Annotated in this window: 119 protein-coding genes (2 of these 119 running past the window's edge); 53 read left to right on the forward strand and 66 right to left on the reverse strand. The window is 49.6% G+C overall.

The features are described from left to right. From J7392_RS03370 to ruvB, 9 genes are all read right to left on the reverse strand, one after another. Positions 1-796, reverse strand: partial view of a type II secretion system F family protein gene (locus J7392_RS03370; RefSeq protein ID WP_209216182.1) — the 5' portion only. The gene continues 410 nt to the left of window position 1, outside the view; 796 of the gene's 1,206 nt are visible here — the first part of the coding sequence; it begins with the start codon at positions 794-796; its stop codon lies beyond the left edge, outside the window. A 4-nt stretch (positions 797-800) separates the two neighbouring features. After that, a complete protein-coding gene (locus tag J7392_RS03375; protein ID WP_209216183.1) occupies positions 801-2,597 on the reverse strand; it encodes an ATPase, T2SS/T4P/T4SS family in 1,797 nt (598 codons plus the stop codon). A gap of 75 nt (positions 2,598-2,672) precedes the next feature. Then, positions 2,673-3,551, reverse strand: a complete 879-nt coding sequence (locus tag J7392_RS03380) for a hypothetical protein (RefSeq protein WP_209216184.1) — start codon at positions 3,549-3,551, stop codon at positions 2,673-2,675. A gap of 12 nt (positions 3,552-3,563) precedes the next feature. Then, positions 3,564-5,096: a type 4b pilus protein PilO2 gene (gene pilO2, locus J7392_RS03385; protein WP_209216185.1), complete on the reverse strand. Its 1,533-nt coding sequence runs from the start codon at positions 5,094-5,096 to the stop codon at positions 3,564-3,566. Next, positions 5,097-6,659 (reverse strand): secretin N-terminal domain-containing protein, encoded by a 1,563-nt coding sequence (locus J7392_RS03390; RefSeq protein WP_209216186.1) that lies wholly within the window; start codon positions 6,657-6,659, stop codon positions 5,097-5,099. A 13-nt stretch (positions 6,660-6,672) separates the two neighbouring features. Beyond that, positions 6,673-7,512, reverse strand: coding sequence for a toxin co-regulated pilus biosynthesis Q family protein (locus tag J7392_RS03395; RefSeq protein WP_209216187.1), 840 nt, complete (start codon positions 7,510-7,512; stop codon positions 6,673-6,675). A gap of 48 nt (positions 7,513-7,560) precedes the next feature. Continuing rightward, on the reverse strand, positions 7,561-7,938 hold the full coding sequence (locus J7392_RS03400) for a hypothetical protein (RefSeq protein ID WP_209216188.1): 378 nt from the start codon (positions 7,936-7,938) through the stop codon (positions 7,561-7,563). Between the two features lie 394 nt (positions 7,939-8,332). Then, complete coding sequence (locus J7392_RS03405; RefSeq protein ID WP_209216189.1) at positions 8,333-9,172, reverse strand: hypothetical protein; 840 nt, start codon at positions 9,170-9,172, stop codon at positions 8,333-8,335. 132 nt (positions 9,173-9,304) lie between these two features. Further along, the gene (gene ruvB / locus J7392_RS03410) at positions 9,305-10,264 is read right to left on the reverse strand and encodes a Holliday junction branch migration DNA helicase RuvB (RefSeq protein WP_209216190.1); all 960 of its coding nucleotides are present in this window, start codon (positions 10,262-10,264) and stop codon (positions 9,305-9,307) included. A gap of 126 nt (positions 10,265-10,390) precedes the next feature. Between ruvB and J7392_RS03415 the strand changes: the two genes are divergently transcribed. Continuing rightward, a complete protein-coding gene (locus J7392_RS03415; RefSeq protein WP_209216191.1) occupies positions 10,391-10,666 on the forward strand; it encodes an HU family DNA-binding protein in 276 nt (91 codons plus the stop codon). 85 nt (positions 10,667-10,751) lie between these two features. Here J7392_RS03415 and J7392_RS03420 read toward each other — a convergent pair whose 3' ends face one another. From J7392_RS03420 to J7392_RS03440, 5 genes are all read right to left on the reverse strand, one after another. Next, on the reverse strand, positions 10,752-11,510 hold the full coding sequence (locus J7392_RS03420) for a PhoH family protein (RefSeq protein ID WP_209216192.1): 759 nt from the start codon (positions 11,508-11,510) through the stop codon (positions 10,752-10,754). A gap of 318 nt (positions 11,511-11,828) precedes the next feature. Beyond that, on the reverse strand, positions 11,829-15,434 hold the full coding sequence (locus tag J7392_RS03425) for a vitamin B12-dependent ribonucleotide reductase (protein ID WP_209216500.1): 3,606 nt from the start codon (positions 15,432-15,434) through the stop codon (positions 11,829-11,831). A gap of 280 nt (positions 15,435-15,714) precedes the next feature. Beyond that, on the reverse strand, positions 15,715-16,500 hold the full coding sequence (locus tag J7392_RS03430) for a hypothetical protein (protein WP_209216193.1): 786 nt from the start codon (positions 16,498-16,500) through the stop codon (positions 15,715-15,717). A 67-nt stretch (positions 16,501-16,567) separates the two neighbouring features. After that, complete coding sequence (locus tag J7392_RS03435) at positions 16,568-17,722, reverse strand: hypothetical protein (protein ID WP_209216194.1); 1,155 nt, start codon at positions 17,720-17,722, stop codon at positions 16,568-16,570. Further along, a complete protein-coding gene (locus J7392_RS03440; protein WP_209216195.1) occupies positions 17,722-18,786 on the reverse strand; it encodes a replication initiation protein in 1,065 nt (354 codons plus the stop codon). Before J7392_RS03440 ends, J7392_RS03435 begins: the two co-directional genes overlap by 1 nt. 361 nt (positions 18,787-19,147) lie before the next feature. On the opposite strand from J7392_RS03440, the gene J7392_RS03445 reads away from it, so the two are divergent. After that, positions 19,148-20,173 carry a hypothetical protein gene (locus tag J7392_RS03445; RefSeq protein ID WP_209216196.1) on the forward strand — a complete coding sequence of 342 codons (1,026 nt, stop codon included), beginning with the start codon at positions 19,148-19,150 and terminating at the stop codon, positions 20,171-20,173. Here the strand turns inward: J7392_RS03445 and J7392_RS03450 are convergent. After that, the gene (locus J7392_RS03450) at positions 20,170-20,517 is read right to left on the reverse strand and encodes a hypothetical protein (protein WP_209216197.1); all 348 of its coding nucleotides are present in this window, start codon (positions 20,515-20,517) and stop codon (positions 20,170-20,172) included. The two genes, J7392_RS03445 and J7392_RS03450, sit on opposite strands and share 4 nt — an antisense overlap. A 40-nt stretch (positions 20,518-20,557) precedes the next feature. Next, the gene (locus tag J7392_RS03455) at positions 20,558-20,956 is read right to left on the reverse strand and encodes a regulatory protein RecX (protein WP_209216198.1); all 399 of its coding nucleotides are present in this window, start codon (positions 20,954-20,956) and stop codon (positions 20,558-20,560) included. Positions 20,957-21,173: 217 nt separating this feature from the next. On the opposite strand from J7392_RS03455, the gene J7392_RS03460 reads away from it, so the two are divergent. Both J7392_RS03460 and J7392_RS03465 read left to right on the forward strand, forming a co-directional pair. Next, entirely contained in the window at positions 21,174-21,857 is a 684-nt protein-coding gene (locus J7392_RS03460; protein ID WP_209216199.1) for a site-specific integrase, read from the forward strand. Between the two features lie 62 nt (positions 21,858-21,919). Further along, positions 21,920-22,414, forward strand: coding sequence for a GNAT family N-acetyltransferase (locus J7392_RS03465; protein WP_209216200.1), 495 nt, complete (start codon positions 21,920-21,922; stop codon positions 22,412-22,414). A 152-nt stretch (positions 22,415-22,566) separates the two neighbouring features. Here the strand turns inward: J7392_RS03465 and J7392_RS03470 are convergent, their stop codons facing one another. Continuing rightward, the gene (locus tag J7392_RS03470; protein WP_209216201.1) at positions 22,567-24,000 is read right to left on the reverse strand and encodes a Glu/Leu/Phe/Val dehydrogenase; all 1,434 of its coding nucleotides are present in this window, start codon (positions 23,998-24,000) and stop codon (positions 22,567-22,569) included. A 202-nt stretch (positions 24,001-24,202) separates the two neighbouring features. Here J7392_RS03470 and J7392_RS03475 point away from each other — a divergent pair, with 202 nt between their 5' ends. The 5 genes from J7392_RS03475 to J7392_RS03495 all read left to right on the forward strand — a co-directional run bounded on the left by J7392_RS03475 (position 24,203) and on the right by J7392_RS03495 (position 28,091). After that, the gene (locus tag J7392_RS03475; protein WP_209216202.1) at positions 24,203-25,333 is read left to right on the forward strand and encodes a hypothetical protein; all 1,131 of its coding nucleotides are present in this window, start codon (positions 24,203-24,205) and stop codon (positions 25,331-25,333) included. An 11-nt stretch (positions 25,334-25,344) separates the two neighbouring features. Then, the gene (locus J7392_RS03480) at positions 25,345-25,938 is read left to right on the forward strand and encodes a hypothetical protein (RefSeq protein WP_209216203.1); all 594 of its coding nucleotides are present in this window, start codon (positions 25,345-25,347) and stop codon (positions 25,936-25,938) included. A gap of 26 nt (positions 25,939-25,964) precedes the next feature. Continuing rightward, positions 25,965-26,936 (forward strand): hypothetical protein, encoded by a 972-nt coding sequence (locus J7392_RS03485; protein WP_209216204.1) that lies wholly within the window; start codon positions 25,965-25,967, stop codon positions 26,934-26,936. 49 nt (positions 26,937-26,985) lie between these two features. Then, entirely contained in the window at positions 26,986-27,636 is a 651-nt protein-coding gene (locus J7392_RS03490; protein WP_209216205.1) for a hypothetical protein, read from the forward strand. Positions 27,637-27,836: 200 nt separating this feature from the next. Further along, positions 27,837-28,091, forward strand: coding sequence for an excalibur calcium-binding domain-containing protein (locus J7392_RS03495; protein WP_209216501.1), 255 nt, complete (start codon positions 27,837-27,839; stop codon positions 28,089-28,091). Between the two features lie 99 nt (positions 28,092-28,190). Here the strand turns inward: J7392_RS03495 and J7392_RS03500 are convergent, their stop codons facing one another. Both J7392_RS03500 and J7392_RS03505 read right to left on the reverse strand, forming a co-directional pair. Further along, entirely contained in the window at positions 28,191-29,069 is an 879-nt protein-coding gene (locus J7392_RS03500) for a hypothetical protein (RefSeq protein WP_209216206.1), read from the reverse strand. Positions 29,070-29,321: 252 nt separating this feature from the next. Continuing rightward, entirely contained in the window at positions 29,322-29,981 is a 660-nt protein-coding gene (locus J7392_RS03505) for a hypothetical protein (protein WP_209216207.1), read from the reverse strand. A gap of 409 nt (positions 29,982-30,390) precedes the next feature. Between J7392_RS03505 and J7392_RS03510 the strand changes: the two genes are divergently transcribed. The 5 genes from J7392_RS03510 (at position 30,391) to J7392_RS03530 (ending at position 35,451) form a co-directional block, all read left to right on the forward strand. Further along, complete coding sequence (locus J7392_RS03510) at positions 30,391-33,768, forward strand: HAD-IA family hydrolase (protein WP_209216208.1); 3,378 nt, start codon at positions 30,391-30,393, stop codon at positions 33,766-33,768. Continuing rightward, positions 33,769-34,497, forward strand: a complete 729-nt coding sequence (locus tag J7392_RS03515) for a CatB-related O-acetyltransferase (RefSeq protein WP_209216209.1) — start codon at positions 33,769-33,771, stop codon at positions 34,495-34,497. A gap of 38 nt (positions 34,498-34,535) precedes the next feature. Next, positions 34,536-34,733 carry a hypothetical protein gene (locus J7392_RS03520; RefSeq protein WP_209216210.1) on the forward strand — a complete coding sequence of 66 codons (198 nt, stop codon included), beginning with the start codon at positions 34,536-34,538 and terminating at the stop codon, positions 34,731-34,733. A 77-nt stretch (positions 34,734-34,810) separates the two neighbouring features. Next, entirely contained in the window at positions 34,811-34,984 is a 174-nt protein-coding gene (locus J7392_RS03525; RefSeq protein ID WP_209216211.1) for a hypothetical protein, read from the forward strand. Between the two features lie 8 nt (positions 34,985-34,992). Continuing rightward, positions 34,993-35,451 (forward strand): type II toxin-antitoxin system death-on-curing family toxin, encoded by a 459-nt coding sequence (locus J7392_RS03530; RefSeq protein ID WP_209216212.1) that lies wholly within the window; start codon positions 34,993-34,995, stop codon positions 35,449-35,451. Position 35,452: 1 nt separating this feature from the next. Here the strand turns inward: J7392_RS03530 and J7392_RS03535 are convergent, their stop codons facing one another. Next, entirely contained in the window at positions 35,453-35,995 is a 543-nt protein-coding gene (locus J7392_RS03535; protein ID WP_209216213.1) for a hypothetical protein, read from the reverse strand. Positions 35,996-36,128: 133 nt separating this feature from the next. On the opposite strand from J7392_RS03535, the gene J7392_RS03540 reads away from it, so the two are divergent. Then, positions 36,129-36,266 (forward strand): hypothetical protein, encoded by a 138-nt coding sequence (locus tag J7392_RS03540; protein ID WP_209216214.1) that lies wholly within the window; start codon positions 36,129-36,131, stop codon positions 36,264-36,266. Between the two features lie 601 nt (positions 36,267-36,867). On the opposite strand, the gene J7392_RS03545 is transcribed toward J7392_RS03540, so the two are convergent. The 6 genes from J7392_RS03545 to J7392_RS03575 form a co-directional block, all read right to left on the reverse strand. Next, a complete protein-coding gene (locus J7392_RS03545) occupies positions 36,868-37,119 on the reverse strand; it encodes a hypothetical protein (protein WP_209216215.1) in 252 nt (83 codons plus the stop codon). A 70-nt stretch (positions 37,120-37,189) separates the two neighbouring features. Then, positions 37,190-37,528, reverse strand: a complete 339-nt coding sequence (locus J7392_RS03550) for a hypothetical protein (protein WP_209216216.1) — start codon at positions 37,526-37,528, stop codon at positions 37,190-37,192. 675 nt (positions 37,529-38,203) lie between these two features. Next, positions 38,204-38,593, reverse strand: coding sequence for a hypothetical protein (locus J7392_RS03560; protein ID WP_209216218.1), 390 nt, complete (start codon positions 38,591-38,593; stop codon positions 38,204-38,206). 302 nt (positions 38,594-38,895) lie between these two features. Next, entirely contained in the window at positions 38,896-39,264 is a 369-nt protein-coding gene (locus tag J7392_RS03565) for a hypothetical protein (RefSeq protein ID WP_209216219.1), read from the reverse strand. 180 nt (positions 39,265-39,444) lie between these two features. Beyond that, positions 39,445-40,218: a hypothetical protein gene (locus J7392_RS03570; RefSeq protein WP_209216220.1), complete on the reverse strand. Its 774-nt coding sequence runs from the start codon at positions 40,216-40,218 to the stop codon at positions 39,445-39,447. Positions 40,219-40,371: 153 nt separating this feature from the next. Next, positions 40,372-40,788, reverse strand: coding sequence for a hypothetical protein (locus tag J7392_RS03575; RefSeq protein ID WP_209216221.1), 417 nt, complete (start codon positions 40,786-40,788; stop codon positions 40,372-40,374). A gap of 194 nt (positions 40,789-40,982) precedes the next feature. Here J7392_RS03575 and J7392_RS03580 point away from each other — a divergent pair, with 194 nt between their 5' ends. Together J7392_RS03580 and J7392_RS03585 are read left to right on the forward strand one after the other, a co-directional pair. Beyond that, positions 40,983-42,137, forward strand: a complete 1,155-nt coding sequence (locus J7392_RS03580; RefSeq protein ID WP_209216222.1) for an NUDIX domain-containing protein — start codon at positions 40,983-40,985, stop codon at positions 42,135-42,137. A gap of 93 nt (positions 42,138-42,230) precedes the next feature. Further along, a complete protein-coding gene (locus J7392_RS03585) occupies positions 42,231-43,655 on the forward strand; it encodes a nicotinate phosphoribosyltransferase (RefSeq protein ID WP_209216223.1) in 1,425 nt (474 codons plus the stop codon). A 59-nt stretch (positions 43,656-43,714) separates the two neighbouring features. On the opposite strand, the gene J7392_RS03590 is transcribed toward J7392_RS03585, so the two are convergent. The 3 genes from J7392_RS03590 to J7392_RS03600 all read right to left on the reverse strand — a co-directional run bounded on the left by J7392_RS03590 (position 43,715) and on the right by J7392_RS03600 (position 45,150). Further along, positions 43,715-43,975, reverse strand: coding sequence for a hypothetical protein (locus J7392_RS03590; RefSeq protein WP_209216224.1), 261 nt, complete (start codon positions 43,973-43,975; stop codon positions 43,715-43,717). Between the two features lie 76 nt (positions 43,976-44,051). Then, entirely contained in the window at positions 44,052-44,369 is a 318-nt protein-coding gene (locus J7392_RS03595; RefSeq protein WP_209216225.1) for a hypothetical protein, read from the reverse strand. Positions 44,370-44,502: 133 nt separating this feature from the next. Beyond that, positions 44,503-45,150, reverse strand: a complete 648-nt coding sequence (locus tag J7392_RS03600) for a hypothetical protein (RefSeq protein ID WP_209216226.1) — start codon at positions 45,148-45,150, stop codon at positions 44,503-44,505. 209 nt (positions 45,151-45,359) lie between these two features. On the opposite strand from J7392_RS03600, the gene J7392_RS03605 reads away from it, so the two are divergent. Genes J7392_RS03605 through J7392_RS03620 form a run of 4 tightly spaced genes read left to right on the forward strand, consistent with a single transcriptional unit; the run spans position 45,360 to position 49,925 of the window. Then, a complete protein-coding gene (locus J7392_RS03605; protein ID WP_209216227.1) occupies positions 45,360-45,866 on the forward strand; it encodes a YbjN domain-containing protein in 507 nt (168 codons plus the stop codon). Positions 45,867-45,917: 51 nt separating this feature from the next. Further along, entirely contained in the window at positions 45,918-46,811 is an 894-nt protein-coding gene (locus J7392_RS03610; RefSeq protein ID WP_209216228.1) for a hypothetical protein, read from the forward strand. Positions 46,812-46,849: 38 nt separating this feature from the next. Continuing rightward, positions 46,850-49,468 (forward strand): hybrid sensor histidine kinase/response regulator, encoded by a 2,619-nt coding sequence (locus J7392_RS03615; protein WP_209216229.1) that lies wholly within the window; start codon positions 46,850-46,852, stop codon positions 49,466-49,468. Then, complete coding sequence (locus J7392_RS03620; protein ID WP_209216230.1) at positions 49,455-49,925, forward strand: chemotaxis protein CheW; 471 nt, start codon at positions 49,455-49,457, stop codon at positions 49,923-49,925. The genes J7392_RS03615 and J7392_RS03620 overlap by 14 nt, the downstream gene beginning before the upstream one ends. Before the next feature lie 18 nt (positions 49,926-49,943). Here J7392_RS03620 and J7392_RS03625 read toward each other — a convergent pair whose 3' ends face one another. From J7392_RS03625 to J7392_RS03685, 13 genes are all read right to left on the reverse strand, one after another. Continuing rightward, entirely contained in the window at positions 49,944-50,522 is a 579-nt protein-coding gene (locus tag J7392_RS03625) for an OmpA family protein (protein WP_209216231.1), read from the reverse strand. Positions 50,523-50,597: 75 nt separating this feature from the next. Next, positions 50,598-51,086 carry a hypothetical protein gene (locus tag J7392_RS03630; RefSeq protein WP_209216232.1) on the reverse strand — a complete coding sequence of 163 codons (489 nt, stop codon included), beginning with the start codon at positions 51,084-51,086 and terminating at the stop codon, positions 50,598-50,600. Positions 51,087-51,146: 60 nt separating this feature from the next. Continuing rightward, positions 51,147-52,472, reverse strand: a complete 1,326-nt coding sequence (locus tag J7392_RS03635; RefSeq protein ID WP_209216233.1) for a hypothetical protein — start codon at positions 52,470-52,472, stop codon at positions 51,147-51,149. Further along, positions 52,459-53,571, reverse strand: a complete 1,113-nt coding sequence (locus tag J7392_RS03640; protein ID WP_209216234.1) for a hypothetical protein — start codon at positions 53,569-53,571, stop codon at positions 52,459-52,461. Before J7392_RS03640 ends, J7392_RS03635 begins: the two co-directional genes overlap by 14 nt. A gap of 5 nt (positions 53,572-53,576) precedes the next feature. Next, positions 53,577-54,350: a CatB-related O-acetyltransferase gene (locus J7392_RS03645; RefSeq protein ID WP_247744448.1), complete on the reverse strand. Its 774-nt coding sequence runs from the start codon at positions 54,348-54,350 to the stop codon at positions 53,577-53,579. After that, the gene (locus J7392_RS03650; protein ID WP_209216235.1) at positions 54,343-57,639 is read right to left on the reverse strand and encodes an HAD family hydrolase; all 3,297 of its coding nucleotides are present in this window, start codon (positions 57,637-57,639) and stop codon (positions 54,343-54,345) included. Before J7392_RS03650 ends, J7392_RS03645 begins: the two co-directional genes overlap by 8 nt. Positions 57,640-57,659: 20 nt before the next feature. Further along, on the reverse strand, positions 57,660-58,487 hold the full coding sequence (kdsA, locus tag J7392_RS03655; RefSeq protein ID WP_209216236.1) for a 3-deoxy-8-phosphooctulonate synthase: 828 nt from the start codon (positions 58,485-58,487) through the stop codon (positions 57,660-57,662). An 82-nt stretch (positions 58,488-58,569) separates the two neighbouring features. Beyond that, the gene (locus tag J7392_RS03660; RefSeq protein WP_209216237.1) at positions 58,570-59,661 is read right to left on the reverse strand and encodes a hypothetical protein; all 1,092 of its coding nucleotides are present in this window, start codon (positions 59,659-59,661) and stop codon (positions 58,570-58,572) included. A gap of 4 nt (positions 59,662-59,665) precedes the next feature. Then, positions 59,666-60,322 (reverse strand): ABC transporter ATP-binding protein, encoded by a 657-nt coding sequence (locus J7392_RS03665; protein ID WP_209216238.1) that lies wholly within the window; start codon positions 60,320-60,322, stop codon positions 59,666-59,668. Further along, positions 60,322-61,113, reverse strand: a complete 792-nt coding sequence (locus tag J7392_RS03670; protein ID WP_209216239.1) for an ABC transporter permease — start codon at positions 61,111-61,113, stop codon at positions 60,322-60,324. The genes J7392_RS03665 and J7392_RS03670 overlap by 1 nt, the downstream gene beginning before the upstream one ends. A gap of 9 nt (positions 61,114-61,122) precedes the next feature. Further along, positions 61,123-62,700 carry a polysaccharide biosynthesis/export family protein gene (locus tag J7392_RS03675; protein ID WP_209216240.1) on the reverse strand — a complete coding sequence of 526 codons (1,578 nt, stop codon included), beginning with the start codon at positions 62,698-62,700 and terminating at the stop codon, positions 61,123-61,125. Positions 62,701-62,713: 13 nt separating this feature from the next. Further along, positions 62,714-62,998: a hypothetical protein gene (locus tag J7392_RS03680; RefSeq protein ID WP_209216241.1), complete on the reverse strand. Its 285-nt coding sequence runs from the start codon at positions 62,996-62,998 to the stop codon at positions 62,714-62,716. A gap of 3 nt (positions 62,999-63,001) precedes the next feature. Next, positions 63,002-63,946, reverse strand: a complete 945-nt coding sequence (locus J7392_RS03685; RefSeq protein ID WP_209216242.1) for an SIS domain-containing protein — start codon at positions 63,944-63,946, stop codon at positions 63,002-63,004. 66 nt (positions 63,947-64,012) lie between these two features. On the opposite strand from J7392_RS03685, the gene J7392_RS03690 reads away from it, so the two are divergent. Beyond that, complete coding sequence (locus tag J7392_RS03690; RefSeq protein ID WP_209216243.1) at positions 64,013-64,420, forward strand: hypothetical protein; 408 nt, start codon at positions 64,013-64,015, stop codon at positions 64,418-64,420. Here the strand turns inward: J7392_RS03690 and J7392_RS03695 are convergent. Next, the gene (locus J7392_RS03695) at positions 64,417-64,824 is read right to left on the reverse strand and encodes a GNAT family N-acetyltransferase (RefSeq protein WP_209216244.1); all 408 of its coding nucleotides are present in this window, start codon (positions 64,822-64,824) and stop codon (positions 64,417-64,419) included. The genes J7392_RS03690 and J7392_RS03695 overlap by 4 nt on opposite strands. Positions 64,825-64,898: 74 nt before the next feature. Beyond that, positions 64,899-65,051: a DUF1127 domain-containing protein gene (locus tag J7392_RS03700; protein ID WP_209216245.1), complete on the reverse strand. Its 153-nt coding sequence runs from the start codon at positions 65,049-65,051 to the stop codon at positions 64,899-64,901. Positions 65,052-65,229: 178 nt separating this feature from the next. Here J7392_RS03700 and J7392_RS03705 point away from each other — a divergent pair, with 178 nt between their 5' ends. Both J7392_RS03705 and ruvA read left to right on the forward strand, forming a co-directional pair. Next, positions 65,230-66,999: a hypothetical protein gene (locus J7392_RS03705; protein WP_209216246.1), complete on the forward strand. Its 1,770-nt coding sequence runs from the start codon at positions 65,230-65,232 to the stop codon at positions 66,997-66,999. A 66-nt stretch (positions 67,000-67,065) separates the two neighbouring features. Then, positions 67,066-67,653, forward strand: a complete 588-nt coding sequence (gene ruvA / locus J7392_RS03710; protein ID WP_209216247.1) for a Holliday junction branch migration protein RuvA — start codon at positions 67,066-67,068, stop codon at positions 67,651-67,653. A gap of 3 nt (positions 67,654-67,656) precedes the next feature. On the opposite strand, the gene fliI is transcribed toward ruvA, so the two are convergent. Next, the gene (gene fliI / locus J7392_RS03715; protein ID WP_209216248.1) at positions 67,657-69,027 is read right to left on the reverse strand and encodes a flagellar protein export ATPase FliI; all 1,371 of its coding nucleotides are present in this window, start codon (positions 69,025-69,027) and stop codon (positions 67,657-67,659) included. Between the two features lie 69 nt (positions 69,028-69,096). Between fliI and flgB the strand changes: the two genes are divergently transcribed. From flgB to flhB, 8 genes are all read left to right on the forward strand, one after another. Then, a complete protein-coding gene (gene flgB / locus J7392_RS03720; protein WP_209216249.1) occupies positions 69,097-69,495 on the forward strand; it encodes a flagellar basal body rod protein FlgB in 399 nt (132 codons plus the stop codon). Positions 69,496-69,506: 11 nt separating this feature from the next. After that, a complete protein-coding gene (flgC, locus tag J7392_RS03725) occupies positions 69,507-69,917 on the forward strand; it encodes a flagellar basal body rod protein FlgC (RefSeq protein WP_209216250.1) in 411 nt (136 codons plus the stop codon). A 10-nt stretch (positions 69,918-69,927) separates the two neighbouring features. Next, entirely contained in the window at positions 69,928-70,254 is a 327-nt protein-coding gene (locus tag J7392_RS03730) for a flagellar hook-basal body complex protein FliE (RefSeq protein ID WP_209216251.1), read from the forward strand. Positions 70,255-70,362: 108 nt separating this feature from the next. Then, on the forward strand, positions 70,363-70,632 hold the full coding sequence (gene fliQ / locus J7392_RS03735) for a flagellar biosynthesis protein FliQ (protein ID WP_209216252.1): 270 nt from the start codon (positions 70,363-70,365) through the stop codon (positions 70,630-70,632). 1 nt (position 70,633) lies between these two features. Continuing rightward, positions 70,634-71,488 (forward strand): transglycosylase SLT domain-containing protein, encoded by an 855-nt coding sequence (locus J7392_RS03740; RefSeq protein WP_209216253.1) that lies wholly within the window; start codon positions 70,634-70,636, stop codon positions 71,486-71,488. A gap of 22 nt (positions 71,489-71,510) precedes the next feature. Then, a complete protein-coding gene (gene flhA / locus J7392_RS03745) occupies positions 71,511-73,601 on the forward strand; it encodes a flagellar biosynthesis protein FlhA (RefSeq protein ID WP_209216254.1) in 2,091 nt (696 codons plus the stop codon). Further along, positions 73,601-74,356, forward strand: a complete 756-nt coding sequence (locus tag J7392_RS03750; RefSeq protein ID WP_209216255.1) for a flagellar biosynthetic protein FliR — start codon at positions 73,601-73,603, stop codon at positions 74,354-74,356. The genes flhA and J7392_RS03750 overlap by 1 nt, the downstream gene beginning before the upstream one ends. An 8-nt stretch (positions 74,357-74,364) precedes the next feature. Next, complete coding sequence (flhB, locus tag J7392_RS03755) at positions 74,365-75,486, forward strand: flagellar biosynthesis protein FlhB (protein ID WP_209216256.1); 1,122 nt, start codon at positions 74,365-74,367, stop codon at positions 75,484-75,486. On the opposite strand, the gene J7392_RS03760 is transcribed toward flhB, so the two are convergent. The 6 genes from J7392_RS03760 to J7392_RS03785 form a co-directional block, all read right to left on the reverse strand. Beyond that, on the reverse strand, positions 75,483-75,980 hold the full coding sequence (locus J7392_RS03760; RefSeq protein ID WP_209216257.1) for a hypothetical protein: 498 nt from the start codon (positions 75,978-75,980) through the stop codon (positions 75,483-75,485). The genes flhB and J7392_RS03760 overlap by 4 nt on opposite strands. Positions 75,981-76,037: 57 nt before the next feature. After that, entirely contained in the window at positions 76,038-76,700 is a 663-nt protein-coding gene (locus J7392_RS03765; protein WP_209216258.1) for a hypothetical protein, read from the reverse strand. 111 nt (positions 76,701-76,811) lie between these two features. Then, positions 76,812-77,444 carry a hypothetical protein gene (locus tag J7392_RS03770; RefSeq protein ID WP_209216259.1) on the reverse strand — a complete coding sequence of 211 codons (633 nt, stop codon included), beginning with the start codon at positions 77,442-77,444 and terminating at the stop codon, positions 76,812-76,814. Beyond that, complete coding sequence (locus J7392_RS03775) at positions 77,444-77,791, reverse strand: hypothetical protein (protein WP_209216260.1); 348 nt, start codon at positions 77,789-77,791, stop codon at positions 77,444-77,446. The genes J7392_RS03770 and J7392_RS03775 overlap by 1 nt, the downstream gene beginning before the upstream one ends. Beyond that, entirely contained in the window at positions 77,772-78,893 is a 1,122-nt protein-coding gene (locus J7392_RS03780) for a FliM/FliN family flagellar motor switch protein (protein ID WP_209216261.1), read from the reverse strand. Before J7392_RS03780 ends, J7392_RS03775 begins: the two co-directional genes overlap by 20 nt. An 18-nt stretch (positions 78,894-78,911) precedes the next feature. After that, positions 78,912-79,481, reverse strand: a complete 570-nt coding sequence (locus tag J7392_RS03785; protein ID WP_209216262.1) for a flagellar basal body-associated FliL family protein — start codon at positions 79,479-79,481, stop codon at positions 78,912-78,914. Positions 79,482-79,631: 150 nt separating this feature from the next. Between J7392_RS03785 and fliF the strand changes: the two genes are divergently transcribed. The 8 genes from fliF to J7392_RS03825 all read left to right on the forward strand — a co-directional run bounded on the left by fliF (position 79,632) and on the right by J7392_RS03825 (position 85,716). Further along, positions 79,632-81,308: a flagellar basal-body MS-ring/collar protein FliF gene (fliF, locus tag J7392_RS03790; RefSeq protein ID WP_209216263.1), complete on the forward strand. Its 1,677-nt coding sequence runs from the start codon at positions 79,632-79,634 to the stop codon at positions 81,306-81,308. Positions 81,309-81,321: 13 nt separating this feature from the next. Beyond that, positions 81,322-81,957, forward strand: coding sequence for a hypothetical protein (locus J7392_RS03795; protein ID WP_209216264.1), 636 nt, complete (start codon positions 81,322-81,324; stop codon positions 81,955-81,957). 21 nt (positions 81,958-81,978) lie between these two features. Next, positions 81,979-82,308, forward strand: a complete 330-nt coding sequence (locus tag J7392_RS03800; RefSeq protein WP_209216265.1) for a FliM/FliN family flagellar motor switch protein — start codon at positions 81,979-81,981, stop codon at positions 82,306-82,308. A 32-nt stretch (positions 82,309-82,340) separates the two neighbouring features. Further along, positions 82,341-82,553, forward strand: a complete 213-nt coding sequence (locus J7392_RS03805) for a helix-turn-helix domain-containing protein (RefSeq protein ID WP_209216266.1) — start codon at positions 82,341-82,343, stop codon at positions 82,551-82,553. A gap of 1 nt (position 82,554) precedes the next feature. Continuing rightward, a complete protein-coding gene (gene fliP, locus J7392_RS03810; RefSeq protein ID WP_209216267.1) occupies positions 82,555-83,352 on the forward strand; it encodes a flagellar type III secretion system pore protein FliP in 798 nt (265 codons plus the stop codon). Position 83,353: 1 nt separating this feature from the next. Beyond that, positions 83,354-83,656, forward strand: a complete 303-nt coding sequence (locus J7392_RS03815) for a hypothetical protein (protein ID WP_209216268.1) — start codon at positions 83,354-83,356, stop codon at positions 83,654-83,656. A 33-nt stretch (positions 83,657-83,689) separates the two neighbouring features. Next, positions 83,690-84,712 (forward strand): flagellar motor switch protein FliG, encoded by a 1,023-nt coding sequence (locus J7392_RS03820; protein WP_209216269.1) that lies wholly within the window; start codon positions 83,690-83,692, stop codon positions 84,710-84,712. Positions 84,713-84,813: 101 nt separating this feature from the next. Further along, positions 84,814-85,716, forward strand: a complete 903-nt coding sequence (locus tag J7392_RS03825) for a hypothetical protein (protein WP_209216270.1) — start codon at positions 84,814-84,816, stop codon at positions 85,714-85,716. A gap of 31 nt (positions 85,717-85,747) precedes the next feature. On the opposite strand, the gene J7392_RS03830 is transcribed toward J7392_RS03825, so the two are convergent. From J7392_RS03830 to J7392_RS03860, 7 genes are all read right to left on the reverse strand, one after another. Then, positions 85,748-86,563, reverse strand: a complete 816-nt coding sequence (locus J7392_RS03830; protein WP_209216271.1) for a DUF1217 domain-containing protein — start codon at positions 86,561-86,563, stop codon at positions 85,748-85,750. Positions 86,564-86,653: 90 nt separating this feature from the next. Continuing rightward, the gene (locus J7392_RS03835; RefSeq protein ID WP_209216272.1) at positions 86,654-87,016 is read right to left on the reverse strand and encodes a flagellar biosynthesis repressor FlbT; all 363 of its coding nucleotides are present in this window, start codon (positions 87,014-87,016) and stop codon (positions 86,654-86,656) included. 33 nt (positions 87,017-87,049) lie between these two features. Further along, the gene (flaF, locus tag J7392_RS03840; protein WP_209216273.1) at positions 87,050-87,430 is read right to left on the reverse strand and encodes a flagellar biosynthesis regulator FlaF; all 381 of its coding nucleotides are present in this window, start codon (positions 87,428-87,430) and stop codon (positions 87,050-87,052) included. 198 nt (positions 87,431-87,628) lie between these two features. Beyond that, positions 87,629-88,453, reverse strand: a complete 825-nt coding sequence (locus tag J7392_RS03845; protein WP_209216274.1) for a flagellin — start codon at positions 88,451-88,453, stop codon at positions 87,629-87,631. 110 nt (positions 88,454-88,563) lie between these two features. Further along, entirely contained in the window at positions 88,564-89,064 is a 501-nt protein-coding gene (locus tag J7392_RS03850; RefSeq protein WP_209216275.1) for a hypothetical protein, read from the reverse strand. A gap of 15 nt (positions 89,065-89,079) precedes the next feature. Then, positions 89,080-89,379, reverse strand: a complete 300-nt coding sequence (locus J7392_RS03855; protein ID WP_209216276.1) for a rod-binding protein — start codon at positions 89,377-89,379, stop codon at positions 89,080-89,082. Between the two features lie 17 nt (positions 89,380-89,396). Further along, entirely contained in the window at positions 89,397-90,467 is a 1,071-nt protein-coding gene (locus tag J7392_RS03860) for a flagellar basal body P-ring protein FlgI (RefSeq protein ID WP_247744468.1), read from the reverse strand. A gap of 290 nt (positions 90,468-90,757) precedes the next feature. Here J7392_RS03860 and J7392_RS03865 point away from each other — a divergent pair, with 290 nt between their 5' ends. Both J7392_RS03865 and J7392_RS03870 read left to right on the forward strand, forming a co-directional pair. Continuing rightward, positions 90,758-91,519 (forward strand): response regulator transcription factor, encoded by a 762-nt coding sequence (locus J7392_RS03865; RefSeq protein ID WP_209216278.1) that lies wholly within the window; start codon positions 90,758-90,760, stop codon positions 91,517-91,519. Positions 91,520-91,600: 81 nt separating this feature from the next. After that, complete coding sequence (locus J7392_RS03870) at positions 91,601-91,975, forward strand: hypothetical protein (protein ID WP_209216279.1); 375 nt, start codon at positions 91,601-91,603, stop codon at positions 91,973-91,975. A gap of 88 nt (positions 91,976-92,063) precedes the next feature. Here J7392_RS03870 and J7392_RS03875 read toward each other — a convergent pair whose 3' ends face one another. From J7392_RS03875 to J7392_RS03900, 6 genes are all read right to left on the reverse strand, one after another. Further along, positions 92,064-93,146, reverse strand: coding sequence for a flagellin (locus J7392_RS03875; protein WP_209216280.1), 1,083 nt, complete (start codon positions 93,144-93,146; stop codon positions 92,064-92,066). Positions 93,147-93,158: 12 nt separating this feature from the next. Next, the gene (gene flgK, locus J7392_RS03880) at positions 93,159-94,577 is read right to left on the reverse strand and encodes a flagellar hook-associated protein FlgK (protein ID WP_209216281.1); all 1,419 of its coding nucleotides are present in this window, start codon (positions 94,575-94,577) and stop codon (positions 93,159-93,161) included. Between the two features lie 61 nt (positions 94,578-94,638). Further along, complete coding sequence (locus J7392_RS03885; RefSeq protein WP_209216282.1) at positions 94,639-95,946, reverse strand: flagellar hook protein FlgE; 1,308 nt, start codon at positions 95,944-95,946, stop codon at positions 94,639-94,641. A gap of 143 nt (positions 95,947-96,089) precedes the next feature. After that, positions 96,090-97,025, reverse strand: coding sequence for a flagellar motor protein MotB (locus J7392_RS03890; protein ID WP_209216283.1), 936 nt, complete (start codon positions 97,023-97,025; stop codon positions 96,090-96,092). A gap of 7 nt (positions 97,026-97,032) precedes the next feature. Then, positions 97,033-97,905, reverse strand: a complete 873-nt coding sequence (motA, locus tag J7392_RS03895) for a flagellar motor stator protein MotA (RefSeq protein WP_209216284.1) — start codon at positions 97,903-97,905, stop codon at positions 97,033-97,035. 80 nt (positions 97,906-97,985) lie between these two features. Then, positions 97,986-100,049 (reverse strand): tetratricopeptide repeat protein, encoded by a 2,064-nt coding sequence (locus tag J7392_RS03900; RefSeq protein ID WP_209216285.1) that lies wholly within the window; start codon positions 100,047-100,049, stop codon positions 97,986-97,988. Positions 100,050-100,209: 160 nt separating this feature from the next. Between J7392_RS03900 and flgF the strand changes: the two genes are divergently transcribed. The 5 genes from flgF to J7392_RS03925 all read left to right on the forward strand — a co-directional run bounded on the left by flgF (position 100,210) and on the right by J7392_RS03925 (position 103,821). After that, a complete protein-coding gene (gene flgF / locus J7392_RS03905; protein ID WP_209216286.1) occupies positions 100,210-100,953 on the forward strand; it encodes a flagellar basal-body rod protein FlgF in 744 nt (247 codons plus the stop codon). 18 nt (positions 100,954-100,971) lie between these two features. After that, entirely contained in the window at positions 100,972-101,757 is a 786-nt protein-coding gene (flgG, locus tag J7392_RS03910; RefSeq protein WP_209216287.1) for a flagellar basal-body rod protein FlgG, read from the forward strand. Position 101,758: 1 nt separating this feature from the next. Next, positions 101,759-102,418 carry a flagellar basal body P-ring formation chaperone FlgA gene (flgA, locus tag J7392_RS03915; protein WP_209216288.1) on the forward strand — a complete coding sequence of 220 codons (660 nt, stop codon included), beginning with the start codon at positions 101,759-101,761 and terminating at the stop codon, positions 102,416-102,418. Positions 102,419-102,453: 35 nt separating this feature from the next. Next, entirely contained in the window at positions 102,454-103,179 is a 726-nt protein-coding gene (gene flgH, locus J7392_RS03920; RefSeq protein WP_280634599.1) for a flagellar basal body L-ring protein FlgH, read from the forward strand. Between the two features lie 150 nt (positions 103,180-103,329). Beyond that, the gene (locus J7392_RS03925) at positions 103,330-103,821 is read left to right on the forward strand and encodes a hypothetical protein (RefSeq protein WP_209216289.1); all 492 of its coding nucleotides are present in this window, start codon (positions 103,330-103,332) and stop codon (positions 103,819-103,821) included. A 54-nt stretch (positions 103,822-103,875) separates the two neighbouring features. Here J7392_RS03925 and J7392_RS03930 read toward each other — a convergent pair whose 3' ends face one another. Then, complete coding sequence (locus tag J7392_RS03930) at positions 103,876-104,544, reverse strand: flagellar hook assembly protein FlgD (RefSeq protein ID WP_209216290.1); 669 nt, start codon at positions 104,542-104,544, stop codon at positions 103,876-103,878. Positions 104,545-104,554: 10 nt separating this feature from the next. Then, positions 104,555-106,183, reverse strand: coding sequence for a flagellar hook-length control protein FliK (locus J7392_RS03935; protein ID WP_209216291.1), 1,629 nt, complete (start codon positions 106,181-106,183; stop codon positions 104,555-104,557). A 121-nt stretch (positions 106,184-106,304) separates the two neighbouring features. Between J7392_RS03935 and J7392_RS03940 the strand changes: the two genes are divergently transcribed. The 6 genes from J7392_RS03940 to J7392_RS03965 form a co-directional block, all read left to right on the forward strand. Continuing rightward, positions 106,305-108,986: a cyclic nucleotide-binding domain-containing protein gene (locus J7392_RS03940; RefSeq protein ID WP_209216292.1), complete on the forward strand. Its 2,682-nt coding sequence runs from the start codon at positions 106,305-106,307 to the stop codon at positions 108,984-108,986. 104 nt (positions 108,987-109,090) lie between these two features. Further along, positions 109,091-110,479, forward strand: coding sequence for an AAA family ATPase (locus J7392_RS03945; RefSeq protein WP_209216293.1), 1,389 nt, complete (start codon positions 109,091-109,093; stop codon positions 110,477-110,479). Between the two features lie 141 nt (positions 110,480-110,620). Then, positions 110,621-111,025: a hypothetical protein gene (locus J7392_RS03950; RefSeq protein WP_209216294.1), complete on the forward strand. Its 405-nt coding sequence runs from the start codon at positions 110,621-110,623 to the stop codon at positions 111,023-111,025. Positions 111,026-111,097: 72 nt separating this feature from the next. Then, positions 111,098-111,814 carry an LOG family protein gene (locus tag J7392_RS03955; RefSeq protein WP_209216295.1) on the forward strand — a complete coding sequence of 239 codons (717 nt, stop codon included), beginning with the start codon at positions 111,098-111,100 and terminating at the stop codon, positions 111,812-111,814. A 10-nt stretch (positions 111,815-111,824) separates the two neighbouring features. Continuing rightward, positions 111,825-112,151, forward strand: a complete 327-nt coding sequence (locus tag J7392_RS03960; protein ID WP_209216296.1) for a hypothetical protein — start codon at positions 111,825-111,827, stop codon at positions 112,149-112,151. Positions 112,152-112,289: 138 nt separating this feature from the next. Next, positions 112,290-112,442, forward strand: the beginning of a protein-coding gene (locus J7392_RS03965; protein WP_209216297.1) for a hypothetical protein. It continues 240 nt past the right edge of the window; only the first 153 of its 393 coding nucleotides appear in the window; its start codon is at positions 112,290-112,292; its stop codon lies off the right edge, out of view.

Below are 112,442 nucleotides of genomic sequence, written 5' to 3' on the forward strand. Positions count from 1 at the left end.
CATTCAGCCTGAATATTGAGAAAGGTGGGTACTTATCAAATTTAGCTCTAAGCTTACCTGTCCATCGAGGTAGCGAAAAAATAATCAATACTATCAGTGCAGCTAATGCGGATAAAACGTAAACCATATAGTTATCCACAAAATCCGCGAGCGATGCCATTTGCGCTCCCGAACCTGTCCACTGCTCTTTAGGCTTAATATCCGAAAACGCAGGAACCATCACCCGAGCAACAACGAACATAAAGCCAATCGTCATGGATATCAGGAGGGCTGGGTAGGACAAACCCTTCCGAATTGCGGTGGTAATTTTCTTGCTGCTCTGCTGGATAAATGCAGCATTTTCAAGTGCGGTATCTAATCTACCAGCCGACTCACCAGAAGCGATAATAATCTGGTCCTTGGCTGGCACCCATCCATCAATCGCCTCACCAAAGGTTTTCCCTTCACGGACAGTCTGTCTCCACTGATCGTAGATAATAGCCAGAGGTCTTTTAGGCTTAGTTCCTTCGTCGGAAGCCAGGTTGTAAAGGTTATCCAACGCAGAGGTGATCGACACCTTGTTTCTAAGGAGTTTTTTTATCTTCCGGTAAGCCGCTAGCCTTTGCTTCTGGCCCAACTGAGACTTAATGTATACCTTATTTAAGCCCTTGGGAGCGTTACTCTTGCGTCGAGGGGCCGCTGGCTTCCTTTGTTTCGGCTTAGCGCCGCTCTTTTGAGGACGTGGCTTAGTCCCCGAAGCGGGTGCTGCTCCTTTGGGTGCCGGTCTTTTCTTAGGGCTTGGTTTAATTTCGCTCATTTATTCAATCATCCTCTGGATTATCGTCAGCAATTTTTAATAGGAAATCGAGTCGCTTTGGGTCTATTTGATTGATCGGATCTGTTTTATCTTCGACGCTCCTAGGATCGACCGTTCCGGACAGCATTTTGCTAACCGCGTGCTCTAGACAGGTGAAACCTTCAAGCTCGTTGATCCAGTAATTGAAGGCACCTATTTTGTCGTCTTTGGCAATAAACTCCATAAATTTGAGATCAGGGTTTATTGTTTCGGCAGCTACGGTTCGTCCCTTGAAGCCCATACGACACTTTTCGCAGCCATTTTCATCAGGCATGTAAATTCGGTCGAAGTGTTCTTCGCCAATATTATTATGTAGGCTATGCAATAGGTCTTCATCGATAAGACGTTTGTCTTCCATCGCGATAACGTCACGAATTGGAATTTTGCAATGCTTACATAGCTTCTTAAGTAGCCTTTGACCGATTAGGCCGACCAAAAGTCTGTGATCTGTAAGCTTATATTTCTCAACGCCGTGATCTCGAAGTCTATCCGGTATCGAATACGATTCATTTGCGTGCAAGCTCGTCCATACTTGGTGGCCAGTCATAGCCGCTTCAAATGCAAGCTTAGCGGCGGCCGAGTCCCTCACCTCACCAATCATGATCGTGTCTGGATCGCTCCTCAATGCTGCGGAAATAGCCCCATTGAATGCAGCGCGACGATCTTCATCAGTAGCAGCGTTCGAAATGTTAATTTGGGCGGCGCCATCGAGAATGTATTCAACAGGGTCTTCAATGGTTTGAACGCTAATCTTATGTCTCTTCTCTTCCATCAAAGCCATTAGGGCTTTCATCAGCGTCGTTGATTTACCAGAACCTGTTGGACCGCTTGTGACAATCAGTCCTTGGGGCCGCCGACGCATCGCCTTAATTGACCGAATGTGCTGTTTTGAGTATCCAAGGGCGTCGATATCCTTCCCATCACCAGCGCTTTGAGCGTAAAGCAATCGGGCCACCATCTGACGACCCTCGTTTGGCAACGGGTTAAACTGAAGTCGCAATGCCTGAATACCGCTTGGCAAAGTTGCATCTGCTTCGGAAATTCGCGCGGCTTGGGATTCATAAGGCTTCCATGACGAGTCACTTACGCCTGACATATTGAAGGCCGCGACCATCATTTCCATGGCGTAATCCGGCTTGAGCTGACGGAAACTTTCTTTATCACCATCCACACGCAGGCTAACGACACCTTCGTAGCGGTTTACGACCATGTGAATATCGGATGCTCCGATCCTTGCGCTTTCCGCGATGAGCGCGAGAAAATCGCTTCTCATTTTGCTTTCGTCACCGACTTGAGAGACGCGCTCGACAGAAGAAATCTTCTCTGCTCTCACATAAAATTTACGGAGAAAGTCTTGGCTGACTGCAAGTTCACGGCGAATGATGATATCTCTAGACTTCGCCATATTCCGGACTTCTAATATCCGGGGGTCTAGATAATCTGTTTCTTCAACAAGACATGTGCCATCATCTAGAACTGCGATTACGTCTCGATGTGCCTCACTTACCTTCAAATCTCCATCCAAGGTGAGAACGCGACCATCATATTCGAGAAGCTTTTTCTTCTGCTCTTCGGTTGCCTTCGTTGCGCCCCGACGGTTTTCTTTTTTTGACTTAGGGCGCGTCTTCTGGTTCGACGCAGGACGGGACACCGACTTTCGGTTAGAACCAGAAGACGGTGATTTCTTATTTCCTGTCTCTTTTGAATTCGCTTTATCCTCCTGAGGAGGTTGAGCGGTTCGTTTAAAGAGTTTACCGAACATAATTTTTCCAAACAAAAAGGGCGTCTATCGGTTCAAATAGACGCCCTTTTCTAAGGAAATGATAAAGCGAGGCTTTTAGTTGTTGGCGAAACTCGCAGCGTTATCTATAACGGAAACGTTAGACGGCGGGGGAGGTGCATATTGATTACTATTATTTCCTCCGTAAGTTTGATAGCTTCCCTTTTCTAGCCAGACCTTAGATCCGTTGCGCGAGGCGAAGACTTCATTAGCTTCGATTTTGCCGATAAGAAGTCTGGGACTTACTGTGTCCCCTTCCGACACTTCTACTCTGCGCCCATCGGGCATAGAAAGGATGGCCGTAAAGCGCGGGCCAGTTTTTACAACCGAAGAAATTTTTGGCAGTAGCGGTGCGTTCCCCGAAGGAGTGAGCGTGTTCTGCTCCGCAATCTGAGACTGGAGACTTTGAATTCTCATTTCTGCTTCCTGATAGCGCTGCTGAATATCTTCGCGCTCCATAGCTGCGGTTTGTAGCCGCTGTTCGTACTCTTCAGACACGACCCGGGTCTCTTCGCGTGCTCGCATGAGGTTTGATTCGAGTTCAGCAATTTGCTTCTGATATTCTTCGGTAGGGTTTGAGTGGACTTCGGCCCACACTTGTTTTGCAAGACGTGCCTTGGCCAGCATCGCTTCCAGTACCTTAGTATCTCTTTGTACCTTACTCATGATCTCGAGATCAGACTTGTACTCATCTGTGCTTGGGCGATCTAGACCATTGTTTGGGGCATGATCACCGCCGCTGGGAGATAGTTGACCCAGGCGTTCTGTGATCTGTCCTTCGAGGTCTTTCATATAGCTATCGAAGTTGTTCAAGTTCACTTCTTTTCCTGGCGGAGGAAGGGCCGCTTCAGCATTTCTCTGTTGAGCATAGGCAGTACTAGACATCAGCATCGCTGCGGTAGCGAGAGAAGCGATCAGAGTATATGACTTTTTCATAATATTATCCTGTTATTCAGTTGGCGGGGCAGGTCGGGGAAGCGGGTGTTCTCGTCTATCGTAGAAAGAGCCACGTACCGACCAACTAGAGTCCTGTAAATTGAGAGATATATCCTCTATTACCAGCCCTTTGATTTTGGAGAAAAGGGTCGAAAACTCATCCGGATTGACCGTGGTTTGGAAGCTGAAATTCGCTTCACGGAAAAATCTGCTGGTTCTACTGTTTGGGTTGTCCGGCTGCCTGATAGCTTCGATAGGAATATCCATCTCTGTGAAGTGCTCACGCAGGTAGATAACTACGTCATCCACTGATTGAGGCTCGATGTTTTCCACATATTCAGATACATAGGACACGGGGTAGCTGACAGATAAAGACTGCGATCCAGAATTGCGACGGAAATCCACATCTGGAAATCCATTTTCTTTCAGGTGTTTTTCTGCCCACAAAGGTGTTCCACCGGTTCTCCGAAGAGATACCCGAACTTCCCGCTCGCCACAGGAGACCTGCGATGTCTCCCAGCCGGGTACGTCCATTGGCGCCTTCATCACATCTTCCACGCAGGCAATAAGCATACCAGTACCGTTGCGTCGCCCCTTCCATGGGGCCGGAGGAGGAATGTCAGGCTGCATCTCTTGTTGCTGCCTTGGCTCGATACCTAAAATTGGTGAAACGGTATCCTCAACGGCGCTCAGGGCCTTCTCCAGCTCCTCTTGGGCCCGTTGACTGATACTCTTCTTCCCTTCATTCGCGATCCGCTCCTGCGCAGCCGCTCGGGCGGCCTCTATGGCTTCGATCCGTTTTTCTTCTTCATATTTTTCATACATCGTGAAGCCGCCAAAGCCTATGCCACCAAGAACAGCCAAAAGCGCCGCAAACTTCAAGATCCCTGTAAGTGGGTTTGTTGGCTTCAACTTACCAGCTGAGATCCCCGAAACGACCTCTTCGATGCGTTCCTCACGAGACTCCTCGGCTCCCAGCCCCCAAGTTTCTGGGCAGATTACCTCATCCCAATCTGCACCATAGTACAGATCCATAAAGACAGCTTTAGCATCATCTTCGACAACGAAGATCTGATCTCTTTCAGAGAGTACCAAGCCCTTACGGGCGGCCGAAACATAGTATGACCCGCCAACGTAGAAGGCGACCAGCCAATCCCCTGTGAGAGCTTCATCTATGGATGCAGCTAGAGACGGCATCCCGGGCTTATGGCCGCGATCTTTCTGACCAAGGCCAAACTGGGCTGCCTCACCTACACGAGTACAATAGAGGTCCGCTTCCAGGCCATCAAATTTACTGTAAGCTACAGCTTCTTTGGCAACCTTTTTCGGATCATCTGAAGACTTCCAAAACAGACCCACAGCATAGGTCTTACCCGCGATCTGAACTGTCGCCTTATGAGCTGAGGTTGTATCGGCCCCATCGTCATCGTCTATCTCATCGAAGAAGCTATCAGCATCGTCATCATCAACCGACGATGACGGAGCCTCTTCGGCGCCCTCAGCGCCAAAGAGATCTTCGAAGTCCTGATCGTCAGTGTCTGCCATTTATCCGTCAACCTTCTCGATCATCTCGCCGGAGTCTAGAATTACTGGGGTAATCATGATCACCATGACTTCACGCTTGGTGGACGCTGAATTGCGACCCCCGGTAAGCCAGTTGGAAGCATGCCCTGTACCTTCTTGGTCCACCCGAGATGTGGTTTCCTCAAATCCGGAAAGAACCAGTGTTGATCCGCTGGGGATCATAACTTGCTGGGTGAAAGCACGTGTGCTCAGGTCAGGTAGCTGGATCTGGTTGCCATCGATGGTGAACTGATTGAACCCATCGTTGGAGCCAACAAGCTCTGAGGTGCTGATGTTATACTGCAAAGCCACCACGCTGTTAGACAAAATACGAGGCAGGATTTGCATATTGAAGCCGGTCGCAACCGAGTCAGTCTCTACCGTACTGCTTGAGGCACCATTGGTATCAATGACTTCGGAGATAGAGCTGACATAGGTTCTGTTATTGCCAACCTGAATTGGTGTCGGAATATTATTCAGGGTTGTCGCATTTGCAGTCGTAACGACGCTCACATCACCTTTGGAGTCGAGGGCCCTAACGATGCCGTTGAGATCAGGTACACCCGACATAGGGCTTAGCAAAGTCCAACCCAATTGGGCGGCGCTCGCTAGGCTACCTGCGGAGTTTGCCGCATAGTCGAAGCTACCAAGATCAACGCTGCTGAAATCAACAGCAAAATCTGTCGCCAGCTCGGACTGATCAGAAATGTTTACGTTAAACACCTGAACATTAACGGCAACTTGCTTCGAAAGTCTTTGGTTTTGCTGATCGATATAGCGATCTACGCGTTTCATTGTGGCGTTGGGCGCGGTAATTGACAGCGTACCGGTTGATTTAGAGGAACTCACCGTACCGTTCGTACCAACAATGGATTCGATAGCAGCAATAATTTCTCCCCACAGGTCGATCTCATAATCGGAACTTGTGCGCTGCGAAGACGTACCGCTGCCTTCGGTAGAGCTGCCAGAACCATTGGATAGCTCCATACTAGCGGTCGAGGTGGAGGGGAGGACCTTGACGAAATACGTCGCCGTAGCGTTCCTGTAGAAGTGGATTTCATTATCTTCATAACGCCAGTTGATACCCATTTTATTTGCGACATCATCGAGCAGCGTTGAAAGCTTCCCCTCATGACTAATCTGCAAGGTTTCAGGGTAGTGGCGCTGCGAGGTATTCATGGGATCCATGATATCCTCATCAATTGTCGTCAAAATACCCGTGGTATCAGAGATCAGCTCCGCGATAGCAACAATATCGGATTCCTCGAAAGAGTAAATTTCGACACCGTCATGCTCCACGCTTTGAGGTAGAGGTTTACCGCGACGAAGAACCTTAGATTTGGAGCCAATCCAGATATCGTCCGAAATCCGCACTGAACCTGGATCTGCGGGCATAGGAAGCTTGGAGGCTGCCACCAACTTCTCAGTATCCGCTACCGCTTCTGAAACACGTTGTTCAGTGCTCTCAATAACCGGTGTTGTGCAGGCAGTCAGAGCCAAAATGCTCGCCATACCCAAACCAAAACTAATCTTCTTAATGCTCATTATGTATGTCCTTTTATCCGTTACCAGGGGAAACGGACGTTACAACCAACACCTTATTCCCTTTGAAAAACTCACCCTCTGGCGGGTGTTTGACGCGCGACATCGCTTTGATTAGACGGGCCGATACATCTACGAAGGAGCCTTGGAATTCTGCGGAAGCCTCGAGCGGATATCCATGCTCACTGTTCCAAACAAGCGTCCATCCAGCACGACTTGCCCAGGTCATCAGAGTATCTTCGAGAGTGCTCCCTTCCATAATCAACCAAGTTTCCCCGGCTGGGAGGAAATCTTCAGGGTCGATCCCTACAAGAATGGAGTTCTCACCCATGTCTTCTGGGCGGCTTTGTGGACGGTGGCTATATTCGAGGACTTCGAAACCCTCTGGTCCAGAAACCACCTCTTCAGGTTCCTCAGCAGCAACTATATCGTCTGGGAATACAAGTCCGGGACGGTCTCCACGGAGATCATCCGCATAGCTCCCTTTGCGTGGCCCAGGTTTGGCTGCTTCGTACTCAGCTACCTGCAACCCGGAGGAGCGTACCGGCCTAGCGGAGACATCATTGGTGATCCGCAACTTATCTGTAGCGGAAAAGTCTGCAAAAAGGCCTTTTTCGGAGAGCATGTCATTAAGAACAACGCGCCATTCGTCGCCACCCTTCCACGAAACCAGACTGTCTACTTTGACACCTGTTCCATAAGAGATGTTGAACCGTTCCGGCACAATCTGCTCCACTGCATAATTAAGCGGGATACCATTACCAAATCCCGTAAGCTTTGCTTCCTCAGCAGAGGATGCGCTCGCAACAGTCATGATAGAGGCGGCTGTACATAGTAGTATTTTTCTAAGCTTCATGATTTCTTCCGGTTCCCAATTGAATACAAGTTGGCTAATCTTCGTTAATCACTCGTTTAGATCGACGGAATTAGCTTCCTTTTCGATCTCGTAACCTCGCGTTGCGAGACCAAGCCAGGCAGGGAACTTCCCCCTGCGGAACCATTGGTGGACAGCCTGACGCTTCAAATGGAAAATACTGCCAGTATCCTCATAGGTTTTTAGGCCATTCCTGTGCTGCCATGTCTTGATGCTCTGCACAGTTATTGTCATGGGTTCAGCACCCGTTTTAATGGCTATGCAGGCAAAGCGGACCCAGTGTGGGACCCTCTCTTGCTGCTTCCAATTTCTCACAGTCTGCGCAGAGACACCCAAAGCGCTTGCTATTGAGACGTTTCCTGAGAGACTTTCGTCTTCGCACCATTTATTGAATTCATCGAATGTCATTCTTATATCTCCGAGCTTTGATGGAGATATAAGCTCCCATTACTTTAGCATGGGTAAACAAATTGGCTGTGTATCAATTGTGTCTTAAACGGTTTTTAACCCGGTCGCTTAGGCTACCGGGTGACATAAACCTTTATAGAAGCGCAAATTATGCGTCTCTATCGTTTCCTAGAGTGTTGTTGGCGCCCATGAATGGAGCAACTACCTGGCGAGCGTTTGCAGCCAAGTTCTTTCGGTAGTTTTCCCATGCCTTACCACCGCTTACACCGCTGTCTTTGGTGTATGCGCGTACGCCGCATGCTGTTTCCGTATTGGCCATCTTATTTACTGCCTTTAAATTTTACCCTTGATGTAAACCTTATTGTCGACTTGCATAAATAAAGTAAAAATCATATTATTTTCTGCGACCCCAGGATTCAGCAGTGTAATCACCAGCTATCTCGTTCCACAACATACGCGCGTTCTCGGCATGTTCATCCTTACCGCTGAAGTCTGCACGGCTTTTGATGCCACAGAATATTTTTACAATATGTTCGCAATACGACTGTTTGTCGTTAGATTTTAAATCCTCGAGGGTGGGAATTACGGAATCTGGAACGAACCTGCGCTCATTTCGCGTAAGCCAGTAGAAGAAGCGCTCATCACGACAAAGAATATGAGATTGCGCAGTTGGGCTCAACTCTTCGAACGTGCGTTTCTTGCGGCCAGCATTGGCAACCTCAGGCTGATCCTCGTCATCCATTGCCCACGCAACCAAAGAAAGGATCTCGCCGTTCTTTACACCAGTTTCCATATCTTCGAAGGGGTGACGGAAATTTGCACCATCAGGCCCCTCATCGAGACGAAGGTTGACCTGCATACCGGCAGCGCAGTCTTCTGCCCACCATACAAGAATGACCTCACCCTTATATACGGTTTCCCCGGCATTTTCATCGGATTCAGAGACGTGGTTGATAACCACCTGCATTCTCTGACCCTCAGTCTTACTACCCCGCGCCGCACGCAATCCCTTAAACGGATGCTTCTCGTCAGCATCCACATCGAGAAGCTTTGCTTTGAAGTACATGCCAGAGTTGGAGGTATTCCCCCATGTGAGAAGACGTAGATGACCGACATATACAGGCGGCACATCCCTGTAAGGGGAGCGCGGTTGTTCAGCACTGTCAGCACTATCGATAACCTCAGGGCTATCAACTTTCGTTCCTTCTGGCGTTGCCACAGGGGGCTTCACCATACGGCGGCTTCTTGGAGCAAGGCGAGGTCGAGGACGATCTTCGCCGAAATTCGAAAATGCTGCGTTTGACATATACTTTAACCACGAACTGTTTAGACAAGCATTACACAAATGTTGTCATGGTTTCAATGGTCAAAGTAAGGTTTGATCTGGAATTATTCTTCCTTTTCTCGTTTTTGCCAGTTTACCAGTCCTAATAAGGAAGGGTTCTACTGAAGATTCCAGAGTATCTCGGCTCTCAGATAAGGCAGTAGCCATAGTATCAATCCCAACAGGACCGCCATGATACTGGTCTGTGAGCACTTCCAGATAGCGTAGGTCAAGCTCATCGAGACCTTCGGGAGTAATCCCCATCTCATCAAGACAATCTGCGATGAAATCGACGGAATACTCGACTTCGGCATCTTCCCTGAAATCTCTGAGACGCTTTAGGAGGCGCAATGCTATCCGAGGTGTCCCTCGGGCCCGTCTGGCAACCTCCAATGCTTCCTCTTCACCCATGCGCTCACCGAGCTTCAATGCTGCTCTCTGCACGATGGTGCCAAGTTCGGCTGATTGATAGTATTCGAGACGAAACTGGATACCAAATCGGTCCTGCAAGGGCTGAGAAAGCATGCCTTTGCGTGTAGTGGCCGCAACCAAGGTGAACGGGGATATACCCACCTCGATGGGCTCACTGTTCATGCCATCGCCTACCAGTATGGTGATTTTGAAGTCTTCCATGGCACTATACAGAAGTTCCTCCACGATCAGAGGCAACCTATGGATTTCGTCAATGAAGAGGACGTCGTTAGGCGCCAAGTTCACCAATACGGCCGCCAGATCACCAGGCTTGGCAATGGAGGGAGCTGAAACTGACCGAAAGCCAACTCCAAGTTCCTCAGAGATAATGCGTGAAAGCGTTGTTTTACCCAAGCCAGGAGGGCCATAGAAGAGAATATGATCTAGTGGCTCACCGCGCCTGCGTGCCCCGCGTATGTAAACCGGGAGTTTTTTTAGCGCAGATGACTGACCAGTAAAGTCGGAGAGACGCGCCGGTCTCAACTCTCCACTTTCGTCGTCATCTTCAAGGTTTTTGACAATCTGGTTCATAACTAACTAATAATCCAATATTCTTCGCAATAAAATCGAAATTTGATGTTGGTCGTAATCTTACATATATCTTTGGTTGTTACAATAATAATTGTTCGCAGTTCATATAAATGGAGAAGAATAAACATGAACAAAGTTGAAATTGAGGCAAAGATTGCACAAGAGTGCGAGATGACACATGCTGAGGCAAAGCGTGTTCTGGCATGTGTGCTGAACTCCATTGAGGGGAGCCTAAAAGAAGGCGCCCAAGTTAAGCTCGTCGGCTTCGGCAGCTTTACGGCAGTGGAGACTAAAGAGCGCAAGGTAAAAAGCCCCGCTGATGGTCGTGAGATCATTGTTCCGGCGGCGAAGCGCGTCAAGTTCAAGCCTGGTAAGGGTCTCAAAGACTCTCTGAACAGCTAAGAACTACCCTTCCGGGGCAACCAATCAAAATAATAACATGCCCTGACAGAACTAAGGCCGCTGATTTCTCAGCGGCCTTTTTCTTTTAGAGAAGGTGGGCGGTTTCTGCCAGTAGTGGGTGACGAACGATGTCTTTGCCGGTCATCTGAACTAAACCATGACCATTGGGTGCATCACCATCAAGCAACTTGAGCCTGCGAAGCATCTCAACATATCCGGAATCCGGAATGTCCGATTGGCTTTCATCACCAGTGAACACCATCTTTGAACCCATCCCGATGCGGGTATAAATCATCTTGAGCTGCGTATAGGTACAGTTTTGTGCTTCATCCACGACGATGTAAGCGCCTGCAAGGGTGCGGCCGCGCAAAAAGCCGACAGGGCAAATTTCAATACGTTTTTCGCGCATATGCCCATCAAGCTCCTTGCCACTCATGCGCTCAAGGCATGCGTCATAGAGAGGCTGCATGTATGGGTCGACTTTTTCTTTCATGTCGCCAGGCAGAAAACCAATCTTCTCGCCAGCTTCCACTGCGGGACGAGTGAAGACCATCTTTTTGACTATCCCTGCCTTGAACAGTTCGATGCCGATAGCAACCGCAAGGAATGTTTTGCCCGTACCCCAGGTTCCAGAAATATACGAAAAGGTTTTACTGCGAAGCATGTTCATCGCGAGTTCTTGATTTTCAGTTCGAGCTTCCAAGTTCTTTTTGAACTGACGTCCTGAAGGCGTAGATTTACCGTAATTTCCCGCTGAAACTTGTTGTTCGAAATAATTATCTGCGTCGCGGTTCCCCACAACTTTAAGATTAACCTTTTGTTTTTTTCTGCTGGCTTTACCCATTAAATAGCTCCCTTAAAAAGAAAAAGCGGAAGGCAATCTGCCCCCCGCGCGGTTAAGATGGACCACATTCTATGGTCACGTTTTCAATGTTTAGGCTCGTGTAGTTCATTTTCATAAAGTTCGTTCCCTACACTTCCCAAGTGCGTCCAAACCAGAAAGCAACAAGTGATTTGAAACATCATTGCTCGAATAGGCCGGGCGCCTCCCTCTAATGTGACAGAAGGTTATGAAATCCAGTTTAAGGTTATCCAAAGCAAAGGGGCGAGCCTAAGCCCGCCCCTGTTTTCATATTTTTATGCAGCTATCCAAAATCAGTGCTTAGCTACACCCATTCGTGGATCCGCACGTGTTGCACTTCATGCACGTACCATTACGCACCAGAGTGTAGTTTCCGCATTCCCCACAAGGATCTCCCTCATAGCCCTGCATTTTAGCCTGGGCTCTGCGATCAACCTTCATGGTTTCCTTGGGTGCAGGCGCCTCCACAGGCGACGGTGCAATGGCAGCGCCAGGGGTTTGGGTAGGGTCCTGCGCCAACATAGCACGCTTTGGGAGCTGATCTTTCGTCAGACGGCGACGCAGGAAGCCTGTAGAGGTAACCTCTCTGATGAGATTGAAGGTCTCATCAGCAGCTTCTGCATTGTTCCCCAGATCGTCAAAGCTATCACCTTCTGGCTTCACGTGCGCAAGATCAGTACGATCAAGGTACGAGATGGCCAATTCCCGGAAGATGTAGTCGAGTACCGAGGTAGCATTCTTCACGCTATCATTGCCCTGCACCATGCCAGCAGGCTCAAACTTGGTGAATGTGAATGCGTCAACGAACTCCTCGAGCGGCACGCCGTACTGAAGTGCAACCGACACCGCGATGGCAAAGTTGTTCATCAACGCACGGAAGCCAGCACCTTCTTTGTGCATATCAATGAAGATCTCACCAAGACGCCCGTCCTGATACTCGCCAGTACGCAGATAGACCTTCTGACCGCCAAGAACGGCTTTTTGGGTGTATCCCTTACGACGCTGTGGCAGACGAGAGCGCTCAGTGCGAGCAACCTCTTTGATGATCACTTTTTCGATCAGCTTCTCAGCAATATGTGTCGCCTTTTCCGGAATCGATGCTTCCATCATTTCTTCAGCTTCATCCTCATCTTCTACGAGTGCGGAAGACAGGGGCTGGCTTAGCTTTGAACCATCACGATAGAGTGCGTTAGCCTTGGTACCAAGACGGTAGCTCAACTCATAAGCATCCAAGCAATCTCTGATGCTTGCATCAGCAGGCATATTGATTGTCTTAGAGATTGCGCCAGAGATGAAGCTTTGTGCGGCCGCCATCATGTGGATGTGGGCCACATAAGAAAGGTACCGCTTGCCGATCTTGCCGCATGGGTTAGCACAATCGAACACCGGCAGGTGCTTATCTTTCAAATATGGAGCCCCTTCCAACGTCATGGTGCCGCAAACGTGGTTATTGGCTGCTTCAACCTGAGCATTGGTGAAACCAAGATGCTTCAGGATGCTGAACTCTGGGTTGTTTAGGACATCATCCGATAGACCAAGGACATCTTTGCAGAATTCTTCACCCAGGCCCCACTTATTGAAAACGAAGCGGATATCAAATGCCGATCCCAGCTGACCCTCAATGTGAGAGATGACTTCCTCGGTGAACCCTTTTGCCTTCAATGAAGAGTGGTTGATGTGCGGTGCATTGCCCAAGCTTCCGTGACCAACCGCATAGCTGATGATCTCGCCGATTTCTGCTTCCGAGTAACCCAGACTTTGCAGGGCTGCCGGAACAGACTGGTTGATGATCTTGAAGTAGCCTCCACCGGCCAGCTTCTTGAACTTTACCAGAGCAAAGTCGGGCTCAATGCCCGTGGTATCACAGTCCATAACCAGACCGATGGTACCAGTAGGCGCCAGAACCGAAACCTGAGCATTGCGGTAGCCATATTCTTCACCCAACTTGAGGGCCTCATCCCACATTGCTGAGCTGCGTTCAATCAACTCCTGATCCGGGCAGTTAGCATGATCCAGAGGAACTGGCTTCACGTTCAGCTGCTCATAACCCTCTGTCGCGCCCTGAGCTGCCCGGCGGTGGTTACGGATGACTCGAAGCATGTGCTCAGAGTTCTTTTCATAGCGCGGGAAGGAGCCCATGCGCTTAGCGATGAGAGCAGATGTCGAATAGGCCGTCGCTGTCATCAGCGATGTTAGGCCACCACACATAGCGCGACCTTCATCGGAATCATAAGCGATGCCCATATTCATCAGAAGACCACCGATGTTGGCGTAACCAAGACCCAGGGTACGGAAGTCATAAGAGCGCTGGGCGATTTCCTTGGAGGGGAACTGCGCCATCATCACCGAGATTTCGAGTGTCAGCGTCCAGAAGCGCGAGGCATGCACATAGGCTTCATGATTGAACTCGCCATTCTGATAGAACTTCAGCAGGTTCATGGAGGCCAGGTTACAGGCAGTATCATCGAGGAACATGTACTCGGAGCAAGGGTTGGAGCCTCTGATCTGACCATCTTCAGGGCATGTGTGCCATGCATTGATGGTATCATGGAACTGGATGCCAGGATCCGCGCACGCCCAAGCGGCTTCGCCGATTTGCTCCCAGAGATCACGAGCACTGATGCTCTTAGCAACACCACCATCCTTGCGGCGCAGAAGCTCCCACTCGCCGTCAGACCATACTGCTTTCAAGAAAGCATCGGTAACACGCACGGTATTGTTCGAGTTCTGACCTGAGACCGTATTGTAAGCATCACTATCCCAGTCGGTGTCATAAACAGGGAATTCGATAGAGGTGTAGCCCTGTGCCGCATATTGCAGGACACGGTTGATATATGTTTCGGGAACGTGGGCCTTCTTGGCAGATTTGATAGCAGCCTTAAGAGCTTCATTCACTTTGGGATCAACTGCATCATCACCCTCAAAGCCACCGATGGCTGAGAAAATGGAGTTCAGTTTTACCTGGTGGGTTTTCGATCCAGCTACGAGGGCTGCCACCTTCTGCTCTTCCATAACCTTCCATTTGATGAATTCCTCAACGTCTGGGTGATCGACGTCACAGATGACCATCTTGGCAGCACGACGCGTGGTGCCTCCGGATTTGATTGCTCCGGCAGCGCGGTCACCGATTTTCAGGAATGACATCAGACCAGAGGATTTGCCGCCACCAGATAGGGACTCGCCAGCGCCACGAATGGAGCTGAAATTAGTACCGGTGCCAGAACCGTACTTGAACAGACGGGCTTCCCGGGTCCACAGATCCATGATGCCGCCTTCGTTAACCAGATCATCGCTGACTGACTGAATGAAGCATGCATGCGGCTGCGGATGCTCATAAGAAGACTTTGAACGAACAAGCTCGCCAGACTTGAAATCGACGTAGTAGTGACCTTGGCTGGGACCATCGATGCCATACGCCCAATGAAGACCAGTATTGAACCACTGAGGAGAGTTTGGTGCTGAAATCTGCATGGCCAGCATCACACGCATTTCATCGAAATATACGCGGGCTTCTTTCTCATCAGCGAAATAGCCACCTTTCCAGCCCCAGTATGCCCAGGCGCCTGCTAGACGATCAAATACCTGTTTGCTCGATGTTTCAGCTGTATAGCGCTCATCTTGAGGCAGATCGTCGAGGGCTTCTTCATCAGGAATGGAGCGCCACAGGAATTCTGGAACACCTTCCTCAGCAACCTTCTTCAGACGAGCCGGGACACCGGCTTTGCGGAAATATTTCTGCGCGATAATATCAGCAGCAACCTGGCTAAAGTTCTTGGGAACCTCAAAATCCTTCATCTGGAACACAATAGTACCATCTGGGTTCTTGATCTCTGAGGTCCGGCGAACAAACTCCACCTGCGAATAAGCATCCGCGTCCTCAACGGTAAAGTACCGGTTGAAATTCATTTTAATTGCATTATCCATCGAAAATTCCTTTTTTGCGTCATCGAATTTGGTTTGTAACTAAGGTGCCTTATCTTGGTTTCTCTAGGGTTTCCGAGTAGGCGAAAACATTGATAGCCACGGATAAATTCAAGTATGGAAAAGACAGCCTTAAACAAGAGCACCCAAATAGAGGACGAAACTCTATTGGGGTGCCTTTGGTACACAAATTTCAGAGGTGAAACCTGCGCTATGAAGCGGTTTGTTTACTTATTTGAAAATAAACCATTGGTTAATATTTAGGTCACTTACCGGAAATTCGGCGGGCCTTTTCGGCGGCCATGGCGAAGGCACTTCTGGTCTCTTCACTCAAATTTGAAGTAGCCTTAGCCAGGGATGGCTGAACAATAACTGGATCGCTCTGAACTGTCTCGGTTTCTTCTTCCACAATGACCTCTTCTTGAGCGACCTTTGGATTGATAAAGCTCTCCGCCTCTTGACTGAACTTCACCAAAGTGTCTCTGACATCAATTTTTACCGTTTTGATGGGTACAAAAGGTGCTGGAGTGAGCGGCTCTATGTTGGTTAGATCAAACTCCACCTTACCGTTTTCATCTTCGGTGTAGGTCTTCTCTTCTACCGGTTCCACTTGGGCTTCCACTGTGTCGGCAGACCGAATGTCTTCCGCGTAGGCCTCAGGCTCCTCCATCACGGTTACCTCTTCGATCTCGCCTTGAGCTTCGATTTCCTTGGCTCGCTTGCGCTCCCAGTAGGTCGACTGATCATCAATAGATGTCGCACGACGCGCAAATCGACGGACAGGGGCATGCCGCATTTCGTCTGTGGTAACAATATTGTGGGTGCTTGGATCATCAAACCGGAAGGAAAACTCGAAATCAGAGTAATATTTATCGGACTTCGACGCGATCCGGTCCTGGAAATTCTCATCAAAAGATTTCGGAAGCATGGCTTCACGGCAGCTGTCGAAAAACTCAGAAGATGACATCTCCGATGATGGGGTGGGTTCCGCTTTGTCCTTGACCGGCTTGTCGTCGTTCAATGCGTCGAAAAAGCTAAATGAAGTTGTCATATTTTTCCTAGAAATCTAGTCCTGTGATATTGAAGCGTTCTTATAGCAATAAAAGAACAAAGTCGAATTAAATCTTGCGTTCAACAAGGAAAGCAAAGTAATCCAATGTAAAGTTCCTTGGGGTCTCTCGTTGCCCGGATAGGATGTCTGATCTCCAATTTGAGAAAACACGTGATACTGATCCGTCATGCTCCTTCAAAGTCTCAGGAAGGTTGTCGAGCCAGTATGATGGCAAATCATTGATCTCGGAGCGGATGCGTGCCGCTTCAGAAGGAGCAATTGGTTTAGCGAGCTGCCGGTCACCTAGCTTACGAGCAAACATCTGGAAGTCGCTATCACAACCGGCCTGAGAGGTTTCGATCTCACCGCGTTCAACCGCCTGCAAAAATGCAGAATGACGGGCATCCAACTCGTTGGTCGACATCTTCTCTTGCAGGAGTGCGAAGGTGATCGTCGAGAACCGGTTTAGCAGGGAGTAGCGGTCCAGATAGGCCAGCATAGCTGCCGATTCCACGGTTCTCATATCATTGCGGTAATTGGCGCGTGCCTTCTCTGCAAGGCTACGAACGCTACCTTTCTTCATACCGGCGAGAGCTTTCTTGAAGAAAACTCGTCCGAAGGCGATTGCTCGAGGTTCCCACTCTTCGCGGGGCCCGGGCAAGTCGTAGATGGCCCTCGGATCGAGCCTATAGGCTGGGTCAGATGCGAGCAGGGAGGTCGTCGCGTCTTTGCCATTAAGGTATTCCAAGAAACCCTCAAACAGAGGGCAAACAGGTTTCGTGTCGACATATACCCGAAAAAGATGGGTGATTGCTGCCACTTCATCGTCCGTGGAATTCCGATACAGCCAGATATAAGCTTGCTCACAAGGCCAAATCGTCTGGTGCATCATAGCAACGAAATCTACGCCATAGCGTGTAAGTGCGCGATCCTGGATTCGGGGGCAGGGCTCATTAGGGTTTTCCATGCGCGTTGTCGCGTAACGCATGAAGCTCGCATCAGGGTTTTGTTGCGCAAACTCAAAGTCTTTTTTGTCATTCCGATAAGCGAGGACGTGGTTGATCCACTCTTTATGAAGAGATTCAGCTGTGAATTTTTTGAGCGTACCCTGCTTCTTCTTGGTATCGCAGCTTCGTTCAATAATCGACAACGCCCCGGATGAGACGGTCAACTCCTGCACAAGCTCGCGCAGGCGCTGGGCGGTAAACGAGTGATCGGACATTATAGGCCTTCCAGCAAGTTAGCGATTACATCATCATCGATTTCATCCAATGCACTGTCCTTGAGACCCTCAAGCTTCACACGCATCCAGCGCAGGAAGTTCAGATTAGGGTCAGTCATTTGGATATCTCGAGCATGGCGGCGCCATTCGTCAAGGAAACCCTCAACACTTTCGTCCGCAAGATCAGCCTCGGCCAGCATAGAAGCGGCCTCATCCATCGTCTGGGACGTGATAATCAGCTGCGTTCCGCGTTCACTGTCAGTTTGTCCATCCAGCATATCAACCGTGTTCGGGTCTCGAAGGTTACGGTTATTGCCAGTGAGAAGGCGGTCATTGGGTACCTGAGCGAGTTCCGGACGGTTGGTTACCGTGAAGCGTACCTCCACAACCTTGCCGCCACGGCCGCCACGGATGTATTCGACGTCAACTCCGAACCCAGACAACGCGTTCACCTCAGCGATGGCCTTATCAAGAACGCTTCTCTTAAGGTTATCAAATCGGGCGTATTGGTCATCCGGCACGCCGAGAGCTGTCCGCAGTTCAGCAATGGAGGCGCTCCATGTTCTATTATGACGGTGGACGTACAAAGTGAGGATCTCATACAGCTTGGCGCCATACGGGCTCTTGAACTGATTGAAAAACCGGAGGTTAATTCGACCGTACACTGCGGGCTCCCACAAGAAGCGCAGCAGAATGGGATCGAAAGCATATTTTAGGATGCCGTCTTCAGCCTTGCAGATGTCATAGCTTAGGAAGTGGCAGCTAACCGAGTGCTCTTCACCATCCTGGTGGTAGTCGATCTCGATCTTGACGTTACCTAGCTTCTTCAGGGAGGCTTCCAGTCTGGCTACGCTGGTGTGCTTAAGTAAGCTCAAGACATCGCTTACCGGGATTTCATGGATATCACGCTCAGCCAGTTTAGTGTAGGATCTCTGGAGGAAGTAGTTGAAGAGCTTGATGTCGGGAAGCTCCAGATCGTGCTGGCCACGAGCCATGATTACTTCCCGACCTTTCTTGACGGTATCCTTGTTTGAGAAGCGTGTACGGTCAGGTGAAGTGGTCAAGGCTCTAAGTTCCCTATGATTTGTATCTGATTTACTCATACATAGAAGCAAGTTACCTCAAGATCAAGCAAGAACTGTAGTGAACTTCATACAAATTGTAGTGGATAAGCAAGGATAGAGATAATGTTGACATACAAATTGTAGTGATCTTCATACAAATCGTAGGTCAAAAGAAGGTTAAAGCCCCTTTTAATCCAATATTTTCAATAGCTTGGCTATAGGCAAAAACCCCTGAATATAGAATAGAAGGGGGAAGGCGAATCCCATGACAAGGCATGGATAGATTCCTTCAAATAGATTATAATGTGATTAATCCTTCCTTCGTACCTGTTCCTTGAATCTAAAAACGCGGGTCTGAATCATGAATCCCTTTAAAGTACGCTTACGAACAACCACGGCACGAATCGCCGTGGGCCTAGCCATAGGTTCCTTCACGGCAGGATGTTTTTTTGAGGAAGAGCCTCAGCCGGTTCAAACAACGGTTGTTGAGGAGACTCAACCTATTGCTCCGCCCGAGCCGATAGGTCCTAAGATTTTCTACAGTAACGATGTAGAAAGCTTCAAATCAGAGTTCCGTAAGGAACTGTCCAAGCTTCAGTCTGAAAATCCGGGAAAAGCAAAGGACGTTCTGTCTGGAATGGCAAAGATAATCGCTTATAAAGGTATATCCGATAGGGAGATAAACTATACTTCCGGTACAGAAATACCTGACCCATTCGATCCAATCGTTGTAGGAAACGACGAGTTCTACTTTGAATTTCATGACAAGGTTCGAGATAAGTTGAATAACGGTGTAACGTTTGATTCTATCATCAAGCTAGGTGATGGTCATGCACGAAACGCCGTCACGGCCCATGAGAACGCGATCAAACTGGTTATTAGTCAGATAGACGATAAAATCGATATCGTCGATAAGAAGCAATCCGCTTTAACCTCAGTCTTCGGGCAAATTGGTATAGTACAGCCAAAGGTCGAGTCATCGGATGGGTATAACTACATCAGTATGTCTATCATCAACGGATCCGAATATCCTTTAAGCGAGATAGATCTAGAAATTTCATCTAACGTAGATGGTACTGATGATATCGATGTGAAAACAACTTCCTTGAAATTCTCCAAGGCAATCCTTCCGGGAGAACGAAGAGTAGTGTCTCTGGAAAGGATCGATATTGGAGATGTTGATCTTGGGGAATCCGGGAAACCGGTAATAGCTACTGTATATTCCGTCACAACTGACGAAGGTCTTGATATATCAGGTGAAGAGTATAAACCGGCAAGGAAAATACTCGAAAATATGAGGAAAAATTACGAAAGCGCTCTCCGCAACGTATCTTCTGATCTTCAAGATTGGGAAGCTAAATTCCGGACGGGTATGGATAACCTTTAAGGAGACATTCCGTTTGATGTTTCTGCGGACTTTTGTGTGAAACGTCTTTTCCGGCCGGGGCCCTTGGTAACTGAAGGCTCCGGCGAAGCACCAGATCTTGCTTCCGGCTTTGCTTCTTCCGTCTGATCAGCTTGTGCCTTTTGGTTTATTGCCCAAGGGTCAGCGTATCCCAACCAGATATCGATTATAAGAGATTCATCCCGTTCGATTGGCCATAGGCCACCGGTAACCCACTCAAATATTTCTCCATATTCACGGCTCTCTGGTGGATCAGACTGGGGAACGGAAGATGGTAAATAGCCATATGAGATAAACATATCGTGCCACGGCTTCTTCTCTGCCATAGGTCTAGGCCTGGGCTGAGTTCCGCCCTGAGAAGACGATTTAAAACGTCGGGTTCGGGTCATCGTCTATGTCTCCATCAATCAATTTAGAACAAATTTCGTATGAGAACCCTCGACGCGCGAGCGAGGCAAGGTCCTTCTGTATAAAGTCATTTCTGTTTTCCCTGCGAAACTTACCAATTCTCTTCTTTCGTGCGTAAGCTTCCGCAGCAGCGTGCTCATCATAATCTGAGTCTTCAATGGCTTGTTCAACGAGATCTCGATCTACGCCTTTTTGGAACATTTTTCCTTCGATCTGACGTTTCGACAGACCTTTGTGGGTAGAGTTTTCGACAAACCGTTCTGTGTACCGCTCATCATCGACGTAGGATCGGTCGGTGCAATACTTGACTGCTTCCTCGATCATGCTTCCATAATCCTCGGGATTATCACCACTCATACGGCAGTTCTTGAGAACCCTCCGTTGCAAAACTCCCCTTAAGCCTTCGACCGTGGTCTCAAACTTTTGGAGATGAAACAGTGCTGACCGCTTCAGGTATTCTGGAGTAATCTCCCTGGGTTTTCTCTGTTTGTTCATAAATGTTATTGAAATGTTCCCTTATGGATGTAACTATAAACGCCTCCGGTATAGATCAAGTTACGGAAAGGTCGACGTGATGAATATTAGCGACAAGGATCGATCAAATTCGATATCGAAGAACCACCAACGGCTTCGCATTCTGTCCCCATCGGAAATCGAGAATCTTCTTGAGGTAGCAGAGGACACCCGTTACCCGATCCGCAACAGAGGCATCGTTCTTCTCGCTACAGATGCTGGGCTAACACCTTATGAGATGAGCTATCTATGCAGGTATCACCTGTATGGAGATGACGGTTTACTTGGGGATAGCATCGATCTCCGAGGCAAAACGAGCAAATATCTCCGCCCCCGTCGCATTCCGATGCCTCGAAAGGGCCGCCTGTGGAGCGCTATGCATGATCTGTTAGAGAACGTCCCGGCAGTTCCTGGAGATCCGTTGATAATATCTGAGAGGGCAGTGAGGGGCGGAAAGGCAACCAAAACACCAGGACGTACGGATCTTACATCTATGCGACCTACGTCGATTTCCTACGTATTTTGGAAGATGATGGATAAAGCTGGTATTTCCCATGCTTCAGCCTTGTCTGCTCGGAACACTTTTATCCATTCAGCGGGAGTGAAAGCGATTGAAGAGCGTGTAAGTCTTCGGAACGTTCAGGCGTTGTCAGGACACGGGGACCTTAAGTCCATTGTCCGTGTTCTTGAGGTGAGCGAAGAAAGCCAAGAGAAGATTATGAAGGATCTTTTTGAACCTAGGTAACAATCGGTATTGATGCTTGCTCCCTCATCAGTATTTAGGCCTCGATAAACGAGGTGATTAACATGCAACTTCTCGATCCTTGGTTCAGTGACTTCATGAACATGTCCTTTGTGGGCAGCAACTTTGAAATTGATGGGGGTGACGAGGAATATGAGCCATTCTTTGAGGTAGATGCGGAAGATGGTGATGAAATCGAGATGATCGAAGCCCCGGATGGGTATACGTTTCAATCATTGGACACCTGGGAGTCGCCAGGGGTCGTGTTGAGAGATGCGACCGGTGACGTTATCGGTTTCTACTATGAATTTTCGTCTTGGGTGGAGCCGGAGCACAGAGGGCAGGGGCTCGGAGCCCTGATGATCCTGGCATATGCTGAGCACTACAAAGATCATGCTTGGGAGATCGAGCGCGAAAAATATGATTGCGGTACAGCTTTCTCTCCAGGTGGATTTGCTATCCATTCTCAAGCAATGAGGATGGCCGAACGAAAATATGGGATCATCGATCCAGCTTTGGCCGAAATAGGTAATGAAAGTTCTGCGCCAGCTCCGATGTAGTTAGGTATTCTGAGGACTTTTCAACTCAGTTGTAGTGTGCGCCAGCCATCTAACAGATCTATCTAGAAAATCCACTCAGTCGTAGAGAGGGATGGAGTGCCCCGATACGTTTCAGGACCGGGGTACTCTTGGAAATATCCACTCAGTCGTAGTTACAGGCCTTTGTTCTGATAGGTCGCGATGACCCTCTGGATAGCAATCTGATACCCAGCCATGCGAAGATCCTGGGCATGTCCACCACGCCAACGCTCACGCATAATTTGATATGCTTCGCGCATCGTGTCATCGAGACCTGAGCGTACGAGGTCGATCTCGCAGGCGCCTTTGAGGTACTTGGAGGTGAAGTTCTCAGACAAACCTGTAGAGAGGCCTGCATCCCCTAGAACGCGGTTAAGCTCATCTACCAGGAGCTGGTGTCGACCTTCTTCAGCGCGGCGTTGCATGCGACCAAACCTGATATGACTTAGGTTCTTTACCCACTCAAAATAGGAGACCGTGACACCGCCAGCGTTTGCGTAGAGGTCAGGGATGATGAAGATGCCTTTATCTCTCAGGATCGCGTCAGCACCGGCTGTGATAGGACCGTTAGCCGCTTCAATGATCACCTTTGCCTTAATCCGGTCAGCGTTGCCTAGATTGATGGATCCTTCAATGGCGGCCGGGATCAGGATGTCGCAATCAGCTTCCATTCCCATTCTGGCTTCAGCCCCCAGTAGAACTTGACCGTGAGGGTATGTTAATACGCCACCATGTTGCTGGATATGCAGATGCAGTTCTTCGATATTCACGCCGTCTGCGTTAAATACTGTGCCATCTCGTTCGACAACAGCAACGATTTTGGCGCCATCTTCTTCGCTCAAGAACTTGGCAGCATGATAGCCTACATTGCCGAGACCCTGTACGATGATCCTTTTGCCTTCGAGTGTGCCGTCCAAGCCAGCGGTCTTAACATCCTCTGGATGGCGGAAGAACTCTTGAAGCGCGTATTGAACGCCACGGCCGGTAGCTTCCACACGCCCCGCGATGCCACCAAGCTCGACGGGCTTACCCGTTACACAGGCAGCAGCATTGATATCTGTCGTGTTCATTCGGTTGTACTGGTCAGCAATCCAGCCCATCTCACGCTCGCCGGTGCCCATATCCGGGGCAGGGACGTTCTGCGAAGGGTTGATGAGATCGCGCTTGATCAGCTCGTAGGCAAACCGACGCGTAATCTGTTCGAGTTCATGTTCTTCCCAAGCACGGGGATCGATGCAAAGTCCGCCTTTGGAACCCCCAAAGGGAACCTCGGTCAACGCGCATTTGTAGGTCATCAGGGCTGCCAGAGCTTCAACCTCGTCTTGGTTTACGCTCAGGGCGTAGCGGATGCCGCCTTTGACAGGTTCACGGTGCTCGGAATGGACCGATCTGTAGCCTGTAAAAGTATGGATTTGTCCTCTTAGCTTGACGCCAAAACGCACTGTGTAGGTACTGTTGCAGACTTTGATTTTTTCAGCGAGGCCAGGCGCAACATCCATGTCCTTAATTGCTTGGTTGTAAAGCATTTCAATGCTGTCGCGGAAGCTGGGTTCGATTAGACTATTCATAAGAAACTCCTTCTCATGAATAGATGATGGCTAATCATTAATCTTGAGTTCTGAAGTATCGTGTATTAGGCAGGAAGATAACGGGCACCGAAGAAAATATATGAGAAATCCACTCAGTTGTAGAGGAGCTATCCTCTCACCTACTAACTTTCGACATCAGCGCCACTTGAAAAGAAGCAAACTAAGAAGTTGAGGCCCAGACATGGATAACCGATATGACAGCCTTCTACGGGAGCTGTGCGAAAAAGAACGTGGAATTTTTCTGTCTGACAGAGGTATTCGAGGACACAAACTGGCTCAAAACCGCACAGTGTCAGAGATAGACTACACAACTGCGGTCTATATCGACGGTGTCAGTCGTCTGTATCCAGAGATGGTGCAGCGGCCTCCCGGATATACCGTTCAACTTTCTGAACCCGAAGGTAAGATCGTTGCCTCGACCTTCGTTCCTGCTGCCCGTCACCCTTCAAAGGTTGCGGGTAGGGCGTTTGAAGCCTGCCTGATCGCAGCGATACAGGAAGCAAAATACGTTTTCGAGAAGACGAATAGTGCTGGTATGGGTGCTTATATGATCGACCGCTTCTTAGATAACGCCGGGAACCGGGTAGATACTTACGGGAAGTGGGCGCCCAGCGCTTGGGAGGTAAACATCAATCCCGAGGTAGCGTTCCTTGATCATGCCAAGAAGTCATTCAAGGCAATGTATGGTCATCATATGCCGCTGCACGCACGACCTGATTTTTCCGACAAACCGTCTGCTGATCGCCTAATGGAGGTCTTGGTGGAGCGCTGGATCGGCAGCCGCTTTGCAGAGACCACACCGAAAGAGGGCGAGGTGCCAGACGGTTACACCTCTTTCGAGTGCCGTTTAAATGATGAGTTTACAACCGGAATTGCCTCTGTAGGTAGCCCTGAAGCTCTTCAAGATTACCCACTTCGTGATGAGGAGTGCGTTACGGTCGTTTTGGGAAGCACCAAATTTGGTGGACCTGACTACAACACTTCACAGATGTTTTTTGATGATCCTTCCAAAGCGTCGACTTGGTTCAAGGCAGCTATCGCATCAGCGATATTTGAAGCCCAGTGCTCCGCCTCAAAAGCGGAGGCCATTGACGTGTTGATAGATCTCATCGCCAGCGAGACGGTTGGAGACATCCTAGTTAAGGTGCCCGAAGAGCTTGGACCTCTGCCAACTGATCCGAGCCGAATCGAAGATGAATTCGCAGCCTGGATCGCTGTCGTAGAGGAAATCTTCAATCAGGCTTATCCTGATCTCAAATTTGATGATGTCTGCCCTGGGTTCAATGAAACTGCACCCAGCTTCAAGCCATAAAGGAACCACCAATGTCTACAGAAAGATCAGTATCCCGCACCCTCAGAAAACTTAATGAGAAGGATGAGTTCGATATCCGGTCACCAGCGGGTGCGAATCCGAATACCACTTGGGCGGTTCGCGATTTTATTATTGAAGACAAGTCCTATCGAGTGGCTGTGGAAGAGCTACCGATGGATAGCGGGGATAATCGCTATACCCTCGCGATCAAACGTCTGGATGCAGACGAAAAGGCAGATGTATTCCGCCTGTTCTCCATCCCTAATAAAATGAACTCATACCAATGGCTGCGTGACCACATGCTTTCCACGTTGGCCTCCAAGCATGCGACGCTGGATGGTGCCTGCGCCTATATCCAAGATAACCTTGGTGTGACTGATGGCATGTTTGCTGGCCAATACTTTTCGGATGACGAGCTGGCGCAAGACTTCAAAAACCAGAAAACCATGCATGCGTATCTTCTATCAGAAGCGCGCTTTAACGAGACAGACCACTCAACGGGTGCCATGCTAATGGAGGCTTATCAAACCAATCGATATGCCCCCGGTCTACTGGACGAAATGGTCGAAAACCTGCAACTGGTTGCGCAACCAATAAAACCATAAATCATATTTTCAGAGGTATTTCCATTATGACAGATTTTAAAGAGTTCATTTCGGAACGTGGCTACAAGCCAATATTCAAGTCTCGCGCCACAACCACAGCCTGGTTCAAGAACGGGGTTGCAAGCCCAAACTCTGTCCTCGTGAACTCAGTCATTTACGATCAAACTCACCGGAAGGATAAGCCATCGTACGCGCCTGAACGAGCTTACTTGGTCGCGGCTGAGCTTGCTCACAACAACGGTCAGATGGAGACAGCCTGGGTGCATGAAGAGGCATCTATCGCAAGGCTTTGTGATGAGATCATCTTTGCCGAGATGGTTGCTTGCGACAATATCGTTGATCAGAAGAAGATTGCGGCTGACTATCTTGGAGCAGACCTACTGACCAAGTATGTCAGTGATCGCGATATTCGTGCTGAAGGCATTCCAAGGAGTACGATGAAGGAAGCTTTCTACGCGGCCGCCCAGGAAGCCAGATTCAATAACGCACCGCAGCAGTATCCTGTGAAAGTACCGGGGGAGGCATTACTCCAGGGGATGTTTGAGCTGGACGGCGTCAAAGGCGACTATTCCCGCTTCAGGTTCAAGGGTGCCCCTGTCCATATCGAGGCAATCCGTGACCCTAAAGGGCTTGGTGCTCGCGCTCATACTTCAGGTTACCTAGTGACCGCAGATATGGCCGATATCCTCATTCCCGCTGATTTCACCAAAGTTGGATTTGGCTGTCATGTTGGCGAGGAGTTCGCCAAGGCTGTGCGAATGGCTTCAACTGTAGGTCTATCTCTGCACAAGGATCCGGCGAAGGCATTTGATCTCCTGTCGAGCTGCTTTGAGCTATCTGTTTTCGATGATGGGGGCGACCAAGCTCTCTTTGACAAGAAGATGGAACGCACGGCGGCGCAATGGGGTGACCTTATTGATAAAGGATACCGCGCTGAGATGGGTGAAGACCTCATTGAGACTTATGAAAGCAGCGCCCCATCCGCACCGGGACCCTGATCAATCAGATAAAAATTAGAGAAATCCACTCAGTTGTAGAGACATTATTATGAGCACAGACCTATCCCAACCCATTTATTCAGTCGCAGACGATGACGGTTTCACAGATGTGCTAGCACTGCGTGCGCTTTTTGCCAGCTACAAGGCTGGTGATGAGATCTTTGAAGGCTTTTCTGAATTCGCGCATGTCTCAGATGATCCGATTGTCACGGACGAAGTGACAATCATCTATCGTCATATTTTCGATGTTGCGGCATTCAACGCACCAGAAGATGCTCAAATAACTACACCTGGATGCATGGTTGAGCTGAGACAGGGCCCTGATCAGGAAACCACTGCCATACGCTTCGTACCCGGTGTGGACGACCCACGCTCCCGAACGGAAGCTATGCTCTATGCCGAAATCTTTCGGGGTATCCATTGTGGACACTCTAAAGAAGAAGTCGGGGAGATCGTTCAGAAGTTCGTCCTAGGAGGCCAGACCTTAAGTGATTTTGGTACGGCCGAGGGCATCAAGGTGGATCTACCGAAGTCATTTGTACTGCCGCACCAATGGAAAGAATACGCGGAACGGGTGCATCGGATGGCCTATGGGTCAAGTCTGGGATCGGTTACGCCTGTTCATAAGGAAGCCCGGTACGTTGAAGATGCTATGGCCGCTGAACTGACCGAAGCCTTGGGTTCGAACTTCACACTGTAAGTGGAGAAATCCACTCAGTTGTAGAGGGCAACCTTTTTTCATAACGAACGTTATCACCCAGTCTCAACGGAGCCAGCAGAGATAAAAGAGGCTTTCTCGCAGAGCGGGAAAATTACATCTATCCAGACTGAAGTTTACGTGCCATCTTTTCGAATATGAAAAAGCATGTCACATACATCTTCGCTATCGCCTTTTTGACGATGGGTATCGGTCCAGCTGAGATAGGGTCTGCTCGGCCTATTTTAGCTGGACCACAATCCTTTGCTGCGGATCAGGAGGGCAGGGACCTTCCGCCCAACATTCTGCTTGCACAGTCCTATAGCTGTTCTCCAAGAAAGACCTGTTCGAAAACCATACGCAGCTGCGAAGAAGCCCGCTGGCTCTTTAGGAATTGCTCTTGGGGTGGCCGACTTGACCGCGATAACGACGGTATCCCTTGCGAGAATTTGTGCTGAGATTGAAAGAGTTCCGAGAACAATGGGCGTTTTCGAGGTAAGAGATTAGCGGCTATGCGAACCGTATCCTGCGCTCGGAACTCTAACCCTGTTACGGCGTCAGAAACGCCATGACTGGAGATCGACACCGAAGATGACGCTTTCATCGTTATACATGTCGATGTTGGAATTATTCCACGTGTATCCTAGGCTAACGGCCAAGTTTTCATGAACCTGCGATCTGACTTTGACTGTATAGCCATCATCACTCCGGGGTAAGCCGAAATGAGTACCGCCTCCAGATTTCACGTAGCTCGCTGAGATTGTTGTCTTGCGATCCATAATAGGGCGCGTCAGGGCTACGCTGGCTCCTCCAAGGGTAGTGTGGAACCCATCAACCTCCTCGCCCCATGTAATGCCCGTGTATAGGGCGCCTACGTCCGGAATGGCGCTCCGTAGTCCGAGGTCGAAGTAATTCTTGCTGTAGTCAGACCTGAAGGTGCGTTTCGCGTTCCACACAGCCTCGTGGTGGCCAAGATCGGTTGCGAAGGCCTGAGACCCTCCAAAAGACAAGAACGGCTCCTCTACGCTTGCGTTTTCCTTTTCAGCGACCCTGAACCCAGCGCAACTATCAAGCCAAGTGTAAGACTTGACGTGGCTGCTAAGGCAACTCGAACCGGCAACGGCAAACTTAGAAAGATCATGTTCGGGCGCATACTCTACGGAAGCGTGGGCTGATAACTTCAGAACGTGAGCTGGTGCCACACTGTAGTGTACGGATCCCATCACAAGAGCACCTACAGTAAATCCCTCTTTAGCTTGGTCTTCTTCGTTCGTACGGAAGGTGAAATCTCCAAGTACAAACTCTTCGGCTGGGATGCCGCTGTTGATATTGGTGTCATATCCCACCAAAGGTCTGATCCCAACGTATGAGTTGACCTTCTGGAAGCCGCCACCTTTTTTATGAAAGATTCCATCCCGCTCCATGAGGGATTTCATATACGGCTCGTATCCGCGCGGTTTTGTCTTGAGAAGGCTGAAAAAACTGAGGCGCTCAGAACCAGAGAAGGTCGCAGCTTTCCAGACTTGAATTGGTTCGGCGAACGAAGCTGCTGACCATAGAATAAGGGGTGCGGACAACAGAATGGGGGACTTCATATATTTTTAAGCTTTCGAAATATGATTATTGTTAAGCTAAAGTGATTTAAGTCAGGGGAGGTCGAAACCACCCCTGAATCGTGTGCTAATCGCTTAGTCGCGATCTGCACCCCAGATACCAACGAAGGCGCCGTTGCCAAAGTCGCTGATCATATCGCCAGCGGAAATACCTGTAACAACTTCGCCGTCGTCACCCAGGAATGTGCCTGCCATGTCGCCGGTGATGCCGATTGTTTCGTCGATACCGTCTTCAGAAACATCAAGACTACCATCAAGCTCGGCGACCATACCGGCTTCGCCACCTGTGCCAGTCACAAATGTACCGTTTGTGACGTCTACGCTGCCTGAGATCGAAACGTCGTCAGTAGCAGCCTGGAAGTTATCCATGCGACCGTTGATCTCGCCAGCATCGAAGTCAGCCGTCAGACGGAGGTTGGACAGAACGTCTGGGGTATCTTCGTTGAAGAACGCATTGTCTTCTGCTTCACTCATTGTGTCGCCAACCCAAAGGCCGGATACGCCGGAGTAAGAAGCAGAACCAGAAGTCTGCATGTCGGCTGCCATTGTAATATTTTCGAATTCGCCTGTGTTCTCATTCAGAGCGCCGACTTCTGCTGCGCGCTCCATAAGCGAGCGAGCTTCAGTACCCATTTCTGAATATGAACGGCCGTCTGAGCTGGACCCGCCACATGCAGTAACTGCGAATGCAATCAGCGGTGTAACGGCAGCAATTTTGATTTTTTTGAAGGTCATCTTTGTAGTTCCTACTTTGATATCAAACACGCTCCAATAGAACGCGGTGAATGACTGGCACAACCAGTTCTCGGACTCAATATCGCAAGCATGAGAAATCTTTACAATTCTGAAAAATCGTTGCTTGTCAGCAACTTAATGGATTTCGGTAAGCATAAAAGGTTTGCCAAGTACACCTGTCAGAAATGACAGTAGACACAAGGCAAGAAATCAAAAACGAGCATGGAAAGGCGGCAACGTCTATTCTTATGATTCCCATGCTTGGTGATCACCGAGTGGATTTTTTTGCCGCTGATAAATTACGATGTGTAGGTCACTCGTACACAAATTTAACGCAGGCTTAATAGGTGGTGAGCTAAAAAGGACTTCAATTATTCCAGCGTCCAGTGCGCTATTCTTTGGAGACTTTATGAAAATTCTATTTTGGACACCTCCCTGGGCTTCTCAAGGTGACCCTCTATTTTTCAAAAACTGCACTGAGAAGCATCTGATCCCTCAGGCGAACATGCTCGGTGCGGCTGGCCATGAGGTGGACTTTGTTCTTCCGCAAGTGATGTCTGGCCTGAAATCGATCATCAGCGATGACGTGAACGTCGTCCGCCTTACGAAAAAGCTGGAGATGACGGCACCGAGCCTCGCTTCAGAAGAGATCTTTGCTGCGCTGTACCGAGCCGAAGACGAAAATCTTCTGAGCTTTATTGCCGATAGCCTGAAGCCATGCCTGGCGGAGCACTATGACGCCATCATGCTTTGGGAAAACCCAGTTCCATTTTTGGGTCGTCTATTCCCTGAGGCGGCTATCCTCCATCAAATGCCTGGCACCTTTGCGCGTGCACCGTTCCCGGCAACCGTGACGATTGACCCCGAAGGTCTGTACCGCGATGGCATACTGCACAATCGTGCGGATAGCATCCAGTCGGTAGAGGGCCACTCGGAAGACCTCAATATGGCACGCGAGTACATGTCCAAGGTTCGCTCGGTCGTGGGCGCCATGAAGGAACCTGAGCTGGAGAAGGCAATTGACCGCGCTGGCGATTATGCAGAACTCTCTCTGCTTCCTCTCCAGATCTCGAAGCACTACACGTTCCGGGTCGATACCGGGTACAGCAATCAGTATGATTTGCTGACTGACGTGTTGGCTCAGTCGAATCCTGAAGAGGGTCTGGTAGCAACACAATATGTGCACCGTCTGAACTCTGAGAAGGTTCTCAACGCTGAAGTGCGGGATGCGCTGAACGAGAACCACGGTAACCTGATCTTTGATGAAGCTTTTGATCGTATCGACAGCGTTTCTCAGCTTCTGATGCCTCGCGTTGATATGGTGTACACCGCAGCCAGCTCTATCGGCCTCCAAGCTATGGCTTGGAGGCGTAAGCTGAAGGTTGTGCAGCCGACGTTCCTTGAGCGTTTTGGTATCGATCATGAGTTGGAAGGTGTTCGCTGGGAAGATCGTTGTGATAACACCACTGCGTTCTTGCTGGGTCGCTACCAGCCCGTTGCGGATCTCGTAAAATCTGATCCTGAGTTTATGACCGCCTATCTGGAAGCAATCGTTGCCTGGAAAAAGGATGCAAACCGGAGTGTTGAAACGCTGCCTCGCTTTGCTGATCTGTATTCCGGCTACTCTTCTAAGCTTCTTTCTGGCTTCAACATCCCAGCGAAGAAAACCAAAGGTGGCGAGAAAGATTACCGTCACTATCTGGCCCAGTTTGAGCGGAACGTGCAAGAAGCGGATATCGTTACCTTTGATATCTTTGACACTCTGATCCGTAGGCCCTGCGAAAAGCCGGGCGATCTCTATAAGTTCCTAGAGCCCATCGTTTATGATCTCTCCAACGGTATGATCGCAAACTTCGCGCAGGTCCGTGGAAACTGCGAGCGCATGGCGCGTGATGAGCAGGAAGGCAAAGAGTTCGACGAGATCACTCTCGACCAGATCTATTCGCTTATGCAAGACACCTATCAGATCAGCGATGCGCTGATCGGTAAGATCAAGCAGGCTGAGATCGACCTTGAGATCCAAGTCTCCGCACCTCGGGATTTTGGTATGCGGCTGCTCGAAGTCGCTCAGGCTGCCAAGAAACCGGTTTATCTGATCTCTGACATGTACCTGGACTTCGACACCATTGAGAAGATGGTCAAGAAGAGTGGTATCATTGGGTACGACAAGCTCTATCTGTCCGCTGACTATGGTCTGCGCAAACATGATGGGCGCCTGTTCACATTGGTTCTTGATGAGCTGGGTGTGGCACCTGAAAAGATGCTGCATGTGGGTGATAATAAAAACAATGATGCTACTCAGGCTGAAATCCTAGGTATCAAGGTTCTGCATTGGCCCGCAGCCATTGAGAAGATGCGTCGCAATGGTCGCTACAAGGCGATCTATGATCCGCGCAATGGTGCAGGGCAGATGGGTCGCTCGGCTATCGCGGGTATGACTGCAAACTACCTGTTTGATAACGCCAATACAAAGATCGAGTTCGACTCCCTGTTCTCCGGTGATCCTGTGAACTTGGGATATGCGGCCCTCGGCCCCATCCTGACCGGATACGTGAGCTGGATCTACCGCGAAGCCAAACGCGACGGCATTAGTGACCTGTTCTTCTTTTCTCGTGAAGGCTACGTGCTGTGTGAGGTGTACAAGCGCTTGTTTGAGGGTGTCTCTGATGCCCCTAAGCCGCATTACTTCTACACGTCGCGTCGCTGCGTACGGGTGGCAGCATTGCGCACGGTAGACGATATCACAGCACTTGCAGCACAGCCGTTCGACCCCGGCGTCAAGCTATCTAAGCTTATGAAGGGGCGGTTTGGTGTTGTTCTTTCTGAAGCTGTCCACGGTGCGATGATTGCAGCATGCGGGTTCTCCGATAGTGATCAGGCATTGAAGAATGATGCAGACACGAAGTCTCGTTTTGCCAAGCTGGCTCTTATGATGGAGACCGCCATCCTGGCAAATGCTGCCAAAGAGCGTGAGGCCTACGAGCTTTATATCAAGCAGACTGGTTATCTGACATGCGATAATCCGGGTGTGGTCGATGTTGGTTGGAAGGCGAACATTCAGGGCGCTCTGACTGAGCTTACTGGTCGTCCTGCTGTCGGTTACTACTATGCGACGACTTCGGACGCTATGCTCTGGGCTCGTAAAGGTCACCAGCACCGGTCCTTCCTTGGGGACTACATCTCCGAGAAGGTTTCACCTAGTGCCGTTGTGCAGAACCGTCATATTTTCGAGTATCTGACCTGCCACACTGATCCAACACTGATCCATTTTGAAATGGAGAATGGTAAGCCTTCCCCGGTCTTTAACGCCGAGTATGGCCGTCACGTTCGGAAGGGATTTATCGAGAAAATACATTCAGGGGCTCTTACCTTTGCTTCGGAATACCGTCGGAGCTTTGGTGAGTTATCAGAGGGCATCATGCTGGACCCATATCTTTGCGAGAGGGTCTTCGCGAGCTTCACTCAGAACCCGGCCGAAGCAGATGCTCTGCTCATGGAAGGTCACCTGTTTGAAGATATCATGGGTGGCGTCTCTGGTAAGTCTCTGATGACAAAGCCAGCGCCGAAGCGTAAGCCTAAAAAGGTTGCGACTAAAGCATCTCCAAGGATTTCCGTTCGGGGATCGGATTTGGACGGCGCCACATTGTCGGAAAGACTGGAGAAGGCTGCCGTTATGCTTCTGGTGAATGACAGCAAATATGCCAAATACTGCCGAAATAGAGATCGTTTCTTCAAAGATTCAAGATCGAAGTTTGGTCGTGCTTATTATAACATTGGGAGGATGTAAGTGGAGCGCATTAAAACGGTACAGGAGGCCCAGAAATTGGGTCTCCTCATTCAAAACCTGAATCAGATTACTCGTCAGGTAACCTTTGAGGCACCTGTGAAGTTGTCAGATACTGGATGTCTTGGTTCAGAGAAGATCGGCATGCTCAGCTATCTAGGTAAAGGCAGCGAGATGAAAAATGCAGAGATCGGAAGGTTCTGCTCTATTGCGTCCAACGTCACCATAGGGCCACCTGAACATCCGATTGACTGGGTTAGCTCGCATCCGGTTCAATACGACGGTCTTCGCTGGTATGATAACTTCGAAGGTTGGTGGGACTTTGAAGACAAGTCGGAGGTCTTCCGTGGAAACCGCAAGAAGACCATCATTGGACATGATGTGTGGATCGGCCGTAATGCGATCATCCGCCAGGGTGTTACCGTAGGGGTAGGGGCGGTCATTGGGGCTAATGCTTTCGTGAACAAAGACGTCGCACCATATACTATCGTTGGTGGAGTGCCTGCAAAGGCGATCAAGAAGCGGTTCAGTGATGAATTGATCGGTAGTTTGATAGAATCTGACTGGTGGCACTACAAGCTACCCAAAGAGGTCAAGGCGCTGTTTTCTCAACCTGAAAAATTTGTTCATGCTCTTGCTAAGGCGAAAACATCAGGTGACGCCAAGCTATATAAAGCTAAGACGATCACCATCAAAAGAGAAGGCAAGGAATTCTTTGCCATAGATACCTGATAACCTACTAATTGTATATAAATAAGGATTTTTTAGGAATGACAGATAACGGAAACGCAGTAGATAGCCCATATTCGAAAAACTTTCTATATTCGGATAGTTGGTCGGAGCTGCTCGCAAAGGTGGCACTTGGCGTGGCGGTGATCGCTCTCGCCATGAAGTACTATGATCTTGCCTCAGAGCACGCCCAATCAAAGAAAGAAGCCTCGAGTGTGAGCGTTCAGGCCGAACAGTAAGGTTCAGTTGCCGCCAGCGACTGACATAGTATCTTGCATGTCTATCTTCTATACTGATCTCAACCAAGGAGATAGGCATGCCAGGATTCAAATCATCCCCAAAGAAAAAGAAGACCAAGGAAGGCGAAGCTCTTAAGGGAAAGTCTGCTGCTGACCTCTTCAACGCGAAGTCTCAAAGAGAAATTTTGAATTCAAGCCTCAAGTCCATGAAGGACCGAGAAGGCGTCTATAAGGGTCTCTTCAAGAGGTAAGTGAAGTCATGCGCGATGAGTATCAGACAGCAATCGATACAGTAGTGGACCGAGTCATTCAGGCCCACGATATCCAGCTGGCAAAGTTTGGTGGCAGCGAAGGCCTTAGAGACAGGAATCTTCTCGAGTCGGCTGTTGGTCGCGTTATGCAGGCGATAGCACTCACACCTGAAGGAGAATTTGATGCTTTGGATGCGACAGCGATGCTTACACACTCCATCTTGAAGGCCCATGCCTTTGTAGATGGAAATAAGCGTGCTGGCTTTGCCAATATGATGGGTATGCTGGATCAAGCTGGTTTCGAACTTCCTTTGAGAGATATCGAGCTTGAAGATAAAATGGTGGAGCTGGCTTCGTCATCCGGAGGATTTGAAGTTATATCGGATTGGCTGCGAGAGAATGTCGTGCTGCGTGATGGGTATGAGGCTGCCGATATCAAAAAGATGCCTTCGGTAGCACCTAAGTAATCTACATTTCTGGGGCAGGGGGCGTGTTCTCCTGTTCGATCTCAGCTAAGTCTCTTAGGTTTTCAGGAAGCATTTCGATCTCCTCTGCTGACCTAATTAAAACCCTATCAATACTGATGACACTAGGATCCAATATGATCCAGCTGTCCTCCATCTCTGGGGCGAGCTTGCGAACCTGAGCGTCGCTCATGCGGTCAAACCGATCATTCGAAAACCGCTCCAGGATTTCCTCAAGACGCTCGATGGGCATGCCTTCCCATCTATTGAGGTAGATCAATGCAGATAGTCCCTTGCGTGCGGCTGACTGTACGGTTTTCTTCCAGTTCCCTGGTCGATCCTTGACCCTGGTTATGACAGGCTTTGAAAATTGATCTGCATGGACCGTAAGCTTGAGCAGAACGCCTTTGCTTGCTCTCATGTGTGCTTGGGCCCGGGAACCTACGTGTATGCCCTCAGGGCGCTTGTCAGGGCCCTCAAAGGTGAACTCATCTATCTTTGCTAGATCCGACATGCTTATGCCGTGGTATGCAGTCCATGGGGGCATCTGATTTCACCTCTGTGCGAGTATTGATTGCTATTGGTATTTAGATAAGTTCTCGCAAATAAGGTTGAGGTTCTCTGGATGTTGAATACCTAATCCAATAGGATAGCGTCATAGGAATTTTAGGGGTCTAAAGATGAGCGAAGCATTTAAAGCGATTGAGGATCAGTTGAACACCGATCTTGAGAAGAAAGTTATCAGTTTTTTGGTTGAAAAGAATACATGGACTGACATCGAAATTGAGCGCCGATCTGACGCTGGCAGGACTCGATGATGCCACCGTAAAATTCAGTGCGGGCCCCAAGCTGGCACTCATTTTATCAGATGATGGTAGAGGAGGCCGGTGACTGGTCTGGTATCAGAGACAGCAGCGTGGAGTCTCGTGACGTGATGTTTGAGGCTGCGCTCGAAGACTTGGGGATAGCCGATACGCCCAGACCTGGATTGCGATAACGCTATTTTCCGGATGTGGATTTATGAATTATGGAACGCTCGTGCCGCTTAAGCAGTGCGAGTTTCTACTTTGTACATGTATTGTAGAAACATGACTATTCTATAGTGGAAGTCATATTTTCGGAGATTGATTTAATGGATTTGGAAAGAGCTATAAAGACAACCGAAGTTCGCGCCTGGCGCTACGGTAAGTCTCTTCGTGAACTGTCGGAGGGGATGGTACCGGAGGTTTCTACTGAGGCTTCGAAACAGCATGCTGAGATAGACTTCCCATGTCCAAGCTGCGGTGAAACAGAGAACTTCTGGTCGCAGCACCACCCAGCTCGTGGCTGGTACGTAATGTGCGATGAATGTGATTGGAGGGGGCCAGAACGCGATAGTGAGGCTGAAGCGGTTTCTGTCGCAGGGAAGGTGGATGTAGCCTAGCCCTTGGATCCGATGAGGCCATCTCTAAAGGAATCTACAAGTCTGATTTCATTATTCAGTACCGGAACGACCGCCAGTAGGACGAAGAACGGAGATAGCGTGCCAGCCGAGGCGACATACAGCAGGAAACCTGAGAGATCGAAAGTGATCAAGAGGCCGATACTACCCATAGCAGTAAGAAGGCTGAGGATCATCAGAACAGGGAGCCAGCGAAGCCACTTGGGGCGAACAAAGGGATCATCGTACATAGGGTATCTCTTCACGGTCACGGTAGGTCAGGGCACCATAGAGAAGAGAACATCAACATGAAAGGTATGGTCACATTTTATTGGATGGCTGAGAGGTCGCCTCAGCTACGTTAGCGTACTTCGCAGCATCCTCGGGGGTCCAGCTAAGGTGAAGGGAGTAAAGCTCCTTAAATGCGCTCTCAGAGGAATACATCAGATTTTCCATGATGCTATCTGCGACGATTGGTATGCGGTCTTCTCTGGGCGCTATGTTCGGAAGCTCCAGAAGCGTGCAAAACTCCAAGCTTTCATCGGGCCAGTCTTGAAGAACGCTGTGTGCGAAAGCTCTAGCTGCATCTTCGTTGCCATGGACGGCTTCGAGGATGCGGTCGAAGGCTTCCTTCTTGTTCGGTAGCACTTCCAAGTTCATCGTGATCTCCATGCTTGCGTTGTCAGCCATAGCCTGGGGCGAGGGCTTATGAAGGCTTAGATGCGCTGCCCGTCGCAAAATCAAAAATCTCATAAGGCTAGTTATGTTAACTTTAGATATGCCTAGGTTTGCATAGAACCCTTGTACTTTTGGCATCTCAGACAGCGGTCATAGCAGCTATAACAACCCCAGAGTTCTCAGCTCCTGCCTCAGGCTCGCTGGCATCTCTCCGTCCGCGCCGCTGTCGTCATCCAGATCGTTTGGCACTTCCGTGTCGTCCAGATATCTCCAGCCACCAAAGTTACGGCGTGGCCTGTGCTCTACGCGGACCAACTCGGGATCCAACATCATCGTGGTGAAGGCTCGACCGTTCTCATCTACGCCATCCTCGAACCCTAGGATACGCTGACGACATGTGAAGGTACCTTGGATGACCCAGTACAGAGAACTTGTCTCCGTAAACTCGTCAGCACGAGTTCTGCGGTTACGCATATACAGAGGTATGGATGATGCCTGAAAACGACTGGTTATGGCATCGCTAGACTGCGCCGCCATGAGGCTTTCCATAGAGCTGTGGCCGGATGCAAAGTGCGCTAGATGTAAAGTCATCTCAAATGAAATGGTGCTTTCTACATAATTTCAAGCGTCTAGATAAGCGTTTTGCGCCAACTAGGGTCACTGCATAGTCGGCGAAGCTGGAGCGTTCTCGGATAGCTTATTGATCGACCTTTCGATCCGAAGCTTAGTTCTGAGGCCGCGCTCCAAGTCTTTTGGATGACGTCTTTGATCGTTCGCCCAAGGAAGTGCTTTGTCGAGAGCATCATGTATCATCTGAAGACCCACAATATTAGTGTAGTCCTCGCAAACGTGCACCTCGGGCACCGTGGCCTCCACGTAATCCTTCAGAATTTCAGAGCTTACCCGGAGGTCGTCCTCCTGATCCCTGATTTTGACGATCTCGTCTTCTTCGACCGCCACCATGGCACGGTGGTCTTCCCTATCGGCCAGAAAGAAAAGGATTTCCTGTGCCATGGTGAAATCTATATTTTCGGGGGCCTTTGTCATGATTTACTTACCTATCTATGTTGTTTTCTTTTCTATGTGCCTGTATCAAGCGTCCGGCGATGCCCAAAAGGTAGCCTGCGACGGCTGGGGAGACTGCGAAAATGCCGATAATAGCAACTCCTATACTGTCGAACCCTGTCGCAAGATTGTACCAAATCAGCCAAGCTAGAGAGACCAAGGTCAAAAAATCGGCACTGCCTTATTAAAACTTGTCCGCATACCTATGAATACCCATAGGCCGGTTACGCCAATGGCGAACAATATAAAAAGGACCTCGTGCTCAATTCCGAACATTGGTAATATCAGGGCTTAGGGGGTGCCGCCTCATCGCTGGGGTCTTCGAGATCTAGCTCGAGTCCTTCGGCATAGTTCATGAACGTCTCGTCCGACCAATTACTTGTGATCGCTTCGATCTGATATCGTGCGTGTTCCACACTTTTCGCGATCTCAGTCGTGATATACCCTACGATGGCATCTATCTTTTCCTTCTCAGTAGTAGCGTTCACCCTACCCTGGTCGTTATCCCAAATTGGTAGCACACGGTTATCGATGGTTTCTGATGTCCAGCTACCCTCCACTGCATTTCGTACGAAATCCTCCGCAATCACTTCATCGAAGTGAGAATTTTCGATCTGTAGGTCGATCACTTGATCTTTAGTGCTTTTTGGCATCCCTGCTCCTCCAAAGTCTATCGGTCATTATTATATAAGGCGGGACACTGCAAGGCAGAGTTAGAAACCATATTGCTACAATTAGTAAGTAGCTTCTCTAACCATTAGGTTAGATATATACTCTCTGCGAGCGTGGCGCAGAGAGTATATTAAATCTCTCTCTCACATTCTGAGCTAATTTTAATGACAGCCGGGCATTCTTTCAACGTTCTCAATTTTGAGCACACATCTATTGCTGGTACTTGGAGTAACTCTAACAGCACCAGTCCATGCGCCGTTTGGCCCATTGAGGCTTCTGAGATTGTCAAAGTTTCCGGCGCTCGACCATGAGTAGGTATCATCAGAATTCTTAACTACTCTGATATCACCACGTACGGGGTGATTAACCCCAGGCTCACCCCCTCTACCGCCAGTCTCTCTTTTGAAATAGGTTTGCCCTATTCGTTTCCATCCACCAGCTGTTTGAATATCTATATAGCAATAACCGTTGGTCTCGTAACCACTGACATCAAGTGAGAATGTGAATTCAGACGACCCCTGCTCAGAGGCTGGTATATTGGCATAATTGGTAAAGGTTTGACCGCCATCGCCCCTCTCGCCGTCTCCCCACTGACCCGTTTTGGTTACAGTATAGTACTTATAGTCGACATTTTCGCATGATCCGCTATCTCCTCCAGTACCGGCACCGACCGAAACCCAGTCAGTGCCGTCGCATGTTACTAAGCTCTGGGCTGTTGCATCATAATAAATTGCCCCTTCCGATCTAGCGGTTGCAGAGTTGGTGCCGATGGCGGAGCCTGAGCCTATGAAGGTTTGCCCAGATACTGCTGATCTGAGTTGAATGATAAGATCGTCAGGCCGCTCAAGCTGCGGCGCAGAACAAAGGGATAAGGCGGCTTGAGCAGATAATCCTATGCTCAAAATAGAAGCCGTAAGAACTCTAGATAATTTCATTTTTATAACTTACCGAGTAAAAGTGTATTATATTACATATGCATTATATGAAAATATTCAAATGTTTTTTATGCCCCGAATATTGCTAGCGCACTCTGCGGATCTCCAGCATAGTCGGTTCATATTCGATTAACTAACGAATAATCTTGCTTATTATGGTTTCATGCTATTGGGGTTATGTGGTGTGTCGCGCGGAAATACCTCGATATCGTATTCCTCTGAAGTATAAGACAGAAATTCTTCGATCCGTGAAACACGTCCCGAAATGGACAGGCAGTGGTTCACCTCTTCAATGATGCTGGGCCCTGCCCCGGGGTGACTGATTGCTTCCCATGGGATAACCACCGTTTTCACAGTCTCATCAATGCTTCGGATCAAAGCTGCTCGAGCCTCGACGTTTTCCTTGCTGCCATGTTTATGAAGGCACCCGTTGCCATCCTGATCTGTGGTCCAAGCAATGGCAAGGTCGATATCCCCTACGATGATCTCAGTACGTCCACTTGCAAAGAAGAGTTGACCTGTATCTGCATCAAATCGGTACTTGGGGTCCGTATGAGTGTTTTTAGACATGACAAATGCTCCTAGTCGGCGGGTGTATAATACTTTACCTACAAGAATAAATCAATTTATCCCATACTTAATTATTAATGAAACATTAAAGATTGAGAGTATCGTCTATTGACGGTCGCTGTATCTGGAGTTATCTATGAACTGTCTCGAGGGGGTCTCGGGATTGAACACATAATCAACGCGGGAGACGCGAGATGACTAAAACTAAGATTGCCGTTATTGTCGGCCGATTTCAGGGACCAACAAAAGGTCACTGCAAACTTTTCCAAGAAGCATCGAAGATTTCGGATCGGATCATCACTTTGGTGGGATCGTCGTTCCGTCCGCGCTCGGAAAAGAACCCATGGCTCTATCGTGAGCGCAAAGAATTTTTAAAGAATATGATCATGAAGACCGGAAACATCAGTAGCGCTGATGTTTCGTTTCTTCCTTTGATCGACACGCTTTACGATGATGATGCATGGCGGACCAACGTTCGTACGGCCGTGAATCTCATGCTGCGCAAGATGGGTTACATGCCAGGCGACGTGGAGGTAATCCTTGTTGGCCACCAGAAGGATGACAATTCTGGCGAATTCCTGGATCCCTCGTGGTTTCCGGATTGGACCATCAAAACGCTTGAGGCTGAAGTGAATGGCCTGGGTTCGGTGCATGCATCCGATCTTCGTGAAGCTCTCTTCTCGGATGAAGAAATCGACCGCGACTATCTGATGCGCGAATTCGGTTTGATCGAAACTTGTCAGCTGGTCGACTGGGTTAAGAACCCAGCGAATGCCGAGGCGGTGGCGACAATCAAGGCGGAGCGCGCCTACAATAAGTCCTATCGGGATAAGTATGAGGAAGTGAAAAAGCTTTGGGGGCATGACTTTCCGGCCCAGTGCGCAGATGCTGTCGTCATTCAAAGCGGTCATATCCTTCTTGTTGAGCGCAAGAATAATCCCGGCAAAGGAAACTTTGCGCTGCCCGGTGGTCACCTTCAGAACGAAACCGCTGAGGATGGATGTATTCGGGAACTTCGCGAAGAAACAAGGCTCAAGGTGCCGCCTCGCATCCTGCGTAACCGTATCCGAGACCGTCGTACCTTCGATCATCCTGAGCGCAGTGAGCGTGGCTGGGTTCGTACTGATGCCTTCCTGATCGATCTCGAAGACCAAGATCACTTGGAAAAGGTCAAAGGTAAGAAGGTCGCCGATGTTGAGGGCGCTGATGATGCTGCCCGCGCGTTCTGGGTGCCTATCTCGGAGCTGACGCCTGACAACATGTTCGAAGATCACTTCGACATCATTCAAGCGCTCGTACCAAACGTGCCATTCGCCTACTCGTCTGTCTTGATGGCCGAGTTCGCATAAGAATTCTGTCGTCGGGGTTTCCCGGCGGCGAATACCGGGTTCTCTGGGGGGTCCAGAGATACCTTTTCAACTCAAATAGACGGGGTGTCTATAATGCTACATACTAAACCAACCGCACTGTTCGATAACGCGATAGATATTGATAATCCGATATTCGATACAGATTCCTATAAATTATCGCACTACAAGATGTACGCTGAAGGCGTCGACAAGAGCTTTGCCTACATCGAGCCGCGTAAAGCCTACGGTGACATTGATGAGGTCGTTTTCTTCGGCCTTCAGATGGAGCTGGCCAAGCTTCAGGGTAATATCTGGACCCAGACGGCACTGAATGTGGCCGCACCGGAGCTTCTGAAGTACGGCTACGACATCAACGTAAAAGGCATCCAGAAGATCATCGATACCTATGGTGGTCGCACACCGGTTCGGATCGATGCTTTGCCAGAAGGCACAGTGGCTCCGGTATCGGTTCCTCAAGTCCGGGTCCAAACGGATGATCCTGATTTGGTCTGGCTATCGAGCTTTTTGGAGACACGCCTTCTTCGTGCTGTCTGGTATCCTAGCACTGTCGCATCGATTTCGCGCTACGGCCTAATAGAAATCAAAAAGCGGATGCTGATCACCGATGGTCACACTGAAGGCGTGGAGTTCAAGTTTCACGATTTCGGGGCCCGGGGCGTTTCCAGCTTCGAGACAGCAGGCATTGGTGCTCTTGCGCACCTTGTGAACGCCAGAGGCACTGATACCTCCAGTGCCTTGATCTATGGTCGCAACTTCTACGGTGCCGATACCGCTGGCTTTAGCATTCCTGCCTCGGAGCACTCCATCATGACTCAGCTTGGTCGTGAAGGTGAGCGTAAGATGGTGGCCAAGGTCCTTGAAGCCTATCCCAGTGGTTTACTTGCGAACGTCAGCGACAGCTATGATCACATGGACCTGGTTCGTAACGGATACGGCAAGCAGTTCCGGGAACAGATCCTCGGTCGTGATGGTGTCTTTGTGGTTCGTCCTGACAGCGGTGATCCTCTTGAGATTGTTTTGGATACCATTGCAGCTCTAATGGAGAGCTTTGGCTACACTTACACTGAGACCGGCTACAAGATTCTGCCGCCCCAGGTGCGCGTCATCCAGGGCGACGGTATCGGTATCAAAGAGATGATCGAAATCATGGATGCAATGATGGAGCGCGGATATGCCATTGGTAACATCGCTTTTGGTATGGGGGGCGGCCTTCTTCAGAAGGTGAACCGGGATATGTTTGGTTACGCTCAGAAGCTCTCGGCTGTCGAGATCGACGGTGTTTGGAATGACGTATTCAAAGATCCCATCACTGCCGGTGGAACGAAGACCTCGAAGAAAGGCCGTCTGGGCGTTCTTCGCAATGACCACGGTGCCATGTGTACTCGTCCTATGGAAAACATCCCCAAAGGATATGATGCCATGGTTAATGTCTTTGATACCGGCATGATCACCAGGTTGCAGACCTTTGATCAGGTGCGGGCAAACGCTGCGATCTAAACGTATCTAGAAAGAGTGATGGGGCTGAGAGAAATCTTGGTCCCATTTACTTGTTCTGCTTACATCGGTGATGGAGCCTGAGGTTCCGGTTCAGCACGGTGACGGTAAACAGGGCGATGCTCATTCAGGGTGTCGACGATCATCAAGTCATAGGGCTCGTCACGCGCACTAGACTTGGCTGCATTAAGATTATCATGGCTCTCAAAACAATCTGGGGTTCCTCCCCATTTTCTGAGGTCATCCAGATGTTGGTCTAGAGTACAATCCTCTCCCTTGTCGGAGGTGTAGGTCTTGTCTTCTATAAAAGTCAGGTAGCGCATGGTGGCTCCATAGTTCGTGATCTATCAGTAGATGATATCCAGGATGAAAACCGCAATCTGCTGCTGGCAGCTCTGATTATGGATTGATGGTTTCCTCAAGCAGGCCTTCTTCAGTCACCTCTCGCCTGCGGCCGGTCATAGGATGTCTGTGCCATCCCTCTGGCTCCCCTACCCCATCCCAGGCATCCAGTGCCTCCTGCGCCTTCTCCAGTGAGCTGTAGCACCAACGATCCTCGTAGGAATTCAGATTGCCGATGCGGCCTTTGATGATGGCATGCGTGAACATCAGGGGCATGATGCAGGCATAGTTCCCGTTCCCGATCTCCTTGGGTGACAGGTAGCCGTTATCGCAGATTAGATAAGTGAAGAACCTAGCGATATTTAACTGGGACATCTGACAATCACCTTCTTAAGTGGGCCTTGGATAACCATAAAGGTCTATTCAAGATACACAAGATGTGGTTTATCGGATGTCCCAGTATATATATGTTGTCGTATACTAGATTATATCAAACCGTCAAAAAATATTATGCTATGAGTAGACCTGATAGCTCTTCTTCTGATCTCAAAAATATCATTGGGTCGAATTTCTCTAACTCATGGATCTGCTCTATGGTTACTTTATCGCCCGGAACCCATGAGAATTTGGCCTCTGTTGGGTAGCCCGTTTGGGCAGACTGATTGCAAATTGACGACGTGGCGGAGAATATCTTTTCTAGGGATGAGGTGAGCTTTGAAGACAGTACACGATCTATGCCTTCTCTGTCTTCTGCATGATATCTTCCAAAGATGGTCTCATCAGGACCATCGTAGACTGCTTTGCATTGAATAAGAGAGATGCCGAAAATTTCTGTTCCGGGAATATCCGCCTGCTCTATAGTTACTCTTAGGTCTCGTTCTGGTATCTCAAAAGTATGGACCTCCTGTTCTACTCTGCGATCCCGGTGGTCAACTTGAAGTCCCTTGCCAATATCCCATGTAATCTCACCCCTTCCTCCCCAGTCATCTGCCCAATCTGGTTTGCAAAGGGACAATACTTCCATGCCCATAGCATAGAACTCGTTTTCTGGCATCCGCGTTGTCATAAGATCCTGGTACCCCAAAAAGAAACCCTGGGCCGAGAGAAAATTCACGTTATTGACTGTCGCCCTGCCCTCCTCTCCTGAGTATCGCATCACCACACGCTTTATTTGAAGAGACTTTAGCAGTCTTATTAGATGACGTCCTGAATATGCCAAAGCTGTCTCCCATCGTTCTTTGATCACAGATTGTCGGAGGTCTTTTATTTTTGGTTAACCTTTATTTTTAGGTCCACGGACGTGGAGGTAGCTACAATTTATTTAACCGTTCTCATGTAAGATGGAGAAAACTACAGGAGTAAAATATGTCTGATGAAAGCCAGGGGCCCGGTAAAGGAGTTTTCTTCGACCGAGTGAGCAGCAAGGTTACTATACTTCAATCTGTGACATTCGAAATGATCCATGATCTGCTATCAGCTTCTGGGAGCGAGGTTACCTATATGCTTCTTCCTGAAGGGTTCCCTATCGCTGAGTGTAGTATTGATGGCGTGAATTTTTCAGCGATGTTGCTCCAGAAGGATGGATCCCCAGTAGAGTCCGTCGAACAGGAAGGAGAAACCATAATTTTCCGTCTTGTTCTGGCAGCTCCTGAAGAGACTCCTCCCGCTACTGTTCTGGAAGCCTCTAACCAGTGGAATATTGAGCATATCAGTGGTCGATCTTTCTTCGAAGATGGCCGTTTGTATTATGAGTTTAGAATACCTCTCGGTGGTGTTACTGCTGATTACTTCGAAGATCATCTTTTCGAATGGTATGACACTATGGTTGATTTCATCCATTTCGTTGTGGGTCACTGCGGGTCGACCGATTAAACCTATTATAATGACCTCGTGGTATGATTTGAAAAAAATGGGTTACTGGTAATGGATACGAAGTCAAAACTGACGTTCTTCGCGGGCGCTAATCTTATTGTAACAGTGGGCGTCGTTGGCTTTATCGCGATGAACTCTGGGGTGTCGGGCAGCGCAGATGTAGTGAATGAAGAGAGTGCTTCAGACCTTGCAGAGGTATTGTCTCCTGAGACTGATCCTGTCGATATCTCATCCATAGCCAAATCCTCAACTTTCCCTACGGATCAACCGCGCGTACAGGTGGACAAACCTAAAAGGCTGAAGGCCCCAAAGGATGATGGGCCGGTTGTCCAGGATATGCTGGCATCTAAGGTCGCGGCCGCGAAAGAAGAACCGAGCGCACCATCATTCATTATGGAAAAGGACGAAGAGGTTCTTTCCGATTTAGAGATAGCGGATGCTGTAGCGGAACCTAAGGAAGATGAGGTCTACTCCACGGCAAACCACGTGGTATATGACAAACCAGACTATGCGAAGTTCTATGTTGGAGGCTTCGGAAAAACGATCAACGGATTCTTGGACGATAGTTCTTATGCTCTTGAATTGGCTGAGGAAGAAGGCGGCCCTGAAGTTCAGTTCCAAGCATATCCATATGATGGAAACGCATTTAGGTTGACAGATTTCCCGGGCTTCTGTGGCCGTGTTGCGGTCGCGAAGGTGGGTCAGGATGCCTATTTTTGGGTGCCTGATCACATTAATCCAACGGACGGGGTTCTGGCACAAATCTCAGATCTCGTCGCTGATCCAGTGAAGGCCAAACTCACAACGATAACCATTCCGGATGTGACCGTTGGTGTTTGGGTTGTCTGTGGTAAAAGGGAAGACCGGGTGCCTCCTTTTTATGACATGCGCGTCCTAGAGCAGATCGACGGCGTGAGACTTGGAAACCCTACGTATATCTTCTGATCATACTTATTGGTCAAAAGGTATTTTAGGGATTCCCCATGGATGATGATCTTCTAGAACAGTTTCTTAGCGAGACCAGCGAGAGCTTGCTGAATCTTGATGCTCAGCTTGTTGAGCTTGAGACAAACCCCAATAACCCATCCTTGATCGATAACATTTTTAGGGTGATGCATACGATCAAGGGGACAAGTGGATTCTTGGATCTTCATCGGCTAGGGGTGATCGCTCACTCAACCGAAACGCTTCTAGACGAGTTTCGTAATGGCGCTGAGGTGACGTCCGATGCTGTGACCATTATTCTTGCTGCGATAGACACCATTAAAGAGATTATCTCTAAGCTCTATGAGAATAACGGTAAGGAGCCAAAGGAGTCTGATGATATCCTGTTGGACCTTTTGAAAGGCGCCGCAGAGGATGCTCGAAAACAGATGGAGGGTACTGCGTCAGCTTTCGAGGTTGATGAAGTGGAAGCCTTAGACCCTAAGGTGCCAGACAAGCCAGTAGTTAAGGATGAGGTGGAACCAGAGGCACCGCCAGCCAAAATCAAAGGGGACAAGCCTGAAGAGCCCGCAGCTGGTGGGTCAAAAGGACCTCAGCCTCAGCAGTCTGTTCGCATCAACGTTTCTTTGCTGGATCATCTTTTGGATTTGGTGGGTGAGCTTGTTCTTTCTCGCAATCAAATTCAGCAGATATCACGAGATCTCGCAAATACGGACCTCACTGCCCCGGTTCAGAACCTTTCTCACGTCGCTTCAGAGCTGCAAGAGAGTGTAATGAAGACACGTATGCAGCCCATTAAGGGAGCTTGGACAGCATATCCGCGCATTATCAGAGATCTTGCCCAAAACCTCGATAAAAAGATCGAAGTCGTTATGGAGGGTGAGGACACTGAGATCGACCGTCAGGTACTAGAGCTTATTAGAGATCCTCTGTCCCATATGGTCAGGAACTGCGCTGATCACGCCCTGGAAGGGCCTGAGGAGCGCCTGGCGGCAGGCAAGGGTGATACTGGTCGCATTACTTTGAAGGCCTTCCATGAGGGTGGTCACATCATCCTTCAGATCATTGATGACGGTCGCGGCATAAGCGTTGATAAGGTATCCAAAAAAGCTCTTGAGAAAAACCTTGTCTCTCAAGAGCAGCTGGATGGCATGACGCCAAACCGGATTCGTAGCCTTATCTTCCAGCCAGGGTTCTCTACGGCCGAAAAGATATCAGCAATATCAGGGCGTGGCGTAGGAATGGATGTGGTGCGCACCAACATCGAACAGATTGGTGGAACCATCAGCGTCGACAGCGAAGAAGGCAGAGGGACAACATTCTCGATCAAGATACCTCTCACACTGGCGATCATATCCGCGTTTGTTGTTGGTGTTGGAGATCAGACCTTCGCGGTGCCACAGATCAACGTACTTGAGATACTGAACCGGAACTTTGAGAACAGCGCGTTCTCGGTGGATTGGGTTAAGGGCACGCCACTTCTACGCCTTAGAGGTCAGACATGTCCGATCATATGCATGTCTGAAGTCATGGGGATTGAGCGCACTAAGGATACCACCATACTGGTTTGCCAAGTCGGTAGTGAAACCTTCGGTGTCATGGTGGATTCCGTACTCGATACTGAAGAAGTCGTGGTCAAGCCGCTAAGCCGGGCCCTTGCCGACACTACAATATACTCAGGAAACACGATCCTGGGTGATGGTTCCGTTATTATGATTTTGGACCCCAACGGACTATTCTCGACCTTTGGTGTTCCCCCTAAAGTTTCTGAAGATGAGCTGGGCGGAAGTGATACTCCTGAAGTGGAGAGCGATATTGTGCAGATGGTTCTCTTTCAAGCTGGAGGAACGACTGCAAAGGCCGTTCACCTTTCAGTGGTATCTCGGATCGACAGGGTAAAGACCAGCAGGGTAAAGCGGGTAGAGACCAAGCAAGGAGATACCAGGAACCGATACTTAGTCCAGTATGGTGACTATCTCATGCCAGTTGTTTGCCCAGGGTCGTGGGATATCGATTGGGAGCGTGAGGAGCAGAAGATTATCATATTTACGGATCAAGATCGCTCGATGGGTCTGGCCGTAGACTGTATTCACAAAATCGCAGAGACCGATGTCGTCCTGGATATCGAGTCCACCGTTCCTGGGATCATTGGTAGCGCCGTCCTAGATGGTGAGCCGACAGAAATCATAGATGTGAGCTACTTCCTGGATGAGGCACTAGGAAGCTGGTTCAATGCCAAAGCGAGCAAAGCAAAGCCGCCGGAGAGTGAAATCAAGGTTCTGATTGTAGATGACAGTCAGTTCTTCAGAAACGTCCTATCTTCGATGATTTCTTCACGTGGCTATGATGTTGTTGTTGCTGAAGACCCCGAAGATGCTCTCGCTAAGATGCGCAGCAATCATCGTTTTGATGTGTTGGTAAGTGATATTGAAATGCCGAAGATGACCGGTCTAGAGTTCATTAGGCATATCCGTTCGGAAGGCCCCTCAAAGGATATTCACGCCGTGGCCATCTCGTCGCATGGCACTGAGAAAGACCGCCAACGGGGCCTCGAGGCAGGCTTTGATGAATACCTTTCGAAGAATGACCGTGAAAGCATCTTCGAATTTCTTAGTAAGGCACTCATGAAGAAAGGATATGAGGATGATCGCGACTGATTACTCTAAAGATCGAAGTGACTATGTACTGTTCTCTGTAGAGGGGCATGAGTTTGCTTTGCATGTCGCCAACGTAAAGGATGTCGTCCCCGCCGTGAAAATTACGCGTATCCCTCAGGCCCGCAAGGAAGTCTTTGGTGTCCTGAATTTGAGGGGTCGTATAGTTACGGTAATTGATACCAAGAAGATCCTGGATCTCGGGAGCTACTGTGAGGATCAGGGGAAGCTGAACATTGTGGTGGAGTACAGTGGTGAAGACTATGCTCTCATGGTGGATGAGGTATCAGAGGTCCTAGATTACAGTATGGATACCTACGAGGATCCACCCAGAACGATGGATAAAGGGTGGAAAGCTTTGGCAGATGGAGTTCATAAAACGGATGATGGCCTCATGCTTGTTCTGAGCGTTGAGGCCATCATGTCTTTTCTGGAAGAAGACTCGATCAAGGTAAACTAGCTTCCCTGATCGACCTTATTAGGGGGGCGTGACTTTGAAGCCTGGGCTGTATTCAGATCGGTCTAGGACCAGATACACCTCGACACGACGGTTTCTTGCATGGCGATAATCAGAGTCGCCTACAACGGCAGGATCATGCTCCCCACGCACTCGTGTAACGATATTGCTTGGAGCCACTGATCGTTTGCGGAGGTAATCGGTTACTGCAAGGAAGCGTTCTTCAGAAAGGGTCATGTTTTTGTCTTCGTCACCAACACTGTCGGCATGGGCAACGATGAGGATATTGTAGTCATTATAGCGCTCTGAGCGGTCTACAAGGGCATCCAAGACTTCTTTGTGATCTCTGGATAAGTCAGACTTGCCGCTATCAAAATACAGGGCTTTTCTGTGCTCTCTAAGGAAGCTGTGGAAGTCTTTATCAGAGAGTTTGTCAGTTTTTACATCGCCCAAATTTGCGTGAGTTTTAGCAGATGCCTCGGCAGCATCTTTCATGACTTCAACAGATTTTGGGATCGTTGGACTGGGGTAGTCTCGGGCGCAGGCGCTAAGGGCTGCAATGCAAGATACGGTCGCTAGGATTAGTTTTTTCGAAGTCATACGGGCACCTTTTGGCAAACAGTTAAGTTTGATTTGGTAGGTGCCCGTTAATCCTTCGTGAAGATCTCAGTTTGATTACTGGATGAAGTCCGGCAGTGCCAGGCCAGCTTCCTGCATGTGCTGAAGCGAAGCGATGAAGGCAATCGCGTATGTCGGGACCGGCAGGAGACCCTGCATCCACTTGCCAACGGTGGCTTTGTTAACGCCCAGGGTGCGGGCCAGCTTCGACTGGTAGCCGTAGCCGAGGACGTCATCACAAGCTTCACGGAAGTTCTCGCAGGAAGCCAGTGGGTTTTCGTTCAGCTCTTCAGTTTCGATGGTGACGTTGGTCAGGGTCCAAACAGCCTGCTTGCCACGACCTTCTTTGGTGACGACACCTTTCTGAAGCAGGGCATTCAGAGTGCGGGTGTCGCCGGTTGCTTCCAGATCAGCACCTGCAAGCGAACCACCAGCGGTACGGATAGCTTCGACCAGCGCACGCTGCGGAACCGACAGCTTCACCTTCTCGGTGACGATCTTCGAGATTTTAGTAGTGTCGTTCTTGGTTGCGATGGCGTTCAGCATTGTGTGTCTCCTCTTGACTTGTAAACATTATGCCTCAAGCATAAAGTCTTGTCAACAAGATTACGCAAGAATATCCAACTTTTTTGGTGGGGGCATCAAGGATTGTACTTTTGTAAGCTTGTTTTTGCGTGTTTCGCGCAGTCTTTGAAGGGGTTCCCGAGAAAGAAGCTCAGTGTCCTGCTCTTTAGTCGAAAGTACGGATGCTACAGTTTCCAGGCAAAGATCCCTGCCCTGTTTAGAGTAGAAGCCACCATTGATCTGAGTTTCAGACATGACAAGTTGTTTGAAAGCCGAGAAAAGGCTCATCTTTGGCTGAACCGGATTATGCCAGAAACGGTCCAAATCAACACTGTTGGTGATCGGGGAAAAATTCCAGAAGGCATTTCCCAGAGCTTTTACGGGAACACCCTTTTCAAGGGCTGTAAGTGCATAGGTACTGTTTACCGTCACAAAGCCTGAGCAATCGTCAAGAAGTTCACTGGCGCCACTTTTGTGCAGTACAGCTACCCGATCCGCTATGCCGAGTTCTTCTGCCTTTTTGTGTGCGATTGCACGCCACTTGTCCCACTTGTAATCATACGGATGAACCTTGATGACCAAGAAGCGGTCACCACCACTCTTTGTGAATGATTTCAGAACGCTCTCGATGAGTTCTTGGTTGGACTTGTAGGGGCTATACTTGCGGATCTGGAAGTCACCTTCAAGCTGAAGAGCACAAACAAAATGGCTGTCTGCGGTACGCGTACGAAAACGCTCCATCTCAGAAACATCATTGAGACCTATTAGTCTTTTAATTGCAGACGACACCCACCCTAGAGCTTCCACAGCAGGGTTCTCCAGGCGATGATATTTGTAGGGCCCGAAGTCATCGCTGCGCAGGTATCCGTAGCCATAGTATCGCACAGCAGTCGGCATGAATTCACGAACCCAAGGTTTAATCGTTTCTGATCCTGGGGTGGTGAGTTCATCAAGGTCGTTGATTGTCTGCTCTAAGCTGCGTCCAGTTCTAGGCAAGGCGCTGCGTGCGTTGACACCGTATTGATCCAGAGTGATCCAGTTGGGCCGGAAATAGCCTTCCTCAAAGACCCAAATACGCATCTCTGGGTTTGCCTCGGAAAGAATTTCGATAGCCACTTCATGATAAGACCTGCGATCCCCAAAAAGTACGATGTCCGTGATGTCTTTGGAGTGACATGTTCTGAGAACAAAATTAGGCCAATCAGAGATGGTCCCGCGAAACCGAATGCCGGTCGGGAAGTAGGTCTCATCACCACCCCAGAAGTTGACCTTCGTCACGGAGTTTCCGCGCTCGGTCAGGTGTTCTGCAAGCTGCTTAAAGAATGGTCCAATAGGACCTTGGAGCATAAGGAAATTACGCTTGGTCATTAATTTTCTTCTTCAATCTTTTGGCAGCCAAAAGCTTTCTTTTGAACCAAACTGCGGTGATGTAGCTGCGAGGTGCACGCGGCCATGTTTTAGAATTGGCGATCAGTTTTACCGTGTTGAAAGCGTCACTTTCTGTGCCATTCCAGGGGTCGATGTAGACAGGGTAGTCCACGAAAGCGGCGCTGATCAGTTCACCTATTGTGACGAAGGCTGTCCTGCGCTCCTGAGGGAATACGTCTACTGTGAGGCCCCACCCGCTGTAGAAGGGCTGACCATAGCAAACGACCTTCTTGCCCATCATTAGAGCTTCAAGGCCAGTCTGTGAGGACATGACATGAACCTCATCGGCCATCTCAATAAGATCGAAGATGTCGCCTGACTTGGAAATTAGGTCAGCGGAGGCAATCGCTTCTGGGTCCTTGAGTTTTCCAAGGCGGAGACCTGCGCTGACGTCTGGATGTGGCCGGTAAACAATTGAGGCTTCGGGGTTATCTCTACGCGACCGTATCATGAGATCGGCATTTGTATTGATCATGGGAGAACCGAATTTGATCGAAGCGTCATCTTCGACCTGACCCACCACGAGAATGCGTTTGCCATCTCGATCAGTAGGCCAAGAGGGTTTAGATCCCTTGATATTGTACTTGCTGATCCGGCGAGCCATCATGAATTCGATCAGATCGTTGCCAGCCCGCTCTTCTTCCAGCGTAAACTCATGGGTGTTGAGGTAAGTCTCTAGCTCACATGGTTTTGTCGCATCATAGTGGATACCCGCCCGAGAAAAGCAAAGGGAAGCAGGCATGTTTAGCTTGATGCCCAGACCAGAGGAACGAACAAAGCCATCTTCTACGAGGAATAGCTCGACGCCAACGTGTTGGGCATAGTGCATCAAGCCAGAAGGCACTGAGGAAGACCAGCAGATAACGCGACCCTTGTTTCTCTCAGCAAGGTCAACGGCCCTTTCGTATTCACGCAAAGCGATGAATGTGCAGTTATCCTTGCCGGTGAAATATGCGAAATTTTCACGCTTCCAAGGAGTGATGCCTAGAGCATAATTATGCTTTTCTGAAAGTTCGCTTTTGGAAATAAATGTGTTCATATGACTTATGCTAGGTATTCGCAGCTATGATCTTCGTTCACGGCGACGCGTGGAAAATTTATAGGTTTCAAGTTTAGACGATTAATGTTGTTAGCAATGTCGCAGATTGCACTTTCAGCAGAATTAAAATCAACGCCATGAAGAGCTTTCAGGCCGTAATTCCACCAGCAAAGATCCAAGAAATATCTAATAATATGATCAGGATATCGTTTTCGTATCACCGATGAAGGGTTTCCTCCGACGACGGTGAAGGGGGCGACATCTTTCACAATAACGCTTCGCGCCGCAATGATGGCACCATCCCCGATAGTGACGCCCTTCTTGATAAAGACACCTTCCCCGATCCACACGTTGTTGCCGATATGGATCTTTGAGACGCCATGGCCGCAGGTATGGTCATACTCAGACCTAGCTTTGGAGATTACATCTGGGTTGTGGGCGTAGAACTCATCAACGGCACTCCATTTCCCACCCCAGTTTCCCTCAAAGATTGGATGGGGAGCGATAGTGTCAGTGCGGTGCTCCACAGGACCAGCGAAGAGGTTTGGACCAATGGCACAGAAACGGCCGATGGTACCAATATTGCGCGCAATGGTGTTGCCACCACCAAGGTAGGAGAAGGCTCCTATGCGTTCGATATCGAAGCGCCCTGCCCTCAGTTCGCAAGGCGCTTCCATCTCTACGCGGCTATGCTTGCCTACGCCAAAGTGAATTTCGTGATTGGCGGCGCCAAGAGTTACACCGGCTTCTTCGAGGAAATCTCTTTGATCCTTAAGCATTGTCCGGTCCTCCATATACAGCAGCGCCGAACATGCGGACGACAGCGCTTTTGCTGTCATTGAAGAAGCGATCTCTCTTCGTGCGGAATTTGCGTCGCTTTGCCTGGGATAGGAGAATTTCGACACCAGCGCTGAAGAGGCGATGTGTAAGGTGATCAGGCTCAGGCATGAGGGTGGCTCCTTTGCGCTTCCCTCCAGTACCTTTATGGATTTTTGCTTTACGGCCGCGCAGCGTTTCGGCGCCTGCTTTCCAGATCGCAGGGAGGTTCGCGTCTGTAGGAATGATCCAAGAAGCTGACCGACCGCTGTATTGATTTTCAAAACCAATACCTTTGAAGATAGAGGCATCCAGAACCGATGGCTCAGAGAGGTACCCAAGAAAAGGAGCTGTGGCTTCTTCCGGGGTCAGTTTGATCTCGACTTCAAAGTGTCGAAGAATGCTGGTCAGATCCTCACAGAACTCGGCAATGGAGGCATGTAGCTCCCGGCTAAGGTTTGATCGGGTCTCGTCCTCTGCGGAGTCTAGAAAGACCGGGGAGCCCTCTTTAATCCGAACAAAGCTTCTATCTTCATTGAGGAATGCAGTCTCGAACATCAGGAGATTGCGCTTGTATGGGTGGGCGCGATCCTCAGATGAGATATTGGAAGCATAGTATCCTAGGCCAGTGGAGCTTCCCAGATTTTCCTTAATGCCCTCAAAGGTGGCGAAGTAGAGTCCAGTTGTCTCTTCCAGTTTCAGGAGCTTACACAGGCTTTGTTGAATGGTACCGGAATGACCGATATCGACGAAAGCAATTTTTCTGCCGATGCGGCTCTCGTGCAGGTCGTGTTCCGCATAGTATGCCAGCAGTTCTTCGCGCTCGGTCTTCGCATTTGCAAGGATCAGGGCAGCCACCTCCGGGTGGGACACCAAACCAGTGAGTGCTTCGTAATTGTCGATTGGCTGCACGATCTGCTGCGTGGACTGGAAGCCAAAATCACGAAGGATTGCGGGGCTCACTGAGCTAATATCGATGCCAAAACGAGACTCGATGATGCTTTTGAGGGGAGTGGGAGAAAAGCTGGTTTCCAGAATATTCAGGATGTCTGATACCGTTTCGAGAGCTGCTACCCGGCTGGAGCGTCGAGACGCGTAGATGTAGTGTGCACGTGGCGCAGGCGCATTGTCCGTAGCAATTGCTTCATAGCACTTCTTTGCAATCGCCCCATCGCGGGCCAGGAAGTAGATATCAGTGATTTCTCGTTCCCGGGCATTGTCCAAAATCCATTTTCCGAACCCTGCAAACATCGGCCCCAAAACGCCATAGCCAAGCTGGGTGACATCACCTCTGGTGAAGCCTGCATCGTTTGGAATAGCGGCTTGCGTGTACTTGTGTGACACAAGTCCGGTTGCAATGGTCTTGGTATGTGCATCTGAAATGTCACGCAGGGCACGCATCAGCGCTGGGCTTGCATCAGTTGAGATACGTGCCTTGTCAGGAATATGACATGCCTCAAGGCCGAAGGCCTTAGCCTGAGTAACATCTGAATGGCCATTGTCTCCAATCATAAGGATAGAAGAAGGATCCACCCCCTCCTCCTTGATGACCGTGCCAAACAGGTTTCCGGTCGCCTTAAGGGCCCCCGCCTCTGAGGAGAGGTAGGATTTCGCATGCTCCGAGTATCCACAGTTTTCGAGAATATTGTGGATAACTTCAGGTTCGAAGAAGGTGTCCGAGACAAGAATAACGCGCTTACCGGCTTGGCAAGCATACTGATAAAGCTCCTTACCAACCCAGCGAGGGCGAAGGACCTGTTCTTCAGCAGCTACTTCCAGATTATAAAGCGCGGTCTCTTGCTCCGCGTTTAAGCTGGCCTTGTCGGCAATGGCTTTATAGCGATCCTTTAGCAAAACCTCTTCACCGAAAGCTGCGTTTTCAGCCAGCTTTCGCGCACGTTTACGCAGGTCTGTAAAATATGAGGACAGGTTGGCAACAACCTTGTCTGTGGAGGGCGCGATCAGGCCGAATAGATCATTAGGAGAGTTGATGGTCCGCTCTACCAGGGTGTCGAAGATGTCAAAGGCAACGACGTCCGCATTTTCGATCTTGCGCTTGATCGCGGTGATGTTTGCCGAGGACTGACGAGAAGAAATCGTACCGGATGCAGGTTTGGCAGCAGCCGCGCTTTTGATTTTGGCCACTCTCATATTTTCGGTCTTATCGATGTCGCCATAGCCCCAATAGAAGCCGAGCATATCGCGCAGCTTATCTTTTCCGTCGATGAAGGAGACGCTCTCTGGAGATCGAGACTGTGTGAAGAATGGGTGTCCAGAGAGCGTACTGAGGATGGTGTTCCAGAAGCTTGGGTCGATGACCTCATGCATGCGCGTAGCATAGGCGTCAGGCGACCCTTGAAGAGCTTTAAGGGTGTAGGGGCTCTGCATTAACTGTAGGGTCTCTTTGTCCATCAGCTTGGCTTCTGTCAGGACAGAGGAAGAGAGGCCTGCCACGCAGTTGATGCGGGGATGACAGATGAGCTTATAGGAAGGCAGCGATGTGATAGATGTGTTTGGCAGTCCGAGAACAAATTCTAACTCAGCCTCGTCACCGGATTTCAAGAAAGGATGACGAGAGTAATAGACGTGATTATGGCTCTCTGAGAGTTTGGTCATCTCTGCACGGAAATCTAGAACGCTATGGAAGCGGCCATCTTTGAGGACGGACTTGTCGTTCAAGGTCTGCCCGACAAAAAGCGCAGAGTTATCAACGATAATCGGATCTTTGCGTTCCCAGCCTTTGTAGGACTGAATTTTGAGGCGATCTGCATAGAGCTGCATGGTTCGGGAATTGATTTCCCCCTGTGCCAGGGAAGCCCCAAGGTTAGAATTATTGGAGCCCATGGCGAACATAATGTCGTCCATGAAGCGCACCGGGTGAAGCCACAGGTCGATATAGGTGATCCCCATGCTATCGAGGATGAAGCGTGTCTGCTTCGACAGCTCGTAGCCGATGACAAGGTCCTCGGAAGAGATGAAGTTGGAGAGAAATTTCTTGGATGCTTCTGTGATTTTCGCGGGATCAAACCAAGTATGGGTAGCCTGCATATCAAGAGACAGGTCACTGAGTTGAAAGAACTCAAGGCGATTGAAGCTGTTGCTTGCCGTATCGTGACCAATGAAGGGAGTAGGTTTTACGCCTGCCCCCTCCTCTACTGGTCTGTTTAGTAGGTCAGTTACCCACCTTAGGTTGGAAAGCTGTTCGCTCTCCTGTGTCATAAGGAAGTCGCTAGAGATATGAATTTTTGACATAGATAGCGATCCCTTACGCTTTAGGATTTTACGACGTTGTCGATGGACTGAAGGTTGCTCAACAGGGCCTCAAGCTCATTCAGCGGCACCATGTTGGGGCCATCAGAGGGGGCATTGTCGGGGTCTTCGTGTGCTTCGATGAACAGAGCGCCAACGCCAACAGCAGTGGCGGCACGTGCCAGGACCGGAACAAATTCACGCTGACCGCCAGAGGTTGCGCCGTTGCCACCAGGCTGCTGTACCGAATGGGTTGCATCGAACACGACAGGATATCCGGTCTCCGCCATCACAGGCAGACCACGGAAGTCGGATACCAGTGCGTTATAGCCGAAGCTTGTGCCACGGTCGCAGAGCATGATGTTGGTGTTCCCTGTGGAAGCCAGTTTATCAGCAACGTTTTTCATGTCCCAAGGTGCCATCCACTGCCCCTTTTTCACGTTGACTGCTTTGCCGGTTTTGCCAGCCGCAACGAGCAGGTCTGTTTGTCGCGACAGAAAGGCTGGGATTTGCAGGACATCAACAACGGCGCCGACTTCATCGCACTGATAAGCATCGTGGACATCGGTCAGAACTGGAATATCAAGCTTGTTTTTGACGGCCTCAAGAATGGCCAGACCCTTTTCCATGCCTACACCACGCATCGTCGAGATGGACGAGCGGTTTGCCTTGTCGAAGGACGATTTGAAGATGAACGGAATGCCCAGGCGTACACAGATTTCATTGATCTGCTCAGCGGTTTCCAAGGAGTGAGCTTCACTCTCAATTTGACATGGTCCGGCTATCAGGGCGAAGGGGAGATTGTTGCTCACGGCGATTTCGCCGATATGCACGATCTTAGGTGCGGTCATAGTTGGGGTATCCTCAAAAAAATAATGTGAGGGCACCATAGCTATGACCGCATGAATAGGCAAGTAAAAGTTAAAATTAGCGCTAGTAATCCTTGAGGATGCGCATGGCTGATTTCGCAAGAACCATGAATACAAGGATAACAACAATGCAGAAGGCTAGTGCTATCAAGCGCTTCGGGTACTCGGCATAGTCAGGGACATCCGGGTGATCGATGATCATCAGGTGCTTGCGGGAGTGCATAGCCTGAACCTTGGCGGCTTCCAGTGTCTTCATAGAGGACGCGTATTTTCCTTGAGCAAACTCAAGCTCGCTGTTCAGTCGACTGAAGTTGACGCTCGCGGCTGCCAGATCGGTGTTTTCAGGGCCACTGCCTGCCATGCGGGATCTTGTTTCGCTCAATTGGGTCTCGATATTCTGGATAACCTTGCGCTGGGCCTGGACCTTGTGCGTACCTTCTTGGAAGGTGGTAAGTAGGCTCGACAGTACTGATTTTTCTTCGATCAGTTGATTTTCCAGAGCGGAGATAGAACTGGTCACCACCTTGATGTCGTTCTCAGGGTCGACCATCGCGTTCTTCTCTTGAGCGTCACGAATGCGGTTCATGACTTCTGTTACTTCTTGGTATGCCTCATCGACGTCTTGCTGAGCATAGGTAATGAAGCTCGCGGAGGTCTTCTTGGTAAACTCGTTGATATAGTTCTCCGCAGCATCAAGCAGATAGTTGTTAAGTTTGCGCGATGTTTCAGGATCAAAGCCTTGGGTGATCAGTGTAGAAACTGATGCTTCCTCATCATAGGTGAAGTCCACTAGCGCTCTATAATGCGCCAGCAGTCTCTTGATCTCAGTGTCTGCGTTGATGTGCCACAGGATGTCTTTAGAAGGGGCAGAAAGGATATCCAGACCAAACTCTTCTACGACCTTCACCATCATGTCATGCGATTTCAGATAATCTCTGATGACGAGCTGGTCCTGTTTGGAAGCGCTGGTACCGCCCAGAATGCCAAGATCTAGGCCCGATGCGGCGCCTTCAGATTGCGATTTTATGGTGAACCTGGATTCAGAAATGAAACGGTCGGCTGCCATGACAAAAAGGTAGAAGGCGCAAACTGACACCATTGCGATGAAGAGAGCGGTGAAGGAATATTTTTTGGAGAATTTGACTAGCTTTTGCATAATATTATCTTTCAGAAATACTGTTGAACGCCGTGAAGGCTTCGTTGACGTCCTCGTACACTTGGAGTGTACCGCCTCTCAGAATTGCGCACTTATCGCAGAACTCTCGCACTGTCTCTTCATGGTGTGAAATCAGGACCACTTTCGATCCCTTCACCTTATCCTGAAGCATCTCCCTGCTCTTCTCTTTGAAGAGGCGGTCCCCTACCGATATGATCTCGTCAATCAGGTAGATGTCGAATGAGACAGCCAAGCTCAGGCCGAAGGCCAGACGACTTTTCATACCATTGGAGTAAGTCCCCACTGGCATATCCATGTAGTCGCCAAGTTCTGCAAAACCCTCGACCTCTGAAATGATTTTTTGCTCATTCTGGCCATAAATGCGCGCAACAAAGAGTACGTTGTCTCGTCCTGTCATGCTGGGCTGGAAGGATCCTGATAGTCCCATGGGCCAGGAAACCCGACCTTCCTTGTGGATCTTGCCACTGGTAGGCAGTTCTGTACCGGAGATCATCCGTACCATTGTGGACTTCCCTGCCCCGTTCATGCCTAGAATGGCTAAGCCCTTTTCAGCGCGTACGTTTAGGGTCAGATCATCAAGGATGACCTTCTTGCCTTTAGGGGTTTTATAGAACTTTGTGACGTGCTCGAAACGGAGCATTAAGATCCTCGTATTCTGGCTTTAGGATTGGACTCTGCATAGTGAAGAACAACCAAACCTGCGGTGATGGAGATCACTACCACAGCAAGAATAAAAGGAACGTTAAAATAGTTGGGTGGGTAGTTCTGGAAGGTGCCGTATCTCGCCATTTCGGTGATATTGAGCATCGGGTTCCACAAGAAATACTCCCGCGCGAACTGAGGTATCATGCTTGCTGAAAAGAAGACGCCAGAGGTCAAGAACAGGACGCGATTGACAACAGGAACAAATCTTTTCACCGAAGCTGATAGAGAAAGTACGGCAGCAGATAGTATGCCCATTCCAAGGCCTATGCATGTAGCGAACAGCATAGCAAAGAATAGGTATTCAAACCGTGCGATCTCGGGGATCAGTTCCAGATACAGGCAGATTACCATCAAGCTGATGAAGGACATGATGTAAATAAGAGATTCTAGAATAGCGCGGGCGATGACCGTATCGACTGGCTTCAAAACCGGGTAAGATAAAAGGGTCTTGTTGGCATCGATTGCACTCATGCCCATTGTCATAATTTTGGAAAACAGGTGAAATGGCAGAACACCGGTCAACATGAACGGAAACACAGAGGCCCCATGCGGGCCCTGACGGTCGGTTGCATAGAAGATCAGTCCGAAGAAGGCGACCTGCACCAGGGGCTCAAAGAACGCGGTGAGGAGGCCGACATAGTTACCCCCAAACCGCTTCTTTGCTTCCCTGGACAGAAGGGCTCCGATCACGCGTCGACGTGTCTCAATAGCTGCTGTGATAGACATCTTTGATCCTTACGGCGATACGATGGCGCGAGTGCCCATGGCGATCTGATACATGATCCCAACAACGTCTTTCGCTAGCGCCAGGTTCTTGTTGTCTACTTTCGGCATAGCGAGGATCTGATCCCCATTCTTCACCTTGGTGTCCGCACTTGCAATCGAGGAGCTGCCGTCCTGATGGTTGATCACAAAGCGATCAGGGTCACTGTTGTTCGTTAGACCCCCTGACATAGCGACGTAATCTTTCACGCGCAGGCCAGGCTCATATAGGATCGCGTTGGTCATCAAAACTTCACCACTTACGAGCACCACATCACTCTTGCGCGGAACGATGATCGTATCTCCGTCTTGAAGAACGATGTCTGATACTTCGCCGTGGCGGCTAATAGTCACCTTACCCGAAAACTCAGCTTCCCGAGCAGATTGCGTAAAAGCCGTGATCATATCGGCTTCAGCTGCGCGGATCTGGGCTTGGCTGCCGCTAGCACTACGCTGTGTCAGGGCTGCTTGCTGAAGCCGCATCAGGTTTTGCTCCAAGGCTTTCTTCTGTTCAATGGCAACTGACGGACGCTCAATGTGTACAGCTTTCAGGTTCACGATCTTCGCGTCCACAGCAACAAAAGACAGTAGCTGCTTGAGGCTTGCACCCTTCTTCAAGGAATAGGTTTTCTGACCAGCGACTTCACCATCGATGCGAACCGAAATTGTGTCCGATACGGTATCTCTACGGAATGTGACGAGGTCTCCATCAGCCATGTCAAAGGACGCAAAATCCTCCAGTGTGAGATAGATATCCTTATCGTTTACGCCTGTGGTGCGTGTAACCATAGCGTGGGAGATCCCATTGTCTGGGCGGGCCCTGTCAAGGATATCCGCACCATCAATATCATCAGACAGGAATTCGAAGATATTATCGTTTTGTGCACCACCGGAGACTGAAACAGAGAAATCTTTGTCACCCACTACGATGGTGTCGCCATGCCGGAAGTCATACTCGAGCATGTCACCATTCAAGATGAAGTCGTAAAAATCGTACTCGGCTTCGACATAGGTGGCTCGCTTGATCTTGATATCGCGGTAGCTACCAGAGAGCGGGCGAATACCGCCAGCACGCACAATGTAATCCAGAATAGTATCAGACTGGCTGCCTTCATAACGACCTGGGAACACGACGTTACCGGTTACGAACACGCTGATAGGGTTGATCTCAGCAAGAGTAGCGTGGACGGAAACATTGTCTTTGTAGATCTTGCCAACCGCAGACTTGATGGATTGCTGGGCATCAGAAAGGGGTTTACCGGCCACGAGGACCGGTCCCACCTGAGGGATGAAGATGCGGCCTTCAGCATCTACCATCAGGATCTGCTCATATTCTGTGCCACCCCACATGCGAACTAGGAGGCGGTCGCCATAACCGATCTGGCGATACGGATCAGTTATGGCGGCCGCGTTCGAGGATGAGGGAGCCTCGAATATCGAAGCGCCAAAGGGCGCAATAACTTGCTCTTCAACAGGGTTGGCAAACACGCCTTTGACAGACATGAAGATGACACCCATCGTGATGAGGAATACTTTCATGATAATATTCATAAAAACCTTTTGGTCAGATTGACCCGGAGATGATGTCCTGAACTTCAGTCAGGCTATCTCCGGATTTGCAGATTGCCTTAGTTCCGGTACCAGATGAGGTTACTGAACAGACTTCTCCGTTTGCCGAGACGAACTCATCTTCACCCTTAGGTTCGGGAATTTCTTCTTCGACAGGCTCCGGGGTTTGCTCGATGCGGAAATCAGTTGGCGCCGGGATGAAGGTATCTTCATACTGTGGCGGGGTGCTTGCACACCCTGCCACCAGAAGACCGACCGGTATGATTAGAAGTTTTTTCATCGATCAGGTCCGGAAGACTCCGACGGGACGCTTCCCATCAACAACGAAGATCGCCGTGACAGCCTTGTTCTGCATGCGGTTTACGGCAGTGGCGACAGTATCTTCAGGGGATACAACCGGCTCTACTGTACGCATCAGATCATGGGCCGACTTCAGCTGCGCGGGCGATGCATCTTTGGCATGTACGATACCAATCAGATTGCCAGCTTCATCGATCACACCTGCAATCGAAGTTTGGACCTTGGCCATCATCCAGCAAATTTCTTGAGAGTCGGTTTCAGGTTGAATGAGAGGCATATCACCACCGCTCATCATGCGCTCAGCTACCTTAGTCGTACTGGTTCCAAGAGAGCCACCCGGGTGCAGTGTGTTGAAGTTATCGCGGCCGAATTCAAGTTTGCAGCTGAGACCTACGGAGAGTGCATCGCCAAGAGCCATTTGCGCCGTTGTCGATGTTGTCGGAGCGAGCCCCAGAGCGCAACCTTCGGGCATCTTAGGGATGATCAGTGGAACAGTTGCGGCTTTCGCAAGAGTGGATTCAACACCCATGGTGATACCGATGATCGGTACCTGAATTTGCTCTGCGTATTGCAGGATAGCAGCTAGCTCAGATGTGTTACCGCTGTTGGAATAGCAGACAAGAACGTCATTTTTTGTGAGCATGCCCAGATCCCCGTGGGATGCTTCAGCCGGATGAACGAAATGAGACGGTGTGCCCAAGGACGCCATTGTGGCAGTGACCTTCTTGGCGACGTGACCGCTTTTGCCCATGCCGGTCTGAATCACACGGCCGTTGCCGCATGCGGTAGCCTTGTGCATCAGCTCAACCGCCTGATCAAACTCAGGCCATCCGCTTTTCAGCAGGTCGCGCATCTTAAGAATTACATTTTGCTCGGCATCGAGCATTTGAATTATCGCCGAATTTTGACGTTCTGTTTCCGAATTCATGTTACTATTCCCTCAAATAATGAAGGATTGTTACCATAGTAGTCCTTTAAGAAAGGTTAACGGTTCATGATTAGTCAAGAAGATAAGGCAAAAGGTGTGCAGCCTGCTAAGCGCAAACGAAAGGGGACTTCGTCTGGTGCTGCCAAGAAAGCTATTGATGTAAGGGTGGTGAACCGGCCCTATGAAGGTAAGGGTTCTTTTGCCAGGTCTGGAATGCTTACGTTCGACAGTGCCCGCCCGTTTTGGATGACGCTGCCCATCTTGCTATGGGGGTTCCTGAAACTACTCTTCCTGCCCTTAATAATCATCAAAGCAGTAGTGGAAGCAGCCCTGTCTGCCGCGATGCTAGCCATCATTGTCGGAATTGGTGCGTGGGGTCTGGGATTTGTCGAAAATAACCAGGCAGCAGAGTTTCTGACGACGTTTGGTGATAGATCTCTGGAACTCGCCCGGCTAATGGGGTTGCCCTACTAACAGGTACGCAAGTCTATCTCGGCGCAGATGTCTGATCCGTATCGTGTGTAGGTGCCGCCTGCGTTGGCGACAAGCCTTGCAACACCGATGTTTCCACTGTGATAGTAGAGGTCGGCAGTTTTCACGTTCATGTCTCGAGCGTGTTTTATGCCTGCTTCAAACAGGCGGGTGCCATACCCTCGGCCTTGATATGCATCCTCTACTGATATTGCGATCTCGGCATGTCCATGCGCTGTCCGGTGAATTTCCAAGACAGCACATGTTCGGTCATTCTCTTCGATACCAATAAGAAGGTCCGGGTTTGACTTCTCTGCGACGGTATCAAGGGCGTCTTCTCTAACCGCTGCGAGAAATCTCTTCCTTCGAGAGGATATCGACAGCCTTCTATAGTGTGCTTTGAGCACTGACCTCCATTCAGGAAGTCCTCCGCGTACCGGAACGGGCGTAGCAACCCTACTTGGTATCGCGGAGCCTGGCATTATCCGGCCCGATAGATGTTGTGCCGAAGGGTGCCGCGTTCGTAGCCCAAATCCCGAAGTTGCTTATCGCTCAGGCTTGAGAGGACTTTGAATGTCCGATTGCGGATGTAGTCCTTGCGCATCCGTGCAAAAATTTCTTTGATCTTGTTCATGGTTGTATCCTTGTGATAGCGATCATTTGCGCTATCCGTACAAGTATTACTATGGATAAGTTTGCAATGCTGCATTGCAGAAAGCGCAGAGCTATGATTACTTATCAAGTAATACTTGGTTATAGCGTGACCCTTGCAAAAATATGCTCTATCTGCGAGCCAACACAGGAGTCTATTCATGTCCAAAGAAATCACGCTATCTCAGCAGCAGAAAACCGATCTCATCTCGCAGGTTCTTAAGGCCCCCGCCCTGCCGAGTTCAGCACAGTCCATAACCGGCCGATACACTGACGAGGAGTCACGCAACTTCTTGGACAATGTGATCGCAGACATCGGGCCCGATGTGATGGAGGCCGCTTCCGGTGTCACTATGAACGTGGTTGATCAGTATTTGGAGGCCAACGGGATCGATAAGGAGGGCTTCTGGGAAGACTACTATGAAAGTCGTGAGAATGGTGAGGAGCCTGGTGTTGTGGTGGACTATGAGGCGCCATTAGAGCCCGCAGAAGCTTCGGCGCCGCGCCTTTCGAAACAAGATCGTATAGAGGTTTCCTCAACCGCGATGGTAGCGGCCGCCCTAAATCAGAGCCGCGACATGATTGCTCCCCTGAATAACGTCAAACTGCATAGCTTTGCGACTGTAGCGCAGGCTCCCGGAGCTCGTATGATGGCGAGAAACATCTTTGGGTTGTTCCCTTGTTTCAGGGCACTCGGTAGCAATGCGGTTGATCGAATGGATGTTGCTATGCACATCGAGGCACGACCTGGTGGTAATGATCCTCAAGCAAGAGCGATGGTGCAGCGCATCGGGCCCGCACGTATGACTGGTCGCGAAGATGTTCAGGGAATTGGTCGCTGGATCAAGGAGCATGGCATGTCCCTTGCTGCAAACCGCGTTCAGATCCCTACTGGCCTCCAAAAATATGAATCCAACGTTCTATTTGCTGTCAGCGATGATGAAACCTTCTTGTTTGTAGAAGAGAGAGCAGATCTGGCGTCGTACTCTTTCAATGATGAAACAGGGCAGCTAACAGCAAGGGTTAAGCCCGGCAAGGAGATCCAGTCTGGTGAAATAATCGCTTACATCCCAATTAATGGAGGTGGGGAGACCGCTGTCGATAATTTTGATCGCATACCCAGGATAAACGGTGACATGGAGCTTAGGCCGGTTGTTGGTCGTCCAAACGAGCTTGCTCTCTGCTATACAGGCGAGGAAGTCCTCGAGCAGCATGATGTCGTCACAGCTAACTTCAATCGCAGTGATCTTGTGCCTGAAGTTCGGGCTATGCGAGAGAAAGTGAAGAGCTTCTTTGATCCCATTGGTAATTTCGGTGGCCATAGCGGCGGTGGATCTCCGGTCGACGCCCAGTTCGTATATCGTTGGCCCGGTGGCAGAAAGTATTTCGAAAGCAATCCGGAGGCGGTTCAGCAGCTTTCCCAGCTGATGGCGGCTCGTGATACTATCGAGATTACAATGAACTTGCAGGAAGATATGCGCCGCATGGGGCTGTTGGAGAGCAAGAAGGAGGCAAAGGTCGCCGCAATCAGTTCTAAAACGGCCGACACGCAGGAAGTTGAGCAGGTAAAGCCTGATCTTCCTCCAGTGACGCCCCCTGCCCCACGGGTTTCCAAAAATATGAATAACTCCAAGCCGGTGAAGCTGATGTCTTTTCTCAGAGAGCGCGGTTACCTGCCGCGTCAGTATAAGGTGGGTGCTGGCCGTCAGATGGTTCTCTTCAAACAGAAGGGGGACGAGTTCCTGGTGATGTCAGCTGCGGACGGTCGTCCACTCCCAAGCTCGCGTGAAATGAATGTGGAGCTGCGGGATTCACCAGAGGATGAGGCAGGTAAAACCATTTTGGCTACCATTTCCAATGCAATGTCCCCTGAAGAGATCATGAATGCCATTGGGAACTTTGAGCCAGAAGGTACAGCAAACACGCCGTAATCTTGTTTAAGCTTGACTTAATCATCGTAGATCAATTATATTGTTGACAAATATTGGAGATTTATAATGATTGGTTTTCTTGAAGGGGTGGTGAGGGTGCGCCGTACTGATGCGCTTATCGTATCCTGCGCTGGGGTGGGATATCTCATTCAGTGCGGGCCTCGCGTCGTAGATGCTGTCGAAGAAGGACAGTCTGTAGAGTTCTTCATCGAGACCAAGGTCAAGGAAACCGATATCTCTCTTTACGGCTTCGTGGATGAGGATGAGCAAGACCTATTCAACCAACTCCTCAAGGTTCAGGGTGTGGGCGGCAAGGTTGCCCTAAATATTCTGGCGATGGGCTATGATCGCTTTTGCCAAGCCGTGATGGGTGACGATGCAAAAGCGATCTCGAGTGCTGATGGTGTGGGCCCTAAGCTTGCGCAACGCGTAGCGACCGACCTCAAAAAGTATGTTGAAGCCAACTTCGATGGTGCTCATTTGGCGACTATTGAAGTCGGTGCTCGTAATATCGCAACCCAAGGTCTGAAGGGTCTCGGGTTCACCGAAGCGCAGGCAGCTAAAGCCTTCGAAAAGGTTGCTGCCGCCAATGACAATGTGGCTTCGATGAACGGTCAGGAGCTTATCAAGAAAGCCCTAGCTCACCTAGGGTGACCTTTATTGCTCTCCTGCTGCCTCTTCGGCCGGGAGAGCAATCTGAACCCCAGAGTCGACAAGCATCTTGTACAGATGTCCAAAGGATTCGATAGAAGGCATGTGCTCCTGCTTGCGCTGGGAAAGAAACTTCTCAGCCTGTTTGGCAAACGCGATAGCACTATCTGTTTCCGCGTCCGTGCCTGTCTTATAAGCCCCAATCCGGATCAGTTCTGCCATGGCATCATATTTTGCGAAGAGTTGCTTGGCTTCCTTCATAATCACGTATTCAGCATCTGTATGGCAGTCAGGAAGCATACGACTTACGGACTTCAAGATGTCGATAGCAGGATAGCGACCGTTTTCCGCGATTGTACGATCCAAAACAATGTGACCGTCGGTGATCCCTCGAACCGTATCGGAGATGGGTTCATTGTGATCATCACCGTCCACCAGAACCGTGAAGATGCCTGTGATGTCTCCCATATTTTTGGTGCCTGGCCCGGCGCGCTCAAGTAGGCGAGGAAGCTCTGCAAAAACGGTGGGCGGATAACCCTTGCTGGTAGGCGGCTCTCCTCCTGAGAGGCCAATCTCGCGCTGTGCCATGGCAAATCGGGTCACGCTGTCCATCAGGAGCATTACCTGAAGTCCTTGATCCCGGAAATGTTCGGCAACTGTCATTGCTGTCCAAGCAGCCTGGCGCCGCATCAAGGGTGGCTCATCACCTGTGGCAACGACCAGGACAGACCTCTTCATGCCTTCCTCGCCGAGATCCTCTTGGATGAAGTCTTGGACCTCTCGGCCACGTTCACCCACAAGACCAATAACGATAACATCCGCATCGGTGTTTCGTGCCAGCATGGACATCATGGATGATTTACCAACGCCCGAACCGGCGAAGATGCCCATACGCTGACCCCGGCATATTGGAGTGAAAACATCCATCGTCTTGATCTGGGTTTCGAGCTTATGCCCTACTCGCTTGCGAGAGAAGGAGTTGAGGGGCTCATCTTTGAAATAGCGGGCCCTACCGCCTTCATGGAGTGGCCCTTGATCATCTAGAGGCTTGCCGAGTGCATTAACGGTGCGCCCAATCCAGCTGTTGTCAGGATAGACAACATCGCCAGCGGTATGGACGCGAACCATGTCTCCTACGGAAACCCCATCCCAAGACCCAAATGGCAAGAGAATGGTGCCGTCTGCGCTTACACCGGTGACTTCGGCAAGTACTTCACCGCGCTTACCTTTAACCAGACAGCGGTCGCCCAAGCTAATTTCGCTCTCAAGACCGGTGAATTTCAAAGACATCCCGGTAATCGCCTTAACTCGCCCCACTAGTTTGCGAGCGGGTTGGGATCGTACTTGAGAGGTCATCTGAGAAAAGACTGTGTGCATAAATTTAAACCGGCATTTAATAATAATCAGTCATGCTATACATGACCTAGATTAATAGAGTGATAAAATATGGACTTGAACAATCTTTCAGTAATGAATGTGGCCTCAAAGAAAATGAAGTGGCTAGCATCAAGGCAAGAAGTTATTTCCACGAACATTGCGAACGCAGATACGCCTGGATATCAGTCTCGCGATGTGAAGTCGTTTGACGACTATGTGGATGGAAACCGTACTAGAACTGGTGTCCGGACCACTAATGCGATGCATATTGGCGGCAAAGGTGGCTCTGGCGAGGTAGCTAGCAAGGTAGATGCAGATGCTTGGGGTCGAAGCATTAATGGCAACACCGTGAGCCTTGAGCAGCAATCCATTAAATCTGTGGAAACTGCTGAGCAGTATAAGATGGTCACAAATTTATATAAGAAATCCGTCGGCCTCTTGAAGATTGCCGCATCGGGCGGTCGCTAAGAGGAATTATCATGGACCCATTGAAATCAATAATGCAGATCGCCGGTAGCGGTATGATGGCACAGGGAGAGCGCCTTAAGGTGATCTCAGAGAATGTGGCGAACGCAAACTCTACTGGCAGCACTCCGGGTGCCGACCCATACCGTAGAAAAACCATTTCTTTCGATGAGATGGTGGACAGAAGTAGTGGAGCTACCATGGTGAAGGTCGATGATATCGGCCGCGACATGTCCGACTTCAAGAAAACCTATGATCCACAACACCCTGCGGCAAACCGGATGGGCTACGTGAAGATGCCAAATGTGAATACGCTCATTGAGATGGGCGATATGCGGGAAGCCTCGCGCAGCTATGAGGCTAACATGAACATGCTCGATACCGGGCGCAGAATGAAATCGCAGACAATAGATCTGCTCAAATAAGAGGTAAAATATGGCTATCAATACTACTACACTGAATGGCGCCGCCCAGAGCGCATATGCGAAGTCAAAGACCCTTTCTGGTCCCGGCAACGGCATTATCGAGGCCAACAAGAAGGCTGGTAGTTCGTTTTCAGACATGCTTACAGATGCGACCAAAGAAGCGGTCGATGTGGTTCGCAATTCTGATGTTATGATGCAGAAGGGCATTAAGGGCGAGGTCAGCGTTCAAGAGGTTGTTCACGCTACGATGTCGGCAGAGACCACGCTGAACACTATTGTCGGTATCCGAGACAAGGTTGTGCAGTCTTACCAAGAAATTCTGCGCATGCCCATCTAATCCACTGCCGCCGGAGGCTCAGTTCTTGCTCTTCCGGCGGTTTATGCTTGTTAATCCTTGCAATCCTTCGGGCCTAACTGTATCATCCCCGTAATTTGAGGGATATTTATGACCGAAGCAGACGTTATCTCCATTCTGAAGGAGGCAATCTGGACAATTTTGATTGCGGCAAGCCCTATCTTGGCTTGTGCTCTCGCTATTGGTCTGTTCATCGCTTTCTTCCAGGCTCTCACGCAGATCCAGGAGATGACACTGACGTTCGTGCCAAAGATTGTTGGTATCTTGATCGCTCTCACGGTGAGTATCCCGTTCATGTTCTCCTCGATTCAACAGCTCTCAGATAAGATCTTCGATCTCATTGTGGTTAGCGGACTTTAGAATGAGAGTCCCCGCAGTTCTTTTGACGTCTCTGCTGTTTCTAGCAGGGGCGACCTCCGCTACGGCTGGCAACTGGTCCTGGTTTCATGGGGGAGATACCCATTCAGAAGTCCCACGCGAGCCAGAGAAGCGCAAGGAAGTGCCGGTTGAAGCACCACCGAGTAAGCCCTTCCCAGATCGATCAGCCTGCGTGTCCCAAATTCTAAAGGCTCAAGAAAAATATGGAATTCCCAATAACATCCTTCTGGGTATAGGACTTCAGGAAACTGGACATCGGGCGAGTGATGGCAACCTTACAGTCTGGCCGTGGTCGGCCAATGCTGCTGGTGAAGGGCGCTGGTTCACGAAGCGTGATGAGGCTATCCGCTGGGTGGAGGCCAAGCTGAAATCAGGTGTGAACTCGGTAGATGTAGGTTGTATGCAGATTAATCTACGTTGGCACCCTACAGCGTTTAACTCCGTGGCAGAGGGTTTTACGCCTGAGCTGAACGTTGAGTACGCGGCCCGCCTTCTTTTGCGCCTTCGAAAGCAGACCGGCTCTTGGGAGTTGGCTGCGGGTTCCTATCACTCGTTCACACCCAAGTACCGCAATAGGTACCTCAAGTCCTTGCGTAAGAAGATTGCGTTTGCCAATCAGAAAGTCGGAGAGTTCCGCCGCGTAGCGCAGATTGATCGTGCTAGTCATAAAAAGAATTCAAGAATAGTCATGAACAAAGTTGCATCTCCCACCCCTTCTGAGGTAGTATCCCCTAAAGAGCAGTCCTCAGCTGGTCTCTGGTCTTCCGGTGGCAATCAGGGCGGGTCTGCATCTCTGTTTTCAAACGGAAAAATTTCACCGCTGTTTGGCGGAAACTAATTTGAGCATGGAATAATTTGATATGAGTACAGCAACCAAATCAGCGAAGTCTGGCGCCCAGTCTTTCGGTGGTAAGAATAAGGATATCGGCTTCGCCCTAGGCGTGATCTGGATCCTCGCGATGCTTTTTGTGCCTCTGCCGCCGATCCTGCTTGATTTCGGCCTCGCTCTATCTCTGTCGTTTAGCATCTTGATCCTGATGGTAGCACTATGGATTCCGAAGCCGCTAGAGTTCAACTCGTTCCCGACCTTGTTGTTGGTGGTTACGATGTTGAGACTATCGCTAAACATTGCCTCTACGCGCCTGATCCTGGCTCAAGGTCACACGGGCACTGATGCGGCAGGTGGCGTTATTGAAGGGTTTTCGCGTTTCATCGTTGGCGGCAACTACGTCATTGGTATCGTTATCTTCGTGATTTTGGTGGTCATCAACTTCATGGTTATCTCCAAGGGTTCGACGCGTATCGCTGAGGTGTCCGCACGCTTCAGTCTGGATGCGATGCCCGGTAAGCAGATGGCAATCGACGCAGACTTGGGTGCTGGTCTCATTGATGAGGAGCAGGCTAAAACTCGGCGTAAAGAGCTTGAAGATGAAAGCTCTTTCTTTGGTGCGATGGATGGTGCTTCTAAATTTGTTCGGGGCGATGCCGTAGCTGGTATCATCATCACCATCATCAACGTGGTAGGCGGAATTATTATTGGGGTTGTCCAGCACCAGCTTAGTGTTGGTGAGGCTGCTAACAACTACACTGTTTTGACTATCGGTGATGGCCTTGTATCTCAGATCCCTGCCCTCGTGGTTTCTCTCGCTGCTGGCTTGATCGTAACTAAGGGCGGTACTCAGGGGGCTACCAACGAAGCTGTAATCCAGCAGTTGGGCAAACACCCTCGAGCGATGTATATGGCAGCCGCTCTCCTTGGTTCCATGGGTCTGCTTCCAGGGTTTCCCATGCCTATCTTCCTTGGTCTTGCGATTGGTTTGGCCGTAACAGCCTATATGGTTGCCAAGAAAACTCGCGAAGAAGAAATGCGTGAGGTTGCAGATCGAGAGGAAGATGATCTCAATACTGCCTATAGCGAAGAGACCCCTAAAGACCTGCTGAATATCGATGACCTGCGCCTTGAGCTGGGTAGCGGTCTGGTCAAGCTGATCTCTAGCATGGATGCTGCGTTGCCAGGTAAAGTACGCAGCCTTCGTAAGTTGTTCGCCAAAGAGTTTGGTTTCCTGCTCCCCTTCGTGCGCATCAAGGATGAAGCCAACCTTGGTGGGAATGAGTATGCCATCGTGGTTCATGGCGTGAAGGTTGCCAAGGGTGAGGTGCGTCCGAACTCTATGCTCGTAATCAACCCTGCAAACGAGAACATCGGCGTTCCGGGAGAGCGGACGCAGGAGCCCACCTTTGGTTTGCCAGCACTGTGGATCGATCCTGCCAGGACTGAAGAGGTTGAGCGTAAGGGCTTCACAGTTGTGGACCCAGAAAGCGTAATCACAACCCACATCACCGAGATCCTCAAAGAGCACATGCCTGAGCTTCTTACATATGGCGCCACTCAAGAGCTTATCGAAGGCTTGGATCGTCGCTACCAAAAGCTAGTGAAGGATATCGGTCAGGGTTCTCCAGAGGTCCTGATGCAGCGTGTACTTCAGAACCTACTGAGTGAGCGTGTTTCAATCCGGAACCTGCCCTTGATTGTGGAAGCTGTAACTGAGGCGAGTGCCCAAACATCTAATGTGGTCGTGATCACTGAGCATGTACGTCAGCGCCTTGCGAGCCAAATCTGTCAGAGCTTGATGGATGAAACAGGCTATGTGCCGGTTGTGGTGATGTCTGCCCATTGGGAGAATGAGTTCCTTGCGGCCGTAAAAGCCAACGGTGATGAGCGCAGCTTCGTGATGTCCCCGCAAAGAGTACAGGAGTTCGTCTTGGAAGCTCGCACGACGCTTCATGATTTTGCGGAGCGCGATGAATGGCCTGCTATGCTTGTTAACCCCGAGGTTCGCACGTTCGTTCACTCCATGATGGAGCGTGTCAGCCCAATGACGCAGGTAATCTCGCACAACGAGCTGCACCGTAAGGTTCCGCTGAAGACAGTCGCGACGATTGGTTCCTAATGGATCTGACAGCTTTCCTCACAGGCCAGATATTCGGGTATATTCTCGTTATCGCCAGATTGGGCAGTGCAATGCTGTTTATGCCCGGTCTGGGGGAAGCCTACGCTCCAGTGCGAGTACGCATCCTGTTGGCCCTTGTATTGAGCCTGGCACTATATCCTATGGTGCCAGTCCCCCCTCTGGTGGAAGGCAATCTAGTCTTTCAGGCAAAACTGATCATTTTCGAGGTTACCATTGGTCTGTGGATTGGCCTTATGGCCAGGATTTTGATGACCTGTCTTCAGTTCGCAGGCTTTCAAATCGGTCAGGTATCGGCCCTCGCGAACGCCTTTGCTTCCAACTCTGGTTCATTCCAAGGATCCACGATGGTCGCAAACTTCCTTCTTGTCTCAGGGGTGGCGCTTATTTTCATCACAAATACGCATCACATCATGATCCATTCGTTGATGAAATCTTATAATATTTTTCCGCTGGGAGAGATCATTCCAGGCGATCTGTCTCAGCAGGCCGCCAAGGTTGCGACCTACAGTATCTATATCGGGATGTCCTTGGCTGCTCCGTTCTACGTTCTCGGCATTCTAAATAACGTGGCCTTGGGTCTCGCCAACCGGATGATGCCTACCTTGCCTGTGTTCTTTGTCGCTTCCTCGATGCTCATCTTCTCTGGGCTTCTGGTCTTCTACATCGCGGCTCCATCCATACTAAAAGGTTTCTTCCAGGTCTTCCGTGTCTGGTTTGAGACCTTTGAAATATAGGGGGCGGGATGTCAGACGAAGACCAGAGTCAAAAGACAGAAGAGCCAACACCGAAAAAGTTAGCTGACCAACGAAAGAAAGGTAACGTCCCATCGAGCAAGGAAGTCGGCACTACGGTGTCCGTATTCTCTCTCATGGTTATCGTTGTATTTATGCTTCCCGGGGCCACTCAGGAGATGGCTCGAATACTTTTCAACCTTATTCAGGCAGCTCCCACAGCCCAGATAGGTGAGAGCCAGCAAGGCCTGAAAGATGTCGGTGGCTATACAAGCGCCCTTGTTCTAGGTGTCTTTGGTGCAATGGGGAGCCTTTTCCTCATGATGATGATTGCAGCTGTATTTGGTGTTCTCGTACAGGGCGAGACCGTGGTCACCACTGAGAGGATTAAGCCAAAGGGTAGCAACATTTCCCCTATGAGTGGACTGAAGAAGATTTTTGGTCTCGATAACTTCATCGAGTTTCTCAAGAGTATCGTGAAGGTCTCCGTGGTAGCCATCATCGGCTTCTTTATCGTCAGAGCTGCCGTTGGAGATATTGCTACCGGAGTTCTGTTCCTGCCGGAGAATATTCCTGGTTACGTTCGCTCCAAAGTGGGTTTGATTCTGGTAATTGTCGCAAGCATCTTGGTGCCTGTGGCGGTGGCAGACATGGTGTATAAGCGCATGTCCTGGATCAAGAAGAACCGCATGAGCCTTAAAGAAGTGCGGGATGAGCATAAAGACAGCGAGGGTGATCCACAGCTGAAGGCGAAGCGCGATGAAAAGCGTCGTGAGTTATCGCGTCAGCGCGTGACTGAGAGTGTCCCTAAATCTACTATTATATTAACAAACCCAACGCATTATGCGGTTGCCTTGAAGTATGAAAGAGGCGTGGACCCTGCCCCCATATGTGTTGCCAAAGGTGTCGATACAAAAGCGAAGTCCATTCGTGAAATCGCCAAAGAGCACGAGATACCAATCGTAGAGAACCGCCCCCTGGCCCGGGCTCTATATGCGACGGTGGATCTCAACGACATGATTCCGGCCGAGCACTGGCAGGCTGTCGCTGAGATCGTTTCCTACGTCATGGACTTGCAGAACAATATCAAGCGTAAGCCGCCAGAAGGATCCGAGCTTAGAGAAGATCTCTAAGAAGCGTTACTGAACTCTTCCTGCATCCAAACTCCTACAAAGGGAGCATCTACCGACTGTCGTGATTTTGGGATCAGTTGATCGTCTACACGCTCGAATTTCAGTTCGATGTTGTTTGCCGCCACTGCGATATTTTCGAGAAGCCATTCTTTCGTGGTGACTTTCGGAGAGATGCTGGCGCCTTCCTCATCTTCCCCAAGGACGAAGCCTTTACCACCGAAGGGTTGATGACCTCCGGTGATTTTAAACCAGTATACTTGATCCGAGAAAAGGCCTTCTCCATCTACATAGAAGCAATCCCCTTTGGCATTCGCCAGATAAACTACTTCATAATAATCTACGTCCCTGCCCTCATATGAGAGGACTTTGTAGATATCGTCGTAATCTGTGAATTCGGCTTCCTGAATGATGTCTTCAGGCTTAAAGCCTTCCTTCAGATTGCCATTTTTCCAGTCGATAATCGTGGGGTCGATGACCCAACCCTTGAATGCCATAAAAACTCCATACTCTGTTATCGAAGCTTAACAGAAGGAGTTTCGTAGGTGCAATGCTTAGGGTCGAGGTGCCGACGGTGCTTCTTCGATTTCGAAGGTTAGCTGGTGACGTGCATTATCAATGGCCATCCAAGCATCAAGCCACGGGTTCTTGTGAACCTCATGATCTCTGAAGAGGTGATCTCGGCCCCGGAACTGATCGCAAAGGTCATCGCGAAGTTTGACGGTACCACCGTTCGCGAGCCAGTCGTCGAAGTCCGTGCCATATTCCTTGTCGGCATCGGCATGTTCGATCATTTCCAGCCATAGGGCGACGGCGTAGCTAAAGTCGTTGTCAATCAAATATTGGGTGACGTCGTGAGCTTTGATCTGACGAGAAGGATGGTCATCTGGTAAATCGATTGCTGCATGTACACGCTTCACTCTTAAGCCTGCACTATCTATCGCCATCCAAGCATCATCGAATGGGTAACGACGCTTCCAAGTGGACCCCTCGGGATCCTGGAAAAGGTCATCTCTATCTTTCAGAGGCATGCAAAGGGTATCTCTGAGATGAACAGTCCCGCCTTGACCGCTATCTAGGATTTTTATCCAGTCGACGAGATTATCGTTGAAGTCATTGTCCTCTCTGGCACGCTCACAGATAGCATCCCAAAGGGGAATTGCGTGTTGTTTGTCTGCATCTACGAGGCAATCACGGATATCTTTGACGTCGATCATTATTCGGCTCCTTACATGCCAAAAATATATGGCTGGGAGCGCAACCCGCAAACTAAAAAGGGCCCTAGGAAGATTACTTCAAAGGACCCTTTTCAATTTTGTAGTGATCGGTTACTTTATTTTCAGACCTGTAAGGTTCTGGTCACCCGGTAGCTTGGACCGCTCAAAGATGATTTTAGAAATGGCTCGCGCTCGCACAGCATCCATCTTCGCAATAATCGGAGCGACTTTGCGTTCCTGCATCTTGCCGAGCACCAAGACCGTCAGTTCGAGATCAAGGTTGTTCATAATCGTAGCGGCTTCAGCAGGTTTCATGCCGCTATAGATGGTGATCAGTCGGTCTACATCACTCGTATGGGCCTTCTTCACGGTCTCAATGAGGTTTTCGATGGTCCCCTTAAGCTCGTTCATCTGATCCATCTCGATGGCAAGCTTCTGACGTGCAAGGTCAACTTCAGCCATCTGCTCTTCGGCATCCTTCTTGGATTGAGCAACAAGCTCTCTCTCATCTGCGATGGCTGACAAAAGAACCTCAGGGGGCTCTTCGCAAACCAATTCAGGATCGCTCGGGGCTGGCTCTTCCTCTTTTTCAGGCTCTTCGGCAGCTAGAGCGCTGAGCAGGCGAACTTCGCCGCCTTCGAAGCTGTTATAGGACTCGTATAGTTCAGGGAGAGATGTCGCAGCTTTAGCGCTGAGGCCGCCAATAAGGACGAGTGCAATAAGTTTTGTGTTTAAAAATACCATTAGTTTCTACCACGTGCGTGTGTGAAAAATTGCGAGATAAGGTTTTCCTTGCCGGAAGTGGGAATCTTCACTTTCGGGGTGTAGGCAGATGTGCTGAGCAGGTCGAGCTTGCTGCGTGCGTCGCGAGCTTGTTCGTTAATCTGCTTAGCCACATCCTCAGCTGTCATCCGCATGTCGGTGATGGACATTCTGGAGTGATCAACTGCCTGGGAAAAGCTCTCGATAGCTGGACCCAGCTCAACCAGGGCTTCACGCAAAGCTCTAAGCTTCTTTGTCGTGACCCGATTGTGCCAGACACAAGCAACAACGGCGAGCAGTAGAACTACATCAATCAGCGCGGAGATCATCGAGCACCTCCTGCTTGCCGTACAGATCACCGGTCACTCTGAGAGCGAGGCTATCATTTTTCTTTTGGCCCATGACACCCTTCATGAGTGGCTTGCCAGCACAGGAGACAATAGCCTCATGGTCATTGTCGATACGCAGGTCCAAAGTGTCGCCTGTCTTCCATGCGAGCACTTCTTCAAGAGGAACCTTAATTTCATGAAGGATCGCCTGAAGGGGAGCATTGGTGTACTCGACCTCATTAGTCAGGTGGGTTCGCCATACCTGATCGCCGCCTAGTTTCTCACCGAAGAATACCTTCGACAGAAGCTTTCTTACTGGTTCGATGGTGGCGTATGGAATGATGAAATCGACATTCCCTTTGCGGCTGTCCAGCGTGACTTCCATAGTGACATGAATGCAGGGGCTCGTTGCCTGGCTAATGGTTGCGAACTGGGCGCTAGTCTCAGTGCGTTCAATCTCAAAGTCGACTTCGGTTAGTTGCGCAAAGCAGTCCTTTAGGTCTTTAAGAATGACATCGGTAAGAGATGCGCCAATTTTGCGTTCGATGCTCGTGAAATTGCGACCTTCGGTCTTAGCAGGCTGCGCTTTGCGTCCACCCAGCATGATTTCCAGGGCTGCGTAAAGCAGACGGGCGTCCATGCCTACAATCAAGTGGCTATCCCAAGGGCGGGCACGAACAACGGATAGAAGTCCGGGGATCGGGAGAGCGCCGGTTGCCTCTTGGTAAGATGTGTATTCCAGCATCTTGATGTTCACGTCTGCCACCGCTGAAGTATGTGACTTCAAGCTGTTGGTTAGCGACAGGATGAGACGTTCAAAGATCACGTCGAGCATCGGAAGCTTTTCGTAGTTCAGCATCGACATGTAGATCATTTGCTCTTCTACGGTTGCAAATGTCGGCTCGTCCGAGTGATCTTTCCTCTTATCTCCAAGGATATCATCAATATCGCTTTGGTCCATGGCAGCACCTTCCTGCCCCATAGCTGCTGCCATCTCGTCATCGACGGACATGCCAGAGTTCTCACTGACATCCTCGTCTTGCTGATCGATGTCGTCCTTACGATCATCGAGTTCATTATTTTCCTGATTTTCTTCAGTCATATTATTATGAAATCGCCTTTATTGAATAACCAGATCACCTATAAGGATCTCCTGCGGGCCCTTAGTACCAGCAATAGCTTTCGCACGCTTTAAAAGTTCTGATTTTAGTGAGAGTAATCCGTAACTTCCTTCAAGGTCTTTTTCGCTCAGCTGACGCATGTAGTCTTGGAATGAATCGCGAATGAACAGCTTTCTGTCTTTGATCTTTTCCCCGTGCTCCTCATCATAAACGATGGAAAGCTTGACCTTCATGAAACGGGTGGTAACACGCCCTTGCAGGGTGCGCCCTGTGATGTTCACGATAAATTCTTCCATGTTCATGATGCTGTAGCTCGTGGGGTGTTCTTCTTCCGCGTGTTCTTCCTTCGTCTCCTCTTTATGTAGGGTTTCTTCGGCTGAACCGGTCAAAATGTCGCCGACACCCCCTATTCCGACAGCAGCCACAAGCCCACCTACCAAAGAAATCGAGCTAAGAAGCACGATGGCGATGATTTTTAGAGGCAAGCCTCCAAGCTTACCCTTCTTGGGGACTTCCTGTTCTTCGGTTGTGCTTGCTTCTTCTTGCACTTTTTCTTCATTATCTGCCATCACGCCTCCTAAATACGTAATTTTTTCCTTGAAGTCGGAAATTTTTTCATGTTTAACCTTGAGGAAAAGGTAGTCATGTAGTGTTCGTATGGATAAGTAGTATAGTTGTTCTTGCTTACACTAATTTAAAACATTTCGGCAGAGGTCATTGTGAACTCAATTTTAGATAACTTAAAAGCGCTTGGTAAAGGTCGCTTGATAATCCTCAGCGGGGTTCTGATCATCACGGTGCTTGCCGTGTTCTTCGGAGTGAGGGCTGTTACCAAGCCCGTGTATTCCACGCTTTACAACGGCCTCTCTCCAACCTCGGCTTCCGAAATGGTGCGGACACTTGAGCAAGGTGGCTTCCAGGTGCAGATTTCTTCGGACAGTTCCGTAGTAATGGTGCCTCAAGGCGATATTGCGCGAGCGCGTATGATCTTGGCAGAGAATGGTCTTCCTAATGATGGCGCCCCTGGTTGGGAGCTATTTGATCAGGGTGGCAGCTTAGGGATGAACACCTTCCTTCAAAAGGTGAACTCCCGTCGTGCTCTGGAGGGTGAGCTTGCTCGTTCCATTCAGACAATCAAGGGGATCGATGCAGCCCGGGTTCACTTGGTGCTACCAGAAAGAGAGGCATTCTCTCGTGAACGTGCTGATCCTACTGCCTCTGTCGTCATCCGCACCAACTTGTCGTTTTCTATGGATAAGAAACAGGCACTGAGCATCCGTCATTTGGTTTCTTCTGCCGTGCCCGGCCTGTCACCCAATAAGGTTACAGTAACGACCAATAGCGGTGAAGTTCTTGCAGCAGAAGACGTTGATGGCGTCAGCGGTGAAGTGACCTTGCAGTCTGTTCGCTCGTCTCTTGAGGACCGCTATGCTCGTGCCGTAGAGAAAATTCTTACTGCTCGTGTAGGATCAGGTAACGCTCGGGTTCAGGTTTCGGTGGATGTGACCACTGAACGCCGTGTCGTTACAGAGCAATCGTTTAACCCGAACGAACAAGTTGTGCGTTCGACTGAAACTTCGACCAAAAGCGAAGAAGATACGCAGCAAGACGCGAGCGATGTTTCTGTAGGTAATAATCTTCCTGAAAACCTTGCTGGCGACGGTGCAGGTGGCCCGTCTAGTAAAAATACACGTGAAGAGAGCAATGAAATTGTTAACTACGAGATTGGCAGCACACTGAGCGAAACTGTGTATGAGCCAGGTGATGTTGAGCGTATTTCGGTAGCGGTTCTTGTGAACGGTATCTTTGAGCGTGAAGACGGTACTGTTGAGTACAAAGAGCGCGATCCTGAAGAACTTGAACTGCTGAAAGAGCTCGTAAAGACCGCTATTGGTTTCCAAGATGGTCGTGGCGATAGTGTGTCAGTTCGCAGTCTTCGCTTTATGGATTACAGCATGGATGTCGGTGAGCCGATTGGCCTGTCGATCATGCAGGTCCTGACTGAAAATATTATGACCATCATCAAGTGGATCTTTGCACTCCTGATCGTCGTGGCGGTACTCGCTCTTGGTCTTAAGCCAACCCTGCGAGCAATTGCTCCCCCTGCTCCTGTTAAGGACGAAGATGAGGAAGCTGTCAGTGAAGATGGGGAAACTCCGTCGGAAGCTGCGGCCAAGCCTGATCAAGGTGGTAGCGACGACGCTGCTGAGCGCCCAACTCCTGATGCTCTGAAGTCAGTACAGGAAAAGGCTCAGAAGGACGAGGAGATGATCAGTGTGATGTCCGTTCAAGGTGGCGTTCGCAAGCAGCGTCTGACGCATCTGGGTGACATGGTTGATAAAGACCAAGAGGAAACCCTCAAGCTGATCCGCGCATGGATGGCACCGGAGCTTTGAAATGACTAGGTCAATGATGAACTGCGTTATCACTCGGAATTTCGATCTTGAAGATCAGGAAGCCGCACGGCGGAAAGCCACAGGGGAAGACAAGGTTTTCTCCTTGGAAGATCACAACCGTGCGCTTGCTGATGCAGTCTCCAAGGCGAAGGAAGAAGCATACCAAGAAGGCTACAATGCTGGAGAGGAAGCAGCAAAGGCGTCCATCTTAGAAGGATGCTCCAAAACTCTGGAGATGATTGCGCCACAGATGAAAGAATTCTTGGATGCCACCACAACGCACCAACGAACGCTTGAAACTGAGGTTGCGGACTTTGCCCTGTCGATTGGACAAAAGGTATTTCCTGATTTGGTAGAGCAGGTCAGCTGGGAGCGAGCGCGCGAAGAGATTAAGCGCGTTCTGGAGAAGTGTATCGGGCGACCGAAGCTGAAGATTTTTGTGTCAGCGGAAGTCCACGAGACTATGGCAGACGATCTCGAAGAGTTGGCGGCGACTGTAGATCATGGCCAGACAGTAGAGATCGTCGTGGATAAAGAATTCTCGAATGGGGATGCAAAGGTCGTCTGGGATGACGGCTTCATGTCCTACTCGTTCGAAGATGTTTGTAACGAAATTATGAAAACGGTCACGGCCGTTCAGAAAACCTAAACCAGACAAAGGAATTATAGAATGTCGGAAATGGATTACGAAAAATTTGAAGACGAAGCTACTCCACAGGAAGCTGAAGTTGATACCAGCGAAAAGGGCAAGAATATCGATGCCATGATGCGCGTATCGATGGATGTTCGTATCGTCCTGGGTGAAACCAAGATGCCGGTTGCTCAGGTTTTGAAGTTGGGTCGTGGTGCTGTTATCGAGCTGGATAAGAAAATCGGTGAGCCCGTAGAGGTCATGATCCATGACCGTGTGGTAGCTCGTGGCAACCTCGTAAAGGTTAGTGAGGGGCGTCTCGGCGTCACTCTGACGGAAATCGTCAAGGACTACGTGCCGGAAGCTTAATCGCTAAAGGTAGAAGGATAATCGGGGCGAGTATGTCTAAGGATCTTGTAAAACTGACGAAGGAGGAGCCGGATAACCTGGTTCGATACCTTGTTGGTAATTCCATTGAAGAAGTCGAGCGGTCGCTAATTAATGCGACCCTCGAGCGCTGCATGGGCAAGAAGGCACTCACGGCAGAATTGCTGGGAATTACCCCGAGAACGCTGAGTAATAAACTCAAGAAATATACTGAAAGCAGAAGCTGAAATGTCATTGAAAAACATCGTCTCACTCATGGCCGTGTCGGTCATGGGGGTCTTCCTTACGGCCGCACCGTCCGCTGCACAGGAGTTTTCAAGTATATTGAAAGCGACTTCAGAGTACATGCAGGCGGATAGTTCGGAGGATACTTCCGAACTTAGCGGGCGCATCCTTCAGCTCTTGGCGCTGATGACCATTCTCAGTATCGCCCCCGGTCTGTTGGTTTTAATGACCTCTTTCACGCGCTTCATCATCGTATTCTCGATGCTGCGGTCTGCAATGGGTTTGAACCAGACACCACCGAACATGGTTCTCACCAGCCTCGCGATGTTTATGACGTTCTTCGTTATGCAGCCAGTCTTTGAAGACGCCTGGACCGGTGGCCTTGAGCCCCTTTTGCAGGACTCCATTACTGAAGAGCAAGCGATGGAGAATATCTCGAAGCCTTTCAAAGCTTTCATGTTCGCCAACACCCGCGAAAAAGACATGCAGCTTTTCCGTGACATGGCAGAAGCGGATCCAGAGGAGGCGATCAATCTGGAGACCGTAGGCTGGCGTGAGCTTATCCCTGCGTTTGTGATCTCTGAACTGCGCCGCGCATTCACAATCGGCTTCCTGATTTTCCTGCCGTTCATCGTAATCGATCTGGTGGTTGCATCCGTTCTTATGAGTGCAGGTATGATGATGCTTCCTCCGATTATGATTTCCCTGCCCTTCAAGGTGATTTTCTTCGTCTTGGTCGATGGCTGGTACATGCTCGTTGGTAGCCTGGTTGAAAGCTACTCTCCAATGTATGGAGGATGACATGACAGATCTAATGGATGACGCAGATCGTGAGGTTTTCCGAAAAGGCTTTCTAAATGATGACTTTCAACGTCACCCGATGGCGAATGACATCATCAAGATCGCAGCGGAAAACGAGATCGACCTGACAAATGTAAGCGCCGTATCAATGGTTTTGGAAAACCTGAAGGGCGCCGAAGGTACCGATCCCAAGATTATACTGATCCTGTCACTAATTTTAGAGTGTCTTGTTCATCATAAAGAGATGTTAACTCTAAAAGAGTTGATGGATGAGCAAGAAATTGATAATGATAACAAAGAATAAATAGATAGCATATATTTATAGCCAAGGTGTTTTATGAACGAGATTAAGAACGATATCAAAAAGCTGAAGGGGTCCGAAAAGTCGGCCGTCCTTTTCCTGTGCCTTGGCGAAGAGCGCAGCTCCAATCTAATGCGGCAAATGGAGGAGGATGAAGTCTTTGCCCTGACCCGCGCTATGGCTGGCCTCGGGATGGTGACCTCTGAAGTGGTCGAAGACGTGATCACCGAATTTATGGAAGGCATGACATCGGGTGGCGGTGTTGTAGGCAACTTTGGCGCAGCCGAGAAATTCCTTGGCAAGTTCCTTAGCCCTGAAAAGGTTGAGGAAATCATGCGCGATGTGCGTGGTCCCATCAAAGGTAAGGATCTTTGGGAGCGTTTTTCTTCTCTCAACGAAGCTGTCATTGCGGGTTATCTGAAATCTGAAAATGCTCAGACCGTTGCTGCGATCCTGTCGAAGGTGAAGGCAGATGTAACTGCCAAGGTTCTTCCGCTCTTGGGCAAAGAAGCTATGCATGATGTCATCCAACGTATGATTGTTATGGAAGCTGTGCCGAGAGATATCCTTGAGCAGATCGAGGATACTCTCGAAGCTGAGTTTATCATGTCGGCTTCGAGAGCATCTGGTCCGGATAGCCACCAGCGTATGGCTGATGTCTTCAATAAGCTGGATCTGGAAACCTTCGAAGGGGTTTCGCAGGCTCTGGACGAAGAGATGCCTGACGTTTTTGCGAAGATCAAACAGAAGATGTTCACCTTCGACGACTTGGCGCGGTTGGATATTCAGAGCCTCGGTCGCGTTATCCGTGCGGCAGAGGGCAATGTAATGCCAACTGCTCTCAAGGGCGCGAAGAAAGAAGTTCGGGAGTATTTCCTGTCTGCGCTGCCTGAGCGTTCGCGGAACATGCTTCTTGAAGAAATGAATACTATGGGTCCAGTTCGGATGAAAGACGTGCAGAATGCACAGTCGAGCTTGGTCGACGTTGCGAAAGCGTTGGCAGAAGATGGCAGCATCCAACTCCCGAGCAACGACGACGATGATGTCATGATTGAATGAGTATAAATAACGTTGGCGGTCCCGTTAGTGGGGCCGCCTTCGGTCAAGGTTCAAGCCTGCCGAAGTCCGCTCAAACTGCTACGCTACTGACGCCAGCCTCGATGAGAGAGCTGGCGAATGCAGGTTGGATTTCTGGCAAAGTATTGGCTGGTTTGGAAAATGGCGCCTATCGAATTGCGACCAATATTGGGGAGATAACGATTTCCGCTCCTCAGGCTTCCCTTAAAGTGGGGAGCGGATTGATGCTCTCATATGAGCAAACGTCAGGAAGGGTCGTTTATACACCCGCATTCCCTGGTGGTGGGTCCGAGGTCCCTAAAGACAGTGAAGGCGCCCAGAAGCCCTCTCCTGTGCCTCCTGCGCATCAAGTATCCAGTGTTTCGGCACCCTTATCTCTAACTTTGGGAGAGATGCCCCCTATTCAGCGGGCAATATCTGCGGGAAGCAGTCACGCCAACCAGACGCTTAGTGTTATATTTCCGACTTCCACAAACGGAAGCTTTGCTCTGATTGCAGCATTGTTCCCGATGGTGGTTCGAGGTGGCGTTCTATCTAAGTTGGCGACAGAGCAGGATCGGAGATATGCGTCCTCCTCGAGGCTACATAAACTGGCTGAAGAGGCTCTGGCCCCCGTCAAGAAGATTGATGATAGCGTTGGGTTCATGAACTGGAGCCTGCCCTTCTTCTCTGAGGGGCAAGCTCATATGGCAAAGTGGTTCCAGGGCGAAGAGAGTGTGTCAGGTGACGATGATCGTAAAGTTAGCCGCACCTTCCTAGAGGTTTGGTTCTCATTCTGCGGCACTGCTCAAGTGGATGCCGTCCTAGACGGGAAGTCCCTGTCTATTCAGATCGTCACTGAAAAGGTTGTTTCTGAAGAGCTGAGGCAGGATATCAGCGATATCGTGAAGCTGCTCGGTAAAACCTTCGAGTTTAACACAGAATTTCATTATGTTGCTGGCGCTGAATTCCTAGAGCACCACTTCGAAGATAAAAAGCTACCCTGATCGCGTATATCTACTGACCAGGGTAGCTTGATTATCTGTAAGCTGCTCTTGCAGAGAACGAGGCAAGAGCGTCAAAATCGTAAGTCAGGGCGCTGAAGCCACTGTTGTATGGATCAACGAGCTGTAGGATAGGTGAGGTTGCACCGGCTGGGGGGCTTTCAAGGTCCTTCAAAACGGCGTATTTGCGTTCAAGCTTTTCAAGCTCTACTGGATCCTTCAGCTTCTCGAAGTCATATTTTTTCTCGAAGAGTTCTTTCTGTTTATCGACATCTAGGTAGATGGCCTCTTTTGGGATACCAAGAGCGGTTCTCATGAAGTCACTAAGCTCTGCATCGCCAAGGATACCGTACCAGGTCTTCACCTCTCCTGCCTTCTCCCGCATCTCAAGAATGGTGCCAGCGTTTGGGCTCGTTTCGGTGTGAGCGTTCCGGTATTGTGTCTCCAGATACTTGTCGACCATCTCCTCCTGCCATTGGCTCGAGAACGTGTTGTAGTTGGTGACGCCTCCCGCCTGGAAGTCGATGGCCTCATGCATTGCTTTCATATTAGAGTCGTTAAGTCGGTTGAGAAGAGACGTCTTATCCTCCCGGTCACTCTCAAAGACCTTCTTCATCATGCCTTTAGCGTAAATCTTTTCTTCCAGATCGAAGGCCTTCATCATGAATGAGAAAGAGTCGTAGTCATTGATTAGGTCGTCAATAGACTCGACATCCCCAATCTTCTCGCGGAAGTTCTCAATTGCGCGTTTGTGGATAGGATCATTGGCAAGCACGTCCATTTGCTTGTCCTTTGTGCGCTCGATCAGCTTTAGCGTTAGTGGCGTGGACATACCTTCGAAAGTCAGCATGGAGGTTACCTCTGTTTCCTGTGTAAACTAACAGATTGCAAAAATAAGAGAAAAGTCAATTCCGGCAACTTACCAGAATTGACTAACTAATTAACCTTGTCGATCTTCGTCACGCATTATTGTGCGGATGCAGGTCAAAGCTTTGTAGTATTTCATCGCGCTTATATTGTTTGCCGCCTCGAAGATCATTCCTTGATGGGATCCCCGTACTGTCTGGACTAACCCGGCCAGTCTTTCTTGAATGTGGGGGACGATCTTTTCGCGTGCATCCGCATAAATGATCGAGGACTGAATGAGATAGTACACTTCCTTTACAGGTGTGTTGGCTTCATCCTGCTGAAGAATATCTTTGCCACGGAGGATGTCTGCATAATTCTCTATGGAAAGAATGGCGCTCTTACCGCCGTTCTTTATGACACATCCATTCACGATGATTTCTTCATCAGGCTTCATTTTTATCTTAAGTGGCATCTAAATTATGTACTCTTAAGCTCTGCCGGAAAGGCCGTTAATGATATTTCGGTTAACCTCGATAAGAGGCTCCACGGTGCCTTCACCCTTGAGGATCTCCGAGGTCTGCTTATCTATCCAGTGCGCGAGGGAGATAAGGTCGGCCTTCAATGATGGAGCCAGTTGGTTTTCTGGGGCCATAAGGTCAGCTTTTACCGTAATCCATAGCTTTTGATTGTCCCACAGTGCCTTTCGTACATCTGGGGTAATTGCTGATTTTCGCTCAGAGGCATCGACATCATCGATGCTTGCTTTTACAGCCTCAAGGTCGCTCGTTACCTGAGATAGAATACGACGCTCGATGTCTCTAGGTTGCTCAGTATTCTTGATGGTCTTTTTATAGGCGGAAAGGCTCATTATTATTTTTCTCCGTATGATATCATTCCTAAACCACCATACCGGAGGCTGGTTAAAATGATGTTGTGCCTTGTTGATATATATGAATTTTTTTGGTGTCTTGGAGAATGGAATTCATAATTCTATTCCGGTAGATTTAAATGGAAAAAGGGCCCGCCGAAGCGGACCCTTTCAATGCTTGGCCTATCGCCCGCTGGTTTAGCGGAAGAGAGACATCAGGTTCTGCGGAGCCTGGTTGGCCATCGACAGCGACTGGGTTGCCAGCTGCTGCTGGACCTTAAAGCTTTGCGAGCGAGCCGCTTCAGCTTCCATGTCCGCGTCGACCATGGCACCAACACCCATGTCCAGGTTCGTTGACAGCTTGGTCAGGAACTCTTTCTGGGTTTCGATGGACTTCTCGGCGATGCCCAGGCTGGTGGCTGCGTCGATGGAGTCCGACAGAGCGCCTTCAGCAGCTTGCAGCTGAGCTGAGATGTCACCGGCTGTGTTGATGTCGATGTTCGCCAGAGTGGACTGGATCGCAGCGAGGTCAACAGAGTTGAAGGTGATGCTTGTGGTCTGGAAAGAGCCACCGGCGCGGCTAACACCAGTTACGACTGTCTGAGCAGAAGCAGGACCGGAAACCAGGGACTGGCCGTTGAAGGACGACTGGTCGATGGTGGTCTGGATACGTGCGCTCAGCTCGTCCAGTTCTTCTTGGACTTTACCACGGTCAGCAGTGTCGGACTGAGCGAAAGCCACACGCTCTGCGAACTGCTTGGCAAGACCTTCGACGTTCTCAGCACCAACGCGAGCGGTGGCAACAGAGTTCTTTGTCAGGGTCAGGCCTTCGTCGATTGCTTTGTACATACCGCTATCGCCAGACATTGTCTTGGAGATCGAGAAGTATGCAGCATTGTCCTTACCCGAAGAAACCTTCAGACCAGTCGAGATGCGGTCCTGAGTTTCGTTTGCACCCTTGTTCACTGCGCGCAGTGTGTTCAGGGCATTGAGGGCGGAATTGTTAGTTAGAAGTGACGACATTTATAATTCTCCGAATTCTTTTAGTCTTTATGTCCGCCTTCTGGCAGAGTGTTTTGGCTTGCGCCTACGAAGCCGATATTAGGCAGCGATATTAAAGAGGGGTTAAAATATTATAGTTTTTCATCGTACCGTTGAGTTGGCATCAAATTCTCGGAGCGCTTACGTCCGGAAGCGGAATACATGCCATTTAGGCTATGTCTTTCCTTAACCTTTTCGATCTCACGGACGACGGCTCTGGTAGCTATTCCCATGCGCTCGAGAAGAATTCCGTTCTTATCACTTTTATCTTTCAGCTCTTCGAACTTGGTGCGCAGGCCAGAAAACTGTGAAGGGTTTTGGGAAAGAATGGTTTCCACAACCGCATATTTGTTTTCAAGTTTGCGTGCGGCATCATCTTTTCTTTCGGCTGTATCTGTGACGATATGTACCTGTCCGGTATCGAGGCCTTCGTTCTCCTCGTTGAGGATCTCAATCATGTCGTCTACGGCTTCCTCAAAGCACTTGAGGTGGGATGTGTCCTGCTCGGTAAGGGCTGGACCCTCAGAGTTCTCTTCTGCTCGTCTACGCGCCTCTCTGCGCATTTTGAAACGAGAGGGTTTTTCATCAGTCATAATTTCTCCTGTCTTTTATTCGGTTCCGCCGTAAGCGCGGATCATGTTTGCAATGCTATCGGAAATGCCTGTGGTCCCTGAATCAGCGACCGCCTGTGCGTATTCCTTTCCCATGAAGCTTTTCCAAGTCTTCTCGGCGTGTCCGCCGCCAAACGCTCCAGGAGACACTGTATCCAGCATCTGATTGAAGGCTTGGGTTAGAAATACTGCTTCGAAGTTCTTGGCGACCTCTTCAGTTGCCTTATTGGATTGATGGGATGCAATATTATGATTGCTTATCGGATGGGGTGTGATCCCCGGTTGTGTTAATGGCATACTAAAATCCTTATGAATTATATGATCTCTAGATCCGCATGCAGAGCCCCTGCTGCTTTGATTGCCTGCAATATAGATATGGTCTCTGTGGCCCCTACCCCGATTGCATTGAGACCATCTACGAGATCCTGAAGGCTGACATCGCCATCTAGCACAACAAACTGTGCATCTTTTTCTTCGACTTCGATTTCTGTCTCTGGGATGACGACCGTAGTTCCGCCGATAGTGATCGGTTCAGGCTGATCAGCAATCTGCTTTTCTTGAACTTTGACGGTTAGTCCGCCCTGGCTCACGGCCACGCGGTCAATGCGCACGTTGGCCCCGATAACGATTGTGCCGGATTTGGCGTCGATCACAACACGGGCAACGTTGTCTGGGTTGACCGTCAGGTTTTCCAGTGAAGCAATTAGAAGGGGGACGTCCTGATTTTTACTGCGGCTTACGGCCACAGTGCCGGGGTCAAGCATTTTAGCCTTGCCGTTACCGAGCTTATTATTGATGGCGTCAGTAACTCTTTTAGCGGTGGTAAAATCAGGAGATCTCAAGGCGATGCGGACATTTTCCAGTTGGTTCATGTCGAAGGAGATCTCACGCTCAACCGTGGCGCCATTTTCGATCCGTGCAACAGTGGGTACACCTTCTACTATAGAGGCGTTGTTACCCTGTGCTGCAAAACCGGCAACCGAGATAGGGCCCTGTCCTACCGCGTATACCTGACCATCGGCACCTGACAGTGGTGTGACGATAAGAGTTCCCCCTCGCAGGGATGATGCATCACCTAGAGATGATATGACGATATCAATGTTCGATCCACGTCTAGCAAATGGAGGAAGTGAAGCAGTAACCATCACGGCCGCCGTGTTCTTCGTCTTGATCGAGTCCTCGGGGAGATTGCCTACGCCAAGACGCTCCAGCATACCTTCGATAGACTTGTTAGTGAACGGGCTGTTAGAGGCTTTGTCGCCTGTACCGTTGAGGCCAACTACGAGGCCGTAGCCTACCAGCTGGTTCTCACGTACGCCTTCAAATGTGGCTATGTCTTTGATGCGAACTTCAGCAAAAGCTGTTGTTGCAGACGAAAATGCCATGGCCACAACGGCGATCACCCCTAGGGCTCGCCCTCTTGTGGAGAAAAATTTAATCATGTAGTAACCTCAAACTATCCTTGCTTTGCACAGTACAGTACTTACTTTAAACCTTAGTGAACAATAGATAGTCCGCAGAATTTAAGTGTGCAGAAACTTTTAGTGAAGGATTTTGAAGGATTTTGAAGGATAGATGAAGATAGTCCTTGACTATCCTTGGTGATTCTTTTAGTTTTGCGATACGGTTTATTAGAGCCCTTTAACACAAAGTTTTTCCAGGAGCAGTCCAGAATATGCAAATTTACTACTTTGAGCCCGATGCGATGATACAAGAGGCCACGGCACGTGAGATGAAAGGCAACGATCTTAAGCCTATCATGATCGACGAAGAATTCTTCACGCGCGATCTTTCCATGCTGGCGCGCGAAGGTAACGCCACTCGTGGTATCGTCCTCTCCGAGACCCCCGACACAATGAAGTACGTCAAGACACTTCGTGCCGCAGGTTGCAACAACCCCATCCTGATTATCACAAATCACCGCAACTCAATCGAAGCGGCTGAGATGATCAACCAAGGCGCTGATGATGTCATCGTTCGCCCGTTTAAGTCCGTGCAGATTATTGCATGCATCAACCGCACAAACCGTCGTTCGCATGGTCATGACGATGCAAGCGTCCAAGTCGGTGAAATCGTCGCATACTTTGATGGTCGCGACCCCGAGGTCTCTGGTCATCGTCTCAAGCTGAGCCAGCGTGAGCATGCTATCTTCAGCCACCTTGCTCTGAACATCGGCCGCGTGATCAGCAAAGATAACCTGTACGATGCAGTCTATGGCATGGATGATAACCAGCCCTTCGACAAAGTCATCGACGTCTATATCTGCAAAATCCGCAAGAAAATCGAATCCCGCACCGGTAAGAAGTACATCGAGACCGTCTATGGTCGCGGCTACAAGCTTGCGGCCCCCGAGGAAGAAGAAGCTTCGAAATCCGATGAGGGTTATGGTAGCTCCGCACTCCAGGCCGTGGAAGAAGTTCTGTCCACCGGTTCCTAATCGGTAACCACACGCTATTACAAAGGGCAGTGTTCTGAGAGTTCGCTGCCCTTTTTTGTTCTATAAATTATAGGTAGTTTTATGACTATAACGCCTGATGCGACGGATTATGATGGTTGGAGTAAGTTGGCTCCATGGGACAAGTATAAATCTGACCTGATCCTGACTGTGCATCACGTTCTTACAGAGCCAGTATGCCCTACTGCATCAGTATCATTTGAGATCCCCGAGCGAGCCGGAGTTCGTAGGTTAGCCACGTGTTGCGGAGATAGTGTCGAGGAAGCAGTTCATCTTGCCTTACAAGCTGCACGGGGGAAGCTCGAAAAGATGGCTAATGGCGAGGATCTGAAAGATGGTTTCCCGCCTCTCACCGAGACGTTGAGGCAAAACTGTCCCGAGGTCGATCTGTCTGATATTCCCTTCAAGGGTGTCGCGAAGGATCCATCTGAAGACTGATGTAGACCACGAATTTCGTTCAAACTGAAAGAGGCTGGCAAAAGTATTATCTTCGCCAGCCTCTTTGCTATTTAAACGATGGTATCCCTTACATGTAGTTCAGGAACGATAGCTTCGAGAGGCGTGCTGTGGTCGCATAGGTGGCGTCCAGCTGTGTCTGAAGGGATTGCAGCTTAGTGGCAGCCTCATAGGGGTCAGCATACTCTAGCGAGACAATCCGGTTGTTATAAATACTTTTCTTATCTTCCTGGCGTGTAATTTCATCATCAAGATATTCTTGTTGTTTGCCCAAGCGAGCCTGGGATTCGTTGATACCGCTGATGCCACTTGCAATGGATCCTACAGCTTCACGCATCCAAGACTGATAGGCTTGAGGGTCATCGATTTCAGATACGTCGGTGCTTGCGAGCATTGCTAGACCTTTGAAAATCTCCCGGAACTGTTCATCGTTTGCCTGGATTCCGTATTTAATGTTCTGGGACTCGGTAACTACCGCTTCCTTACGAGGATTTGGGTTGCCACCACCGTCCAGAAGAGTGGTTCCGTTAAAGAAAGTTCCCTCGAAATTTCGTCCCGGATTCACGGTATTCGTGTTGTCGAAAATGCTGTCGATCTCGCTGATCTTCGTGGCAGCATCGCCGGAGCTTGTGGGTCCTGCGCCGACGATACCTGCCATTACGCCTTCGGGTGAATATCCGGTGCTTGGGTTGGTTTCTCCCCAAGCGTTCATCGTAATCTTGTCCGAGTCTACACCAGAGAAGACGAACTCACCGTTAAATGACGTATTCATGTACGACAGTAGTGCGTCCATAGTGGCCACGGCTTCCTGCTGAATGGCCTTTACTGTGGGAGTCTGGCTTTCTTGGTTGGAAACGGCCAGGTTCAGGAAGTTTTGCGCCTTGTCCTGGAATGTGTTGGTCGAGTCCGCGATTAGTTCGAATTTGTTAGCCGTGAGCTTGTTTGATTGAATAAACTGCTCAGTTCTATCCATAGAGTTGCGAAGGGCAATCGACTGAGAAGATCTCATGCCAAGTTCCTTAGCGACATCGGCTTTCAAGCCGGTGGCCAGTTCCTTGCCGATAAGCTCTAATTGTGACCGGGTGCGCTCAACCGTTCTACGACCGGCGACGTTTGCATGATATGTTGAAAAGGGCCTAATGACGCTGCTCATAATAAAATTCCTTTAGACAATATTGATGAGGATATCCATCATTTTGGATACCGTCTTCATGGTTTGAGAGTTTGCTGCATAGCTCTGCTCGATCAGGATCAGCTTTTGCAGTTCGTCATCGATATTCACGCCTTGCATACTTAAGCGAGAAGCTTCAATGGTCTCAGCCGAAGACCGCGCCGATGCATATGATTTCTCAGCGCTGGTGCGCTCAGTCTGCTGATATGCAACAAGGTTATTGGCGAAAGTCTTGATATCGATGTTTTGCGGAAGATCCGTGTTGGTGGCATACGTCAGCTTGGTGTCAAAGCTGCCCATAAACGCTTGGATTTGAGAAGCATCACCAGCGCTGCCCTCAGACGGCGCACCAATACCATCGCGAAGTCTCCATAGATCTCCGCCCTCTTTTGGCTTCACGGCCGTATTTACGCTGATTCTAGATGCTAGGTCAGTAAGGTTGGTCGGATCGAAGGCGGCTCCTCCATCGGTGAATAGGCCAGCTTGACCAGCACCCAAAGAGGCATCGCTGTTTTCAAAGTTCTGCATGAGGCCACGAGCCATCTCGTCCAGTTGAAGCTGGAAGCGAGGCATGATGTCATCCTTGAGAGCCATTAGGCCGCCCAAGCTGCCGTTACTGAAGCTTCGTGAAGACGGATTGTTGGGGGTGATGTCGATGTTCCCGATCATCAGTTGTCCCGTGCCCTGCATATAGCTGACATCGTTTACGGTCGTGTTCTCGACCATGGCGCTGCCATTGCCGGTGTAGACACTGACGCGTCCATCATTCTGGAATACAGTTCTGATATCCATGATGCTGGACATGTCGTCCAAAATACGACCAATCTCATCGCTCAGTTCACCGCGATCCAGAGATGGACCGTCAGTTTCGATGAGCCGTTGGTTGAGGTCAGATAGACGATATAGGTTCTCGTTTAGGTCGCTGACTTCGTATTTTATCTCGAGCTCAACCTCGGATCCTAGTTGCTTGAGGGTGTTTGAAGTTTCTCGCATAGAGTAAACCATGTCCTCTGCTGCATCCAGAACCGTACCTTGGATGGCTGTGCTACCAGGATTATTGGCAAGAGTTAAAAACGCATTTTCAAGTTTGCCCAATTTGGAAGCTGGGGACTGTTCGTCGTTTGGTTGACCCAGAAACGCTGTGTACTCCTCGATACCTTCGTAGATCGTGCGTTCTTTCGACATTTTGGAGTTTTCATAGCGGTGCATGCGGTCCAAAGAGGCGTCCACCTCGCGGCTGATATCAGACACAAAGACACCGGCGCCGGGACGTGCGTGTGTACTAAAATGGGTCTCTTTGCGGACGTACCCTTCGGTGTTCGCATTCGATATGTTGCGGGCTGTGGATTCAGACCATTTCTGGTTGGCTGTAAGACCGCTTTTACCTGCTTGTAGGGCTGAAACTAGACTCATGAAAAGGCTCCAATAATAGAATAGGTAGGAGAACTAGACCCCTACCCTAGTAGCTTACGAATTATCGCTTGAGACGTGTGGTCTCTTCGAGCATTTCGTCGGTTGTAGTGATGATCTTAGCGTTGGACGAATAGGCCCGTTGCGTTTCGATCAGTCCCGTCAGCTCCTGCGCAATATCCACGTTGGACAATTCCAGAGAGCCCGCAGAAACCGCACCTGCATCACCAGAGTTAGCGTCCTTCAAGGTGAAGGAACCTGCGTCCTTAGATAGCTTGTAGGTGTTGCCATCATCAACCAGTAGGCCGTTTTCGTTGCGTACATCGCCAAGTGGAATCTGATAAAGCGGCTTACGAAGACCGTTATCAAACACACCGAGAACAGTGCCGTTCTTTTCGATTTCAGTGCGAACCAGAGCGCCCGCAGATGTACCATCGCGAGATACTTCTTGCGGTGTGTAGTCGCCAGCGAACTGGGTCATGCCATCATACTGGTTTGGCGCCCCCATATCGACGGTGAAACTCTGGGGAGTGGTCCCGTTGTCGATAGTCAGCGTTGCCTGTCCGGTTGCTGGATTAAAGGCGAAGTTTGATGGTGCGGCGGCCAGGTTGGTCACATTCGACCAAGCAGCTGGTGATCCAGCATTGGGACCGGAGTCGTTGAATGTTACCGTTACCCGACCATAGTCGGTGCCGTTGCCATCGGAAAGTGTCAGATCCCATTCGGAGTCTGTTGCAGTTGGCTGCCATTCAAAGCTCAGCTTCTGCTTTTCACCGAGCGGGCTGTAGTATTCAGTCGAACTGATAAATGGAGAACCTGGTGTCACGAGACCGGTTTCTTGTGCAGGAAGGTTCCCGCTAACCGAAACTTCGGTGGTGGCAGATGATTGCATGGATACATCTTTAATATTGATCGCTTGAAGGTCACTGAATGAAGACCGGTCGACCATGCCTAGGGTGCCGTCTTCTTGATGGCGGAAGCCATGCAGGTAGAATCCAGCGGAGTTGCGGAGGTATCCATCTTCGTCCGGCTTGAAGCTACCTGCACGGGTCAGCATGTAGTTGGACTCGACAGGCTCATTCGGCTGCTTCGCAACAACAAAGAAGCCGCTTCCAGCAATAGAAAGGTCTGTCTCGCTTGATGTGCTCGAAAAAGCACCCTGTTTGCCGATATCATTCGATATTACAGCTTTCACGCCAGCTGGGAAAGATGTGGCGCCTGTAGACGAGCTTGTGGTTGTAACCAGATCAACAAAGGTTCTCTTGTAGCCAACAGTGTTGGCGTTCGCGATGTTGTCGGAGATCTTACTCACCTTCGTGGCCTGGGCTCCTAAGCCTCTGATGCCAGATTGCATTGCGTTATAAATACTCATATTAGATTTTAATCTCCTTGTAAGATTTCGCGTCTCTTTCTCCCAAGATACACGATATGATTTGCTTCTCGGTTAAAGGTTTTAGCTAATCCAAGTAGAATTACGTCTCGAAAGGCGTATTTGCAAATTTATATATGGACTTATTATCTCAGGATCATGAATTCGATTCTTCGATTTCTTGGATCTCTTGGAGCTGTGGGATACAGTAAGTCCATATCGGCCTTTCCCTCAACTCTCTCGATCTGCTCCTTCCGAACACCGGCCGCAAGGATTGCCCGACGAGCTGAATTGGATCGATCAGAGGATAATTCCCAGTTAGAATAACTGCGTCTAGAGGTAAACGGGACGCCATCTGTATGGCCCGATATGGCAATCTTGTTCGGGACATCTTTCAGAACCAGACCAAAGTTCCCGATCATCGCTAGCGCCTTGTCCGTAAGCTCAGCCGATCCGGACTGGAACATAGAGAACTCGCCTTGGTCGATGAACTGGATGCGAAGCCCTTCGAAGACCTCCTCAATAACGATGTTGTCCTCATACTCCTTCAGGATGGGAACGTTCCGCTTGAGATCCTCAAGGTCCTCGGCAAGTTTGGCAAACTCCTGATCAAAGTAATCTGGAGCTTCTTCACCAGCAGCGGCAGCTTTTAGTCCCTCATACTCAACTCGGGAAATCTCAACAATATCCCAGTATTCTAAGGGGCTTGCGAAGGTTTCTTCACCTACGACATCTTCGGCTTGAACAACCGCTTCGGGGTTGCCCTGGCTGTCTTGTATTTCTCTGTCTTGGATTTGTTCACCTGACATCTTACCGCCATCCATGATGGAAATAATGCCAGCGTTTACTTCGACTTCCTGAGAGTTATCTTCCGACTCATAAGGATTGAAGTAATCTGATATCGCGTCACGTTGGTTCTCATCGGTGGCGGATACAAGCCACATGAGCAAGAAGAAGGCCATCATGGCTGTCACAAAGTCTGCGTAGGCGACCTTCCACCCCCCATGAGGGATGTGAGCGGTCTTTTTGCGACGACCGCTTTTTATGACGACATGTTCAACCTTCTTCTCACGTAAAGCCATAGATCACCTACACATTGAGGCCGATCTTCTCGGCGGTTTCTTTCATCTTGCGTTCGACCTCCTCGAATTCCGGACGGATTTCTTCGGAGATCGTCTTGCGGGCATATTCCACACAAATCTGAGGCTGGTATCCGTTCAGGAAGCCAATGATGGAGGCCTTGATTGCGATGTAATATGCGAGTTCCTGCTCTCGACGCGCTCTGATGGCTGATGCCAAGGGTCCGACGAAGCCATAGCTCAGGAGGACGCCTAGGAATGTTCCTACGAGGGCGCCACCGATCAGCGCACCAAGGACCTCTGGCGGCTCTGATATCGCCCCCATAGCCTTAATGACGCCGAGTACGGCTGCCACGATCCCCACGGCAGGAAGGCTGTCTGCCATTATCATTAGAGCATTTGGTACCCGATTAAGTTCGTGCTCGATGGTATCGATTTCTGTATCGATAAGGCTCTCCATCTCATGAGCTTTTTCAGACCCCAGCATAATCAGTCTAAAGTAATCCGCAATGAAGCGAACGTTTTTCGGGTTTCTAGAAACGTAGCTGAAGTTTTTGAAGAATGAGCTTTTCAGCGGCTGGTCTAGGTCCCCCTCAATTTTGGAGAGGCCACCTTTGCCAAGGCGAATGATCATATAAAGTAGCGAAAAGAGCTCTAAGTACTCTTCTTTGTTGTGAGGTTTGCCACCAACAAGGGCACGCAGTGATCGAAGTGTATCAGCAATCACCGATCTGGAGTTGGCAATGATGTAAGCGCCAGTGGCTGCGCCGCATATGATAACCAACTCCCAAGGCTGCCAAAGAACCCATAGATTACCGCCCATAGCGGCAAAGCCACCGAGAACACTACCGGCTACAAGAAGGAGCCCTAAAATGAGATTCATAACTGATACACTCTCGAAGATTTCTCTTCATAGGTGTTACAGCTCGATTAACAGGGCTTTTAACGTATCGATAAATCGCCTTATTTCTTTGTTTCTTCCAAGAGCTTCATGGCCTCGTCAGCCTGGATTACTCGTTCAGCGATGTTATCCTCTGACAGCGGCGTCAGGCTACTGGATAACTTGTTAATTTCTTTTGCTATGATTTTCCATTCTGGTTCATCGGTGATCTCCGGAAAGTTTTCTGCAACATTGATTGCTGTTTCCCGGTCCAGATCCCGGTGGGCTGACAAAAGAAGTCGGATCGCATCTCGTCTACCGAATGCATTTGGGTGATCGTTCTGAAGCTCAAGATAATGATTTTTGGCTTCGTTCCAGTTTCCTTGTGCCCAGTAGGCTTCGCCAAGAAGTCGCACATACTCATCTGTACGATCAGTCACTAAGGAATTGATGACCTCTTCCGGTTTATCCAGTCCAGCGAAAACCTTAGCTGCCAGCTGGGCCTTCTCCTCATTCATCGCAGGGTCTTCGAACTCACCAATATTTTGAAGAACAGACGCAGCTTCTTCCTTCTGGCCGCCATCATACAATGCCTTGGCTTGCTTCAAACGTAGGGTCATGGCGTTATCTTTGGACGCATCTTCGTAGAGTTTAAGGTCCACTACGACCTCCAGGTATTCAGCAGCCTCAGAAAACTCTCGGGCGGCCGCAGCTGTGGCGCCTAGATCAGCTAGATGTTGAGCATAAGCTGCATGATGACCCGCGAAGCCATCGAAAAAATGATATTTTCGAGAGATATCTTCGTGAGCCTTCGTAAATTCTGAAAGGGTGATCTCACCCTTCACACCGCTATCATAAACCTCGTTTAGAAGGGACTTCGCTTTGCCCTTGGACTCTTCCGCAACTGCCGAGGTTGGGTAGGTGGCGATAATATCGCCGAGAGCGCCAAGGGAGGCTGGAAGATCCCCCATATTATGCGTGACAACGGCCAGACGCTTGAGGATCTCTATTTCATATTCATCGCCTCTCCAAGACTTCCGGTGAACCTCAAGAAATTTTCTGGCATCCTCGAGAGACATAGCTTGTGTCTTTACGCCAAGGTCAACAATAGCAATCCGCGCTCGTTGCGCATAAACATCGTCCTTCATGGTGGCTTTGCGGTAAGCATCGAAAGCATCGAGCTGCCTGCCCGCCTTATCTGCTGCAAGACCAATAAGAAACTGGAAGGTGCTGCTGTCTTTCATGCCAGGAAGTTTTTCAAGCTCCACCGCCATCTCTTTTGCCAATGTCCACTTCCCTGCATCAAGCGCAGCTTCCAGAAGTGTTGGGATATATGATTTCAGGTAGCCCTCTGGATATGTTTTCGAGATTTCAAAGGATGCTTTAAGGTACTTGTCAGCAAGCTCACTATCATTCTTCACATGATGGAGGGCCGCCCAGAATGGGTAGTCTTGCCAATTATCGATGTGTTCTTCTGAGCCGATCAGGAAATCATTTCCCGCATCTCGCCTGTCGTCAAGTACAGAGAATGCAGTCATCAATGCTTTGTAATCCTGTAGCTGCTGGTCTTCGAGATCGTCAGCGTTGATGGATGACACTATTGAATGACCTTCAGGGATCATCCGATGTGCAAGATAGAAGCGAGCCAAGTCCAGGCGTGCCTTCGCAGCGTCTGGTTCGCGGCTACCGGCTGCTGAAAATTCTTTCTCCAGGCGTTCCTTGTCTTCGGCGAAGTTGTCAATATGGAACTCTGAGAGAGTAAAGGCAGCAGGATATTTGACCCTCATTGCTTCCAGTTGCTCTTCAGTTGGAGTCGCAGGTCCGAACATTTCAGTTGGCTTTGGTTCCGTGACTGGCTTCACCAATGTCTGCTTCATGATGCGGGCCATACGATCTTCGATGGTCTCACTCTCTGTGGAGGGAACGTCAATCTTGGCCGCTTCATCGACATCTTCGGTTTTCATATTTTTAGCAGCTTCCGGGTACCTAATATGGTCCGGTTTTACGATAGGCGCTGGCGTTCCCGCGATGATGTGACCTGGTTTTGGAACCGGCTTTAAATGAGTACGCGCTCCCTCTGATCCCGCCACGACGGGAGTTATCAGAGCAGCGGATGTGAGTAAAATAACCAGAGCCTTGCGTTTCATGTCTTCCTCTTAGTGGCGTCGCGCCGTATATACTATTATTGTTTATTTATGAGTATCCTTTATGCATTGGAAAGTTATTTTTGTAAACTGTCAAGTAACACCAAGAGTTAAACGGGCTTAAACCATGTCCTGTTAAGGTTTTCTCAAACACGGAGTCGTTATGGATAATTCAGCATATGTTGCCCTTTCTCTATCTTCTGTGACCCGCAGAAGTATGGAAGTGGTCGCTAACAATTTGGCAAACTCGAACACAGCAGGCTTCAAAGGCGAGCGTGCTATGTTCGAGGAGTACCTCCACAAGCAACCTGAGGGCGAAGATGTTTCCTTCGTGCTCGACAAGGGTAGCTATCTAGATACCAGTCAGGGCATGCTCCAACACACTGGTAACCCTCTTAATGTGGCTATCGAGGGTAATGGATGGATGGCCTACCAAGATAACAACGGCGTCACCATGTTCGGCCGTGACGGCAGGATGACCCTCGATAGCCAGGGTAACCTGGTAACCCTTCAAGGTAAGCAAGTCCTTGATGCTGGCGGGGCCCCGATTGCTCTCCCGCCTGAAGCAGGTTCGGATATTACGATCTCTAAGGATGGTATGATTTCCGACGCACAGGGTAACAACCTGGCACAGCTGGGCGTCTTTGATGTTCCAGATATTCAAGGTTACCAGCGTATCGGTGGCGGCATGTTTACCGTCCCTGAAGAGCTTGGTCAGCCAAATCTTGTTCCAGAGATGAATACCAAGCTGGTTCAGGGTTTCGTCGAAGGCTCAAATGTGCAGCCCATCGTAGAACTGACCCGGATGATGAGCATTCAAAAGAGCTATGAGCGCGCATCCAAGCTGAGCGAAGGCCATAACGAGCTTCGTAAAAACGTCATTAGCCGTCTCGGACGGCCCGCTTAATTCATAAGGAGAAATATTATGAGATCACTGAGTATTGCAGCAACGGGCATGATGGCCCAACAGATCAATGTCGATACGATATCGAACAACATTGCCAATATGAACACTACTGGCTTCAAGAAGATGCGTCCTGAGTTCCAAGACCTTCTATATCAAAGCCACCAGCGCCAAGGTGCTCTGACATCGGAAGAAGGCACGGTTAAGCCGGTAGGCGTCGATGTGGGCCTTGGTGTGCAAGCTGCCGGTATCGTCCGTGTGAGCACACAGGGTTCTTTGAAGGCAACCGATAATGATTTGGACATGGCGATTGACGGTAAGGGTTACTTCACAGTCAACATGCCGGATGGAAGCCAGGCTTATACACGTGCTGGCGCCTTCCAGTTGAGCCCTGAGGGCATGATTGTCACCACGGACGGCTATGAAATCTCGCCGGGCATCACCGTTCCGGAAGACACCGTTGATATCGATATCAACAAGGAAGGTACCGTAATGGCCTTCGTAGGTAACGAGATTGAGCCGGTAGAGATCGGTCAGATCAATCTGGTGACCTTCGTAAATGAAGCCGGGATGAAGAGCATCGGTAATAACCTTCTTCAGCAGACACCTGCCTCCGGTGATCCTATTGTCGCCAACCCAGGTGATCCGGGCGTCGGCATGATCCGTCAGGGTTTTGTAGAGAACTCCAACGTCGATATCATTTCTGAAATCACCAATCTGATCTCGGCGCAGCGTGCTTATGAGATGAACTCAAAAGCGGTTGAGACCACCGACCAGATGATGAGTACTGCGACTCAGATGCGATAATATGAAAAAGGTTTTCGCGTTCATATTCGGCCTTATGGCCCTCAGTGTCCCGGCTTCGGCCGAGATGCTCTCTTATCTCATCGAAGAGCGTGTCACTGAAGAGTTTGGTTTCGAGCTTCCCGTAGGTGGGGAGTTCGATATCCGCTTGGTGAACGTCAGCGATGCGGAAGCCGTGGTTGTTCCTGACTTTTGGTATGACAAGAACACTGGCCAATTCATTGCAAATGTCGTCATGGAGGATGGCCTGAAGACCCGGGTGACCGGACTTGCTACTTTGACTGTTCCAGTGCCTGTTCCCGTCAGAAAGCTTATGCCTGATGAGATTGTCACCGAGGCAGATTTACAAGTGGTCCCGCTTCCCCACAATCGCGTTGGGGGTTTCGTTCTTACGACTATGAATGACATCGTAGGTATGGAGGTGAAGCGTGTTCTGACGCGAGGCCGCCCGGTTATGAAGCAGTCTGTTACACCTCCAATCATTGTTGATCGTGGTGATCGGGTCGAGATTGTCTACACTAAAGGACGCATGAATCTGTCAGCTCCAGGTAAAGCCATCGGATCGGCTGCAAAAGGCGAAGAAGTTCGGATTGTTAACGTTGTTTCAAACAAGACCGTGGTAGCCATTGCAACCGAAGAAGGTAAAGTGGAGATAATGAATTGACTATATTTTTGAAGAGGTTGGTCCCGGCTATCGCATTGTCGGCAGCTGTGTCCGCATGTGGGATGCAGGATATCGGTAAGGAGCCGGAGCTAAGCTCTATGGTAGTCGATAAGACGACCGCACCTGAGGCTTCAAGCGTGCAGATACCCATGCCCCCACAAGTTCAAAAGAGAGAGCTTCAACGAGCAGAGGGGGCTTCTCTTTGGCAAACTGGGTCGGGCTCATTCTTCAAAGATCAGCGCGCTGGGGATGTCGGTGATATCCTGACAGTCAATATAGACATTCAAGATAAGGCCACCCTATCGAACGCTTCAGAAGCTGAGCGTAGTTCAGGCAATCAGGTCGCCTTCCCCACGTTCTTTGGCTACGCTAGCCGTATCGCGACCGTGCTTCCCGGGATCGGACAGGATCAGCTACCCCAGGGCGATATCGTTGATCTAGGGTCTCAATCATCGCACAGTGGTTCTGGATCTGTGAATCGTAATGAGAAGATCTCATTGAAGGTGGCAGCCCTCATTATCGACAAGTTGCCAAACGGAACACTGGTGATCGCGGGTCGCCAAGAGGTGCGGGTCAACTATGAGTTGAGAGAACTTCGGGTTGCTGGCATCGTCCGTCCTGAGGATATCACAATGGATAACACGATCTCTTATGAGAAGATCGCTGAAGCCCGAATTGCCTATGGTGGGCGTGGACAGATATCTAAGGTTCAGAAGCCTCAATATGGCAAAGAGATGGTTGATATCATTCTTCCATACTGAATAATCTGAGATATTTTATTAGGGCCCGGGACAATAGTCACCGGGCCTTTTCTATTTATGAACTTTTTGTGCGTTATTTCTTAATAACCTTGAATTATTTATTTACAGGTCGATATAGACCAAAGGCTTCAAGGGAAGAAAGAAAAAGCAATGAAAAAAGCACTCGTAATGTTTCTTGGAACAACGCTGGTATTTTCGGGCGCAGGATTTGGCGCTGGGAAGCTACTGTTCACTCCTGCGGATGCTTCGATTAGTTCGGCGGAAGAGCATGTTTCCGGGGAAAAAGAAGACCACGGCAAGTACGAAAAAGAGAAAGAGCCAGTTGTGATCAACATTGGTCGCGTCATGGTTCCTGTATATCGTGCCAAGTCGGTTCGCTATGTTGTCGCAAATATGGCTGTCTCTGTAACAGATGAGAAAAAGGCAGAATTCTTGCAGACCGAAGAGGGAAAAACAAAGGTTCGCAACTACATCATTACAACTATGATGCATCTATCGGAAAAGACATCTGTGATGAATAAACCGAATATTGATCAGAAAGAGCTTTCTGACTTGGTATTCGCTGGTATCCATGAGGAATTTGAGGAGGTCAATGAGATCCTATTCCTCAACTTGGTTCAGACAGAAACCAAGAGATCCTGATAGGTTGAGATTGCTTTTGCCTAATTAGACATCGCAATCTCAACCTTCATATTTTTAGGAAACGCTAAGTAGCTGTCCTGACTGTATGACTTCACCATTGTTGAGGTGAAGGTAGGCCAAGCCTCCATCAAACAGGACTTCTTTGACCTTATTGGTCATCACTGTGTTGTATTTGACTGTTTGGTCTTCTGCATCCTTCGCAGAAATCCGAACATCGTAATGGCCGTCGCCTACATCCCGGCCTTGGTCATCCTTACCATCCCAGACGATTTCATAGAGCTGATCTCCATCGAGTTCACCTTCATTGAAGGTGCGTACGACATTGCCTTCGGTATCGGTGATCTCAACGCGTGTGGATGTGGTCGGGCTCGTAAGTTCATACTCGAACCGAGCTTCGTCCCCATTCAGGTTAAGGCGGTTGGAGTTAGTTTTTACGTCTTTGCCGATTAAGCTGACATCGGACAGGCTTCCGTTTGCACCGAGCAGAGAGTTGATGCTTTCCAGATTGCCGTTGGTTTGAACAGCCTGCTCAACTTGGCTCAGCTGCGCGAGCTGGGTCACAAAGGTGGTGGAATCCATCGGCGCCATTGGGTCTTGGTGCTGGATCTGAGCTGTCAGAAGCTGAAGGAAGTTCTGAAAGTCAGAGTCGAGCTTGGATGCCGCTACCCCGGATTTTGTTGTGGGCTGAGTGTTAGCTGCGGCCGTTGTTGGTGAAATTGTCAAAGTGTGTACCTCAAATTTGAATGTCTATTTTGGTGTCGGAAATGGTTGGCCCCGGGTCGGTGTCTGCGGGTGCATCAGAAACATTGCCACCCTCCCCATCTCCAGATAGGTTGCCCTGTCCGCCCTCACCTTGCTCCTCTCGTTCATCTTTAGAGAAACCTTCGAGATCAAGAGAACCATCTCCAAGATCGATGCCTTTTTGTGAAAGAAGATCCATAAGTTGGGCTTTGTCTGTCTTCATGAGTTCTAGAACGGCAGGGTTTTCCACTCTGATTACAGCTCGCATTTTACCGGAGGCATCGTTCTCGATATTGATCTCGATCTCTCCAAGGCCTTTTGGAGCCAATTCGATACGAGTTTTCTTATCTCCGAGATCAGCGGTCTTAATCTGGGCATTAATGAGGTTTGCGAAGCGGTTTGCCTGAGCTTGCGTGAGAGCATCACTTGTCGTTTTCGATTTGCTGCTGTTGCTCAGTATATCTTCAAAATCCTCCGCCGATACGGATTCAGAAGATAGCTGATTGATAGCTTCAAACGTGTCCAGACGAGCGAAGTCGGGCATCCCAGGCTTCATGGCGCTGGCATCTGTAGCCAAGGCGCCGCCAAGCTGTGTGGACGCCACTGTAGATTGACCGGATACCAGATTGGATGATGTGGCCCCGCCCATCGCTTTCGAGATTTCCTGACCCATGCGGGATGTCGCTTCAGAGGAGAACAGTGTCGATCTCATAAAGCTTTTCAGGCCCTCTTCCATGGTCTCGTCCGGAGCCCACACACCAACGGCAGGGGCTTCACCGACCATGGATTTAGGGGTGGTCTGAGTGATCATACTGACATCTGATGCTACCCCTGCCTGAGGCTTCGAAATTGTTTTCGCAACAGCGTTATGCTGCGCCATCATCAATGTCTGTGTAGCGGTTGGCGCTCCATTTTTGGCGGGTCTCTCAACCCCCATCATGGTTGTGACAGTGGCGATTGCTGCTTCCACGAACTCCAATTCATTCTTTGGCGAGAAGCCTTCGAAGTCCACTTTGAGATCACCCTCGCCACTCGCTGCCAGGTTCTGCATAGAGATCTTCAGGTTTTGCGCAAACTTGGTTCCCGAAGCGTTATCAAAGCCGGATACGAATGCTCCCAGCACGTTGCTGAGCTGGTCCATGAGCCCATCAGGGAGGTTAACCATGATCATTTCAGGTGGCATGACCTGGATGTCTGGTGAAGGTATGCCATGCTGCTGTAGAACAGACTTCATGGCTTTCTCAAGGTTGTTGATATTCGCTGAGAACTTGACCTTTAGCTCATTGAGCTGACCGGCGGTTGCGCCCGGCATAAGTCCCCCAAGAAGAGCATCAGTGCTCTTTTTTACTGACGCGTTGAGCTTCGCATCGACATCATTTGAAGCTCCCTTTGTAAGCTGCGGCGATGCAATTTTAAGTCCTTCCATTGCCTGCTTCTTACTGAGAATTGGCTGTCCATTGGATGCGGCAGGGTTAGCTGATGCCGCTGCAAGGGTACTGAGAAAACCGACAAAGCTTTTCTTTCCGCTGGTATCAGCAGTCAGTGCCTTTTCGGTATTCGCGCCGCCTGATGCCTGCGGACTATTTGGTATAACGCCTGAGAAAATTGACGTGCTGTTCATACTATTATCTCCCGTAATTGGGTTTTCTGAAACTAATCTAATGTAAATATAACACTTAGAGCTTTACGTATGGATAAACGCGGAATTTTGCGAGTTTCCAGGTGAATTTTAGGTGCCCATTATGCAGAAAAAAGATTACGAGAAGATTTACGATTGGATTGATTCATGTCCTTTGCTCACCGGGGTGTCTCCTGAATTCAAGGAGAGAATGGCCACTTCAGCAGAAAAGGTGGCATTCCCGTCAGGTTCTTATGTGTACTTGCAAGGACAGAGTGCTAGCGACTTTTTCATCGTATGTTCAGGATCCGTAGAAATTCTAGCGAACGAGATCGTCAAAGGTGAATGTCGTGTAGCATTTGCATCCGTTGGTGAAATTATCGGCGATGGGGGCTATTTCTTTGGCGGGTTCGACCGTCGTCATAATATGTCGGCCCGTGTCCACGATGACGCAATCTTGCTGAAGGTTGACGCGTCTTGGCTTGAAGAAATTCGTCGAACACACCCCGATGTGTCGGAGCATCTTCGTAGATCTTCGCTACGATCTGTTTTGGAGCCAGCTCCCCCTACCGCTATGCTGGAAATCATCCGCGAGCCAGTGATGGCGACACCTGGGATCGAATGCCCTGTCTTTACGGATGGTGAGTGTGTTTTCCCTGAAGGGGATGTGAGTGATCACGTTTATGTGGTTCTCAGCGGCTCTATTCGGATCTCAAAAAGACAACCTGATGGTGGGGATCTTACCCTGGCTCGATTGAAGCCCGGCCAGCTGTTTGGTGAAAGCGGACTGGAAAACGGACAGAAGAGAGCCGCCAGCGCTTTTTCTGAAGGTAAGTCCAGTCTTCTTCGGATTAGTACAAAAGACTTCAAGAACTTTATGGATACGACACCTGAACTTGAAGCCTGCATTAAGAGGCAGCGCCAGTTCTACTCTAGTGGTTCCAAAGCAGGTCATGCGGCTGGTGCGCTCAGAAATATGAAAATAGCTGACCGCGTTGCTCTATTTTCGGTTCTCTTGGTGTTCTTTATGTCCGCCATTGGTGCAGGTTTAGGTCTTCCATATATCGAAAAGCGTTTGGTTGCTCACTCATATGAGGGGGTCAGGCAAACCATGGATCAGACAACTTCAGATCTAAGCGAAGCATATCGACAAAGATTATTGGTATCTCAGGATGTAATGAAGGCTGTTGAAGAGCGATTGGAAGACGGTAATGAACTGGAGGCTATATCTCTTCCCGACAGTGGCGTGTTTGTCGTGCCAAGCGCCGAAAAGCTGGATGGTGGCCTGCCCGAAGAGTTGATTGCCGCCGTGGCAGAGACCATGAAAAGGGGGCAAGAAGTAGCAGAGGCTCGTATCAAAGAGACTGGCGAAGTGATGTATGCTATAACTTCTGGGGTCAAAGGTGCTGAAGGAGAGATACTAGGTCACGTAGTCACCGTGTTTCAGCCTCATAGAAGCCTGCCTCTAGTAGAAGCTGGCATGAGGCATGTCGGCGTCGATGTCATCTACTCTGATTATCGAGGCGATCCTGAGCCGATATTAAAGGCTTTCGATAAAGACGGCCCACGGACATTAGATGATCCGATTCTTGTGACCTCCAAATCGATAACTTTCGGAGAGCGTGAGATCGTTGTCTTCGGATGGAGTGACCTTGGGCCCCTATCTGATCTCTATGATGCCATCGTAACAGGTATTCTGTTTCTGATCGCTGCTGGTGTGATAGTCGCGGGTTTCGCTAGTCGTTTCTTCGCTGCGTGGATCATATCTCCCCTCGCTGATCTGTCATACTCCCTCGAACGCCTATCTGAGGGGCAGCGCGGCATCGAGGTACCGTTCGAGAACAGAAAAAATGAAATTGGTAAGCTAGCCCGGGCAATCAATGAACTTCAGCAGAAAATGCAAAGTCAGGAAAGGGTTGTTGCTGATCGCATGATCGACCAGCAGCATCGTCTAGAGAGGCAGGAGCAGCTGAAGCAGATGGTAATCGGCTTCGAGCACGGCTTCGAAAGCATCGTGAAGCGTTTCATATCATCAGTTGATACCGTGAATGACGTGTCGTCTCAGATGCTGACCGGTTCCACGTCGGCCGCCGCTGGGGTTCTTCAGATCAAAGAAGCCTTTGCAAATACACGGCGCTCGGTTGAACAAGTTCAGTCACTGGCACAAAACTTGGAACGGGCAACCCATCTGATCCAGGAGAAGACTAATACCTCACAGCGATCTCTTGAGGAGGCTATCCATAACACCGGTCGGGCGAACAAGAAGATTGCTCACTTGGATCAGGTCGTTGATGGTATCGGATCTATCGTGGAAACCATTAGTGGCATTGCCGAGAAAACTCGTCTTCTGGCGTTGAACGCTACCATTGAGGCAGCAAAGGCTGGTCCCTCGGGTCGCGGGTTCGCGGTTGTTGCTACAGAGGTTCGTACGCTAGCCAACCAGACATCTTCTGCTACGGCTGATATCGAGCAACGGATCACAGATATCGAACAGGCGTCTGGCGCTGTTGTGGAGGCCCTGGCCTCTATCACGGGTGTTATCGACCGGATGAGAGAAGAACAGAGTGATATCATTCAGGCCGTTGCATCCCAGAGTGAGGCCACGAATAATATTTCCACTGATGTAGAAAAGACAGCCGCACAGACCCAGGACGTAGCAGACAGCATTGAGGGCATCTCTGACCTTGTTAAGTCGTCTCAAGGCGGTGCAGAGGAGCTGAATGATAGCGCCAATGGGCTCCGTCATAATTCCAAATTTTTGCGAATTGAGATTGAGAAATTCCTCGAGAGTATGGCCAAGAAATAATTTTTCTCATGTTACTTCTTGGCTGACCTTGCAGCGTTGTTTAGGGGCCGTTGACATTTATTCTAATAAGTCATTCTAATGTCTCCGATTTATAGGAGCTTAGAATGTTAGATTTTGCAATGTGTTCGTATTCGAAGGTATCTCCCGTGGAGGCGGGACCGATACTTTTCGAGTATCTGTCTTTTTTGAGCGAAGAGATGGAAGCGGATGACATCAAGTCTGTTGTGAGCTTCATTGATCCTTCCATCAAGCTTCTCGAAGCGGTATTTGAGCGTACCGATGATGACTTATTCAAGCTTGCGAATGCATTTCGGAGAACGGTCCAGAATAATGCGGCTCGAACCACCATTCTTTGGTACCTTGCCTGCACTGATCATGAGATCGCTCGTCAACAGCTCCTTGTGTCGCTGAAAGGCCTTAGGGCTTCTTCCCGTCATACCGGCGGTGAACTGATCAAGCTAATCGACCAGGCGATCTACAGCTGGGAGGATGATGCCTACGCGAACGAACCTAATGTAGCCGACGCTCATCGCATCCAGCCTCCTCAAGCTCTAGAAACCGCTGAAATGGTTGTTGTTCAAGAGATCGGAGACGTGAAAGGCCGTGAAGGAAAAGAGATCGAAAAGAGGTATGGTGACATTATTGCCAAGCCTCTTAAGGCTGCGGGAAACTTGGATGATTTGGCTGCCACGCGTGACCGTATGGAGACCATGTTTCCTTGGGCAGTAGACGCGGTGAATACCGTGTTTGGCCAACTTGCTCTTCTCAACGTCCGTGGCGGTTCTCGCGTGATAAAGATCCCACCTCTTCTGATTGTGGGACCGCCTGGCTGCGGTAAAACAAAATTTTTGACAACCTTGATGTCTGAGCTGAGGATGCCTCACTCACTCCTTCCCTGTGGCGGTACGGCTGATAGCGGTGGTTTGCTTCCAGTGTCTCGTGGATGGTCTACTGCGCGTGCTTCTGGTCCCGTTCAAGCTATGCTCGAGCATCGGTGCCCCAACCCAGGGGTGATCTTGGATGAGCTAGATAAGGCCTCTTCACCCGAGTCTGGCAGTAAGAATGGCAACCTGACCGGTGCGCTTCTTACCATGACTAATGGGGATAAGTATTACTATGATACTTGTTTGATGGCGAATGTAGATTTCAGTGCTGTTAGTTTTCTAGCCACAGCAAACTCGCTGGATGGCATGCCTGAGGCACTGAAAGATCGTTTCATGATAATTCATATGTCTGCACCGAAGAGTAAACACTTCGATGTCATCTTTGATAAGATCCAGGAGGAGGAAGCTCTCCGTCTTGGTTTGGAAAGAGATGATTTGCCAGAAGTAGAAGACTGGGAGGTAGATATACTAAAGGACCTTTTAGAAAGTCCTGATCTCTCAATTCGACAAGTGAAGAAGACCTACCGCATATTGATCGGGACCAAAGCTCTGTCGCGGGAATGCGGGGTATCTCAAGAGATGGATAACCATCTGGCAAGTCAGATCTAGAGATATCGGGCAACCTGTAAGTTTTGACAGCGATAATCATATTGACTAATGGTGGTCTGATGTAGTCTGCTAGCTTGTGATTGATCGATGGGGATAAGGGGCGCCGGGTGGTTATTATTTCTGCCGCCCGGCGAAATAATGATGAAAAATTCAGATGAAGAAACGGTCGAGAATTCACTCGACGAGTTCTTAATGTTGGCAGCCAGATTTGATGTTCTGTGCGCTATTGCCGATGATCAGAAAACAATAAGTTCGGATGTCGATGTCCATTCTGAGGTTATAGATGTCTCCGATAAGATAAAGGACTTGCTTGTAGAGGATCGAGAGGAGTTTAGTGTCGTATCCTGCGATCTGGATGAAATCTGGCAATCCTTTTACGAGATGACGGGGATGCCGAATGAACAAAACATTCAGCGTGTGCGGGATGCGATGCACTGTATTAGAGATACCATATTCTTTCAGGAGAATGGCACTATCGTATCTTTGGGGTTGAAATTCGAAGTGTGGAGATTGCACTTCGTAAATAGGTATCTCGTGCAATCATAGTATCGTAATCGGCTCTCTTTATTTTGTAGAAATCCTATCGTGGTAGCTTCTTAGAGTATCTGAGAGGAAGCCATGGAAGATTTTATAGCTGGTAAGCCAGAACTAGCCGGAGAGCTAGGAGGTTATGCCAATGTCGTAGGGCCAAGACTTGCCCACGAGTTTGCGCGTGTAGACCAAGTACTGCACGAGCAGGGTGTGAAGAGTACGGTTACCATCTTTGGTAGCGCACGCATTAAGCCTGGTTATCAATCTGCTTCTGAGGTCGGTAAAAGCCGCGACCTATCCAAATTCTATGATGATGCGAGAACTCTGTCTCGCCTTCTTGCCTTAGGCGGGAAAGCAGACGGTAGTAATGGCACCTATATCGCTACTGGCGGCGGCCCAGGCATCATGGAAGCCGCGAACCGAGGTGCGTCTGACGCTGGTGCTCGTAATATTGGGTTCGGCATCGAGCTTCCCTTTGAGGCGGGGAACAATGAATTCGTATCCCCTCAGTTATCGTTTGAGTTCAAGTATTTTCTGATCCGTAAGTTTCACCTCATGAAGCGCGCTAAGTGTTTGATCGTCTTCCCGGGTGGCATCGGTTCAATTGATGAGATGGCTGAAGCGCTCACGCTGCGCCAGACAGGAAAGACCGCTGAATATCCCATCATTCTTTATGGCCGCGAGTTCTGGAAACGGGTCTTGGATCTCGATTTCATGGTTGAATATGGAACGATGTCAGCGTCGGATCTGGACTTGATCCAGTATGCCGATACGCCTGAAGAAGCATTCAGGATGGTTCCATAAGATGTATAGCATGATGAACATATGGACCAAGGAACTCCTGAGAATATCGCCTTCCGTCACCGGAGAGTGGCCTGAGCTAGAGTTGCCGTCCCTGTCTGACCACGATCCCCTGATGGTGCTTGGGGAGTTTGATGACGGACCTGTCTTCGTCTCTTCTGCAAGAGAACAGGTGGATGAGTTGGTCGCCAGCCGCATGACGATTGCCTGCAACGGTTCATCCGGATTACTGGCTCTGCACCCTGAGGTGGTTACCAAGGATTTGAGGTTGGTTCGGATGTCTGGTGAGCTTGTTCTTTCTCGCCCATATAGAGGCCAAACGGCCATTCCACTACGTTAATAGGTACGAAACCTAACTAGCATATTATTAGTCTGAATATCGATTGGTGTAACCATGCTTTTTCAGGGCGCTCTAATAAGAGGAATTTGCAGTGAGCTGACTTTGGAATCAGCTCCGCGCACTGTTCTATTCGAGGACATGGTTACCAAGAATATTCCCCTATCAGAGATCGCTCGCAATGCTCACAAGTATGTACGGTGCTCTTTCATAGGCGACAATATTGATGACCTAGATGAGATCTTCGACATCTACAGGACTATCAATGCCACGCAAGTTGTATTCTCGGATATT

Origin of the sequence: Sulfitobacter sp. R18_1, assembly GCF_017743915.1 — a bacterium.
Lineage (GTDB): Bacteria > Pseudomonadota > Alphaproteobacteria > Rhodobacterales > Rhodobacteraceae > Sulfitobacter > Sulfitobacter faviae.

Excerpts from the sequence above, each read along its gene's own strand:
- flgB (WP_209216249.1), top strand. The coding sequence starts at position 69,097 with ATGGACTTGAACAATCTTTCAGTAATGAATGTGGCCTCAAAGAAAATG.
- J7392_RS03875 (WP_209216280.1), bottom strand. The coding sequence starts at position 93,146 with ATGAGCAGCGTCATTAGGCCCTTTTCAACATATCATGCAAACGTCGCC.
- J7392_RS03900 (WP_209216285.1), bottom strand. The coding sequence starts at position 100,049 with ATGAAACGCAAGGCTCTGGTTATTTTACTCACATCCGCTGCTCTGATA.
- J7392_RS03890 (WP_209216283.1), bottom strand. The coding sequence starts at position 97,025 with ATGGCTTTACGTGAGAAGAAGGTTGAACATGTCGTCATAAAAAGCGGT.
- J7392_RS03860 (WP_247744468.1), bottom strand. The coding sequence starts at position 90,467 with ATGGCATTTTCGTCTGCAACAACAGCTTTTGCTGAAGTTCGCATCAAA.
- J7392_RS03945 (WP_209216293.1), top strand. The coding sequence starts at position 109,091 with ATGTTAGATTTTGCAATGTGTTCGTATTCGAAGGTATCTCCCGTGGAG.
- J7392_RS03510 (WP_209216208.1), top strand. The coding sequence starts at position 30,391 with ATGAAAATTCTATTTTGGACACCTCCCTGGGCTTCTCAAGGTGACCCT.
- J7392_RS03590 (WP_209216224.1), bottom strand. The coding sequence starts at position 43,975 with ATGCGCTACCTGACTTTTATAGAAGACAAGACCTACACCTCCGACAAG.
- ruvA (WP_209216247.1), top strand. The coding sequence starts at position 67,066 with ATGATTGGTTTTCTTGAAGGGGTGGTGAGGGTGCGCCGTACTGATGCG.
- kdsA (WP_209216236.1), bottom strand. The coding sequence starts at position 58,487 with ATGACCGCACCTAAGATCGTGCATATCGGCGAAATCGCCGTGAGCAAC.
- J7392_RS03470 (WP_209216201.1), bottom strand. The coding sequence starts at position 24,000 with ATGAATAGTCTAATCGAACCCAGCTTCCGCGACAGCATTGAAATGCTT.
- flhA (WP_209216254.1), top strand. The coding sequence starts at position 71,511 with ATGAGTACAGCAACCAAATCAGCGAAGTCTGGCGCCCAGTCTTTCGGT.
- J7392_RS03585 (WP_209216223.1), top strand. The coding sequence starts at position 42,231 with ATGCTACATACTAAACCAACCGCACTGTTCGATAACGCGATAGATATT.
- J7392_RS03595 (WP_209216225.1), bottom strand. The coding sequence starts at position 44,369 with ATGTCCCAGTTAAATATCGCTAGGTTCTTCACTTATCTAATCTGCGAT.
- J7392_RS03780 (WP_209216261.1), bottom strand. The coding sequence starts at position 78,893 with ATGACTGAAGAAAATCAGGAAAATAATGAACTCGATGATCGTAAGGAC.
- J7392_RS03785 (WP_209216262.1), bottom strand. The coding sequence starts at position 79,481 with ATGGCAGATAATGAAGAAAAAGTGCAAGAAGAAGCAAGCACAACCGAA.
- J7392_RS03500 (WP_209216206.1), bottom strand. The coding sequence starts at position 29,069 with ATGAAATCCCTCATGGAGCGGGATGGAATCTTTCATAAAAAAGGTGGC.
- flgC (WP_209216250.1), top strand. The coding sequence starts at position 69,507 with ATGGACCCATTGAAATCAATAATGCAGATCGCCGGTAGCGGTATGATG.
- J7392_RS03865 (WP_209216278.1), top strand. The coding sequence starts at position 90,758 with ATGCAAATTTACTACTTTGAGCCCGATGCGATGATACAAGAGGCCACG.
- J7392_RS03455 (WP_209216198.1), bottom strand. The coding sequence starts at position 20,956 with ATGAGTGGTGATAATCCCGAGGATTATGGAAGCATGATCGAGGAAGCA.
- J7392_RS03460 (WP_209216199.1), top strand. The coding sequence starts at position 21,174 with ATGAATATTAGCGACAAGGATCGATCAAATTCGATATCGAAGAACCAC.
- J7392_RS03870 (WP_209216279.1), top strand. The coding sequence starts at position 91,601 with ATGACTATAACGCCTGATGCGACGGATTATGATGGTTGGAGTAAGTTG.
- J7392_RS03740 (WP_209216253.1), top strand. The coding sequence starts at position 70,634 with ATGAGAGTCCCCGCAGTTCTTTTGACGTCTCTGCTGTTTCTAGCAGGG.
- J7392_RS03490 (WP_209216205.1), top strand. The coding sequence starts at position 26,986 with ATGAGCACAGACCTATCCCAACCCATTTATTCAGTCGCAGACGATGAC.
- J7392_RS03425 (WP_209216500.1), bottom strand. The coding sequence starts at position 15,434 with ATGAATTTCAACCGGTACTTTACCGTTGAGGACGCGGATGCTTATTCG.
- J7392_RS03670 (WP_209216239.1), bottom strand. The coding sequence starts at position 61,113 with ATGTCTATCACAGCAGCTATTGAGACACGTCGACGCGTGATCGGAGCC.
- J7392_RS03830 (WP_209216271.1), bottom strand. The coding sequence starts at position 86,563 with ATGCTGACTTTCGAAGGTATGTCCACGCCACTAACGCTAAAGCTGATC.
- fliQ (WP_209216252.1), top strand. The coding sequence starts at position 70,363 with ATGACCGAAGCAGACGTTATCTCCATTCTGAAGGAGGCAATCTGGACA.
- J7392_RS03885 (WP_209216282.1), bottom strand. The coding sequence starts at position 95,946 with ATGAGTATTTATAACGCAATGCAATCTGGCATCAGAGGCTTAGGAGCC.
- J7392_RS03450 (WP_209216197.1), bottom strand. The coding sequence starts at position 20,517 with ATGGCAGAGAAGAAGCCGTGGCACGATATGTTTATCTCATATGGCTAT.
- J7392_RS03435 (WP_209216194.1), bottom strand. The coding sequence starts at position 17,722 with ATGTCCGATCACTCGTTTACCGCCCAGCGCCTGCGCGAGCTTGTGCAG.
- J7392_RS03485 (WP_209216204.1), top strand. The coding sequence starts at position 25,965 with ATGACAGATTTTAAAGAGTTCATTTCGGAACGTGGCTACAAGCCAATA.
- J7392_RS03505 (WP_209216207.1), bottom strand. The coding sequence starts at position 29,981 with ATGACCTTCAAAAAAATCAAAATTGCTGCCGTTACACCGCTGATTGCA.
- J7392_RS03690 (WP_209216243.1), top strand. The coding sequence starts at position 64,013 with ATGATTAGTCAAGAAGATAAGGCAAAAGGTGTGCAGCCTGCTAAGCGC.
- J7392_RS03375 (WP_209216183.1), bottom strand. The coding sequence starts at position 2,597 with ATGTTCGGTAAACTCTTTAAACGAACCGCTCAACCTCCTCAGGAGGAT.
- J7392_RS03635 (WP_209216233.1), bottom strand. The coding sequence starts at position 52,472 with ATGACCAAGCGTAATTTCCTTATGCTCCAAGGTCCTATTGGACCATTC.
- J7392_RS03395 (WP_209216187.1), bottom strand. The coding sequence starts at position 7,512 with ATGAAGCTTAGAAAAATACTACTATGTACAGCCGCCTCTATCATGACT.
- J7392_RS03565 (WP_209216219.1), bottom strand. The coding sequence starts at position 39,264 with ATGCCAAAAAGCACTAAAGATCAAGTGATCGACCTACAGATCGAAAAT.
- J7392_RS03420 (WP_209216192.1), bottom strand. The coding sequence starts at position 11,510 with ATGGGTAAAGCCAGCAGAAAAAAACAAAAGGTTAATCTTAAAGTTGTG.
- J7392_RS03625 (WP_209216231.1), bottom strand. The coding sequence starts at position 50,522 with ATGACTTCGAAAAAACTAATCCTAGCGACCGTATCTTGCATTGCAGCC.
- J7392_RS03805 (WP_209216266.1), top strand. The coding sequence starts at position 82,341 with ATGTCTAAGGATCTTGTAAAACTGACGAAGGAGGAGCCGGATAACCTG.
- J7392_RS03650 (WP_209216235.1), bottom strand. The coding sequence starts at position 57,639 with ATGTCAAAAATTCATATCTCTAGCGACTTCCTTATGACACAGGAGAGC.
- J7392_RS03570 (WP_209216220.1), bottom strand. The coding sequence starts at position 40,218 with ATGAAATTATCTAGAGTTCTTACGGCTTCTATTTTGAGCATAGGATTA.
- J7392_RS03400 (WP_209216188.1), bottom strand. The coding sequence starts at position 7,938 with ATGACATTCGATGAATTCAATAAATGGTGCGAAGACGAAAGTCTCTCA.
- J7392_RS03955 (WP_209216295.1), top strand. The coding sequence starts at position 111,098 with ATGGAAGATTTTATAGCTGGTAAGCCAGAACTAGCCGGAGAGCTAGGA.
- J7392_RS03630 (WP_209216232.1), bottom strand. The coding sequence starts at position 51,086 with ATGCTGAACGCCATCGCAACCAAGAACGACACTACTAAAATCTCGAAG.
- J7392_RS03615 (WP_209216229.1), top strand. The coding sequence starts at position 46,850 with ATGGATGATGATCTTCTAGAACAGTTTCTTAGCGAGACCAGCGAGAGC.
- J7392_RS03825 (WP_209216270.1), top strand. The coding sequence starts at position 84,814 with ATGAGAGAGCTGGCGAATGCAGGTTGGATTTCTGGCAAAGTATTGGCT.
- J7392_RS03380 (WP_209216184.1), bottom strand. The coding sequence starts at position 3,551 with ATGAAAAAGTCATATACTCTGATCGCTTCTCTCGCTACCGCAGCGATG.
- J7392_RS03925 (WP_209216289.1), top strand. The coding sequence starts at position 103,330 with ATGAAAAAAGCACTCGTAATGTTTCTTGGAACAACGCTGGTATTTTCG.
- J7392_RS03835 (WP_209216272.1), bottom strand. The coding sequence starts at position 87,016 with ATGAAGCCTGATGAAGAAATCATCGTGAATGGATGTGTCATAAAGAAC.
- pilO2 (WP_209216185.1), bottom strand. The coding sequence starts at position 5,096 with ATGGCAGACACTGACGATCAGGACTTCGAAGATCTCTTTGGCGCTGAG.
- J7392_RS03610 (WP_209216228.1), top strand. The coding sequence starts at position 45,918 with ATGGATACGAAGTCAAAACTGACGTTCTTCGCGGGCGCTAATCTTATT.
- J7392_RS03775 (WP_209216260.1), bottom strand. The coding sequence starts at position 77,791 with ATGATCTCCGCGCTGATTGATGTAGTTCTACTGCTCGCCGTTGTTGCT.
- J7392_RS03600 (WP_209216226.1), bottom strand. The coding sequence starts at position 45,150 with ATGCGATACTCAGGAGAGGAGGGCAGGGCGACAGTCAATAACGTGAAT.
- J7392_RS03475 (WP_209216202.1), top strand. The coding sequence starts at position 24,203 with ATGGATAACCGATATGACAGCCTTCTACGGGAGCTGTGCGAAAAAGAA.
- J7392_RS03605 (WP_209216227.1), top strand. The coding sequence starts at position 45,360 with ATGTCTGATGAAAGCCAGGGGCCCGGTAAAGGAGTTTTCTTCGACCGA.
- J7392_RS03405 (WP_209216189.1), bottom strand. The coding sequence starts at position 9,172 with ATGGTGAAGCCCCCTGTGGCAACGCCAGAAGGAACGAAAGTTGATAGC.
- J7392_RS03545 (WP_209216215.1), bottom strand. The coding sequence starts at position 37,119 with ATGTACGATGATCCCTTTGTTCGCCCCAAGTGGCTTCGCTGGCTCCCT.
- J7392_RS03550 (WP_209216216.1), bottom strand. The coding sequence starts at position 37,528 with ATGAACTTGGAAGTGCTACCGAACAAGAAGGAAGCCTTCGACCGCATC.
- flgF (WP_209216286.1), top strand. The coding sequence starts at position 100,210 with ATGGATAATTCAGCATATGTTGCCCTTTCTCTATCTTCTGTGACCCGC.
- flgA (WP_209216288.1), top strand. The coding sequence starts at position 101,759 with ATGAAAAAGGTTTTCGCGTTCATATTCGGCCTTATGGCCCTCAGTGTC.
- J7392_RS03765 (WP_209216258.1), bottom strand. The coding sequence starts at position 76,700 with ATGATCGACGTCAAAGATATCCGTGATTGCCTCGTAGATGCAGACAAA.
- J7392_RS03800 (WP_209216265.1), top strand. The coding sequence starts at position 81,979 with ATGTCGGAAATGGATTACGAAAAATTTGAAGACGAAGCTACTCCACAG.
- J7392_RS03525 (WP_209216211.1), top strand. The coding sequence starts at position 34,811 with ATGCCAGGATTCAAATCATCCCCAAAGAAAAAGAAGACCAAGGAAGGC.
- J7392_RS03445 (WP_209216196.1), top strand. The coding sequence starts at position 19,148 with ATGAATCCCTTTAAAGTACGCTTACGAACAACCACGGCACGAATCGCC.
- ruvB (WP_209216190.1), bottom strand. The coding sequence starts at position 10,264 with ATGAACCAGATTGTCAAAAACCTTGAAGATGACGACGAAAGTGGAGAG.
- fliI (WP_209216248.1), bottom strand. The coding sequence starts at position 69,027 with ATGCACACAGTCTTTTCTCAGATGACCTCTCAAGTACGATCCCAACCC.
- J7392_RS03575 (WP_209216221.1), bottom strand. The coding sequence starts at position 40,788 with ATGTCTAAAAACACTCATACGGACCCCAAGTACCGATTTGATGCAGAT.
- J7392_RS03850 (WP_209216275.1), bottom strand. The coding sequence starts at position 89,064 with ATGACTGATGAAAAACCCTCTCGTTTCAAAATGCGCAGAGAGGCGCGT.
- J7392_RS03580 (WP_209216222.1), top strand. The coding sequence starts at position 40,983 with ATGACTAAAACTAAGATTGCCGTTATTGTCGGCCGATTTCAGGGACCA.
- motA (WP_209216284.1), bottom strand. The coding sequence starts at position 97,905 with ATGAATCTCATTTTAGGGCTCCTTCTTGTAGCCGGTAGTGTTCTCGGT.
- J7392_RS03855 (WP_209216276.1), bottom strand. The coding sequence starts at position 89,379 with ATGCCATTAACACAACCGGGGATCACACCCCATCCGATAAGCAATCAT.
- J7392_RS03770 (WP_209216259.1), bottom strand. The coding sequence starts at position 77,444 with ATGGTATTTTTAAACACAAAACTTATTGCACTCGTCCTTATTGGCGGC.
- J7392_RS03795 (WP_209216264.1), top strand. The coding sequence starts at position 81,322 with ATGATGAACTGCGTTATCACTCGGAATTTCGATCTTGAAGATCAGGAA.
- J7392_RS03815 (WP_209216268.1), top strand. The coding sequence starts at position 83,354 with ATGACAGATCTAATGGATGACGCAGATCGTGAGGTTTTCCGAAAAGGC.
- J7392_RS03935 (WP_209216291.1), bottom strand. The coding sequence starts at position 106,183 with ATGAACAGCACGTCAATTTTCTCAGGCGTTATACCAAATAGTCCGCAG.
- J7392_RS03645 (WP_247744448.1), bottom strand. The coding sequence starts at position 54,350 with ATGCTTAAGGATCAAAGAGATTTCCTCGAAGAAGCCGGTGTAACTCTT.
- J7392_RS03680 (WP_209216241.1), bottom strand. The coding sequence starts at position 62,998 with ATGAAAAAACTTCTAATCATACCGGTCGGTCTTCTGGTGGCAGGGTGT.
- J7392_RS03705 (WP_209216246.1), top strand. The coding sequence starts at position 65,230 with ATGTCCAAAGAAATCACGCTATCTCAGCAGCAGAAAACCGATCTCATC.
- J7392_RS03665 (WP_209216238.1), bottom strand. The coding sequence starts at position 60,322 with ATGCTCCGTTTCGAGCACGTCACAAAGTTCTATAAAACCCCTAAAGGC.
- J7392_RS03430 (WP_209216193.1), bottom strand. The coding sequence starts at position 16,500 with ATGACAACTTCATTTAGCTTTTTCGACGCATTGAACGACGACAAGCCG.
- J7392_RS03480 (WP_209216203.1), top strand. The coding sequence starts at position 25,345 with ATGTCTACAGAAAGATCAGTATCCCGCACCCTCAGAAAACTTAATGAG.
- J7392_RS03700 (WP_209216245.1), bottom strand. The coding sequence starts at position 65,051 with ATGAACAAGATCAAAGAAATTTTTGCACGGATGCGCAAGGACTACATC.
- flgK (WP_209216281.1), bottom strand. The coding sequence starts at position 94,577 with ATGAGTCTAGTTTCAGCCCTACAAGCAGGTAAAAGCGGTCTTACAGCC.
- J7392_RS03750 (WP_209216255.1), top strand. The coding sequence starts at position 73,601 with ATGGATCTGACAGCTTTCCTCACAGGCCAGATATTCGGGTATATTCTC.
- J7392_RS03960 (WP_209216296.1), top strand. The coding sequence starts at position 111,825 with ATGATGAACATATGGACCAAGGAACTCCTGAGAATATCGCCTTCCGTC.
- J7392_RS03760 (WP_209216257.1), bottom strand. The coding sequence starts at position 75,980 with ATGGCATTCAAGGGTTGGGTCATCGACCCCACGATTATCGACTGGAAA.
- J7392_RS03685 (WP_209216242.1), bottom strand. The coding sequence starts at position 63,946 with ATGAATTCGGAAACAGAACGTCAAAATTCGGCGATAATTCAAATGCTC.
- J7392_RS03820 (WP_209216269.1), top strand. The coding sequence starts at position 83,690 with ATGAACGAGATTAAGAACGATATCAAAAAGCTGAAGGGGTCCGAAAAG.
- J7392_RS03390 (WP_209216186.1), bottom strand. The coding sequence starts at position 6,659 with ATGAGCATTAAGAAGATTAGTTTTGGTTTGGGTATGGCGAGCATTTTG.
- J7392_RS03560 (WP_209216218.1), bottom strand. The coding sequence starts at position 38,593 with ATGACAAAGGCCCCCGAAAATATAGATTTCACCATGGCACAGGAAATC.
- J7392_RS03640 (WP_209216234.1), bottom strand. The coding sequence starts at position 53,571 with ATGAACACATTTATTTCCAAAAGCGAACTTTCAGAAAAGCATAATTAT.
- fliP (WP_209216267.1), top strand. The coding sequence starts at position 82,555 with ATGTCATTGAAAAACATCGTCTCACTCATGGCCGTGTCGGTCATGGGG.
- J7392_RS03660 (WP_209216237.1), bottom strand. The coding sequence starts at position 59,661 with ATGCAAAAGCTAGTCAAATTCTCCAAAAAATATTCCTTCACCGCTCTC.
- J7392_RS03730 (WP_209216251.1), top strand. The coding sequence starts at position 69,928 with ATGGCTATCAATACTACTACACTGAATGGCGCCGCCCAGAGCGCATAT.
- J7392_RS03845 (WP_209216274.1), bottom strand. The coding sequence starts at position 88,453 with ATGTCGTCACTTCTAACTAACAATTCCGCCCTCAATGCCCTGAACACA.
- J7392_RS03415 (WP_209216191.1), top strand. The coding sequence starts at position 10,391 with ATGAACAAAGTTGAAATTGAGGCAAAGATTGCACAAGAGTGCGAGATG.
- J7392_RS03620 (WP_209216230.1), top strand. The coding sequence starts at position 49,455 with ATGATCGCGACTGATTACTCTAAAGATCGAAGTGACTATGTACTGTTC.
- J7392_RS03530 (WP_209216212.1), top strand. The coding sequence starts at position 34,993 with ATGCGCGATGAGTATCAGACAGCAATCGATACAGTAGTGGACCGAGTC.
- flaF (WP_209216273.1), bottom strand. The coding sequence starts at position 87,430 with ATGAGCCTTTCCGCCTATAAAAAGACCATCAAGAATACTGAGCAACCT.
- J7392_RS03495 (WP_209216501.1), top strand. The coding sequence starts at position 27,837 with ATGGGTATCGGTCCAGCTGAGATAGGGTCTGCTCGGCCTATTTTAGCT.
- flhB (WP_209216256.1), top strand. The coding sequence starts at position 74,365 with ATGTCAGACGAAGACCAGAGTCAAAAGACAGAAGAGCCAACACCGAAA.
- J7392_RS03535 (WP_209216213.1), bottom strand. The coding sequence starts at position 35,995 with ATGCCCCCATGGACTGCATACCACGGCATAAGCATGTCGGATCTAGCA.
- flgG (WP_209216287.1), top strand. The coding sequence starts at position 100,972 with ATGAGATCACTGAGTATTGCAGCAACGGGCATGATGGCCCAACAGATC.
- J7392_RS03520 (WP_209216210.1), top strand. The coding sequence starts at position 34,536 with ATGACAGATAACGGAAACGCAGTAGATAGCCCATATTCGAAAAACTTT.
- J7392_RS03675 (WP_209216240.1), bottom strand. The coding sequence starts at position 62,700 with ATGAATATTATCATGAAAGTATTCCTCATCACGATGGGTGTCATCTTC.
- J7392_RS03940 (WP_209216292.1), top strand. The coding sequence starts at position 106,305 with ATGCAGAAAAAAGATTACGAGAAGATTTACGATTGGATTGATTCATGT.
- J7392_RS03950 (WP_209216294.1), top strand. The coding sequence starts at position 110,621 with ATGAAAAATTCAGATGAAGAAACGGTCGAGAATTCACTCGACGAGTTC.
- J7392_RS03540 (WP_209216214.1), top strand. The coding sequence starts at position 36,129 with ATGAGCGAAGCATTTAAAGCGATTGAGGATCAGTTGAACACCGATCTT.
- J7392_RS03465 (WP_209216200.1), top strand. The coding sequence starts at position 21,920 with ATGCAACTTCTCGATCCTTGGTTCAGTGACTTCATGAACATGTCCTTT.